100 protein-coding genes and 1 pseudogene (2 of these 101 only partly in view) are annotated in these 112,814 nt (G+C 63.7%); 59 read left to right on the forward strand and 42 right to left on the reverse strand.

Annotated elements, in window-relative coordinates; translation table 11 throughout:
- On the reverse strand, positions 1-452 hold the beginning of the coding sequence (gene ettA, locus MST27_RS09960) for an energy-dependent translational throttle protein EttA (protein WP_243605812.1). The gene continues 1,216 nt to the left of window position 1, outside the view; the window shows 452 of its 1,668 coding nt (coding positions 1-452); its start codon is at positions 450-452; the stop codon falls past the left edge of the window.
- Positions 453-1,102: 650 nt separating this feature from the next.
- Here ettA and MST27_RS09965 point away from each other — a divergent pair.
- The 6 genes and pseudogenes from MST27_RS09965 to MST27_RS09990 form a co-directional block, all read left to right on the forward strand.
- Positions 1,103-3,625: pseudogene (locus MST27_RS09965) on the forward strand (sensor domain-containing protein); the annotation flags it as partial.
- 143 nt (positions 3,626-3,768) lie between these two features.
- Entirely contained in the window at positions 3,769-5,022 is a 1,254-nt protein-coding gene (gene glyA, locus MST27_RS09970) for a serine hydroxymethyltransferase (protein WP_243605814.1), read from the forward strand.
- 156 nt (positions 5,023-5,178) lie between these two features.
- A complete protein-coding gene (locus MST27_RS09975; protein WP_243605815.1) occupies positions 5,179-6,531 on the forward strand; it encodes a cache domain-containing protein in 1,353 nt (450 codons plus the stop codon).
- Positions 6,532-6,564: 33 nt separating this feature from the next.
- Positions 6,565-7,197: a response regulator gene (locus tag MST27_RS09980; protein WP_243605816.1), complete on the forward strand. Its 633-nt coding sequence runs from the start codon at positions 6,565-6,567 to the stop codon at positions 7,195-7,197.
- A gap of 118 nt (positions 7,198-7,315) precedes the next feature.
- Positions 7,316-7,777: a methyltransferase family protein gene (locus tag MST27_RS09985; RefSeq protein WP_243605817.1), complete on the forward strand. Its 462-nt coding sequence runs from the start codon at positions 7,316-7,318 to the stop codon at positions 7,775-7,777.
- A gap of 61 nt (positions 7,778-7,838) precedes the next feature.
- A complete protein-coding gene (locus tag MST27_RS09990; RefSeq protein ID WP_243605818.1) occupies positions 7,839-8,213 on the forward strand; it encodes a PilZ domain-containing protein in 375 nt (124 codons plus the stop codon).
- Between the two features lie 3 nt (positions 8,214-8,216).
- On the opposite strand, the gene radA is transcribed toward MST27_RS09990, so the two are convergent.
- Complete coding sequence (radA, locus tag MST27_RS09995) at positions 8,217-9,578, reverse strand: DNA repair protein RadA (protein WP_011912133.1); 1,362 nt, start codon at positions 9,576-9,578, stop codon at positions 8,217-8,219.
- A 115-nt stretch (positions 9,579-9,693) separates the two neighbouring features.
- On the opposite strand from radA, the gene MST27_RS10000 reads away from it, so the two are divergent.
- Positions 9,694-10,128 carry a CopD family protein gene (locus tag MST27_RS10000; RefSeq protein ID WP_243605819.1) on the forward strand — a complete coding sequence of 145 codons (435 nt, stop codon included), beginning with the start codon at positions 9,694-9,696 and terminating at the stop codon, positions 10,126-10,128.
- A 57-nt stretch (positions 10,129-10,185) separates the two neighbouring features.
- Here the strand turns inward: MST27_RS10000 and MST27_RS10005 are convergent, their stop codons facing one another.
- A complete protein-coding gene (locus MST27_RS10005; protein WP_243605820.1) occupies positions 10,186-10,455 on the reverse strand; it encodes an HP1242/YdcH family protein in 270 nt (89 codons plus the stop codon).
- Between the two features lie 256 nt (positions 10,456-10,711).
- Here MST27_RS10005 and mscL point away from each other — a divergent pair, with 256 nt between their 5' ends.
- Complete coding sequence (gene mscL / locus MST27_RS10010) at positions 10,712-11,122, forward strand: large-conductance mechanosensitive channel protein MscL (RefSeq protein ID WP_275973162.1); 411 nt, start codon at positions 10,712-10,714, stop codon at positions 11,120-11,122.
- A 47-nt stretch (positions 11,123-11,169) separates the two neighbouring features.
- Here the strand turns inward: mscL and MST27_RS10015 are convergent, their stop codons facing one another.
- Positions 11,170-12,201 carry a cytochrome-c peroxidase gene (locus MST27_RS10015; protein WP_275973163.1) on the reverse strand — a complete coding sequence of 344 codons (1,032 nt, stop codon included), beginning with the start codon at positions 12,199-12,201 and terminating at the stop codon, positions 11,170-11,172.
- Between the two features lie 227 nt (positions 12,202-12,428).
- Here MST27_RS10015 and MST27_RS10020 point away from each other — a divergent pair, with 227 nt between their 5' ends.
- The 5 genes from MST27_RS10020 to MST27_RS10040 all read left to right on the forward strand — a co-directional run bounded on the left by MST27_RS10020 (position 12,429) and on the right by MST27_RS10040 (position 17,127).
- Positions 12,429-14,879: a Lon protease family protein gene (locus tag MST27_RS10020; protein ID WP_243605822.1), complete on the forward strand. Its 2,451-nt coding sequence runs from the start codon at positions 12,429-12,431 to the stop codon at positions 14,877-14,879.
- A 174-nt stretch (positions 14,880-15,053) separates the two neighbouring features.
- A complete protein-coding gene (locus tag MST27_RS10025; RefSeq protein WP_243605823.1) occupies positions 15,054-15,389 on the forward strand; it encodes a PA4575 family protein in 336 nt (111 codons plus the stop codon).
- 155 nt (positions 15,390-15,544) lie between these two features.
- On the forward strand, positions 15,545-16,033 hold the full coding sequence (locus tag MST27_RS10030) for a TIGR00645 family protein (RefSeq protein ID WP_243605824.1): 489 nt from the start codon (positions 15,545-15,547) through the stop codon (positions 16,031-16,033).
- Positions 16,034-16,134: 101 nt separating this feature from the next.
- Positions 16,135-16,440 carry a DUF6482 family protein gene (locus tag MST27_RS10035; protein ID WP_243605825.1) on the forward strand — a complete coding sequence of 102 codons (306 nt, stop codon included), beginning with the start codon at positions 16,135-16,137 and terminating at the stop codon, positions 16,438-16,440.
- A gap of 69 nt (positions 16,441-16,509) precedes the next feature.
- Positions 16,510-17,127 (forward strand): BamJ family beta-barrel-assembly machinery protein, encoded by a 618-nt coding sequence (locus tag MST27_RS10040; protein WP_243605826.1) that lies wholly within the window; start codon positions 16,510-16,512, stop codon positions 17,125-17,127.
- A 9-nt stretch (positions 17,128-17,136) separates the two neighbouring features.
- Here MST27_RS10040 and MST27_RS10045 read toward each other — a convergent pair whose 3' ends face one another.
- Together MST27_RS10045 and MST27_RS10050 are read right to left on the reverse strand one after the other, a co-directional pair.
- On the reverse strand, positions 17,137-17,364 hold the full coding sequence (locus MST27_RS10045; RefSeq protein ID WP_243605827.1) for a PA4570 family protein: 228 nt from the start codon (positions 17,362-17,364) through the stop codon (positions 17,137-17,139).
- Between the two features lie 114 nt (positions 17,365-17,478).
- Positions 17,479-18,447: a polyprenyl synthetase family protein gene (locus MST27_RS10050; protein WP_243605828.1), complete on the reverse strand. Its 969-nt coding sequence runs from the start codon at positions 18,445-18,447 to the stop codon at positions 17,479-17,481.
- Positions 18,448-18,693: 246 nt separating this feature from the next.
- Between MST27_RS10050 and rplU the strand changes: the two genes are divergently transcribed.
- The 5 genes from rplU to MST27_RS10075 all read left to right on the forward strand — a co-directional run bounded on the left by rplU (position 18,694) and on the right by MST27_RS10075 (position 22,351).
- On the forward strand, positions 18,694-19,005 hold the full coding sequence (gene rplU, locus MST27_RS10055; protein ID WP_243605829.1) for a 50S ribosomal protein L21: 312 nt from the start codon (positions 18,694-18,696) through the stop codon (positions 19,003-19,005).
- A 34-nt stretch (positions 19,006-19,039) separates the two neighbouring features.
- A complete protein-coding gene (rpmA, locus tag MST27_RS10060; protein ID WP_003292362.1) occupies positions 19,040-19,297 on the forward strand; it encodes a 50S ribosomal protein L27 in 258 nt (85 codons plus the stop codon).
- Positions 19,298-19,457: 160 nt separating this feature from the next.
- Entirely contained in the window at positions 19,458-20,672 is a 1,215-nt protein-coding gene (gene cgtA, locus MST27_RS10065; RefSeq protein ID WP_243605830.1) for an Obg family GTPase CgtA, read from the forward strand.
- A 91-nt stretch (positions 20,673-20,763) separates the two neighbouring features.
- Positions 20,764-21,879, forward strand: coding sequence for a glutamate 5-kinase (proB, locus tag MST27_RS10070; protein WP_243605831.1), 1,116 nt, complete (start codon positions 20,764-20,766; stop codon positions 21,877-21,879).
- Between the two features lie 10 nt (positions 21,880-21,889).
- Positions 21,890-22,351, forward strand: a complete 462-nt coding sequence (locus MST27_RS10075) for a CreA family protein (protein ID WP_243605832.1) — start codon at positions 21,890-21,892, stop codon at positions 22,349-22,351.
- A gap of 85 nt (positions 22,352-22,436) precedes the next feature.
- On the opposite strand, the gene rpsT is transcribed toward MST27_RS10075, so the two are convergent.
- Positions 22,437-22,712 carry a 30S ribosomal protein S20 gene (gene rpsT / locus MST27_RS10080; protein ID WP_243605833.1) on the reverse strand — a complete coding sequence of 92 codons (276 nt, stop codon included), beginning with the start codon at positions 22,710-22,712 and terminating at the stop codon, positions 22,437-22,439.
- Positions 22,713-22,926: 214 nt separating this feature from the next.
- Between rpsT and murJ the strand changes: the two genes are divergently transcribed.
- From murJ to ispH, 6 genes are all read left to right on the forward strand, one after another.
- On the forward strand, positions 22,927-24,474 hold the full coding sequence (gene murJ, locus MST27_RS10085; protein WP_243605834.1) for a murein biosynthesis integral membrane protein MurJ: 1,548 nt from the start codon (positions 22,927-22,929) through the stop codon (positions 24,472-24,474).
- A gap of 84 nt (positions 24,475-24,558) precedes the next feature.
- A complete protein-coding gene (gene ribF / locus MST27_RS10090) occupies positions 24,559-25,509 on the forward strand; it encodes a bifunctional riboflavin kinase/FAD synthetase (RefSeq protein ID WP_243605835.1) in 951 nt (316 codons plus the stop codon).
- Between the two features lies 1 nt (position 25,510).
- Positions 25,511-28,342, forward strand: a complete 2,832-nt coding sequence (gene ileS, locus MST27_RS10095; protein WP_243605836.1) for an isoleucine--tRNA ligase — start codon at positions 25,511-25,513, stop codon at positions 28,340-28,342.
- Positions 28,343-28,429: 87 nt separating this feature from the next.
- On the forward strand, positions 28,430-28,933 hold the full coding sequence (gene lspA / locus MST27_RS10100; RefSeq protein WP_243605837.1) for a signal peptidase II: 504 nt from the start codon (positions 28,430-28,432) through the stop codon (positions 28,931-28,933).
- Entirely contained in the window at positions 28,926-29,363 is a 438-nt protein-coding gene (fkpB, locus tag MST27_RS10105; protein ID WP_243605838.1) for an FKBP-type peptidyl-prolyl cis-trans isomerase, read from the forward strand. The genes lspA and fkpB overlap by 8 nt, the downstream gene beginning before the upstream one ends.
- Before the next feature lie 152 nt (positions 29,364-29,515).
- The gene (gene ispH, locus MST27_RS10110; RefSeq protein ID WP_243605839.1) at positions 29,516-30,460 is read left to right on the forward strand and encodes a 4-hydroxy-3-methylbut-2-enyl diphosphate reductase; all 945 of its coding nucleotides are present in this window, start codon (positions 29,516-29,518) and stop codon (positions 30,458-30,460) included.
- Positions 30,461-30,499: 39 nt separating this feature from the next.
- Here the strand turns inward: ispH and MST27_RS10115 are convergent, their stop codons facing one another.
- The 8 genes from MST27_RS10115 to MST27_RS10145 all read right to left on the reverse strand — a co-directional run bounded on the left by MST27_RS10115 (position 30,500) and on the right by MST27_RS10145 (position 37,816).
- Entirely contained in the window at positions 30,500-30,916 is a 417-nt protein-coding gene (locus tag MST27_RS10115; protein WP_243605840.1) for a type IV pilin protein, read from the reverse strand.
- A complete protein-coding gene (locus MST27_RS22585) occupies positions 30,906-31,268 on the reverse strand; it encodes a PilY2 family type 4a fimbrial biogenesis protein (RefSeq protein WP_420864236.1) in 363 nt (120 codons plus the stop codon). Before MST27_RS22585 ends, MST27_RS10115 begins: the two co-directional genes overlap by 11 nt.
- Complete coding sequence (locus MST27_RS10120; RefSeq protein ID WP_243605841.1) at positions 31,247-34,744, reverse strand: pilus assembly protein; 3,498 nt, start codon at positions 34,742-34,744, stop codon at positions 31,247-31,249. The genes MST27_RS22585 and MST27_RS10120 overlap by 22 nt, the downstream gene beginning before the upstream one ends.
- Positions 34,745-34,758: 14 nt before the next feature.
- Positions 34,759-35,313, reverse strand: a complete 555-nt coding sequence (locus MST27_RS10125) for a pilus assembly PilX family protein (RefSeq protein WP_243605842.1) — start codon at positions 35,311-35,313, stop codon at positions 34,759-34,761.
- Positions 35,310-36,056 carry a PilW family protein gene (locus MST27_RS10130; RefSeq protein WP_243605843.1) on the reverse strand — a complete coding sequence of 249 codons (747 nt, stop codon included), beginning with the start codon at positions 36,054-36,056 and terminating at the stop codon, positions 35,310-35,312. Before MST27_RS10130 ends, MST27_RS10125 begins: the two co-directional genes overlap by 4 nt.
- An 8-nt stretch (positions 36,057-36,064) precedes the next feature.
- Positions 36,065-36,646, reverse strand: coding sequence for a type IV pilus modification protein PilV (pilV, locus tag MST27_RS10135; protein WP_243605844.1), 582 nt, complete (start codon positions 36,644-36,646; stop codon positions 36,065-36,067).
- Positions 36,647-36,654: 8 nt separating this feature from the next.
- Entirely contained in the window at positions 36,655-37,227 is a 573-nt protein-coding gene (locus MST27_RS10140) for a GspH/FimT family pseudopilin (protein ID WP_243605845.1), read from the reverse strand.
- 79 nt (positions 37,228-37,306) lie between these two features.
- A complete protein-coding gene (locus MST27_RS10145) occupies positions 37,307-37,816 on the reverse strand; it encodes a GspH/FimT family pseudopilin (protein ID WP_243605846.1) in 510 nt (169 codons plus the stop codon).
- A gap of 106 nt (positions 37,817-37,922) precedes the next feature.
- On the opposite strand from MST27_RS10145, the gene thiO reads away from it, so the two are divergent.
- The 3 genes from thiO to speA all read left to right on the forward strand — a co-directional run bounded on the left by thiO (position 37,923) and on the right by speA (position 41,541).
- The gene (gene thiO / locus MST27_RS10150; protein ID WP_243605847.1) at positions 37,923-39,017 is read left to right on the forward strand and encodes a glycine oxidase ThiO; all 1,095 of its coding nucleotides are present in this window, start codon (positions 37,923-37,925) and stop codon (positions 39,015-39,017) included.
- Between the two features lie 122 nt (positions 39,018-39,139).
- Positions 39,140-39,511 carry a translation initiation factor Sui1 gene (locus tag MST27_RS10155; RefSeq protein WP_243605848.1) on the forward strand — a complete coding sequence of 124 codons (372 nt, stop codon included), beginning with the start codon at positions 39,140-39,142 and terminating at the stop codon, positions 39,509-39,511.
- Between the two features lie 116 nt (positions 39,512-39,627).
- A complete protein-coding gene (speA, locus tag MST27_RS10160) occupies positions 39,628-41,541 on the forward strand; it encodes an arginine decarboxylase (RefSeq protein ID WP_243605849.1) in 1,914 nt (637 codons plus the stop codon).
- Between the two features lie 147 nt (positions 41,542-41,688).
- Here speA and MST27_RS10165 read toward each other — a convergent pair whose 3' ends face one another.
- A complete protein-coding gene (locus tag MST27_RS10165) occupies positions 41,689-42,027 on the reverse strand; it encodes a zinc ribbon domain-containing protein YjdM (RefSeq protein WP_243605850.1) in 339 nt (112 codons plus the stop codon).
- Between the two features lie 92 nt (positions 42,028-42,119).
- Complete coding sequence (locus tag MST27_RS10170; protein WP_243605851.1) at positions 42,120-42,602, reverse strand: acyl-CoA thioesterase; 483 nt, start codon at positions 42,600-42,602, stop codon at positions 42,120-42,122.
- 250 nt (positions 42,603-42,852) lie between these two features.
- Between MST27_RS10170 and MST27_RS10175 the strand changes: the two genes are divergently transcribed.
- On the forward strand, positions 42,853-43,533 hold the full coding sequence (locus tag MST27_RS10175) for a c-type cytochrome (RefSeq protein ID WP_243605852.1): 681 nt from the start codon (positions 42,853-42,855) through the stop codon (positions 43,531-43,533).
- Here MST27_RS10175 and codB read toward each other — a convergent pair whose 3' ends face one another.
- Positions 43,534-44,808, reverse strand: a complete 1,275-nt coding sequence (codB, locus tag MST27_RS10180) for a cytosine permease (RefSeq protein ID WP_243605853.1) — start codon at positions 44,806-44,808, stop codon at positions 43,534-43,536.
- Positions 44,809-45,106: 298 nt separating this feature from the next.
- On the opposite strand from codB, the gene MST27_RS10185 reads away from it, so the two are divergent.
- The gene (locus tag MST27_RS10185) at positions 45,107-46,645 is read left to right on the forward strand and encodes a catalase (protein WP_243605854.1); all 1,539 of its coding nucleotides are present in this window, start codon (positions 45,107-45,109) and stop codon (positions 46,643-46,645) included.
- Positions 46,646-46,725: 80 nt separating this feature from the next.
- Positions 46,726-47,277, forward strand: coding sequence for an ankyrin repeat domain-containing protein (locus MST27_RS10190; RefSeq protein WP_243605855.1), 552 nt, complete (start codon positions 46,726-46,728; stop codon positions 47,275-47,277).
- Here the strand turns inward: MST27_RS10190 and cynS are convergent, their stop codons facing one another.
- Positions 47,278-47,727 carry a cyanase gene (cynS, locus tag MST27_RS10195; RefSeq protein ID WP_243605856.1) on the reverse strand — a complete coding sequence of 150 codons (450 nt, stop codon included), beginning with the start codon at positions 47,725-47,727 and terminating at the stop codon, positions 47,278-47,280.
- A 77-nt stretch (positions 47,728-47,804) separates the two neighbouring features.
- Positions 47,805-48,566, reverse strand: coding sequence for a phytanoyl-CoA dioxygenase family protein (locus MST27_RS10200; RefSeq protein ID WP_243605857.1), 762 nt, complete (start codon positions 48,564-48,566; stop codon positions 47,805-47,807).
- A gap of 417 nt (positions 48,567-48,983) precedes the next feature.
- Between MST27_RS10200 and MST27_RS10205 the strand changes: the two genes are divergently transcribed.
- Together MST27_RS10205 and MST27_RS10210 are read left to right on the forward strand one after the other, a co-directional pair.
- Entirely contained in the window at positions 48,984-49,442 is a 459-nt protein-coding gene (locus MST27_RS10205; protein WP_243605858.1) for a tetratricopeptide repeat protein, read from the forward strand.
- Between the two features lies 1 nt (position 49,443).
- On the forward strand, positions 49,444-50,055 hold the full coding sequence (locus MST27_RS10210) for a superoxide dismutase (RefSeq protein WP_243605859.1): 612 nt from the start codon (positions 49,444-49,446) through the stop codon (positions 50,053-50,055).
- 592 nt (positions 50,056-50,647) lie between these two features.
- Here the strand turns inward: MST27_RS10210 and MST27_RS10215 are convergent.
- From MST27_RS10215 to MST27_RS10225, 3 genes are all read right to left on the reverse strand, one after another.
- Positions 50,648-54,304 carry an AAA family ATPase gene (locus MST27_RS10215; protein WP_243605860.1) on the reverse strand — a complete coding sequence of 1,219 codons (3,657 nt, stop codon included), beginning with the start codon at positions 54,302-54,304 and terminating at the stop codon, positions 50,648-50,650.
- A complete protein-coding gene (locus tag MST27_RS10220; RefSeq protein ID WP_243605861.1) occupies positions 54,301-55,536 on the reverse strand; it encodes an exonuclease SbcCD subunit D C-terminal domain-containing protein in 1,236 nt (411 codons plus the stop codon). The genes MST27_RS10215 and MST27_RS10220 overlap by 4 nt, the downstream gene beginning before the upstream one ends.
- 109 nt (positions 55,537-55,645) lie before the next feature.
- Complete coding sequence (locus MST27_RS10225; RefSeq protein WP_243605862.1) at positions 55,646-56,518, reverse strand: BrxR family helix-turn-helix transcriptional regulator; 873 nt, start codon at positions 56,516-56,518, stop codon at positions 55,646-55,648.
- A 326-nt stretch (positions 56,519-56,844) separates the two neighbouring features.
- Between MST27_RS10225 and MST27_RS10230 the strand changes: the two genes are divergently transcribed.
- Positions 56,845-57,060, forward strand: a complete 216-nt coding sequence (locus tag MST27_RS10230; RefSeq protein ID WP_243605863.1) for a hypothetical protein — start codon at positions 56,845-56,847, stop codon at positions 57,058-57,060.
- A 16-nt stretch (positions 57,061-57,076) separates the two neighbouring features.
- Here the strand turns inward: MST27_RS10230 and MST27_RS10235 are convergent, their stop codons facing one another.
- The 4 genes from MST27_RS10235 to MST27_RS10250 are packed head-to-tail and all read right to left on the reverse strand — an operon-like array spanning position 57,077 to position 59,689.
- Positions 57,077-58,414: a sensor histidine kinase gene (locus MST27_RS10235; protein ID WP_243605864.1), complete on the reverse strand. Its 1,338-nt coding sequence runs from the start codon at positions 58,412-58,414 to the stop codon at positions 57,077-57,079.
- Positions 58,411-59,076: a response regulator transcription factor gene (locus MST27_RS10240; RefSeq protein ID WP_243605865.1), complete on the reverse strand. Its 666-nt coding sequence runs from the start codon at positions 59,074-59,076 to the stop codon at positions 58,411-58,413. Before MST27_RS10240 ends, MST27_RS10235 begins: the two co-directional genes overlap by 4 nt.
- The gene (locus tag MST27_RS10245; protein ID WP_243605866.1) at positions 59,076-59,381 is read right to left on the reverse strand and encodes a PepSY domain-containing protein; all 306 of its coding nucleotides are present in this window, start codon (positions 59,379-59,381) and stop codon (positions 59,076-59,078) included. The genes MST27_RS10240 and MST27_RS10245 overlap by 1 nt, the downstream gene beginning before the upstream one ends.
- Positions 59,381-59,689, reverse strand: coding sequence for a PepSY domain-containing protein (locus tag MST27_RS10250; RefSeq protein ID WP_243605867.1), 309 nt, complete (start codon positions 59,687-59,689; stop codon positions 59,381-59,383). Before MST27_RS10250 ends, MST27_RS10245 begins: the two co-directional genes overlap by 1 nt.
- Positions 59,690-59,850: 161 nt before the next feature.
- On the opposite strand from MST27_RS10250, the gene MST27_RS10255 reads away from it, so the two are divergent.
- Complete coding sequence (locus tag MST27_RS10255) at positions 59,851-60,210, forward strand: copper-binding protein (protein ID WP_243605868.1); 360 nt, start codon at positions 59,851-59,853, stop codon at positions 60,208-60,210.
- A gap of 114 nt (positions 60,211-60,324) precedes the next feature.
- On the forward strand, positions 60,325-60,588 hold the full coding sequence (locus MST27_RS10260) for a PepSY domain-containing protein (RefSeq protein ID WP_243605869.1): 264 nt from the start codon (positions 60,325-60,327) through the stop codon (positions 60,586-60,588).
- 59 nt (positions 60,589-60,647) lie between these two features.
- Here MST27_RS10260 and MST27_RS10265 read toward each other — a convergent pair whose 3' ends face one another.
- Together MST27_RS10265 and MST27_RS10270 are read right to left on the reverse strand one after the other, a co-directional pair.
- Complete coding sequence (locus MST27_RS10265; protein WP_243605870.1) at positions 60,648-62,453, reverse strand: thiamine pyrophosphate-requiring protein; 1,806 nt, start codon at positions 62,451-62,453, stop codon at positions 60,648-60,650.
- A gap of 119 nt (positions 62,454-62,572) precedes the next feature.
- Positions 62,573-63,349: a DUF899 domain-containing protein gene (locus MST27_RS10270; protein ID WP_243605871.1), complete on the reverse strand. Its 777-nt coding sequence runs from the start codon at positions 63,347-63,349 to the stop codon at positions 62,573-62,575.
- Between the two features lie 168 nt (positions 63,350-63,517).
- On the opposite strand from MST27_RS10270, the gene MST27_RS10275 reads away from it, so the two are divergent.
- The 3 genes from MST27_RS10275 (at position 63,518) to MST27_RS10285 (ending at position 65,978) form a co-directional block, all read left to right on the forward strand.
- Positions 63,518-64,399 carry a pseudouridine synthase gene (locus tag MST27_RS10275; RefSeq protein ID WP_243605872.1) on the forward strand — a complete coding sequence of 294 codons (882 nt, stop codon included), beginning with the start codon at positions 63,518-63,520 and terminating at the stop codon, positions 64,397-64,399.
- A 321-nt stretch (positions 64,400-64,720) separates the two neighbouring features.
- Positions 64,721-65,497: a DNA-formamidopyrimidine glycosylase family protein gene (locus MST27_RS10280; protein WP_243605873.1), complete on the forward strand. Its 777-nt coding sequence runs from the start codon at positions 64,721-64,723 to the stop codon at positions 65,495-65,497.
- Between the two features lie 61 nt (positions 65,498-65,558).
- Positions 65,559-65,978 carry a DUF192 domain-containing protein gene (locus tag MST27_RS10285; RefSeq protein WP_243605874.1) on the forward strand — a complete coding sequence of 140 codons (420 nt, stop codon included), beginning with the start codon at positions 65,559-65,561 and terminating at the stop codon, positions 65,976-65,978.
- A gap of 12 nt (positions 65,979-65,990) precedes the next feature.
- On the opposite strand, the gene MST27_RS10290 is transcribed toward MST27_RS10285, so the two are convergent.
- The gene (locus MST27_RS10290; RefSeq protein WP_243605875.1) at positions 65,991-66,461 is read right to left on the reverse strand and encodes an Lrp/AsnC family transcriptional regulator; all 471 of its coding nucleotides are present in this window, start codon (positions 66,459-66,461) and stop codon (positions 65,991-65,993) included.
- Positions 66,462-66,702: 241 nt separating this feature from the next.
- Between MST27_RS10290 and MST27_RS10295 the strand changes: the two genes are divergently transcribed.
- The 6 genes from MST27_RS10295 to MST27_RS10320 all read left to right on the forward strand — a co-directional run bounded on the left by MST27_RS10295 (position 66,703) and on the right by MST27_RS10320 (position 78,876).
- Positions 66,703-70,173: an indolepyruvate ferredoxin oxidoreductase family protein gene (locus MST27_RS10295; RefSeq protein WP_243605876.1), complete on the forward strand. Its 3,471-nt coding sequence runs from the start codon at positions 66,703-66,705 to the stop codon at positions 70,171-70,173.
- 103 nt (positions 70,174-70,276) lie between these two features.
- Complete coding sequence (locus MST27_RS10300) at positions 70,277-71,368, forward strand: Glu/Leu/Phe/Val dehydrogenase dimerization domain-containing protein (RefSeq protein ID WP_243605877.1); 1,092 nt, start codon at positions 70,277-70,279, stop codon at positions 71,366-71,368.
- 225 nt (positions 71,369-71,593) lie between these two features.
- On the forward strand, positions 71,594-73,000 hold the full coding sequence (locus MST27_RS10305) for a sodium-dependent transporter (protein WP_243605878.1): 1,407 nt from the start codon (positions 71,594-71,596) through the stop codon (positions 72,998-73,000).
- Between the two features lie 459 nt (positions 73,001-73,459).
- The gene (locus MST27_RS10310; RefSeq protein ID WP_243605879.1) at positions 73,460-74,926 is read left to right on the forward strand and encodes a sodium-dependent transporter; all 1,467 of its coding nucleotides are present in this window, start codon (positions 73,460-73,462) and stop codon (positions 74,924-74,926) included.
- A 253-nt stretch (positions 74,927-75,179) separates the two neighbouring features.
- Complete coding sequence (locus MST27_RS22770; protein WP_243605880.1) at positions 75,180-77,069, forward strand: methyl-accepting chemotaxis protein; 1,890 nt, start codon at positions 75,180-75,182, stop codon at positions 77,067-77,069.
- Positions 77,070-78,192: 1,123 nt separating this feature from the next.
- Positions 78,193-78,876 (forward strand): type 1 glutamine amidotransferase domain-containing protein, encoded by a 684-nt coding sequence (locus MST27_RS10320; protein WP_243605881.1) that lies wholly within the window; start codon positions 78,193-78,195, stop codon positions 78,874-78,876.
- Between the two features lie 6 nt (positions 78,877-78,882).
- Here MST27_RS10320 and rimA read toward each other — a convergent pair whose 3' ends face one another.
- From rimA to phhA, 4 genes are all read right to left on the reverse strand, one after another.
- Positions 78,883-79,707 (reverse strand): S6 modification regulatory phosphodiesterase RimA, encoded by an 825-nt coding sequence (gene rimA / locus MST27_RS10325; protein ID WP_243605882.1) that lies wholly within the window; start codon positions 79,705-79,707, stop codon positions 78,883-78,885.
- A 231-nt stretch (positions 79,708-79,938) separates the two neighbouring features.
- Positions 79,939-81,135, reverse strand: a complete 1,197-nt coding sequence (locus MST27_RS10330) for an amino acid aminotransferase (protein ID WP_243605883.1) — start codon at positions 81,133-81,135, stop codon at positions 79,939-79,941.
- On the reverse strand, positions 81,132-81,488 hold the full coding sequence (locus MST27_RS10335; protein WP_243605884.1) for a 4a-hydroxytetrahydrobiopterin dehydratase: 357 nt from the start codon (positions 81,486-81,488) through the stop codon (positions 81,132-81,134). The genes MST27_RS10330 and MST27_RS10335 overlap by 4 nt, the downstream gene beginning before the upstream one ends.
- Before the next feature lie 193 nt (positions 81,489-81,681).
- On the reverse strand, positions 81,682-82,467 hold the full coding sequence (gene phhA, locus MST27_RS10340; protein WP_243605885.1) for a phenylalanine 4-monooxygenase: 786 nt from the start codon (positions 82,465-82,467) through the stop codon (positions 81,682-81,684).
- Between the two features lie 264 nt (positions 82,468-82,731).
- Between phhA and MST27_RS10345 the strand changes: the two genes are divergently transcribed.
- The gene (locus tag MST27_RS10345; RefSeq protein WP_243605886.1) at positions 82,732-84,288 is read left to right on the forward strand and encodes a sigma-54-dependent transcriptional regulator; all 1,557 of its coding nucleotides are present in this window, start codon (positions 82,732-82,734) and stop codon (positions 84,286-84,288) included.
- A 174-nt stretch (positions 84,289-84,462) separates the two neighbouring features.
- On the opposite strand, the gene MST27_RS10350 is transcribed toward MST27_RS10345, so the two are convergent.
- The 3 genes from MST27_RS10350 to MST27_RS10360 form a co-directional block, all read right to left on the reverse strand.
- On the reverse strand, positions 84,463-88,635 hold the full coding sequence (locus tag MST27_RS10350) for a CheR family methyltransferase (protein ID WP_243605887.1): 4,173 nt from the start codon (positions 88,633-88,635) through the stop codon (positions 84,463-84,465).
- 152 nt (positions 88,636-88,787) lie between these two features.
- Entirely contained in the window at positions 88,788-90,164 is a 1,377-nt protein-coding gene (locus MST27_RS10355) for an L-serine ammonia-lyase (protein ID WP_243605888.1), read from the reverse strand.
- Between the two features lie 108 nt (positions 90,165-90,272).
- On the reverse strand, positions 90,273-91,229 hold the full coding sequence (locus MST27_RS10360) for an NAD(P)/FAD-dependent oxidoreductase (protein ID WP_243605889.1): 957 nt from the start codon (positions 91,227-91,229) through the stop codon (positions 90,273-90,275).
- Between the two features lie 354 nt (positions 91,230-91,583).
- On the opposite strand from MST27_RS10360, the gene MST27_RS10365 reads away from it, so the two are divergent.
- Positions 91,584-92,579 carry a TRAP transporter substrate-binding protein gene (locus MST27_RS10365; protein WP_243605890.1) on the forward strand — a complete coding sequence of 332 codons (996 nt, stop codon included), beginning with the start codon at positions 91,584-91,586 and terminating at the stop codon, positions 92,577-92,579.
- A gap of 359 nt (positions 92,580-92,938) precedes the next feature.
- On the forward strand, positions 92,939-93,937 hold the full coding sequence (locus MST27_RS10370; protein ID WP_243605891.1) for a TRAP transporter substrate-binding protein: 999 nt from the start codon (positions 92,939-92,941) through the stop codon (positions 93,935-93,937).
- Between the two features lie 3 nt (positions 93,938-93,940).
- Here the strand turns inward: MST27_RS10370 and MST27_RS10375 are convergent, their stop codons facing one another.
- Positions 93,941-94,342, reverse strand: a complete 402-nt coding sequence (locus MST27_RS10375; protein ID WP_243605892.1) for a DUF488 domain-containing protein — start codon at positions 94,340-94,342, stop codon at positions 93,941-93,943.
- A 149-nt stretch (positions 94,343-94,491) separates the two neighbouring features.
- Here MST27_RS10375 and MST27_RS10380 point away from each other — a divergent pair, with 149 nt between their 5' ends.
- The 12 genes from MST27_RS10380 to MST27_RS10435 all read left to right on the forward strand — a co-directional run bounded on the left by MST27_RS10380 (position 94,492) and on the right by MST27_RS10435 (position 108,993).
- A complete protein-coding gene (locus tag MST27_RS10380) occupies positions 94,492-94,932 on the forward strand; it encodes a CopD family copper resistance protein (protein WP_243605893.1) in 441 nt (146 codons plus the stop codon).
- A gap of 225 nt (positions 94,933-95,157) precedes the next feature.
- Positions 95,158-96,417, forward strand: a complete 1,260-nt coding sequence (locus tag MST27_RS10385; protein WP_243605894.1) for an acyl-CoA dehydrogenase family protein — start codon at positions 95,158-95,160, stop codon at positions 96,415-96,417.
- A gap of 395 nt (positions 96,418-96,812) precedes the next feature.
- Positions 96,813-98,987, forward strand: a complete 2,175-nt coding sequence (gene nosR, locus MST27_RS10390; RefSeq protein WP_243605895.1) for a transcriptional regulator NosR — start codon at positions 96,813-96,815, stop codon at positions 98,985-98,987.
- Between the two features lie 58 nt (positions 98,988-99,045).
- Positions 99,046-100,962, forward strand: a complete 1,917-nt coding sequence (gene nosZ, locus MST27_RS10395; protein WP_243605896.1) for a TAT-dependent nitrous-oxide reductase — start codon at positions 99,046-99,048, stop codon at positions 100,960-100,962.
- Between the two features lie 111 nt (positions 100,963-101,073).
- Positions 101,074-102,378, forward strand: coding sequence for a nitrous oxide reductase family maturation protein NosD (locus MST27_RS10400; RefSeq protein ID WP_243605897.1), 1,305 nt, complete (start codon positions 101,074-101,076; stop codon positions 102,376-102,378).
- The gene (locus MST27_RS10405) at positions 102,375-103,301 is read left to right on the forward strand and encodes an ABC transporter ATP-binding protein (RefSeq protein ID WP_243605898.1); all 927 of its coding nucleotides are present in this window, start codon (positions 102,375-102,377) and stop codon (positions 103,299-103,301) included. The genes MST27_RS10400 and MST27_RS10405 overlap by 4 nt, the downstream gene beginning before the upstream one ends.
- Entirely contained in the window at positions 103,298-104,125 is an 828-nt protein-coding gene (locus MST27_RS10410; RefSeq protein WP_243605899.1) for an ABC transporter permease, read from the forward strand. The genes MST27_RS10405 and MST27_RS10410 overlap by 4 nt, the downstream gene beginning before the upstream one ends.
- Positions 104,126-104,148: 23 nt before the next feature.
- Positions 104,149-104,724 carry a nitrous oxide reductase accessory protein NosL gene (locus MST27_RS10415; RefSeq protein WP_243605900.1) on the forward strand — a complete coding sequence of 192 codons (576 nt, stop codon included), beginning with the start codon at positions 104,149-104,151 and terminating at the stop codon, positions 104,722-104,724.
- 6 nt (positions 104,725-104,730) lie between these two features.
- Positions 104,731-104,904: a twin-arginine translocase TatA/TatE family subunit gene (tatA, locus tag MST27_RS10420; RefSeq protein ID WP_420864237.1), complete on the forward strand. Its 174-nt coding sequence runs from the start codon at positions 104,731-104,733 to the stop codon at positions 104,902-104,904.
- Positions 104,905-105,584: 680 nt separating this feature from the next.
- Complete coding sequence (locus tag MST27_RS10425; RefSeq protein WP_243605902.1) at positions 105,585-106,775, forward strand: NnrS family protein; 1,191 nt, start codon at positions 105,585-105,587, stop codon at positions 106,773-106,775.
- Positions 106,776-106,874: 99 nt separating this feature from the next.
- Positions 106,875-107,618 (forward strand): SDR family NAD(P)-dependent oxidoreductase, encoded by a 744-nt coding sequence (locus MST27_RS10430; protein ID WP_243605903.1) that lies wholly within the window; start codon positions 106,875-106,877, stop codon positions 107,616-107,618.
- A 235-nt stretch (positions 107,619-107,853) separates the two neighbouring features.
- On the forward strand, positions 107,854-108,993 hold the full coding sequence (locus MST27_RS10435; RefSeq protein ID WP_243605904.1) for an HPP family protein: 1,140 nt from the start codon (positions 107,854-107,856) through the stop codon (positions 108,991-108,993).
- Between the two features lie 15 nt (positions 108,994-109,008).
- On the opposite strand, the gene MST27_RS10440 is transcribed toward MST27_RS10435, so the two are convergent.
- From MST27_RS10440 to nirJ, 4 genes are all read right to left on the reverse strand, one after another.
- Complete coding sequence (locus MST27_RS10440) at positions 109,009-109,869, reverse strand: LysR family transcriptional regulator (RefSeq protein WP_243605905.1); 861 nt, start codon at positions 109,867-109,869, stop codon at positions 109,009-109,011.
- 148 nt (positions 109,870-110,017) lie between these two features.
- The gene (locus MST27_RS10445) at positions 110,018-111,511 is read right to left on the reverse strand and encodes a nitrite reductase (protein ID WP_243605906.1); all 1,494 of its coding nucleotides are present in this window, start codon (positions 111,509-111,511) and stop codon (positions 110,018-110,020) included.
- The gene (cobA, locus tag MST27_RS10450; RefSeq protein ID WP_243605907.1) at positions 111,502-112,347 is read right to left on the reverse strand and encodes a uroporphyrinogen-III C-methyltransferase; all 846 of its coding nucleotides are present in this window, start codon (positions 112,345-112,347) and stop codon (positions 111,502-111,504) included. Before cobA ends, MST27_RS10445 begins: the two co-directional genes overlap by 10 nt.
- 56 nt (positions 112,348-112,403) lie before the next feature.
- A protein-coding gene (nirJ, locus tag MST27_RS10455) for a heme d1 biosynthesis radical SAM protein NirJ (RefSeq protein ID WP_243605908.1) crosses the window boundary here: on the reverse strand, positions 112,404-112,814 show its 3' portion. It continues 771 nt past the right edge of the window; only the last 411 of its 1,182 coding nucleotides appear in the window; its start codon lies beyond the right edge, outside the window; it ends in the stop codon at positions 112,404-112,406.

Consider the following 112,814-nt stretch of genomic DNA (forward strand, 5'->3'; position numbering starts at 1 on the left):
AGGGCGTCGGCAGCGACTTCCAGCTGCCGCTCGAGATTGTGGCCGTCGCTGGCCTGCAGGATGGCTTCGAGCTTGGCCTGCTCGGCGGCGAGCTTGTCGAAGTCGGCGTCGGGCTCGGCGTAGGCAGCGTAGACCTCATCCAGGCGAGCCTGCGCATGCTTGATGCCGCTGACCGCCTCTTCGACGACTTCGCGCACGGTCTTGGTCGGGTCGAGTTCAGGCTCCTGCGGCAGGTAGCCGACGTTCAGCTCGGGCATGGCGCGGGCTTCGCCGTCGAACTCCTGGTCGACGCCCGCCATGATCTTCAGCAGGGTGGACTTGCCCGAACCGTTCAAGCCGAGCACACCGATCTTGGCGCCCGGGAAGAAGGACAGGGAAATGTTCTTGAGAATCTCGCGCTTCGGCGGAACGACCTTGCTCAGCCGATGCATGGTGTAGACGTATTGAGCCATGGAGACGAATGCCCGTGACAGGAGGAATAGAGGAGGCGAATCCCGCCGCCGCGGGCGGGTCGAGCCGGATTGGCAAAACTACCGGAATGCTCAGGGCAGGGCAAACCGGCCCGTCCGACGATGCTGGCGCTTTAATGGCATTCGGGGCATGCTTGACGCCGCTCCGGCGCCGGGCCTTTGGCGTCGTACCTTGCATCCAGGGAGGGCCTCGACGTTTGGCCGGTTCAGATCCGTCTTCACTCCTACCTCTCTTTCCCGGCTGGCTCGCCCGCTGGTTGTCGCGCGTCTGCGTTCGCCTGCCCGTACCCCGGCGCCTGGCCATTCATTGGCGGGCACTTCGCTACTCGGCCGAGGCGCTGGGCGCCATCGAAGAACGCATCCTCATCAGCGATTTCGCCGGCTGCCTGCAGTTTCTCAACAGCCGGGCCGAGGCGATGTTCGGCATCGACAGCCGGCACGCTCGGCGCTATCGGCTGCAAGACCTGCTGCCGGGCCTCGACCCGTTGGCCTTCGACGCATCCAACGCCAGTGTCGACCTCTGCCTCGAGGCGGTGCGCCTGCTGCAGGACGGTGAGGACCGGCTGTTCTCCATCACCCGCCGCACGCTGCGGCTGATCGGTGCGTCGCAGCCGTCGGGCTTCGTCTGGGTGATGCGCGACATCACTCGCGAGCAGCAGGCCCAGGCGGTGCTGGTCGAGCGCGAGCGGTTCTGGTCCGAGGTGCTGCGTGCCGTACCGGATACCCTTTACGTGCAGGATCTGTCGACCGAGAAGCTGCTGTTCGGCAACAGCAACCTCGCCGCCCGCCTGGGCTACAGCGAGGAGGAGCGAGGCGGCGACGGCAACCTGTTCTGGCGGCGCATCAGCCACCCTGATGACCAGGAATACATCTGGCGGCTGCTGGCGCTGCGTGGCTCCATGCGCGACGGCACCGTGCAGGAGGCACTGCTGCGCTGGCGCCACCGCAACGGCAAGTGGCACTGGTTCAGCGTGACCGAGCAGGTGCTTGCACGCGACGAGCAGGGGCGGGTGCAGCGGCTGATCGGCGTGGCGCGAGATGTCACGGCCAACATCGAACACAGCCATTCGCTGCGTGACAGCGAGCGGCGCTACCGCATGCTCGCCGGCAGCCTGCGCGATCTGATCTTCACCACCGACAGCTCGGTGCGCATCGACTATGTCAGTCCATCTGTGCAGACCATGCTCGGCTACAGTCCGGAATGGGCTGCTCGCCACGGGCTCGATGGCGTCGTGACCAAGCCGCGCCAGGCCGCGCGCTTCTACGATCTGATGCGCCGTGTGCGCAAGGCCTCGGCCAACCCCCTGGCCCTGGCCGAACTGGGGCACAGCCTGCAAGGCCAGACGCTTCATTTCGACTGCCGCGCCGCCGATGGTCGAACGGTCGCGATCGAGCTGCGCATCATGCTCATCTGGGACGAGAACAACCGTTTCGATGGGGCATTGTGCATCGGCCGCGACATCAGCGAGCAGCGCCAGGCGGAGAAGGAGCTGCGTCGGGCGGCGACAGTGTTCGACCATTCCACTGCCGCCATCGTGGTGACCGACCCCGGCGGGCGCATCGTGCAGGTCAATGCGGCCTTCGAGCGCATTACCGGCTTCAGAGGCGACGCCGTCTACGGCCAGCTGCCCATGGTGCTCAGCGCGGATCGCCAGCAGGCCAACCAGATGGATTACGTGCACAGCCAGGTGATCCAGACCGGCAGCTGGGAGGGGGAGTTCTGGCTCAAGCGCAAGGGGGGCGAAACCTACCCCTGCTGGGTGGGTATCACCGCGGTGCGCGACGCCGAAGATGAGCTGGTCAGCTATGTCTGCTTCTTCAGCGACATGAGCGAGCGCAAGGCCAGCGAGAAGCGTATCCATCGCCTGGCCTATTACGACAGCCTGACCCAACTGCCCAACCGCACGCTGTTCCAGGATCGCCTGCACGGCAGCCTGCAGCTGGCGACGCGACGGGGCGGCTGGGTGGTGTTGATGTTCCTCGACCTGGATCGCTTCAAGCCGATCAACGATTCGCTCGGGCACGCCGCTGGTGATCGCATGCTCAAGGACGTGGCCGTGCGCCTGGCGTCGTGCGTCGAGGAGGACGACACCGTTGCGCGCATGGGCGGCGATGAGTTCACGCTGCTGCTGCATCCCGGTGGGGATCGCGACGAGGCGCTGACCCGCGCGATCCACGTGGCCGAACGGATTCTGGCGAGCCTTGCCGAGCCCTTCGTGCTGTCCGGGCGCGAATTCTTCGTTACCGCCAGCATTGGCATCGCGCTGAGTCCGCAGGACGGCAACGACCTGAGTCAGTTGATGAAGAACGCCGATACCGCCATGTACCACGCCAAGGAGCGCGGCAAGAACAACTTCCAGTTCTACCAGGCCGAGATGAATGCCAGTGCGCTGGAGCGCCTGGAGCTGGAAAGCGATCTGCGCCACGCGCTGGAGCAGCGACAGTTCGTGCTGCACTACCAGCCGCAGTTCCTCGCCGACGGCCATACCCTGACGGGAGTCGAGGCCCTGCTGCGCTGGCAACATCCGCGGCGCGGCCTGGTGCCGCCCGGCGCTTTCATTCCGGCACTGGAAGAGCTCGGGTTGGTGGTCGATGTCGGGGACTGGGTGCTGGCCGAGGCGTGTCGTCAGCTCATGGCCTGGGAGGGCGAAGGGCTCCATGTACCGAAAGTCTCGGTGAACCTGTCGGCCCGGCAGTTCGCGGACGGGCGTCTCGCCCAACGCATTTCGGCAATCTTGGCATCAAGTGGCATTGCACCGAACCGCCTTGAGCTGGAGCTAACCGAGAGCATTCTGATGCAGGACGTGGCGGAGGCCATGCGCATCCTCGACTCGCTCAAGCAGCTCGGGCCCTCGATCGCCATCGATGATTTCGGCACCGGCTATTCCTCCCTGAACTACCTCAAACAGTTTCCCATCGACGTGCTGAAGATCGACCGCAGCTTCGTCGACGGGTTGCCCGAGGGCGAGCAGGACGCGCAGATTGCCCGGGCGATCATTGCCATGGCGCACAGCCTCAGGCTCTCGGTCATCGCCGAAGGTGTCGAGACCCAGGCGCAGCTGGACTTCCTCCAGGCGCATGGCTGCGATGAAGTACAGGGCTTTCTGCTCGGTCGTCCCATGGCAGCGGACCGGCTAGCCGAGCGCGAGGCCTGATCGGTCGATCGAGCTTTGCTTGCTCGCTCGCGTCTTACCCAGCTCATGCTGTACATGACCAAGGCTCATACCCGCGATTCGGTGGATAGGGTAGAATCCGCGCCTCATTTTCTATACCGCCAGCTGATTCTCAGGGGACTGCCATGTTCAGCCGTGATTTGACCCTCGCCAAATACGACGCCGAGCTTTTCGCTGCCATGCAGCAGGAAGCCAAGCGTCAGGAAGACCACATCGAGCTGATCGCCTCGGAGAACTACACCAGCCCGGCGGTCATGGAAGCCCAGGGCAGCGTGCTGACCAACAAGTACGCCGAAGGCTACCCGGGCAAGCGCTACTACGGCGGTTGCGAACATGTCGACGTGGTCGAGCAGCTGGCCATCGATCGCGCCAAGCAGCTGTTCGGTGCCGACTACGCCAACGTCCAGCCACACGCCGGCTCGCAGGCCAACGCCGCGGTCTACCTGGCCCTGCTCAACGCCGGAGACACCATTCTCGGCATGAGCCTCGCCCATGGCGGCCACCTGACCCACGGCGCCTCCGTTTCCTCCTCCGGCAAGCTGTACAACGCCGTGCAGTACGGCATCAACGATCAGGGCCTGATCGACTACGACGAAGTCGAGCGCCTGGCTGTCGAGCACAAGCCGAAGATGATCGTCTCCGGCTTCTCCGCCTACTCGCAGAAGCTGGATTTCGCCCGCTTCCGCGAAATCGCCGACAAGGTCGGTGCCTACCTCTTCGTCGACATGGCCCACGTGGCCGGTCTGGTTGCCGCGGGCGTCTACCCGAACCCGGTGCCCTTCGCCGACGTCGTCACCACCACCACCCACAAGACCCTGCGCGGCCCGCGCGGCGGCCTGATCCTGGCGCGCGCCAACGCCGAGATCGAGAAGAAGCTGAACTCTGCCGTCTTCCCAGGCGCCCAGGGCGGCCCGCTGGAGCACGTGATCGCGGCCAAGGCCGTGTGCTTCAAGGAAGCGCTGCAGCCCGAGTTCAAGGCCTATCAGGAGCAGGTGGTGAAGAATGCCCAGGCCATGGCCGAAGTGTTCATCCAGCGTGGCTTCGACGTGGTCTCCGGTGGCACCCAGAACCATCTGTTCCTGCTCAGCCTGATCAAGCAGGACATCACCGGCAAGGATGCGGACGCTGCCCTCGGCCAGGCCCACATCACCGTGAACAAGAACAGCGTGCCGAACGATCCGCGCTCGCCGTTCGTCACCTCGGGCCTGCGTATCGGCACCCCGGCCGTCACTACCCGTGGCTTCAAGGAAGCCGAGTGCCGCGAACTGGCCGGCTGGATCTGCGACATCCTCGGCAACATGGGCGACGAGTCGGTGATTGCCACCGTGCGCGCCAAGGTCGAAGCGATCTGCGCCAAGCTGCCCGTCTACGGCAACTGATAGCGCCTGCTGCACCGAAAGCCCGGCCTCGTGCCGGGCTTTTTCGTTTCGGGGCACAGGCTGAGGCAATCTGCCATCAGGCACTGTGCGCAGCGCCCCGGCTGGGTTAAGTTTCACGCCAGGTTCCGCCCGCTTGCGGGCCGTCGGAGAGGCTCGATGCAGCTCAAGTACAAGATTGCCGCGCTCAGCATTCTGCCGCTCCTGCTGGCCGTGGCGGTGGTTTGTGCGCTGGTGCTGTTCCAGAACCAGCGTCTGGGCGAACAGCAGGCCAGGCTGATCGAACGCAGCATTCTGGCGAGCAAACAGGCCGAGCTTAAGAACTACGTGGAGATGGCCCTGAGCACCATCGCGCCGCTCTACGACAGTGGGCTGGACGACGAAGAGACGCGCGGCAAGGTCCTCGCGACGCTGGGGCGTTTCAGTTTCGGCAGCGACGGCTACTTCTTCGTCTACGACCGCAGTGGGCGCAACCTCATGCATCCGCGGCAGCGCGAACTGGTCGGCAAGGACCTGTGGAACATGACCGACCCCAACGGCCTGCCGGTCATCCAGGCGCTGATGCACAGCGCCGAGTCCGGTCGAGGCTTTCAGCGCTATGCCTGGCAGAAGCCCTCGACGGGGCAGTTCGCCGAAAAGCTCGCCTATGTGGTGATGCTCGACCGCTGGGGCTGGATGCTCGGTACCGGCATCTACCTGGAGGACGTCGACGAGGCGATCCTGCAGGTGCGTGAGGAAGTGGCCAGCGGCATTCATACCACCATGCTGGCCATCGCCGGTGTCGCGCTGGTCGCCGTGCTGCTGGTGTTCGCCAGTGGGTTGACGCTCAACGTCAGCGAGCGGCGCCTGGCTGACCGCAAACTGCAGCTCCTCACCCAGCGTATCGTCAGTTTGCAGGAAGAGGAGCGCTCGCGCGTATCGCGGGAACTGCACGATGGCATCAGCCAGCTGCTGGTATCGATCAAGTTCCAGTTCGAACTGGCCAGCCATGAGCTCGCCACTGGCAATCCCAAGGCCCAGCAGACGCTGGACCAGGGGACCGAGCGCCTTGCCGGGGCCATCGGCGAGGTGCGGCGCATCTCCCATGACCTGCATCCCTCGCTGCTCGACACCCTCGGGCTGCCGGCGGCAATTGGCCAGCTTGTGGCCGAGTTCGAGCAGCGCAGCGGGTTGAAGATGCTATATACCAACGGCCTGGGCGACCAAGGGCCGGATGACGACGTGGCGGTCGCCCTGTTTCGGGTGTTGCAGGAAGCACTGACCAACATCGAGCGACACGCGCGTGCGCACTCGGTGCACATCAGCCTGGATGGCGATGACCGTTCGGTACGGCTGCGGGTCGCCGACGATGGCGTCGGGTTCAACCCGCGGCGGCTCGATGCGCTCAAGGGCGGAGGCATCGGGCTGCGTAACATTCGCGAGCGGGTCGAACATTTCGGCGGCCGCTTCAACCTGGCATCCGCACCTGACGGCACCGAGCTGGACGTGACCCTGCCGACCCGCGCGGGCTGACCGCCGGACTCGTACAACAAGAGGCTTTGCTCCATGCAACGAAGCATCAAGGTGGCACTGATCGACGACCATGTTCTGGTACGCGATGGCATTCGTGCCCTGCTCATGGCCGTACCCGAGCTCGACGTGGTGGGCGAGGCGGGTAGTGGAGACGAGGCCCTGGCGCTGCTCGAACGGGTCGAGGTCGACGTGGTGCTGATGGACATCGGGCTGAAGGACGTCAATGGCCTGGAGTTGACGCAGGCCCTGCGACAGCGATTTCCGGCCATTCGCGTCCTGATCCTGAGCATGTATGACAATCAGGAATACGTGAACACGTCGCTGAAGGTCGGCGCCTGCGGCTATGTCCTCAAGGATGCGCCGTCGCGCGAGATCATCGTCGCCATCGAGGCCATTGCCGCCGGCGGTACCTATTACAGCCAGGGCATCGCCGAGAAGCTGGCCAGCCGTGGCGCGGAGGAACGCGAGTTGACACCGCGCGAGCGCGAGGTGCTGCTGATGCTCGCTCAGGGGCACAACAACAAGGCGATGGCACGTGCCCTGAAGATCAGCGTCAGAACCGTGGAAACCCATCGCCTGAGCATACGTCGCAAGCTCGATATCGACCGTCCGGCCGACCTGATGAAGCACGCCATGGTGCATGGCTGGCTGCCGGGGCAGCATTAGGTTCTGCGTCTGCAGAACCTAATCGCCGGCGCCGGGCTCCAAGGTGACGGTCCGCAAGGATGCCGATCCGGCATCTTCGCCGTCGTGTCATCTTCCACCCGACCTGTTGCGATGCGCCATGTCCACTAGAACCGCCGGCTTGATTCCGCCGCCACCGCTGGTCTATCTCGTCTTCATGGGCGGTGCCTGGGGACTCGCCAACAGCCTGCCGCTGGACCTTCCCGAGCATACCCTGGCGAACCTCGGCGGCTGGGTGCTGTTGCTCGTCGGCATCGTCCTGATGGCCTGGGCGGCACTGACGATGCACCGCCATCGCACCACCATCAATCCGTACGGCACCCCGAGCCGTTTGTTGCAGAGCGGCCCGTTCCGCTATTCGCGCAACCCGATTTACCTGGCCGACATCCTGATCTACGGCGCCGTCGGTCTGTGGCTCGACAGCCTGTGGCCCTGGCTGCTGCTGCCGATACTGATCATCGTCATGCAGCGCACCGTGATCCAGCCCGAGGAACGCCTGCTGATGCGCCTGTTTGGTGACGACTATCGGGATTATCGAGTGCGGGTACGCCGATGGCTGTAGGTTCCGGCCGGGTTGACCGCGCGTGGCCTATAGTCTCATTACCACTTCAGGAGCCGAACCGATGAGCGAACACTCCAGCGACCGTCGGCGCTTCCAGCGCTTCGCCTTCGACGCCGCCACCGAACTCGTGCAGGGCTCGCGCCGATGGCGGGTCGAACTGCATGACCTGTCATTGAAAGGCCTGCTCGTACATCGTCCCGACGGCTGGGACGCAGATGCAGATCCCACCCAGCCGTTCGAGGCACGCATTCGCCTGGCCGACGATGCCGAGGTGCGCATGGAGGCCGAGATGGCGCATGAAGATGGCGAGCTGATCGGCTTCGTTTGCCGACACATCGACGTCGATTCCATCAGCCACCTGCGTCGCCTGGTTGAACTGAACCTGGGTGACGAAGCGCTGCTGGAGCGCGAACTGGCCGCGCTCGGCGAGGCCTGACGGCTACTCGAAGAGCGCGTCGAGCGCCTGTTCCAAGCGTGTCACCGCAATGATCTGCAGGCCCGCCGGCGCCTCCTTCGGCGCGTTGCCCTTGGGCACGATGGCGCGCTTGAAGCCATGCTTGGCGGCCTCCTTCAAGCGCTCCTGACCGCTCGGCACCGGGCGAATCTCGCCGGACAGCCCCACCTCGCCGAATACCAGCAGATCGGTATCCAGCGGCCGGTTGCGCAGGCTGGAGATCACCGCGGCCATCAGGGCCAGGTCCGCCGCGGTTTCCAGCACTTTCACGCCGCCTACCACGTTGATGAACACGTCCTGGTCATAGGTCGGAATGCTGCCATGGCGGTGTAGCACGGCCAGCAGCATGGCCAGGCGATTCTGGTCCAGGCCCAGGGTGACACGCCGCGGATTGGCCAGGTGGCTGGTATCGACCAGCGCCTGCACCTCTACCAGCATCGGCCGGGTGCCTTCCCAGGTGGCCATCACCACGCTGCCCGGCACCGCTTCCTGGGCGCGGGTGAGAAAGATCGCCGAGGGGTTGGTGACCTCCTTGAGGCCCTTGTCGGTCATGCCGAACACGCCCAACTCGTTGACCGCGCCGAAGCGGTTCTTCACCGCCCGCAGCAGGCGCAGACGGCCGTCGGACTCGCCCTCGAAATAGAGCACCGTGTCGACCATGTGCTCGAGCACGCGCGGGCCTGCCAGGGCGCCTTCCTTGGTCACGTGGCCGACCAGGAAGATCGCCGTGCCGCTCTGCTTGGCAAAGCGCACCAGCAGCGCCGCGCTCTCGCGGACCTGGGCCACGCCGCCAGGCGCCGACTGCAGCTGCTCGGTGAAGATGGTCTGGATCGAGTCGATGACCATGACCTTGGGCTTCTCGGCGCGGGCGGTGGCGATGATCGATTCGATGCAGGTTTCGGTCATCACCTTGAGCCTGTCCTGCGGCAGATCTAGGCGGCGGGCACGCATGGCGACCTGCTGCTGCGATTCCTCGCCGGTGACGTACAGCGCTGGGAAGCGCTGGGCGATGGCGCAGAGCGTCTGCAGGAGGATGGTGGACTTGCCGATGCCTGGGTCGCCGCCGATCAGCACCACCGAGCCGTCGACCAGGCCGCCACCGAGCACGCGGTCCAGTTCGCCGGAGGCGGTAGAGAAGCGCGGCACTTCCTCGACGCTGACTTCGGCCAGGGTCTTGATGTTGGCCTGGTCACCGGCCCAGCCGGCGCGGCCCGATGCGGCCGGGGTGGCCTCGACGACGGTTTCCACCAATGTGTTCCAGGCACCGCAGTCACCGCACTGGCCGGCCCACTTGGGAAAGGTCGAGCCGCACTCGGTGCAGCCGTACATGCGCTTGGCCTTGGCCATGGAGAACTCCGCGTCGGGCAAATGGAGCCGCATGATAGCGGCTGACTTGATCGCCATCAGCCACAAGCGCGCGGCGAACCTCCAGACTGTAAACAAAACGAACAGGAGCCAAGCCATGCGCTACGTGTTGTTCATCCATCTGCTCGGCGCCAGTGTCTGGGTCGGTGGGCACCTGGTGCTGTTGTTCAGCGTGCTGCCGGGTGCACTGAGGCGGCGTGATGTCCAGCCGGTGCGCCATTTCGAGGGGCTTTACGAGCGCGTCGGCCTTCCGGCCTTGCTGGTGCAGGTCGCCTCGGGTATCTGGCTCGCGGGGCAATGGTTGCCGCATGCGCAGTGGTTCGGCGACTCGCCGGTCGCGCATCTGGTGCAGGCGAAGCTGGCTCTGCTGGGGGCGACGGTGCTGCTGGGCGTGCACGCTCGGCTGGCGCTGATCCCGCGCCTGGACGAGCAGCGTTTACCGCACCTGGGCGTTCATATCTTGCTGATTACCCTGACAGCGGTGGCGTTCGTCTGGGTGGGCGCGGGGTTCAGGTTCGGCGGGTTGTACTAATCGATCTCACCAATGAAAAAGCCCGCCAAGTGGCGGGCTTTGAGCGATCGTGGGCGATCAGCCGCAGCAACCGCCGCAGCAGCTGCCGCTGGCGCGCTTGAGGTCCTTGGCGATGGCATCCTTGAGCGCGACGCGCTCGAGCTTGAGGGCGGTGAGGGCGTCATCGTCCAGCCGCTCGATCCCGTCTTCGACTCGGCAGATCTGCTTGTCCAGTGCTTCGTATTCATCGGCCTTGCGGGAAAAGGCAGGATCCTGCCGGCGCAGCATCTGCAATTGCTCGCGTTTTTCCGGGAAATCCTTGATCAGCGGGTGATGTTCGACGTGCATGGTTGGCTCCGGGGTTTGTCAGTGGTGCTGTACCTTAGCCGCGCCGGCCGGTTCCGCTGTTGACGGCGATCAAGCCGTTCCCACGTGGCTGTTGCCGCCTGTCGCGCCAGCGTCTGGCCTGGGCATTGAACCCAACCTATGCTGCCAATGGTCGAAGCGGGACGGCTGTCGTTCGGACGTCGTGGACAGTGTGCCGGGCCTGTACGCGCCATGTCTGGCCAGGCACGGGTTCTCACCTACGAGAGGAAAGATACAGATGAGCATGCTCAGCGAATTCAAGGCATTTGCGGTCAGGGGAAACGTGATCGACATGGCGGTGGGGATCATCATCGGTGCGGCCTTCACCAAGATCGTCTCGTCGTTCGTCGCCGACGTGGTGACGCCGCCGCTTGGGCTGCTGATCGGCGGGGTGGACTTTTCCGACCTGGCCATCGTGCTCAAGCAGGCTGTAGGCGATACGCCGGCCGTGACCTTGAGCTACGGGCGTTTCGTCCAGGCCGTGTTTGACTTCACGATCGTCGCCTTCGTCATCTTCATGGTCGTGCGGGCCATCAATCACCTCAAGCGCAAGGAGGCCGAGGCACCGTCTGCGCCACCGGCCCCGAGCAAGGAGGAAGTGTTGCTGACCGAGATCCGCGATGCGCTGCGTGAGCAAAATCGCACCTGACATACCGAGCGCTCCCGGCCGCCGTGGCCGGAAGCGGGTCGTGAGGATCACTCAGGTTTGGGCGTGTCTGCCGAGCTCGGCGGCAGTACCGGATAGGCGACCTGAGGCTGCGTGCCGGTCAGGCTGCGCAGGAATGCGGCGATTGCGCTGGCTTCGTCCGGCTTGAGGGTTCGGCCGAGCTGGCTGTCGCCCATGATCGCTACCGCTTGCTCCAGTTCCCAGACCTCGCCGCTGTGGAAGTAGGGCGGCGTCAGCGCGACGTTGCGCAGCGGTGCCGCGCGGAACACGTACTCGTCGGTCGCGGTGTTGGTCACCGTGAAGCGGCCCTTGTCGCCCGAGGGCAGAATCTCCGCGCCGGGCTTCTTGATCACGCCGAACGGAAAGTACCCCTGCCCACCCACGTTGACGCCGTTGTGACAGGCCGAGCAGCCGCTGTCCATGAAGAGCGCCAGGCCTTCCTTCTGTTTGGCATCGAGCGCCTTGTCGTCGCCCTTCAGGAAGCGGTCGAACGGCGAGTTGGGTGTGGTCAGACTGACCTCGAAGGCTTCCAGCGCATAGGCCATGTTGTCGAAGCTGACCGGGTCCTTGTCGTTCGGGAAGGCCTCCTTGAAGGCGTTGGCGTACTCCGGAATGCTCTTGAGCGTGGCGACGACGCGATCGGGTGTGTTGTTCATCTCCACCCCGGCCTGTACCGGGCCCTTGGCCTGGGCCTGCAGATCTGCGGCGCGGCCATCCCAGAACTGCGCGGCGTTGAACACCGCGTTCAGTACGGTTGGCGAGTTGCGTGGGCCCTTCTGCCAGCCATGGCCGATCGAGGTGGGGACGTTGTCGCCACCGCCGAGGCTCAGGTTGTGGCAGGTGTTGCAGCTGATCACATGGCTGCGCGACAGGCGCGGGTCGAACCACAGCTTGTGCCCGAGCCGGGCCTGGTCATCGCTCACCGCCTGGCCACGCACTTGTGTGACCTTGTCGGGAATCGGCTTGAAGATGGCGTTGGCGCGGTCGCGCAGTTCGTCGGCGGCGCCCACGTTGGCGATCAGCAGCAGTCCGCTGAACAGGACGGGGATACGGCAGCTCATCACGGAGTCCTTTTTCTATGTTGGCCGCTCTAGGAGGCGCTTGTCCGCCAGCTGACGAGTTGATTTGAGTCAAGCCGGCCGGCTCATGCGGTTGGCTCGAAATGTCGCACCCGCGATGAGGACGCATGGCGTCGGACGGGCGTGCCCAGCCTTGCAGCCCGGCATGGGCATCGCCAGAATGGCGGCATCACTCGTGGCCGTGCGGCCACCTCCAGCAAGGATTTCCGATGCCCGAAACTGTCGCTCCCGGCCTGCGCCTGGCGCCCGATGCGCTGACCCGTCCCTTCGAACCCAGCCAGTTCAATTTCAAGACCACCGATGAGCTGGAGCCCTTTCTTGGCGTGCTCGGGCAGGAGCGTGCCGTCGAGGCCCTGCAATTCGGCGTCGCCATGCCTCGTCCGGGTTACAACGTTTACGTGATGGGCGAGCCGGGGACCGGTCGGTTCTCCTTCGTGCGCCGTTATCTGAAGGCCGAGGGCAAGCGCCTGGATACCCCGTCCGACTGGGTCTATGTCAACAATTTCGACGAACCTCGCGAGCCGCGCGTGCTGGAGCTGCCCAAGGGCGGCGCAGCCGAGTTCATCGCCGACATCGGTCAGCTGATCGATAACCTGATGGCCACCTTTCCGGCGGTGTTCGAGCACCCGAGCTTCCAGCAGAAGAAGAGTGCCATCGACCGTGCCTTCAATCAGCGTTACGACAAGGCGCTCGATGTCATCGAAAAGGCCGCGCTGGAGAAGGACATCGCGCTGTATCGCGACAGCACCAACATCGCCTTCACACCGATGAAGGACGGCAAGTCGATGGACGAGGCGGAGTTCGCCCAGCTGCCGGAAGCCGAACGCGAGCGTTATCACGAGGATATTTCTGCCCTGGAGGTACAGCTCAACGAGGGACTGGCCAGCCTGCCGCAGTGGAAGCGCGAGTCGAGCAATCAGCTGCGGCACCTGAATGACGAAACCATTACCCAGGCGCTGCAGCCGCTGCTTGCGCCGCTCTCGGAGAAATACGCCGAGAACGCCGGGATCGAGGCCTACCTGCAGGCCGTGCAGGTGAACCTGCTCAAGACGGTGGTCGAGCAACTGGTCGACGAGAACCGGCCCGATGCCCAGACCCGGCAGTTGCTCGAGGAACAGTACAGCCCCAGCCTGATGGTCGGGCATCCGCTCGATGGCGGTGCGCCGGTGGTGTTCGAGCCGCATCCGACCTACGACAACCTGTTTGGCCGCATCGAGTACAGCACCGACCAAGGCGCGCTCTACACGAGCTATCGGCAGCTGCGCCCCGGTGCGTTGCACCGCGCCAATGGCGGCTTCCTGATGCTCGAGGCGGAGAAGATGCTCAGCGAGCCCTTCGTCTGGGAAGCGCTCAAGCGCGCACTGCAGTCGCGGCGCCTGAAGATGGAGTCGCCGCTGGCGGAGATGGGCCGTCTGGCGACCGTCACGCTGAACCCGGCGGTCATCCCACTCAACGTCAAGGTCGTGATCATCGGTTCACGGCAGCTCTACTACACCCTTCAGGACCTGGATCCCGACTTCCAGGAAATGTTTCGCGTGCTGGTGGATTTTGACGAGGAGATCCCGCTCGCCGAGGACAGCCTCGAGCAATTCGCGCAATTGATGAAGACACGTACCTCTGAAGAGGGCATGGCGCCGCTCACCGCCGCCGCGGTAGCGCGCCTGGCGACCTACAGTGCACGGCTGGCCGAGCACCAGGGGCGACTCTCGGCGCGTATCGGTGACATCTTCCAGCTGGTCAGCGAGGCCGACTTCATTCGTCAACTGGCAAAGGATGAGGTGACCGACGTCGGCCATATCGAGCGGGCGCTCAAGGCCAAGGCGACCCGTACCGGGCGCGTCTCGGCGCGCATCCTCGAGGACATCCTGGCAGGCGTGATCCTCATTGACAGTGAAGGGGCCGCGATCGGCAAGTGCAACGGCCTGACCGTACTGGAAGTCGGCGACTCGGCTTTCGGCATGCCGGCGCGCATTTCCGCGACCGTCTACCCCGGTGGCTCCGGCATCGTGGACATCGAGCGCGAGGTCAACCTCGGACAACCGATCCACTCCAAGGGCGTGATGATCCTGACCGGTTTCCTCGGCAGCCGTTATGCGCAGGAATTCCCGCTGGAGATCTCTGCGAGCATCGCGCTGGAGCAGTCCTACGGGTATGTCGATGGCGACAGTGCCTCGCTGGGCGAATGCTGTGCGCTGATCTCGGCTATTTCCCGAACGCCACTGAAACAATGTTTTGCCATCACCGGTTCGATCAACCAGTTCGGCGAGGTCCAGGCCGTTGGCGGGGTGAACGAAAAGATCGAAGGTTTCTTCCGCCTTTGCGAGGCGCGTGGGCTGACCGGTGAACAGGGCGCGATCATCCCGTTTTCCAATGTCACGACGTTGATGCTGGATGAGCGGGTGCTGGAAGCCGTGCGCCAGGAGCGCTTCCACATCTATGCCGTGCGGCACGTGGACGAGGCGCTGGCGCTGCTGGTCGGCGAGCCGGTCGGTGCGGCGGATCAGGACGGTCACTTCCCCAAGGGCAGTGTCAACGCGCGTGTCGTGGAGCGGTTGCGCGACATCGCCGAGATCGAACTCGAGGATGACTCAAGGACCGATGCCGCTTCGCCGGAAGAGGTCCTGGCGACGGCCGCGGCCATCGCGGGTGGGAAAAGCTGAGGGTAGCGCCTGGACGATTTTTGAACGGAACGATACGGTCGGCGGCGGGTCTGCAGTGAACGAGAGTTCCCACTCTCTTTCCACATGATTATCCACAGCCTCTGGGGATAAACGGGTTGGCCGCGCCGGTTCGTTCACGGCGGCGAGGCGCGACCGAGCGCGAGGACCGCCGCCATGACTCAAACGCTTTGCCTCAACCGCCAGTGCCTGGGCCTGGTCACCCGTATCGAATGCATTATTCGTCCCCTGGCCGGAGGCAACGGTTTGTGGACGCTGCTCTGCGCGGCGGGTCTTGACGGCGGGCAACCGACCGCGATCAAGGCGCAGGGCCCATTCCACGGGCCTCGTGCGGCCGAGTCGGTGCTGCAGGCAATCGCCAGCAATCTTTACGGACAGGGCTACAGTCAGTCGGACTCGCCTTCGATCTGGCAGCTGCACATGCAGGCCGAATTGCGCAAGGTCAACGCCAATCAGTCGCGCTACCTGGGCGGTTGGGAGTCGCGTACCTGACGGGTCGGACACCTCGGCTGCTACCCTTTTCTGGCATCGGACGGGCGCTCCGGCATTGGTTATCCACACGTGTTTCAACCGCCGCGGCGCGCCTTGAACGGCGCGTTGCGCTGCGTATACTCGCCCGCGAGTGTCTTCCCTCACAGTGAGATCAGATGGAACGTATCATCGAGAACAGCATGTATGCGGCGCGCTGGTTGCTGGCGCCAATCTACTTCGGCCTGGCGTTTGCGCTACTGGCGTTGGCGATCAAATTCTTTCAGGAAATCTGGCACATCCTGCCGTCGGTGCTCTCGCTGAGTGAAGGCGATCTGATCCTGAAGCTGTTGTCGCTGATCGACATGGCGCTGGTCGGCGGTTTGCTGGTCATGGTGATGTTGTCCGGCTACGAGAACTTCGTGTCGCAACTGAACGTGGACGAAGGCAAGGAAAAGCTCGACTGGTTGGGGAAGATGGACTCCGGCTCGTTGAAGATGAAGGTCGCGGCTTCGATCGTTGCCATCTCCTCGATCCATCTGCTACGCATGTTCATGGATGCCCAACAGCTCGAGAGCGAGCAGCTGATGTGGTACGTCATCATCCATCTGACTTTCGTGCTGTCGGCGTTCGCCATGGGCTACCTGGACAAGCTCACCAAGCACTGATGTTCGTCGCCCCGCGTGGGTAACCGACCACCGGGTGCGCGGGTTGTACCGCCTCGATCAAATGTTGTACAAGGCGGTTTTCCCTGTACATGGAGTTGGTCATGAACATGCAGGCATTAATGGAAGAGGCACACGCCTCGCGGATACAGGCGCTCGACCTGGTTTCGCTGGAAGGTGGGTTCTACCTGCTGAGTGTTCAGGCGCAGGGCCGCTCTCAGGTGCTGCGTGACGAGCTGGGAAGCGTGATTCACCTGCGCTCCGTCGAGCATGCTCGTGAGTTGCTCAGCGAGTTGCCCGCGGTGCCGCTGTACCTCGTTCACAGCTCGGCCTATGACGAGATGTGCGGGTTGGCAACCGGCGTCCGGGAGCCGTTGCGAGTGCCGATCAGTCTGCGTTCGGCCTGGTGAGCTGCCTGCCGCTCGAAGCCTGCTTCGCTGTGCTAGGCTGTGCGACCTTTTTTTCAGCGGAGCCCAGGCATGAGCGAACTCAACCTTTCCACCGACGAAACCCGGGTCAGCTACGGTATCGGCCGCCAGCTCGGCGAGCAGCTGCGTGACAACCCGCCCCCGGGCATCAGCCTGGACGCCGTGATCGAAGGCATTCGCGATGCATTCTCTGGCGCCGAAAGCCGTGTCGATGCCCAGGCCTTGAATGCCAGCTTCGCGGTCATCCGCGAGCGTATGCAGGCCGAGGCACAGAAGAAGGCCGAAGCAGCCGCTGGCGAAGGCAAGGCCTTCCTGGCCGAGAACGCTAAGCGCGAAGGTGTGACTACACTCGCATCCGGCCTGCAGTACGAAGTGCTGAACGCAGGCGAGGGCGCCAAGCCCGGTGTGCAGGACCACGTCCGCACGCATTACCACGGAACCCTGATCGACGGGACCGTCTTCGACAGCTCCTACCAGCGTGGCCAGCCCGCGGAATTCCCCGTTGGCGGTGTGATCGCCGGGTGGACCGAAGCCCTCCAACTCATGGGCGTCGGCAGCAAATGGCGGCTCTACGTGCCAAGCGAATTGGCCTATGGTGCGCAAGGCGTGGGCAGCATCCCGCCGCACAGCGTGCTGGTGTTCGACGTCGAACTGCTCTCCGTCCTCTGAGGGCAGCGGTCACGGGCGCAACGCCCGTGCGTATGAAAAGAGGAACAGGTTGCGTACCTGTTCCTTGAGCACGCAGGGTTCGCTGGTGCTCAGCTCCTGCAGATCCAGATCCCCTTGCTCGCGCAGTTCCTCGAGAGCGTCGCCGTCGAGCGATACGCAGACCGCACCGGTGTGGCGGTCGAGTATGCGCAGGTAGGGGTGTGGGCGGTCCAGCCAGGCATCGATCAGATAAGTCATGGGTGCCTCCAATTGATCTCGTTAATGAGAATAATTGTTATTTGCAAACATGCAAGCGCAAATAGCGGCAGCGCCGATCGATGGTGATCGTACTGGCAGGCGGGTAGATGGAGATCAGTAGGTGCGGGCGACGGCGAACCGGCTCAGCTCGACCAGGGCGTCACGGTAGCGGTTGGCCGGGATCAGTTCGAGGCAGGCGATCGCACGCTCGGCATATTCCCGGGCCAGGCGCGCTGTGTAGTCGAGCGCGCCGCAATCTTCGACAGCCTTGCGGATGTGCTCGAGGTCCTCGATGCCGCCTTTCTGAATGGCGCGCCGAACAAGAGCTGCCTGGTCCGCTGTGCCTTCGCGCATGGTGTAGATCAGGGGAAGGGTTGGTTTGCCCTCGGCCAGGTCATCGCCGACGTTCTTGCCAAGCGTTTCGGCGTCGCCCTGGTAATCGAGCAGGTCATCGACCAACTGGAAGGCCACGCCCAGATGGTCGCCAAACGTGCGTAGCGCCTCGCATTGCTCCGCGCTGGCGCCGGCCAGGGTGGCAGCGCTGTGTGTCGAGGCTTCGAACAGCATTGCCGTTTTGCCGCGAATCACATCCATATATATGGCTTCGGTGGTGCTGGCATCGCGAACCTTCGAAAGCTGCAGCACCTCGCCCTCGGCGATGACGCGAGTGGCCTGGGAGATAATACGCATGACCGGCATGGAGCCGAGGCTGACCATCATTTCGAAGGACCGGGCGTACAGGAAGTCGCCCACCAGCACGCTCGGCGCGTTACCCCAGAGGGCGTTGGCCGTCGAGCGACCACGACGCATGCCGGACATGTCGACGACATCGTCGTGCAGCAGCGTCGAGGTGTGGAGGAATTCGATGATCGCCGCGAGCAGGCGCAGCTGTTCGCCCTTCAGGCCCAGCGCATTGCCGCTGAGCAGTACCAGCAGGGGGCGCAGACGCTTGCCGCCGGCCGAGGTGATGTAGTCCCCGATCTTTTCCACCAGCGGCACGCGGGACGTCAGCTGATTGCGGATGATGCCGTCAACGGCAGCGAAATCATCAGCCACGACTTGGTAAAAGGCCTGGGGTTGCATCGGGGAAGCGTACTCCACGGAGATTGCGCGGCATGCTATGGGGCGGGTCAGACACTGTCAAGGCGAGTCCCGGCGGCTATTGCGCAGCCGCTGGCGCATGCGTACAATCGCGGACCCTGAACTTCCCCCTGGGCATTTCCCTGCCTTACGCAATTGCAAGGGCGTCTTTTCCGGCCCCGAGCAGCCATGCCAGCCCCCAACTATTTCACTAAAGCGCTGGGTGAGCAGGATCAACGGAGATACACGATGTACGCAGTTATCGTAACCGGCGGCAAGCAATACAAGGTTGCCGAAGGCGAATACCTCAAGATTGAAAAACTCGAAGTTGCAACTGGCGAAGCTGTCACTTTCGACCGCGTCCTGCTGGTTGGCAACGGCGACGATGTGAAGATCGGCGCTCCGGTGGTGGATGGTGCCAAGGTCACTGCCGAAGTGATCGCTCAAGGCCGTCACGACAAGGTCAGCATCATCAAATTCCGCCGTCGTAAGCACCACATGAAGCGTCAGGGCCACCGTCAGTGGTTCACTGAGGTCAAAATCACCGGTATTCAGGGCTGATCGGCCTGAATCCCCTTATAGGAGTATTGAACTCATGGCACACAAAAAAGCTGGCGGTTCTACCCGCAACGGTCGCGACTCAGAAGCCAAACGACTTGGCGTGAAGATGTATGGCGGCCAGGTCATCAAGGCCGGCAACATCATCGTGCGTCAGCGCGGCACCCAGTTCCACGCCGGTTATGGCGTCGGCATGGGCAAGGATCACACCCTCTTCGCCAAGGTCGAAGGCGTGGTCAAGTTCGAAGTGAAGGGCGCTTTTGGCCGTCGCTACGTGAGCGTCGTCGCAGCCTAACTGCGGCGTTGCTGGAAAAGCCCTGTCATGCGACGGGGCTTTTTTGTTTCTGTATCCTCTATAGGGCTCTTGCGTAACGCTGCTGCGCCCTGGCTCCGCCGGGTTTCGCAAGACCCTTATATTTCTGTTTCTAACCCGCCTTGCGGCGGGAGGCGTTCCCATGAAATTCGTCGATGAAGTATCGATTTTTGTAAAAGCCGGTGACGGTGGCAACGGCATGATGAGCTTTCGTCGCGAGAAGTTCATCGAAAAAGGTGGCCCCAACGGTGGCGACGGCGGTGACGGTGGCTCCGTGTTTCTCGAGGCCGACGAGAACCTCAATACCCTGGTCGACTATCGCTATACGCGACGTTTCCATGCGCCCAATGGGCAGAAGGGCGGCAGCACCGAGTGTACGGGGGCCAAGGGTGATGACCTAGTGCTGCCAGTGCCGGTTGGGACCACGGTCATCGATGCCGCTACCCAGGATGTCATCGGCGACCTGACGCGGCCGGGGCAGCGCCTGCTGGTCGCCCAGGGCGGCTGGCACGGGTTGGGCAACACCCGTTTCAAGTCCAGTACCAACCGTGCGCCACGCCAGACCACACCGGGCAAGCCGGGTGAGGCGCGTGATCTCAAGCTCGAGCTGAAAGTGTTGGCCGATGTCGGGCTGTTGGGCCTGCCGAACGCTGGCAAGAGCACCTTCATTCGTTCGGTATCGGCTGCCAAGCCGAAAGTCGCCGACTATCCCTTTACCACGCTGGTGCCGAATCTCGGCGTGGTCAGTGTGGGGCGCTACAAGAGTTTCGTGGTTGCGGACATACCGGGATTGATCGAGGGGGCTTCCGAGGGGGCCGGGCTCGGTATTCGCTTCCTCAAGCATCTGGCACGGACCCGCCTGCTGTTGCACCTCGTGGATATGGCTCCGCTGGATGAAAGCGATCCGGCCGATTCCGCTGAGGTCATCCTCGGTGAATTGGAGAAGTTCAGTCCGGCGTTGGCTCAGCGTGATCGCTGGCTGGTGCTCAACAAGGCGGACCAATTGCTCGAGGAGGAGCGCGAGGCGCGTGTACGTGCGGTCGTCGATCGGCTCGATTGGACCGGGCCGGTCTTCGTCATTTCCGCGCTGGAGCGTGAGGGTACGGAGGCGCTCAGTCAGGCGATCATGCGTTATCTGGATGAGCGTACGTTGCGCATCGCCGAAGAGCCTGAATACGCCGAGGCGCTGGCTGAACTCGATCGGCAGATCGAAGACGAGGCGCGCGCGCGGCTGCAGGAGCTGGATGATCAGCGCGCGCTGCGGCGTGCCGGCGTCAAGTCGTCTGATGCCGAGGACGATGATTTCGACGATGACGATGATGATGAAGGCGGCGCGGAGATCTTCTACGTTCGCTGATCGCAATGCTGGCGTAGGCGGGTGGTCGGTGGGCTGATCGACAGCCCTCACTGAAGTGGTTTGGCCTGTTACGGGATTAAGGGCGGGATCGATGCGGGACAAGGTGAGCGGCGCTCGGCGCTGGGTGGTGAAGATCGGCAGTGCGCTGCTGACCGCGGACGGTCGAGGGTTGGATCAGGATGCGATGGCGGTCTGGGTCGATCAGATGGTGGCTTTGCGCGACGCCGGGATCGAGCTGGTGCTGGTTTCGTCCGGTGCGGTCGCGGCCGGCATGAGTCGGCTCGGCTGGGCTGCACGACCCAAGGCGGTGCACGAGCTGCAGGCAGCGGCCGCGGTTGGCCAGATGGGCCTGATCAGGGCCTGGGAGAGCAGCTTTGCCCGGCGTGACCAGCAGACGGCGCAGGTGCTGGTCACACACGATGATCTGTCCGATCGGAAGCGATACCTGAATGCTCGCAGCACGCTGCGCACCCTCATCGACCTGCAGGTCGTTCCCGTCATCAATGAAAACGACACCGTCGTCACCGATGAGATCCGCTTCGGTGACAATGACACCCTGGCTGCGCTCGTGGCCAATCTCGTTGAAGCGGATCTACTGGTCATCCTGACGGATCGCGACGGCATGTTCGATGCCGACCCTCGCAGCAATCCGCAGGCGAATCTGATCAGCGAGGCGCGGGCCGATGATCCGGCGCTCGATGCTGTCGCGGGTGGAACGGGCGGCGCGCTCGGTCGGGGCGGGATGCAGACCAAGCTGCGCGCGGCGCGGCTGGCGGCTCGCTCGGGTGCCTACACCGTCATCGTCGGGGGGCGAATCGAGCAGGTCTTGGCGCGTCTGCAGCAGGGGGAGCGGCTGGGAACCTTGTTGGCACCTGAGCGAACCCGGCATGCCGCGCGCAAGCAATGGTTGGCCGGCCACCTGCAAACACGAGGTACCGTTACGCTGGACGAGGGCGCGGTGCTGGCCTTGCGTCAGGGTCGAAGCTTGTTACCGGTCGGTGTCAAGGCGGTCCAGGGCGGATTTCGTCGGGGTGAGATGGTGGTTTGCGTCGGCCCGGATGGCCGCGAGGTCGCGCGCGGGCTGGCCAACTACAGTGTGGCCGAGACGCAGCGGATTCTCGGGCGGTCGTCCGATGAGATCGAGAAGTTGCTGGGCTATGTGGATGAGCCTGAGTTGATCCACCGCGACAACATGATCCTAGTCTGAGGGGAATCCGATGCGCTTGGCAAAAGCACTGGTGTTGCTGGCGCTGTGCCCCATGACTGGCATGGCGCGGGAGATCGGCGAAGTCGACACTGCCTTCAAGTGGCTGGGACCCAACCACAAGATCGTAGTGGAGGCGTTCGATGATCCCAAGGTCGAAGGGGTGACCTGCTACCTCTCGCGAGCCAAGACGGGCGGTATAAAAGGTGGGCTGGGGCTGGCCGAGGATCGGGCTGAAGCTTCGATTGCTTGTCGTCAGGTGGGTCCAATTCGCATGAGCGAGGCGCTGGAAGACGGGGAAGTGGTGTTTAAGGAGCGCACCTCGCTGGTATTCAAGACCATGCAGGTGGTGCGCTTTTTCGACGAGCCGCGCAATACGCTGATCTATCTCGTCTACAGCGACCGCGTCATCGAGGGGGGCCCTCAGAATGCCGTCACGGCCATCCCCGTTCTGCCTTGGGGCGCTTCGCGCTAGCGGGTGGGCGTTGCCGTTGGCCGCGGCTTGAATCCAGACACAAAAAAACCGGCACTAGGCCGGTTTTTTTTCAAGAACGAACAGCTTAGGCTGCGGCAGTGCCGAGGGCCTTGATGTGGCTGTTCAGGCGGCTCTTGTGACGAGCGGCCTTGTTCTTGTGAATGATGCCTTTGTCGGCCATGCGGTCGATCACAGGCACGGCTGCGGTGTAAGCAGTACGAGCTTTTTCCAGATCTTTTGCATCAATGGCCTTGACTACATTCTTGATGTAGGTACGGACCATGGAGCGCAAGCTGGCGTTGTGGCTGCGACGCTTCTCAGCCTGAATTGCGCGTTTTTTGGCGGAAGGGCTGTTGGCCACCGTCGAACTCCTCGAAAACGTGGGGATACAAAGCAAACAAGGCCGCGAATCATGCCGATGCGGCGGGGGGTTGTCAAGTCCGTGAAAGCTGTGATGAACGCTGGCCGGACAGGAGGCCTGTCGCTAAACTCGCCGCCTCTTCGTCTGTCGTATTGCCCGTCGATCCGCAGGCACAGGCCTGATCGGAACCTTCGCGGCAATTCTAGGAAAACACATGTCCGATACGTCCGGGAAAGGCGGATTGTTGCGCTCCAGCGCGGTAGTCAGCGTCATGACGCTGCTCTCCCGCGTGCTGGGGATGGTACGCGATATGGTGGTCGCCAGCTATTTCGGTTCGGGGGCGGCCGCCGACGCCTTCTTCATCGCTTTCAAGATCCCTAATTTTCTGCGTCGCCTGTTCGCCGAAGGTGCCTTCGCCCAGGCCTTCGTGCCGGTGTTGTCGGAATACCGGACCCAGCGCACCCTGGCCGAAGTCAAGCTGTTGGTCGACCGGACCGCAGGCATGCTCGGGCTGATACTCACCGGGATCACGGCTATCGGGGTGCTGGCTTCGCCCTATGTGGTGATGGTGTTCGCGCCAGGCTTTCATGACGAGCCGGCAAAGATGGCGCTGGCCGGGGAGCTGCTGCGCATCACCTTTCCCTATCTGCTGCTGATTTCACTAACCGCCTTTACCTCGGGCGTGCTCAACAGCTATGGGCGCTTCGCCGTGCCGGGCTTCACGCCCGTTCTGCTGAACGTCTGCATGATCACCTCGGCGGTCTTCCTGACGCCATACTTCGACGAGCCGATCAAAGCCCTTGCCTGGGGTGTGTTCATCGCCGGGTTCGCGCAGCTGGGTTTCCAGCTGCCCTACGTGGCGAAGCTGGGGTTGCTGCCGCGCCCGCGCCTGCGCATCGGTGACGAGGGCGTGCGGCGCATCTTGCTGTTGATGGTGCCCGCGCTATTCGGCGTTTCGGTCAGCCAGATCAATCTATTGCTCGACACGGTGTTGGCGTCCTTCCTCCAGACCGGTAGCGTGTCGTGGCTGTACTACGCTGACCGCCTGTCGGAGTTGCCGCTGGGCGCTTTCGGTATCGCGATCGGGACCGTCATCCTGCCGAGTCTGTCCCGGCAGCATGCCGGCGCCGACCCGAAAGCCTTTTCGGATACGCTCAACTGGGCCCTGCGCATGGTTCTGCTGGTGGGGGTCCCGGCGGCCTTGGCGCTTGGCATCCTGGCCGAGCCGCTGATTGCAAGCCTGTTCTTCTATGGCGCCATGAGCGAGGAGGCCGTGTTGCAGTCCGCCAATGCGCTTGAGGCCTATTCGCTCGGCGTCCTCGCCTTCATGTTGATCAAGGTGCTCGCACCCGGTTTCTTTGCGAGGCAGGACATGAAGACGCCGGTGCGGGTGGCCATCACCTGCATGGTCGCCAACATGGTGATGAACCTGATCCTGATCTGGCCGCTGCAGCATGTCGGTTTGGCCCTGGCCACCTCATTGTCGTCGATGCTCAATGCGCTGCTGCTCTTCTGGGGGTTGTACAAGATCGGTGTCTTCCGTATCGCGCCGGGCTGGGGCATGTTCCTGTTCAGGCTGTGTGGCGGGTGCGCCGCCATGGTCGCCGCGGTGTGGTGGCTGAATGTGCCGACACTCGAGTGGTTCGCCTGGGGCTGGCAGCAGCGAGCCTTGCAGCTGGGTATCCTCGTGGTGGCAGGTATTGCGGCATTCGTGGCGGGGCTGGTGCTGCTGGGGCTGCGGCCCAGGCATCTGCGTCACTGACGGGGCGGGCAGGCGAGTGGCAAACCTGTCCGGCACCGGCTGCTCATGCGTATAATCGGCGACTTTCCAAGCAAGAAGTGCGGTATGCAGCTGGTTCGAGGTCTCCACAACCTGCGGCCCCGGCATCGGGGATGCGTCGCCACCATCGGCAATTTCGACGGCGTTCACCGAGGGCACCAGGCTATCCTGGCGCGTTTGCGTGAGCGGGCCGCCGAGCTGGGGGTGCCGAGCTGTGTGGTGATATTCGAGCCGCAACCGCGCGAGTTCTTCACGCCGCACAGCGCTCCAGCCCGGCTGACGCGCCTGCGGGAAAAGCTCCAGTTGCTGGAAGAACAGGGCATCGACATGGTGTTGTGCCTGGCTTTCAATCGCCGCCTGCGTGAACTGAGTGCGGCCGAATTCGTCCATGCGACGCTGGTGGAAGGGCTGGGTGTCAGGCATCTCGAGGTGGGCGATGACTTCCGCTTCGGCTGCGACCGCGCCGGGGACTTTGATTTCCTGGTGCAGGCGGGTGCGGTCGAGGGCTTTACCGTAGAGGCAGCGCGCACGATAGAGGTCGCTGGCGAGAGGGTCAGCAGTACGCGGCTGCGTCAGGTGCTGGCTGCGGGCGACCTGTCATTGGCGGAGAAGCTGCTCGGGCGCTCATTCAGCATTACCGGGCGTGTCATGCATGGCCAGGCGCTCGGTCGTGAACTCGGCGCGCCCACGGCGAACATCCAGCTCAAGCGCAAGAACGTACCGTTAAGCGGGGTGTTCATGGTCAGTACCGAGGTCGACGGTCGGCCGCAGGCGGCGGTGGCGAACATCGGTATGCGGCCCTCCGTGACCAGTGACGGCAACCCGCATCTGGAGGTGCATTTGCTGGACTATCAGGGCGACCTGTACGGTCGCCTGCTGCGCGTGACCTTTCACCGCAAGCTGCGAGACGAGCAGCGCTTCGCCTCGCTTGAGGCACTCAGGACGGCGATCGAAGCTGACATCGCCGCTGCTCGCGAATACTGGCGGGCTTCACCCTCTACCACGAGTCAGGACTGAAATGACCGATTACAAAGCGACCCTCAATCTGCCGTCCACGGCGTTTCCGATGAAGGCCGGTCTGCCACAGCGCGAGCCGGAGATTCTGCAGCGCTGGAGCAGCATCGACCTGTACGGAAAGCTGCGCCAGATTGGCGAGGGTCGCCCGAAATTCGTCCTGCACGACGGCCCGCCCTATGCGAACGGCAGCATTCATATCGGGCACGCCGTCAACAAAGTCATCAAGGACATCATCGTTCGCTCGAAGACCCTGGCCGGGTTCGATGCGCCCTACGTTCCGGGATGGGACTGCCACGGCCTGCCGATCGAGCACAAGGTCGAGATCACCTATGGCAAGAACCAGCCTGCGGACCTGACCCGCGAGCGCTGCCGTGCCTATGCGGCCGAGCAGATCGAAGGGCAGAAAGCCGATTTCATCCGCCTGGGCGTGCTCGGCGAATGGGACAACCCGTATCGCACCATGGATTTCGTCAACGAGGCGGGAGAGATTCGTGCCCTGGCGAAGATGGTCGAGGGTGGTTTCGTCTTCAAGGGCCTCAAACCGGTCAACTTCTGTTTCGACTGCGGCTCGGCGCTGGCCGAGGCCGAGGTGGAGTACCAGGATAAGAAGTCCGATGCGATCGACGTCGCCTTCCAGGTCGAGGACGCGGACAAGCTCGCTGCGGCCTTTTCGGTCGCCACGCTCGCCAAGCCGGCCAGCATCGTCATCTGGACCACCACGCCCTGGACCATCCCGGCCAACCAGGCGCTGAACGTGCATCCCGAATTCGTCTACGCGTTGGTCGATACCGGCGATCGCCTCTTGGTCCTGGCGGAGGAATTGGTCGAGTCCTGCTTGCAGCGTTATGGGCTGAGCGGCGAAATCGTCGCCCGTTGCGAAGGCCGGGCACTCGAGCTGATCCGCTTCCGCCATCCGTTCTATGAGCGCTTCGCCCCGGTCTACCTAGCCGACTACGTGGAAACCGGTGCCGGCACCGGTATCGTCCACTCTGCACCTGCCTATGGCGAAGACGACTTCCGCTCATGCAAGCACTACGGCATGGAGAACGACGATATCCTCGGGCCGGTGCAGAGCAATGGTGTTTACGTCCCGGATCTGCCGTTCTTTGGCGGCCAGTTCATCTGGAAGGCCAACCCCAACATCGTCGCCAAGCTGGATGAAGTCGGCGCGCTGCTCAAGCATGAAAGCATCCAGCACAGCTACATGCATTGCTGGCGGCACAAGACGCCGCTGATATACCGTGCCACCGCGCAGTGGTTCGTCGGCATGGACAAGGTCGCCCACGACGGCAGTTCGCTGCGCCGTCGAGCGCTGGACGCCATCGAGCAGACCGAATTCGTCCCCGCCTGGGGCCAGGCGCGCCTGCACGGCATGATCGCCGGTCGCCCGGACTGGTGCATCTCGCGCCAGCGGACCTGGGGGGTGCCGATCCCGTTCTTCCTGCACAAGGAAAGCGGCGAGTTGCACCCGCGTACCGTCGAGCTGATGGAGCAGGTCGCGCAGCGCGTGGAGCAAGGCGGAATCGAGGCCTGGTCGAAGCTGGACGCGGCTGAGCTGCTGGGTGACGAAGCGGCACAGTACGAGAAGATCAGCGACACGCTGGACGTCTGGTTCGATTCCGGTACCACACATTGGCACGTGATGCGCGGCTCGCACATGATGGGCCACGCCAGCGGTCCGCGCGCCGACCTCTATCTGGAGGGCTCCGATCAGCATCGCGGCTGGTTCCATTCGTCCCTGCTGACCGGGTCGGCGATCGACGGCCACGCGCCCTACAAGGGGTTGCTGACTCACGGCTTCGTGGTCGACGAGAACGGCCGCAAGATGTCCAAGTCCCTTGGTAACGTCGTCGCTCCACAGGAAGTCACCGATAGCCTGGGGGCCGATATTCTCCGTCTTTGGGTCGCCTCGACCGATTATTCAGGCGAGATGGCCGTCTCCAAGGTGATTCTCCAGCGCAGCGCCGATTCCTATCGTCGGATACGCAACACGGCCCGTTTCCTGCTCTCCAATCTCGACGGTTTCGACCCGGCCAAGCATCTGGTGCCGGCCGATCAGCTGATCGCCCTGGACCGCTGGGCCATCGACCGGACCCTGCTGGTCCAGCGCGAGATCGAAGAAGCCTACTCGAGCTACCGTTTCTGGAATGTCTATCAGAAAGTGCACAACTTCTGTGTTCAGGAGCTGGGCGGCTTCTACCTCGACATCATCAAGGACCGCCAGTACACCACGGGTGCGGACAGCCTGCCACGCCGCTCCTGCCAGACGGCGCTGTATCACATCGCTGAGGCGCTGGTGCGCTGGATCGCGCCGATTCTGGCGTTCACGGCCGACGAGATCTGGCAGTACCTGCCGGGCGAGCGTAACGAGTCGGTGATGCTCAATACCTGGTATGACGGGCTTGTAGAGCTGCCGGCAGATGCCGAACTGGATCGCGCGTTCTGGGAACAGGTCATGGCGGTCAAGGCCGCGGTAAACAAGGAGTTGGAAACCCAGCGCGCGGCCAAGACCATCGGCGGCAACCTGCAGGCCGAAGTCGTGCTCTATGCCGACGAGGCGCTCGTCTCGACGCTGAACAAACTGGGCGGCGAGCTGCGCTTCGTGCTGATCACCTCCTCGGTTCGTGTTGCCCCGTTGACCTCGGCGCCAGCCGAGGCCGTACCCAGCGAACTGTCCGGGCTCAGGCTGCAAGTGGTCAAGACCGCCGATCCCAAGTGTGGCCGTTGCTGGCACCATCTGCCGGACGTGGGTTCGAATGCAGCACATCCCGATATCTGCGGACGCTGCGTGGAGAACATCGAAGGCGCTGGCGAGGTTCGCCACTATGCGTGACGCCATGTCAGTTGGCGCTTTGATGAGCGTTCGTTTCATACGGCAGGTGCGCTCAGTTGGCGGGCGGTGGCCTGCGGAGGTGGGCTTGTGAACGCGCGTTTCGGCAAGCTCACATGGCTCTGGCTAAGCATCCTGGTGATTGCGCTGGACCAGGCCACCAAGCACTATTTCGAAGCCAGGTTCAGTCTGTACCAGACGGTTGACGTAATCCCCGGTTATTTCGCCTGGACGCTGGCCTACAACACCGGAGCGGCGTTCAGCTTCCTGGCTGATCACTCCGGCTGGCAGCGCTGGCTGTTCGCACTGATCGCCATCGGCGTGAGCGTCGTGCTGGTGGTCTGGATGAAGCGCCTCAAGCCCAGCGAGACCTGGCTGGCGATCGCCCTGGCGCTGGTGCTCGGGGGAGCCCTCGGCAATCTCTACGACCGCATGGTGCTTGGTCATGTCGTCGATTTTATCCTGGTGCACTGGCAGTATCAATGGCGCTTCCCCGCGTTCAACATCGCGGACAGCGCCATCACGGTCGGTGCCGTGATGCTGGCACTGGACATGTTTCGTAGCAGCAAAACGAGAGAAACAATAAATGAGTGAGCAGCGCATTGGGTCGGATACGCAAGTGACCTTGCATTTCACCCTCAGTCTGGAGAATGGTAAGCAGGTCGACAGTACGTTCGCCAAGCAGCCTGCGACCTTCAAGGTGGGTGATGGCAATCTGCTGCCAGGCTTCGAGCAGCAGCTGTTCGGGCTCAAGGCAGGGGACAAGCGGACCTTCCAGATCAATCCCGAACAAGGGTTTGGCCAGCATAACGAGCAGAACGTGCAGATCATGCCGCGCAATCAGTTCGAAGGCATGGAGCTGTCCGAGGGCCTGCTGGTGATTTTCAACGATGCGGCAAAGACCGAACTGCCAGGTATCGTCAAACGCTTTGATGATCGCCAGGTCACTGTCGATTTCAACCATCCTTTGGCGGGCAAAACGTTGACCTTCGACGTCGAGATATTCGACGTTAAAGCGGTCTGACATGAGTCGTGCACTGACGCCGCTTTGTAGAAGCGTGCTTGCTGGTGATCGTCTCGCCCTTTGTGCGTGTTGTTACCTATAACTCATTTCGCGTCGTCGCAACCTCAGTCGGTACACTCACCACCCACCCGCCCAGAGCGTCGAGAATTCATATGCAGATCAAACTCGCCAATCCGCGTGGCTTCTGTGCCGGTGTCGACCGCGCTATCGAGATTGTCAATCGGGCCCTGGAAGTCTTCGGCCCACCGATCTATGTCAGGCACGAAGTCGTACATAACAAGTTCGTGGTGGAAGACCTGCGCGAGCGCGGGGCGATCTTCGTCGACGAGCTCGACCAGGTGCCGGACGGGTTCATCGTCATTTTCAGTGCGCACGGCGTGTCTCAGGCCGTTCGCATGGAAGCGGACAAGCGCGGCCTCAAGGTGTTCGACGCGACCTGCCCGCTAGTGACCAAGGTCCATCTGGAGGTGACCAAGTACAGCCGGGAAGGGCGCGAATGCATCCTCATCGGCCATGAAGGGCACCCGGAAGTCGAAGGCACCATGGGCCAGTATGACGCCAGCAAGGGCGGCGCCATTTACCTGGTGGAAGACGAAGATGATGTCGCCAAGCTGGACGTACGCAACCCTGAAGCCCTGGCGTTCGTTACCCAGACGACGCTGTCGATGGACGACACCAGCCGGGTGATCGATGCCTTGCGCGCACGTTTCCCAAGCATTGGCGGCCCGCGCAAGGACGATATCTGCTACGCCACGCAGAACCGTCAGGACGCGGTCAAGCAACTGGCCGCCGAGTGCGATGTGCTGCTCGTCGTCGGCAGCCCCAACAGCTCCAACTCCAATCGCCTGCGTGAGCTGGCGGAGCGTATGGGCACGCCGGCCTACCTGATCGACGGCGCACAGGACCTCAAGCAGGAATGGTTCGAGTCGGTCGCTCGTGTCGGCATCACCGCTGGTGCTTCGGCTCCCGAAGTGCTGGTGCGAGGCGTAATTGACCAGCTCCGTGAGTGGGGCGCCACCGGAACCGATGAACTGGATGGCCGGCCGGAGAACGTGACGTTCTCCATGCCGAAGGAGTTGCGGTTGAAGGTGGTGTGAACAAAGCCGGCTTTCAGCCGACTTTGCTCGATAGGATTATTACTTCCAACAGTCGTTGACAGTGCCTGTACCGGTTTCGGATTTTGCGCCGGAGTTGTCAATGCCCAAAGTTCCACACAAAGTGTCGCGGCTGGCCTGTGTGCCTTGTGGGACGACCGTCATTCTGTACTGAACTGAGGTGGCGCTGTTGCCTATTGCTAGCTGATACAAGTTATTGGCAGACGCGGCACTCGCATACCCCAGCTCTGCTGTTGTCGTTGCGTAGCGGTTGTTTTGTGAAAAAAAACGTTCTTGTCGCGCGGCTGCTTCGTTGAGCAGCGCGAGGCCTTCCGTACGGTTTGAGCGGACAACGTAGTTTTGGTAGCTAGGTATGGCAATCGCCGCCAGCACGCCAATGATGATGACCACAATCATTAATTCAATGAGGGTAAAGCCAGCGCTGTTATTACTCTTCATAGACGTTTTCCCGTTGCAGCTGCTCCAGATCCTCGGCGGTAGGTTGTCTGAGTATTGCCATAGAATCAATCGTTGCTCGAGTGTTAGCCGCATCACCTGAGAAAGATACAGTAGTTCCGAGTTGTAGCTGATGAATCACTGGCCCTCCGTTGGGGTGAAGGCTTTCGGTAACACGGTTCGGAAGTTGGTACAACTGCCCGTTGACACGGATTGTCGACTTGCCTAGATCAACTGCCTGGACCATGCCCACTGATTCAAACGTTGCAGCGTGCGCTGTCAAACAAAAAAGCAGCGGTAGGGTCGCTAGCCGTGGTGTTATCTGCAACATGGTTATTCTCCCATGACTCGCCATGTTTGGCGTCCGCGTGATGTCGGGCCAAAGTCAAGAACCTCTTTTTGGATTCCGGTGTCGGTGTTCAAGAACGCATCGGTGCCCACTATCGCTGGTGAACCGAAGCCCGGGATTCGAATGCTCGAAACCACCGCGCCGTTATAACCATCGGAAGCCGTCACATAGTTATTGCCGGTCATATCCAGTACGTTGAACTGCGTTGCGCCACCGGTGTAGCCGTCGATAGCGATGAACCAACGATCAATGCCTGAGCTGCAAGGATCGGCATTCGGCGTGGTTGTAGCAGCAATCAGAACGTTGGCCCGTGTGGTCATTGCTGTCGCTACGAGTTCGCCTTTTCTGGTGGTCCCTTCTTGAAGATCCAGATACCAGCCATATTTGTTAACGGTTCCGTCGTTGGCGATCCATTGAATATTGTTTCGGCTAATCAAACGGAACTCGCGGCTTCTGGCCGCAGAGTTGTCAGTCTCGCTAAAGGTGTCCGTTTGAGCGCCGCCCATCGTTTGCTGTACGAGATTGCTGCGGCTCAGACTAGGAGTGCTACTCGCATTCTGGCCGGCTGTCTGACGGTCCCAAACGCCGTACAAGGTCTGAGCCACTGAAGTGTTTGCCTGCGCATCGGCAGTTTCAATGTACTTACCAGTGCCAAAACTGACTATGTAGCCCGTTCCGGTTGGGTGACGCAGCAGAGTTGGCGCGGAGGTGATTGCTTGACGCGTCGTTCCATCTGATGCGGTTGCGATGTAAAGCGGGTTCCCATTAAAGGCTACTTTGAAGGTGTTCGCATTCACCGTCCCGGTGTTACGGAAGCGTGGCGTTACGCTTGAATCGAAAAGATCAAAGCGCCATACGTTGCCTTGTAGATCACCAGCGTAAACGTAATCAGTTACCAAATCACCGTTGATATCCACTGCTTTTGGCGTAGAAAGACCATTGACCGTTCCGGCTTGACCAACCTCAAGCTTACGTATAACGGTGCCGTCGAGAGCGTTGATTACAAACAGAGCGGCTTTGTCATCAGTACTGTTGTATCCATTTGCAACGAGCACGCCCCATTTCCCATTGTGCAATTTGGTTATCACCGGTTCAGGGAATGTGAAGCCAAGGTCCTGATCGTTTGTTGAGCTGAACTCCCAAAGGAGTGAAGGGGTGCTTGGATTGGTGATGTCGAGCGCAAATACGGAGCGGCCACCTCCACGCAAAGTGCCAATTAAAATCGTTTTCCATCGCCTCGCGGTCTCATCGTATACATCGCTGACGACCGGTGTCCCGTCAACATAGTATTGGTGTGCGTTCTTATAGCCCTTGTCGCTCAGCAGATTTAGTTTGCTAATAATGCTTGTCGGGATGTATGCGAATACTTCCCGGCCGCTTTCATCAAACGCATGTAGCATGCCGTCGTTGGCGCCTACATAGATTCTTTTAGCTCGAGTGCTATTGGTGTTTCGGAAGTCGGCATAGGTCGAATAGTTAGTGTCGCCGCTAGGATTGGCGGCTTGATCCATCATGTATGCCAGCCGGTCTGGGGCGCCCACAACCACCGGACTCGAGTGAATGATGTCTCCGAGGACGTAGTTCCGTTCCCGGAATGTAGTGCCTTCCAGAACTCTGCTTCCGCGTATAAAGTCGACGCGCGAACTTCCAAGACTATCCGTCACGCCAGTCGCCGTCTTGTTCAAGAGTGCTCTCTGGGTGGTATTCAAGTTGGTCCACGTGAAGTCGGCGAGCACGCCATTTCGGTTATATTTGATGGCTCGCGTCGTCCCTTGAGTCGCAAGAATATCCCTGGCGTTCCAGCCAAGCGTAAGCGCACCATTGCTATCTACATCGTATTTGAGCAGTTCACCGCTCCAGTTATCGCTGGAGAATCGAGCGTAATAGGCTTCGTTGCCTGCGGAGGTAACGGCTGACTCGAGGGATACCGCAGATGCCGACGTCTCCCTGTTTGCGATTCTGCTCAGAATTGCTTTGAATGCCTCGACCATTGCGTCAGGAGAGTCGACACTGAAGAACTCGCCCCGCGAGTTCAGCGCCGCGTGCCATAGTTCGTATACGTTTTGAGCTTGGTTACTTCCAGGCTGAGGCCAGTTGATACTGCCGTCCAACAATCTGGAATATCCGCCTGTGTAAGTGCTGCCACCCCAGGAGGGATCGGTGAGGCTTCGCGTAAGGCCCAACCCAAGCGTGAAGGTTACCAGGTGCTGCCAAGTTGCGGGGTCGTTGCGAGGATCCCAGTACTGAGTATCGGCATTGGCATTTGCGTATGGAATGAAGGGCTTCTGGTCGTTTGTAAGATTGTTATTAGCGTCCTCAGCCCACAGTTTAAATGCCAGGTCCGCGAGCGTAGATCCGTAGCTGTCCTGATAGGGGGCTCGGGGATTGTATGTGGTGTTGTCCGGGAGCGTCCGCTGCGTGCCATCGCTGTTTCCGATATTCAGATTAGTGTTTTCATTCCAAACACCGTCGGTCATTAGAATGTGGTAAGACGGACGACAGGAATATTGGGGTTCTATGGTGGTCCCTGGTGTGTGTGCCCACGGGCTTTCTCGGCCAGTTGTGTTAAGAAAGTTTCCGACGCGTTGTGTCGCGGCTTTAAGAGGTGTACTACCGCTTACGCGTGTGTCAGCAAGCCAGTCAAAAAATTGTTGACGATGGGCCCCGGAAAAGTTGCGTAGTCGGTTCGAATAATTGGTCCCGGAGCCACCTGTGCAATTACCGTTTCCTGCCAAGTAGCAAGAGTTGAGCATTTGCCAAGTTACGCGCACGTTTTCGGGGAGCGAGAGAAACGCAATGTTAGCCGCGGACTGAGTGGCCAGCGCACGGGTGCGATAGAATGAATACCAGTTAGCAAAATTCTGCTGTTCATCCGTGCTGACATTTACTTTGCGGTAGCAGTCATCGTCTTCTAATTGGTTATTGGTGTTTGATGTGCAGCCCTGTTGGTCAGTGTCAAAGACATAGTAGTATGCGGCAACGCCTCTATTTTGATAATAATTGTTAAAGTCTTGCGCCGGGTTGCTTGCGAAGCTTTGAGACGTTTGCGTGGTGACATAAGTGTAAGTTGGGCGATATTCGGAGCCTAAGTTTACATTGCCGCGATCTGCCCTAAAGCCATTAATATATGCTCGAGAGTAACTTGTGCTGTATTCGCTGAGCGTTATCTGGCCAGTAGAGCTGTCATAAGTGACTTTTTTAGGTAACGAATAAGTAGCGTTTGGATTGTAATAAAGGGGGTTGTAATGCGCCGACTTGTATCGACGGCCATTGGTGTTTTGTATGCCATCCGGTGCGTAGGCTCGCTCCATTGAGCCAGAGTCGTCCAGCGTGACAAACAAGTTTGGTGCAACGCCTTCCGTAAGAAATAAGGGTGTTTGTCCAATAGTTAGACCGGTTGCGTATGCTGTTTGAGTGGCTGCACTGATGGCAGTTACCAAGGCGCAACTGAGTGCCGTGCGGCTAACGGTAGATAATTTCATAGCTTTTCCTCGACTCAGTAGCGCTGTACAGTTACGGACTGCAGGCTAGTCATCGTCCGTGTCGAGCGGCCTTGAGAGGCCGCATTAACTTGGTAGTAGTAGGGGCCAACACCTTTACTGCGAAGGTCGGGATCCGTCACTTCGACAGTGCCGTTGCTGTCCGCTGGATCGAATCCGATAAAAGCTGTTTGCCAGCGCGGGGTGGACGCAACGCCTAGTGTGGTGTTATCCGATGTGGCGCCTTGGTAGGTGATTGCATTGGATTGCCACCAACCCCAATCCAGAAAGCTGATAGTGGTGGGTGGGCTAGTGAGCACGCAGAGCGTTGCGGCGCAGGGTGTTGCAGTAGCCGGCGGCCCCGAGCTGTTAGCTAATCGAGTCTCCGCTTCACGTAACGCAGATTCAGCGCCATTGAACGCAGCTTGTTGGTCCCTTACGTTGCCAACGATGCGCTCTTCTAACGCTGCCTCACGAATACTGGATATTGCCAGTATGGTAATGACCAATAACAAAACTAGCGCAACTAGGAGGGTCGCGCCACGCTGGTATTTTGGCTGAGGATAGTTCATGGCGCGATGTTCCTTAGCGTCGTTGTGCCTTGCGCCGAGAGGTAAAGTTTTTTGTCAGCAGGCGTAGTGGCTGTGGTGTTCGATAACGGGAAATAGTAGCCATCCGAACCTAGCGCCACTTGGGTCGAAGTGCTTTCGACAAGCGTTGCAAATCGGACAGATACTATCGTCGAACTCGCTGGGACCTCGTTATGGGCTACAAATGCATCGGCAATCCGATCTGCATTATTGTCGACTCCATAGCGGAATTGAATCTGATTAACACCCGATAGAAGAGCGGTGGCGGCGCCCCCGTTGACTGCGCACTGGATATCGCCCGTGGAAGCGCGTTGCATTCTGATTGTAATAGGCGCATTGCTAGAGATAATGTTGCCTTGGCAGTCCCGCTCGTTGGTTGTGGCCCGCTGGTAGCGAAAGCAGACCCCCTGACCATCGCTGGTTGGCTTTATAACTTCGCCAGCAGAGAAGGCTGCGCAGCCAGCAACTGTTGCGGCTGGAAACGCCACAACCATAGCGTCCTGAGGTTGTCGTCGATACCCGGCTTTGTAGAGTTGTTGTTCAAATATCAGCTGGGCGAAACGAGCCGTTTCCTGGTTCGCTGATTGGTTCTGTTGATAAACGTAGTTTCGTTTGTTATCAATAAATATTTGCGTTATTCCCAATATCAGGAAGCTGCTGATTGCCATCGCTATCAGCAATTCAACCATCGATAGGCCGGCCTGTGGTGATGGTGAGACTTTCATGATTATCCTCATGGCTCAAAGCTGATCTGATAAAACTCCCGGCGATTCGCGCTATCGACCGCGCCCGCGTTAGCACAGGGCGTATTGGCGGGACAGTCCGAGTTGCGACTCAGCCATGCAGTGCGGATCTTTATCGCCGAGCCGAGGTTGTCGCATGCGACGGTGTCTGGGGTGCTATCGCGGCAGATCAGATAAGTTGCGAGGGTATTGTCATCTATTGGCAGGCTATTGCGAACTTGCTGCGTCCAGAGAAATAAATGGTCAGTGGCCATTTGCCCTGAGGTGCAACCAGATGCTGTTCGGCAGGCTGCTACGCCGGCGGTAGGGAAGGACTCGTTCAAAGACTTGTAATAATTAGAATTGTTGCTTAGTTCTCCGCTCGGCGCGAATACCGCGTTTCGGTTGCTACGAACAAGTTCCATCAGGTCGCTCGCAAGCATTGCCGCCACGTTTCGCTGTGACGCATCCTGGGTGTACTGGATCGTCTTGCCTTGCATTGCGACGAGCCCCAGCACTCCAATGCTGATTATGATAATTGCCACTAGCACTTCGATCATGCTGAAGCCGCGCTGGTCTGTTTGCTTGAACATGTTTGTCCTCACGGCGAGCACGTCGTCGGTGCAGTGGTTGATTTACTTATGCGCCCACTGGCTTGAAGTTCTATGGATCGAGCGAGTGCCGTGTCTCCATCTTCACAAATGACGATAGTTTGGGTAGTGGTGACAGCGAGCGTTCCGTTCGGTCTAAAGGACAACCAACTCGCCGCGCCGCTAGTAGCGCTGGCTGTCACGTTCGGCTGGTTAAGGCCACCATGCTCACGGACAAGCGTGTCGGTGCTGGAGCTATAAGCGCGGCTAGCTGTGAAATCTCCAGCGGTATAAATGCGCAAGCCGCGATCCCAGCGCTGGCTTTGCCCCGACGTGTTTTCAACCGTTACGAGGCGATTGCGAATCACCGCTTCGCTACGGGCAAACTGGAGTTGGCTAATAAGCTCATCGGTAGCGCTCTCAAGTCTGTTGCTGGCGATCAGGCGCTGGAAATTGGGCATTGCGATTGCCGCAAAGATAGCCAGCAGAACCAAAATGATCAGCAGCTCAATCAGGGAGAAGCCTGATTGTCGAGGCGCGAATGATCTGGCTTTAAGCCACGGCTTTTTTGTTTCGCCTGTCATTTCCCTTATCTTCCTACTGTTGGCGGATCGAATCGTGCCCACCGTCGTTCGGCTTGTCTTTGGTCTGCGGACGATCGGTCTAACTTGTGGTATCACCGGTCGGGCAACATCCAGCGCCTTCATCCCCGGCGAATCGGAGGCGTCCTTGGCGGCTAAGTACAAGCTGCCATGCGACGCCATCGCTTCGGCAAAGCGAGAAGCGGCCATTCCCCAACAAGGTGGTCCCGTTGGGGTGAAACTCGATACTATCCCTCGCGCCGCGCCAGCACAGGTCCGCCGTATCCGAAAGGTGATGCAGTTGGATTGTCTGGTCGTTATCGGTGGTAATCATCAGCCAGTAGCGCTGCCAATCACCGTCACAGGTCAGGCCATCACTAGAGCCGCAAAGCCGAACATTTCTTCGTAGGGTGATCGCATGCGACCGGGCTTCGTTAAGAAACGCGATCAGCGAATCGCGAAGAGCTCCTTCCTGGTTTCGTTCGATCAATAGCTTGAGGTTCGGGGTTGCGACTGCCAGCAGGATGCTTAGCAGGAGCAAAGAGTAAAGAAGCTCGACCAAGCTGAAAGCTTGTTCTTTCGTGATATTCACAGTGCGATTCCTTTTGCACGTTCACATGGCGGCCTTCCAGGCCGCGTTTCTTTCTAGCTCGTGCCTCGGCGATGTCAACTTCGGTTCAATCATTGAGGAGATATTTGTGGGACATTTAACAGTTGTCGTTGGCGCTGGGGTCGTCGGGCTTCTCAGTGCGTTGCGTTTGGCCGAAGTAGGTCGACAGGTGATCATATTGGAGATGGGGCAGACCGGACGCGAAGCCTCCTGGGCTGGCGGCGGTATCGTTTCGCCTTTGTATCCGTGGCGTTACAGCCCGGCGGTGACGGCGCTGGCGCACTGGTCGCAGGATTTCTATCCGCAGTTGGGCAGGGCGCTGGCCGAGCAGACCGGGATCGATCCTCAGGTCTACGAAACGGGCTTGTACTGGCTGGACCTGGATGACGAAGACGAGGCGCTGGCCTGGGCCCAGCGCGAAGGGCGGCCGTTACGGCGCGTGCCGATGGCGCAGGCCATGGCTGCCGTGCCGTCGCTGGGAGAAGGGTTCTCCCGGGCCATTTTCATGCAAGGGGTGGCCAACGTCCGCAACCCGCGTTTGCTGCAGGCCTTGCGGGGGGCGTTGATGCAGTTGCCGAACGTGACGCTCCTCGAGCAGTGCCCGGTCGAGGGCTTCCTGCAGCAGGGGAGTCGGGTCGTGGGCGTGCGCACAGCGCAGGGCGATATGCATGCCGAGCAGGTCGTGGTGGCGGCCGGCGCCTGGAGTGCCGAGTTGCTCGCGACGTTGGGTCTGGCGCTGCCGGTGAAGCCAATGAAAGGCCAGATGATTCTGTTCAAGTGTGCCGAAGGCTTCCTGCCAAGCATGGTGCTGGCCAAGCGGCGTTATGCGATTCCGCGGCGCGATGGGCACATCCTCGTCGGCAGCACGCTGGAGGACGTGAGCTTCGACAAGACCCCCACCGAGGATGCATTGGCAAGCCTCAAGGCGACCGCCGTCGAGCTGCTGCCGGGGCTGGCCGATGCCGAGGTAGTCAAGCATTGGGCTGGTCTGCGCCCGGGGTCGCCGGACGGGGTGCCTTATATAGGCCAGGTGCCGGGTCACGAGGGGCTGTGGCTCAACTGCGGGCATTTCCGAAACGGGCTCGTCCTGGCGCCGGCGTCCTGCCAGTTGCTGGCGGACCTGATGCTGCAGCGCTCGCCCTGCGTCGATCCCGCGCCTTATGCGCCAGCCGGGCGGCTCTGATTCGGCCCGCGTCTGCCGGCTCGAGCGAATGCACGCGGCGGGCCTACGTATGAGCCGAGTTTGCTGTTAAATTGCTCGGCTTTGCAGCAGCTGGCGCGACGCCGATTCTCTCGAGGTTTTCCGTGGCCAAGAAAATCAATTCCCTGTCCGGTCTTGGCGGGCTGGTCTTTTCCACCGATGCCGGGCGGCACTGCCCGGCTTGCAGTCAGCCGCAGGATGCCTGCATCTGCAGCCAGGCGACGATGCCCGAAGGTGACGGCATCGCGCGGGTCCGGCGTGAAAGCAAGGGAAGAGGCGGCAAGACGGTGACGACCATCACCGGCGTGCCTCTGGCCGCCGCCGAGCTGAAGGAACTGGCCAGCGCCCTCAAGCGTCGCTGCGGCACTGGTGGCGCGCTCAAGGAGGGTGTCATCGAAATTCAGGGCGATCATGTTCAACTGCTGATCGACGAACTGACCAAACGCGGTTTTCGGGCCAAGAAGTCAGGCGGCTGACCCGCTTCGGCCTCGAATACGACACCTTGCGCTTATTTCTACGCTCACCAGCGGTCCAACCCGAACAGCCTTACCGTTGCGTCCGCAGCGGATTCATTCCTTATCAGGAGGCCTAGATGCCCGTACGACGCACACGTAAAGACGATGGCAGCCAGTGGACCGCGGCCGACAGCCGCAGCGTTTACGGCATTCGCCACTGGGGCGCCGGCTACTTTTCGATCAGCGACGACGGGCACGTCGAGGTGCGCCCTCAGGGCCCGAATGGAAACGCCATCGAGTTCACCGGGTTGATCGAGCAGTTGCGCGATGCGGGCCTCACGCTACCGCTGCTGGTGCGCTTCCCGGACATTCTGCAGGACCGGGTTCGCCGGCTCACCGGTGCGTTCGATGCCAACATCGAGCGCCTCGAGTACCAGAGCAAGTACACCGCGCTGTACCCGATCAAGGTCAATCAGCAGGAGGCAGTGGTGGAGAACATCATTGCCACGCAGAACGTCGCCATTGGTCTGGAGGCCGGTTCCAAGCCGGAACTGATGGCCGTGCTGGCGCTGGCGCCCAAGGGCGGCACCATCGTCTGCAACGGCTACAAGGACCGCGAATTCATTCGCCTGGCGCTGATGGGGCAGAAGCTCGGTCATAACGTCTTCATCGTCATCGAGAAGATGTCGGAAGTGGGCCTGGTGATCGAAGAGGCGGCGGAGCTAAAGATCGTCCCGCAGGTCGGACTGCGGGTTCGGCTGTCGTCCCTGGCGTCGAGCAAGTGGGCCGACACCGGCGGCGAGAAGTCCAAGTTCGGCCTGTCCGCCGCGCAGCTGCTCACGGTCATCGACCGGTTCCGCGCCGCGGGCGTGGATCAGGGTGTACGCCTGCTGCATTTCCACATGGGGTCGCAGATCGCGAATCTTGCGGACTACCGCGACGGTTTCCGTGAGGCGATCCGCTACTACGCCGAGCTGCGGGCGCTTGGGCTGCCGGTCGACCATATCGATGTCGGCGGTGGCCTCGGCGTGGATTACGACGGCACCCACTCGCGCAACGCCAGTTCGATCAATTACGACATCGACGAATACGCGGGTACCGTGGTCGGCATGCTCAAGGAATTCTGTGACCGCCAGGAGCTGCCGCACCCGCACATCTTTTCCGAGAGCGGCCGGGCGATGACCGCCCATCACGCGGTGCTGGTGATGCAGGTGACCGACTTCGAGCGGCACAATGACCAGGCGCCGGAGATCGACAACTACGACGAATTGCCGGACATCGTCCAGTCGCTGGCCGACCTGCTTGGCCCGACCGACCCGGAGATGGTCACCGAAACCTACTGGCGCGCTACCCACTACATGAGCGAGGCGGCCGCCCAGTACGCCTCGGGCAAGCTGAGTCTGGCGCAAAAGGCCTTGGCCGAGCAGAGCTACTTCGCCATTTGCCGCCGCCTGTACAACCAGCTCAAGGCGCGCCAGCGTTCTCACCGCGCAGTGCTCGACGAGCTCAACGACAAACTGGCCGACAAGTACATCTGCAATTTCTCGGTATTCCAGAGCCTGCCGGACACCTGGGCAATCGACCAGATCCTGCCGATCGTGCCGCTGCAACGCTTGACCGAGGAACCGGTGCGCCGCGCCGTGCTGCAGGACCTGACCTGCGACTCGGACGGCAAGATCAAGCACTACGTCGACGAGCAAAGCATCGAGAACAGCATGCCGGTGCACGAGATCCAGGCGGGCGAGGAATACTTCCTCGGTGTGTTCCTGGTCGGTGCCTACCAGGAGATCCTGGGTGACATGCACAACCTGTTCGGTGACACCGACTCGGTGAACGTCTATCAGCGTGAGGATGGCAGCTTCTATCACGCCGGCATCGAGACGCACGACACCATCGAGGACATGCTGCGCTACGTGCACCTGTCGCCGGAGGAGCTGATGACCTATTACCGGGACAAGGTCTCGAGTGCGCGGCTGAGTGCCAAGGAGCGCACCCAATATATCGATGCGCTGCGCCTCGGCTTGACGCGCTCGTCGTATCTGACGCCCTGAGAGATAGGCTTGACGCCGGAGGCCGCCTTCTCGCTGGCGGCCTCGTCGCCAAGCATCTACCGGCGCCGCTAAAGCAAGCAGTCGGGCACGAGCCGCAGATGATGGTTCGTCTCGATCGTCACAGTGGGAGCCAGGTTGGCTCCTGCGTCATACCTTGCGGACGAACTCGGACTTGAGCTTCATCGCACCGATGCCGTCGATCTTGCAGTCGATGTCGTGGTCGCCCTCGACCAGGCGAATGTTCTTCACCTTGGTGCCGACTTTGACCACCAGCGAAGTACCCTTGACCTTGAGGTCCTTGATCACGGTGATGGTGTCGCCGTCCTGCAGGGTATTGCCGACCGAATCCTTGATGACAGCGGCATCGTCAGCCGACGCCTCGGCGGCACTGGCCGACCATTCGTGGGCGCATTCGGGGCAGACCAGCATCAGACCGTCTTCGTAGGTGTATTCGGATCGGCAGTTGGGGCAGGCGGGGAGGGTCACGGCAGGGCCTCGGCTTGGAAAAGCCGCGGATTGTATAGGGTTTTAGCGTGGCGTGCGGAGCCGGCCGTGTACGGCTCCGTGGCGAAAGCGGATCAGTAGTCGTCCTTGATCGCGCGGTAGCGTTCTTCCAGCTCGCGGCGAATCTGCCGGCGCTGCTGGGCCTGGGCGAAGCGCCGCTTCTGGTCCGGGGTCTGCGGCTGCAGGGTCGGGACAGTGGTCGGGCGCCCATCCTCGCCCATGGCGACCATGGTGAAGAAGCAGCTGTTGGTGTGGCGAACGGTCTTCTGGCGAATGTCTTCGGTGATGACCTTGATGCCGATCTCCATAGAGGTGTTGCCGGTGTAGTTGACCGAGGCGAGGAAGGTGACCAGCTCACCGACGTGGATCGGCTGGCGGAAATTCACCTGGTCGACCGAGAGGGTGACGACGTACTGGCCGGCGTATCGGCTGGCGCAGGCGTAGGCCACTTCGTCGAGGTACTTGAGCAGCGTGCCGCCGTGTACATTGCCGGAAAAATTGGCCTTGTCCGGCGTCATGAGTACGGTCATGGTCAGTTCGGCATGGGCATCTAACATGTTGCGCGCGGCTCGTGCTGGCAAAAAGGGCCGCTACTTTAGTCGAATATGACGCGGTTGTGTGCGTCTATTTCGCTTCTTGCTTCAGTTTTTTCTTGCTCGGTCAATGCGTCAATAGCGCGCAGATGTTTCAAAGGATGCGCATCGCATCGGGTTTGTCTGGCAATTCATTGACCTGAGCCAGTATCGACGAATTTTTTCTCCCTATATTCGCGCCTGTGCCCGTCATCAGGATCGTTCGGAAATGCCCATGCGCGTCGCTGTGTTCGCCTTGTTCTGCTGCCTGACCTCAGTCGTTCATGCCAACGAAGATGCGATGGAGCGATTCAACTACCTGATGGAAGATGCAGGGCGCCGGGAGCAGGCCTATGCGGCCGGTCGCGAGCGGGCGCTGTTCTGCGGCTATTGCCACGGCGAGAACGGCAACAGCAAGCGCGCGCATATTCCCAATCTCGCCTCGCAGAATCCCATTTACCTTTTCCATTCGTTCGAAAAGTTCGCCAAGGGCGAGCGTGTCGACTACGTGATGTCCAACCTCGCGAAAAGCCTCACACTTGAAGATCGCGTGAACATTGCGGTGTACTTCAGCCAACAGAAGGTGCAGCCGCACGAAGATACCGTCGAGCCGGAGCTGGTGCAGCAGGGTGCGACTGTGTTCAAGACCACCTGCGTCGGCTGCCACGGCGACCACGCGCAGGGCATGGAGACCATGCCGAGGCTCGCCGGTCAGCCGCGCGAATACATCCGCAAGGCGTTGACGCGCTTTCGCAACAACGACCCGAGCCGTGCAGGCTCGGTGATGATCAATATCGCCGGCAAGCTCTCGGAGCCTGAAGTCGAGGCGCTCGCAGCCTACCTGAGCCAGCTTCGCCTGAGCGCGGCGCAGGAGCGCAGGGCCAGCGCCGAGCTGATCGGCGCTGCGGTTCGCTGATCAGGCTTCCGGGCCGCTGGCAGCGATATCTTTTGCGGGCGCCAGCCGCAGCGCTGCATGCAGCAGGACATGCACGCCGCCAGCCACGACGATGCCGACGATCGGTGCGATCCACGGTGAGAGGTAGGCGCACGTCGCGCCCGCCGCGTAGGCCGCCAGGCCTAGCCCGTTGAACTTCGGCAGGTTCGCCTGCGCAAGCGTGGGGTACTGGCCGCGGCGCACGTAGAAGTAGTCCGCCATGATCACGCCGCCGATCGGCGGGATGATCGAACCGAGCAGGATCAGGAACGGAATCAGCATCTCGTACATGCCACCCAGCGCGAGCAGGGTCCCGATGAAGGCGCCTGCCAACGTGACCAGGCGACGATGGCGGGTGCGCAGCAGGTTGCAGCCGGCCGCGGCGAAGTTGTAGATGGTGTTGTCCTGAGTCGTCCAGAGGTTGAGAAAGAGCATCACCACCGCGGCCATGGACAGTCCCTGCAATACCAGTACTTCGACGATGTCCGGTTGCTGGTAGACGATGGCTCCGTAGGCGCCGGCGACGATCATCAGGCCGTTGCCGACGAAAAAGCCGATCAGGCTGGCCAGCATCGCGACCTTCGAACTGCTGGCAAAGCGCGTCCAGTTGGTCGCCTGAGTCGCGCCGCTGACGAAGGTGCCGAAGATGAGCGTGATTGCCATCGCCAGGCTCATGCTTTCACTTGGCTGGACCGCCAGCAGAGGCGCCAGGCCGCCGACATCGCGTGTGGCGATCCATAGCGAGGCGATCAGCAGTACCAGCATGGCCGGCACCGCGACGCGCGAGAGCAGGTCCAGCCCGCGGTAGCCAATGAAAGCCGTCAGGCAGAAGCCGAAGCCGAACACCACCATTAGCGGCATCGTCAGGCTCTGCGGCAATTCCAGCAGTTTCACCAGCACGATGGCGATGGTCGCGGTGCCCCAGGCGTACCAGCCGATCTGGGTAAAACCGAGCAGGAAGTCGGAAAGCTTGCTGCCCAGCTCGCCAAAGCAGAAGCGCCCGAGCAGCACCGCGTTCAGCCCGGTGCGGCAGGCAATGACGCCGAGCACGCCGGCATAGAGGCCGAGCAGCAGGTTACCGATCACCGCCGCCCAGATCATGGTCTTGAAGTCGAACGCCAGGCCGATCTTGCCGCCGGCAAACATGGTGGCGGTGAAGAAGGTGAAGCCAAACAGCAGGATCGCGGTCGAGGCGAGCCCCTTGCGCGAGCCTGCCGGCACTTCGCTCAGCGGGTAGTCGTGATCTCTGCGGCGCATGGCGGCTCCTCCTCTGGTTGGCCTGGCCCGATCGTGCAGGGCGCGTGCCAGCGCGTCGCGCCCCGTTTATAGCGGTCACGGTAGAAGCCGACGCCCCATCCGCTGCCCAGGATGAGGGCAGCCGGGCGCATGACGCACCGGCATGGCACTGCGCTCGAGCTGGACCATCCGGCGCGTCCAGGCAACTGAATCTGTCTATCAGGCCGCTTCGCTTATTCAATTGGGGCGCAGCAGCCGCGCCTTCTAGTCTTCCCGTCGCGCTCCGGACGCATCAAAAAAACGAGAAGAGGACGTGTAGATGACCCGTTACCTGTCAGGCTCCCTGCCTGCCCGCACGCTGTTTGGCGTGCTTTCCGCCAGCCTGCTGACCTTGTCGGCCCATGCCGCTCCGCTGACACGCGACAATGGCGCGCCGGTCGGCAACAACCAGAACTCCCAGACCGCCGGCGCCAACGGCCCGACCCTGCTGCAGGACGTGCAACTGCTGCAGAAGCTGCAACGCTTCGGTCGCGAGCGCGTGCCCGAGCGCGTCGTGCACGCGCGTGGCACCGGTGCCCACGGCGAATTCACCGCCACCGAGGACATCTCCGACCTGACCCTGGCCAAGGTCTTCGAGAAGGGCAGCACCACACCGGTCTTCGTGCGTTTCTCCACCGTGGTACACGGCCTGCACTCGCCGGAAACCCTGCGCGACCCGCGCGGTTTCGCCACCAAGTTCTATACGGCCGATGGCAACTGGGACCTCGTCGGCAACAACTTCCCGACATTCTTCATCCGCGACGCGATCAAGTTCCCGGACATGGTCCACTCCTTCAAGCCGGACCCGCGCACCAACCTGGATGACGACAGCCGCCGCTTCGACTTCCTCTCGCACCACCCGGAAGCCACCCGCACCCTGACCCTGCTGTATTCCAACCAGGGCACCCCGGCCAGCTATCGGATGATGGATGGCAACGGTGTGCATGCCTACAAGTTCGTCAACGAGCAGGGCGAAACCCACTATGTGAAGTTCCGCTGGAAGAGCCTGCAGGGCCTGAAGAACCTCGACCCGAAAGAGAACGAGGCGATGCAGGGCAAGGACTACAGCCACCTGTCCCGCGACCTGATCACCGCCATCGACAACGGCGATTACCCCAAGTGGGACCTGATGATCCAGGTGCTCAAGCCGGAGGACCTGGCCAAGTTCGACTTCGATCCACTGGACGCCACCAAGATCTGGCCTGACGTGCCCGAGCGCAAAATCGGCCAGATGGTGCTGAACAAAAACCCGGACAACATCTTCCAGGAAACCGAGCAGGTCGCCATGGCGCCGGCCAACCTGGTGCCGGGCATCGAGCCGTCCGAGGACCGCCTGCTGCAGGGCCGTCTGTTCTCCTACGCCGACACCCAGATGTATCGCGTCGGTGCCAATGGCATGAGCCTGCCGATCAACCGCCCGAAGGTGCCGGTCAACAACGGTAACCAGGACGGCCAGCTGAACGCCGGCCACACCACCACCAGCGTCAACTACCAGCCGAGCCGCCGCGAGAACCGTGAGGAAACGCCACGCGCCGTCTACTCCAAGCTGCCGCTGAGCGGGACCACCCAGCAGGCGCCGATCCAGCGTCAGCAGAACTTCAAGCAGGCCGGCGATCTGTATCGCTCGTTCAGCAAGAAGGAGCAGACAGACCTGATCAACACCCTGGGCGGCGAACTGGCCAAGGCGGATGAGGCAGCGCGCTATCACCTGCTGTCGTTCTTCTACAAGGCCGATGCCGAGTACGGTGCAGGGCTGACCAAGGTGGCCAAGTCCGATCTTGACCGGGTCAAGGCACTGGCGGCCAAGCTGCAGGATTGACGAAGCAAAGGGCCGCTGCCACGCACGGCGGCCCATCGACCCGGGCGTGGCTCGGGTCACCTTATTTTCAGGAGCAGAACATGAAGCGCCTTTTCCTACTGGTTGCCTTGCTGCTCGGCGGCGGGCCGGTCTACGCCGAAGCGGAGCTCGCGGGCGTTGCCAGCGACACCGAGCAGGTCCAGAGCCAGCTGCGTGACTATTTCTTCAACGCTGCGCGCTATGGCGATAACGAAATACTCGACGAATTCATCCAGGCCGGTTACGACCTGAACACCGCTGACGACAAGGGATACACCGCGTTGATCCTGGCGGCGTACAACGGCAACGCGGACACCGTGGAGCGTCTGCTCGCCGCCGGTGCCGACGCCTGCGCCAAGGACAAACGTGGCAACACGGCGCTGATGGGCGCCATCTTCAAGGGCGAGCTGGGCATCGCCAAGCGCCTGCTGGCTACCGAATGCGACCCCGACGCGCGCAACAACGCCGGCCAGACCCCGGCCATGTACGCGGCGCTCTTCCAGCGCGGCGCCCTGCTCGAGGCGCTACGCGAACGTGGCGCGGATCTCGAGGCCAGCGACCCGCTGGGCAATCGGGTCGAGACGTTGGCGCGTGGCGAAATCCGCACCCGCTGATCAGTAGCTCTTGTAAGGCAGGAACTTGCCCGACATCACCACCTTGACGCGGTCGCCCTTGGGGTCCGCTTCGCGCTGGATGTCCATCGAGAAATCGATGGCGCTCATGATGCCGTCGCCGAATTCCTCGTGGATCAGCTCCTTGATGGTGCTGCCGTAGACGTTGACCAGTTCGTACCAGCGGTAGATCAGCGGATCGGTGGGCACGGCGGTTGGCAGCGACCCTTTATAGGGCACGATCTGCAGCCAGGCGATGGCCTCGTCCGACAGTTCGAACAGCTTGCCGAGGGTTTCCGCCTGGGTCTTGTCGAAGGCCATCTGGCCCAGGCAGCCGGCGGTGGTCCATTCCTTGGACATGCCGATCGCCTCGGCCACCTGGCGCCATTTCAGGCCCTTGCGGACTTTACAGGACAGGATCATCTCGGTGACTTGGCTGCGGCAGGTAATCATGGCAGTTCCTCTTTGAGTGGGATGAGCACGCCGCGCGCGGCGGGGTAGCTGTTCCCGATGCAGAGGATGTGCCAGGGTCAGTCGTACTCCGACGCCTCGTGTTCGCCAAGCAGGCGGCGCTGGCGCGGCGTGGCGGCGGCGATGACGGCAGAGTTGAACTGCCAGTGCAGGTAGGGCGAGAACTTCTGCGCGACCATCCGACGGCCGTAGTGCATCTGCAGCAGGTAGCGGCGGCGATCGACGGTGCGGTTGCGGCTGCCGGCGTGCCAGAGGTCGCTGCGAAACACCAGCACGTCGCCAGCCTCGCACAGGACCGGTACCGGTTCTCGGCCCTGCCACTGGGTTTCGCCCGGCTGCGGCTTGCGCCCGGCGCGGTGGCTGCCGGGGATCACCAGCGTCGGGCAGAGGTCGGTGTCGATGTCGTCCAGGTACAGGTGCGCGGTGCAGACCTGCATCGGCAGCTGGAAGGACCCGTCCGCCAGCCACTGTTCGGGCAGCTCCAGGGCCAGGTAGTCCGCATGGAGCTCGCCGCCGACGAAGCCAGGATGGCTGCGCCAGGCCGTCTGGCCGATGACATGGCAATCGTCGCCGAGACAGGCCTCGACCAGTTCGATCACGCCGGGCAGGTCCAGCAGCGGTAGCCAGAACGGGCCCCGGTTGAACACGCACTTGTAATGGTCATCGACCAGGCCCTGGTAGTCCCAGTGAATGGGTTCGAGCCGGTCGATGGCCGCGCGCACCGCCTCGATAGGCGATGGCCTCAGGACCTGGCGCAGCAGCACGAAGCCATCGCGATGCATGGCCTCGAGTTGGCGAGCGAGCGTGCCGGATGGGTTCATGAATGGCCTCCGTTACCTGCTCGGTCGACAGCTCGCTGAAAGCTTGGGTTCGTATTCTGCCCGCGCTCGCGACGAAGCGTTCGGCGTGGGCGGGCGCGCGGCCACAAGCGGTGCGCTGGCAACTCTCCTCTCTGCGCGAACCTCGACGACGTGGCCACAAGCGACGACCGGCGGGTTCGCGATTCATCGGTGGACCCGCTGGCGTCCGCATCGCGTCACCTTATTTCCACTTCGCGGCCGCTCGGTCGCCTGTTCGAGCGACTGTACCGGACACGTTCGTCGCCGCCGCGTGGAAGATGCTTGCCCGTGTGTCGCTCAAATGATAATTAAACTCATTAACGAGGCGCCGCTGTCCGGCCGTCTCGTCTGCTGTGCACCTTCCATCCGCCGAAGCCCTGGGCTTCAAGGAGTCACCCCGTGGAACACTGGAAGCGGACCATCGAACTGGCCAATCGGTATTTCGGCCGCGGCGAATACATCGATGCCCGGGAGCACTACCTGCAAGCCCTGGCGCTCAGCCAGGTGCTGTTCGAACGCTGGCGCGACGCCGACGAAGCGGTCGCCGCCTACGTGATTTCCCACCACAACCTGGCCGACGTGCACCTGCGGCTGAAACAACCGGAGGAGAGCGCCGAATACCTCTGCGCCATCCATGAACAGCTCCTGCGCTGCCTCGTCGACCCCCGGCTCAAGCCCGAGCTGCGCCAGGCCTGCCTGCGTCACAGCCGCCACAGTTACCTCGAGCTGCTGCACTTCACCACCGCGCATGGCGAGACGGCACGTATCCGCCGCCTGCTCAAGCGCAGCGTCCACCCGCCTGCGGCGCGTGCGCGCCAGGCGCTTCTGCATGAAGTCTCTCACCAAGGAGTTCACTGACATGCCACATACCCTTCCTGATCTTCCCTACGCCTACGACGCGCTGGAACCTCACATCGACGCCCAGACGATGGAGATTCACCACACCAAGCATCACCAGACCTACATCAACAACCTCAATGCGGCGCTCGAGGGCACCGAGTGGGCTGAAATCCCGGTCGAGCGCTTGCTGACGATGGTCCAGGAGCTACCGGCTGAAAAACGGGCGGCTGTGATCAATCAGGGCGGTGGGCATGCCAACCACAGCCTGTTCTGGACAGTCATGGCGGTCGACGGTGGCGGCATGCCGGAAGGCGAACTCGCCAAGGCGATCGACGAGCAGCTCGGCGGGTTCGAACAGTTCAAGGAGGCCTTCACCAAAGCCGCGGTGTCGCGCTTCGGCAGTGGCTGGGCCTGGCTGAGCGTCACCCCGGAGAAGAAACTGGTGGTCGAGCACACCGGTAACCAGGACAGCCCGCTGATGAACGCCAACACGCCGATTCTCGGATTGGACGTCTGGGAACACGCCTACTACCTGCGCTACCAGAACCGCCGACCGGAATACATCAACGCCTTCTATCAGGTGATCAACTGGCCGGACGTGCAGCGGCGCTACCAGGCCGCCATGAGCTGACGGCAAGTATCTATCCATCGCGACGCCCCTGCATGACCAGGCGTTGAGGCATTGCCGTCTGCTCCGTAGGGGCGAATTTATTTGCCCGGCTACTGGCCCGACGTGCAGCGGCGCTACCAGGCCGCCATGAGCTGACGGCAAGTATCTATCCATCGCGACGCCCCTGCATGACCAGGCGTTGAGGCATTGCAGTCTGCTCCGTAGGGGCGAATTTATTCGCCCGGCTATCTAGGTNCGTCTGCTCCGTAGGGGCGAATTTATTTGCCCGGCTACTGGCCCGACGTGCAGCGGCGCTACCAGGCCGCCATGAGCTGACGGCAAGTATCTATCCATCGCGACGCCCCTGCATGACCAGGCGTTGAGGCATTGCCGTCTGCTCCGTAGGGGCGAATTTATTTGCCCGGCTACTGGCCCGACGTGCAGCGGCGCTACCAGGCCGCCATGAGCTGACGGCAAGTATCTATCCATCGCGACGCCCCTGCATGACCAGGCGTTGAGGCATTGCAGTCTGCTCCGTAGGGGCGAATTTATTCGCCCGGCTATCTAGGTAGCTTTCACGCCATCTCGTAATTCATGTAACGCCTGCAAGGCGTCAAAGCCCGCCCGTGCCAACGATCCTCAAGCCGCTCTGGCCGTTGCCCTGGCGTTGCACCTGGATTTGCACCGGGATGCGCTCGTGCATTTCGGCGACGTGCGAAATCACCGCGACCTTGCGCCCCTGGGCCTGCAGCGAATCCAGCGCGTCCATGGCGATCTGCAGCGACTCGGGGTCGAGGCTGCCGAAACCTTCGTCAATGAGCAGCGACTCGATCTTCAGCTTGCTCGACGCCATCGAGGCCAGACCCAGCGCCAGGGCCAGCGAGACGAGGAAGGTCTCGCCGCCGGAGAGCGAGTGCACCGAGCGCAGCTCGTCGCCCATCTCCGTGTCCATCACCAAAAGCCCCAGCGGGCTGCCGCCGCGTTTGAGCCGGTAACGCCGGGCCAACTGGCGCAGTTGCACGTTGGCATGCTGCACCAGGAGGTCGAGGTTGTAGGCCTGGGCAATCTTGCGGAAGGCACCGCCATCGCTCGAGCCGATCAGCGCGGCAATGCGACCCCAGCGCTGGCTTTCAGCCGTGGCCTGGTCGATCTGCTGGCGCAGCGCCTGGCTCCCACTGCGGCGACGGTCATCGTCCAGTAGCGCGGCGCGGATTTCGGTGCTGCGCTGCTCGGCGCTGTCGCAGTCGGCCTGTGCGGCGGTCAACTGCAGGTTCAGCGTCTCGGCGTCCGGGACGTCGGGTTGGCTCGCCTGGTGCGTGGCGAGTCGCTGCTCGCAGCCATCCAGCCGTTCACGGCAGCGGGTGAGCTGTTCGGTGTTGGCGCGCAGGCGCTCGCGTGCTTCGGTGAGCAGGGCATCGTCCAGCTGCAGCAGCTGTTCCAGCGTGGCATCGTCGATGTCCGGATGCGCGGCGCGCCAGGCGGTGAGTTCGTCCGCCAGCGTGCCGCGCTCGGCCAGGAGCTCGTCGCGCCGCCCGCTGCAGTTCTGCTGCTCGCCGGCAAGGCGGGTCAGTTCGACCTTTGCCTCGTTGAGTTGCCGGTCGACCTCGGCCTGCTGTTGCCGCGCGGCCTGGACGGCGCTGTCGAGCTGCTGCTGCCAGGCGCTGGCGCTGGATTGCTCGCCCAGGCTGTCACGCAGACTCTGGCGGCAGGTCTGTTCGCGCGCCTGGAGTTCGGCAAGGCGGCTGGCGCACGCCTGATGCTGGTCGTGGCGGTGCCGCTGTTGGAGTTGTTCGCGCTCGAGCGCCGCTTCCCGCTGCTGTTGCTCGTCGAGGCGAAGGCTGTGTTGTTCGAGCTGCTGGCGGCGCGCCTCGACCTGCGCATCCAGCGTCATGAAGCTGTCTGCGGGCCGGTCACGCCAGCCGGCGAGCAGAGTGGCGGGGACCAGGTCGGCGAACGCCGCGAGTTCTTCGTCGATCCGCGCCCCGTCACGGGCCATGGCGTCGCGCTGGGCGGCCAGTGCCTGGGTGGCCTGGGTGCAGGTGTCGCGCGCCTGTTGCCAGGCATTGAGCAGCGCTTCGGCGCGTTGCTGCAGGCCGAGCAGCTCGCGTTGCCGCGTGCCGTCCTGCGCTATTTCGGCCTTGAGTGCCGACACCTGCGCGTCGAGCCAGGCGTCACGGGTGGCTTCGGCCTGCTCGAGGAGTTTGGCGTAGGCGGGCAGGGCGGCGAGGCGTGGGGCGAGCGATGCCCGTTCTTCGTCGAGCTCCGCACGCTGGCGCTCATTCTGCTTCAGGCCGGTCGAAAGCGCGGTGTGCTGGTCGCGCAGGGTCTGGAGCCGTTCATCCTGTGCCTTGAGCTGCTGCTGCGCCTGTGCCAGTTCGTGTTCGTCGTGGTCGTCCAGCGCGGCGAGCAGCGCCTCGCCATCGTGCCAGGGATGTTCGGTGCTGCCGCAGACGCTGCAGGGTTCGCCCGGTATGAGCGCGGCGCGCAGGGCTTCGACATTGGCGCTGCGGGCCAGGCGCTGGCGGTCGAGCACGCCTTGTACGACCTTGAGCGCCTTCTCGGCGTCGTCACGCTCGGCGCGAGCCAGTTTGCCGGCTTCGGTCAGCGCCGCGAGCGCGCTTTGATCGCGGTCGTGCTCGGCCTGCAGGCTTTGCCGGCGGGCGTCGAGTTGCTGTTGGCGCGACCAGAGCGTTTGCAGGTCGTCGAGGTCGCGCTCGGTTTGGCGAGCGGTGTCGAGGCGGGCCGTCAGCTGCGCCAGTTGCTCGCTGATTCCGGTCTCGCCGCCAATCTGCGACTGCAGCGTGTCGAGCGCCTGGCGCGCCTCGGTCTGGGCTGTTTCGGCACTGCGCGCGGTCGCCTCCAGCGCGGGCAGCTCCTGCTGGCCCTGGTGCAGGCGGGCGGCAATCTGCACGGCCTGCTGCAACCGCGGACGGTAGCCGTTCCAGGCAGCGCAAAGCGGCTGCAGCGCGGCGCTCGCGGCGAGCGGTTCGGCGAGCGCGGCCAGTTGCGCCGCGGTGTGTTCCTGGCGTTCGTGCAATTGGACCAACTGCTGCTCGCCGGCCTTTCGTGCGGCGTCCGCCTGTTCGGCCTGGTCGTGGGCCTCGCGCAGGTCGGTGCTCAGGTGCGCGAGGCGTTCTTCCTCGCGGCGGGCATTGGCCAGCGCGGGCGCGGCGGCCTTCAGCGCCTGTTCGGCGGCCCGCAATGCTTCGGTGGCGGCCTGGCATTGCTGCGTGAGCACCGCGAGCCGTTGTTCGACGGCGCTGTGCTCGCGTTGGTGGCGGGCGAGGGTCTGCTCGATCTTCTCCTGCAGCGGCGGCAGTTCGCGGGCGCGGACGAAACGATGGCGCTGCGGCGCCAACTGCTCGAACAGCTCGAGAATGCGTCGGGCGTCGGCAAGGTCGTCCCGTTCCTGTTCGGTGGCGGCGAGGTGTTCCCGGGCGCTGTCGCGTTCGGCCTGCAGGCGGGCAAGGTCTTGCAGCCACTGGCGCTGCGCCTTGAGTTGCTCGAGCTGCTGTTGCAGGGCCTTGAGCTCGGCCTGTTGCCGCTGGTGCTCTGCCTCCAGCGCCTGGCGCGCTTCGGCATCCAGCGGCTCCAGGCCGCCGGCCTGTTGTTGCAGGTTGGCGAGGGTTTCGCGGGCGCCCTTGGCCGCTTCGAAGGCGGCCTGCCCCAGGCGGCTGTAGAGCCCGGTGTCGGTGAGCTTTTCCAGCAGGGTGCCGCGGTCATTGTCGTCAGCCTTGAGGAATGCCGAGAATTCGCTCTGTGCCAGCAGGACCGCACGGGTGAACTGGGGCAGGGTCAGGCCGAGCTTGGCTTCGAGCAGCTCCTTGAATTCACGCTTCTTGCCACTGGCGAGCAACTGCTCGCGATCCAGGTCCAGCAGGCTCTGGCTGCTCGCCTGCAGGCGACCGTCGACCTTTTCGCGTGCGCGCTTGACCTCCCAGCGCGCACGGTAGCGGTGGCCGTCGACACCGACGAAGTCCACCTCGGCATAGCCGCTGGCGCAGCCGCGTCGCAGCAGATTGCGCTCGTCGCCACTGCCGATCTCGTCTTTGCCGTCCGGCACCTTGCTCAGCAGCGAGGCGCCGTCAAGCCGCGGCGTGCTGCCGAACAGGGCCAGGCACAGGGCGTCGAGGAGGGTGCTTTTGCCGGCACCTGTAGGCCCGGTGATGGCGAACAGGCCTGCGCTGGCCAAGGGTTCGGCAGTGAAGTCGATGACCTGTTCACCGGCGAGCGAGGCGAGGTTTTTCAGGCGGATGGCGAGGATCTTCATTTGGTGTCTCCTTCGCCGCCTAGCTCGACGTTCTGCAGCAGGCTGGCGAAGTCATCCAGCGCCTGTTCGTCGGGCGGGTTGCCGAACTGCTCTTCCCAGGCGCGGGCAAAGAGTTCCTGCGGGGTGATCTGATCGAGGCCGACCAGCACGTCGGATTCGGCCTCGCCTCGTGCGCCCCGGTATTCGCTGGCGATGCGCACCAGCCGGCAGGCCTTGCCGATGATGGCGGCCTCGATGCGCTGGCGCAGGTCCGGCAAGGGTTCGTCGAGCTGCACGCGCACTTCCAGCCAGGGCAGGTGTTCGGCGAACAGGCCCACCGGCGGAAGGGCTTCGAGCTCGCCGATCACCTCCGGCAGCGGCGCGCGGCCGATGCGGATCATCTCCACGGCGCGGGGCACGGGCAGCGCTTGGACGGTGTCGAGCCGGTCGCCCTCGAAGCTCACCAGCAACACCTGATGCGGGTAGTTGATCTCGCCAAACGAGAGCGGCATAGGCGAGCCGCTGTAGCGGATGCGTTCCTGCCCGGCGACTTTCTGCGGCTTGTGCAGGTGGCCGAGGGCAACGTAGGCGATGGGTTCGGGGAACAGGCTGGCCGGCAGCGCCTCGGCATTGCCGATGACGATGTTGCGCTCGGAATCTTCCGACACCGCACCGCCGGCCATGTGTGCGTGGCTCATGGCGATCAGTGCCTGCCCTGGCTGCCGGCAGGCTTCGGCGGCGGCGATCAGGTGCCGATGGACATGGCGGATGCCGGCCATGTAATCCTCGCCCGCCTCGCCGCCGGTCACTTCCGCTGGCCGCAGGAAGGGTAGGGCCAGGCACCAACCCGCTACCTGGCCCCTCGCGTCGTGCAGCGGCACCAGCAGGCGCTCGTGGTCGAGCTGGTTTTCGGCGATCCAGCTGATGCGGCCGATGGCATGGGCGTTGAGTCGCCTCATCAGCGGCCCCGGCAGCTCGATGCGTCCGCCGGAATCGTGGTTGCCGGCGATCATGACGATGTCCAGCTGCGGCAGCGCTTCGTGGGTGCGAACGATGAAGTCGTACAGGCGTTCCTGCGCTTTGAGCGGGGGGTTGACGGTGTCGAAGATATCGCCGGCGATGAGCAGGGCGTCCGGTCGATGCTGGACGAGCTGGTCCAGCAGCCAGGCAAGGAACTGCGCATGTTCGTAATCGCGGTCCTGGCCGTGGAGGGTCTGGCCGAGGTGCCAGTCGGAGGTGTGGATCAGGCGCATACGAGGAGTCTTTTGGGCGTTCGGTTGGAATTCACCGCAGCGTGGCGCAAACGGCAGAAGGCGGGCGAATAAATTCGCCCCTACAGGGGAGGGGGGCGCCGGGGGGGCGTCACGCGTAAAGCCAAGCTTTTAACCCCTGCAGATTTCTCACCTGGATCTGCTGCGCCGCCGCATTGGCCAGCACGGTGTTCGGATCGATCTGATACCGCTGGAGCACGTATTGCACCAAAGCACCGCGGGTGGCGACCCGGAGTTCGCCGTTCTGCATGCCGTAGTCGGTTTCGATGATTGCCTTCTGTTCAGGATTCAAACGCACGTCCGGTTCGATGATCACATCCACCGGTGTGTTCCAGGCCTCGTCGTCCGCCTGGGTGTTGTCGCTCTCGTCCATCAGGTCCGGCTCGCCCCGGAAGCGACTGAGGACGAAATCGCGATAGCCGCGGTTCTTCTCGCAATAGGCGCGTACGTGCCAGCGCATGCCGGTGAAGACGAGGGTGTGCGGTGTCATCACGCGGATTTCCACTTCCGGGTGGGCGAGGGAGACATACTCCGTTTCCAGCCGCAGCCCTTCGCGGCAAGCCTTGAGGATCGGCCGCAGAACCTCGGGGCGGATGCTGCGGTCCGGTACGCGCAGCACTTCGGTATGCGCGTAGGCCACGGCCAGGCCCTCAATGTGCGGGGCGCGGTCGCGGTTCTGGTTCAACAGGTGGAGGTAGGCGCTGGCGCTGCCGTCGATGAACAGCGGTTCGAACTGTTTGCTTGGCCTGTAGCCCTTCAAATGACGGTCATATGTAAGGTTTTTCGGCGCATGCTCGTTGAGGTAGGTGTTGATGTCCTTCGAGGCCTGCTGCCGGCTGATGCCAAAGCTCTGCATCAGGTGGCCCGTGGTCAGGCGGCCTTCCCACCAGGCGATGGTTTCGATCAGGCGGTAGCGCAGCGCCAGGTCCCAGCGGATCTGGCTGATCGATTGCTTGCGTTTCATGGGGGCCTCGTCTGCTGGAAAACTTTACATGCGACTATCGGGTCGCTCGACGTGTCGCGCGAAGCTACATATATTCGGGGCGTACTTCAAGCGAGCGGAACGAGGAGGCACCATGGGCCTGATGCTGAATGCACTGCTGATTTCCACTACCGCTGTGGCGGCCATGGCCGTTCTGGCCTGGCTGGCCTATGGCATGAACGGAGGCAACTGATACAGGCGTCCGTCAGATGACGATTTGGTGTCGGGGGTATAGTCATCCGACGAGTGGCGGGAATCTCCCAGCGGGTTGCAGGGTCTTTGTACCAAGCCAAGCGCCAGAGATACCCATGAAAACCCTTTCCCGTCATCTCGCCGACAATTTCCCGCCTGATTACAAAACCCGTGTCGAGCCACAGGCCGACGGCTATCTGGTCGTACGAGTCGGCTACCCGATCAATGGCACCGAGGCCATTCGCATGGTATCGGGGCGCCAGGTGCAAAACGGCCTGCTGGTAGAGACCATCCTGGAAGACATGCGCAACGAGTTGGCCCGCCCGCAGTAATCCTCGCTCCCTTCGTTCAAGTCCCGCTCGCCTTGCCGCGCGTTTGCGTCGGCAGGTAGACCTCCGCTTGCAGACCTCCCAGCGTGCTTTGGCTCAGCGCCAACCGGCCGTTCCAGGCGGCCAGGATGTCCCGCACGATGCCCAGTCCGAGTCCATGGCCTTCGGCACGTTCGTCCAGACGAATGCCGCGCTCCAGCACTGCTTCGCGCCGGTGTTCGGGGATGCCGGGACCGTCATCCTCGACGCGGATCAGGTAGCCGTCGGGGGTGCGCTCGATCCGTAGCGAAACGGCCGAACGGGCGAACTTGCAGGCGTTGTCCAGCAGGTTGCCGAGCAGCTCTAGCATGTCCTCGCGATCCCAGGGCAGGCGGCACCCCTCGGGGACCTGCCAGCGCAGGTCCAGCTCGCGCCGGTGGATCATCTTCAGCGTCTCGAACAGCGCTGCCAGCTCGTCTTCGCAGTGGAAATAGCCGCCTGGCAATACCTCACCAGCAAGGCGGGCGCGGCCCAGCTCGCGTGAAACGCGCTGCTGGATCTGATCCAGTTGTTCGCGCAGGCCCGCCTGCAGTTCGGGCAGGGCGGCCAGTTCCTCGCGCCGGGTGAGGCTGCCGAGCACGGCCAATGGCGTCTTCAGGGCATGGCCAAGATTGCCCAGCGCATGGCGTGAGCGTTTGAGCGTGTCGTCGGTGTGCGCCAGCAAGTGATTGATCTGGTCGACCAATGGCTGCAGTTCCACCGGGGCACGAATATCAAGCTGCTGGCGCTGGCCCTGTTGCAGTTGGGCGATCTGTTGGCGGGCCCGCTCGAGCGGGCGCATGGCGAGCCTGACCGCGTAGCGCTGCAGCAGCAGGAAGACCAGCAGGGCGACGCCGACCAGGCCCAGCCCGCCGAGGCGCACCTGGGCGAAGCTCTTGAGAATGGGGGTGTAGTCTCGCGCCACGCTGATCGCGATCGCCTGGCCGTCGCGCCGGTACTCGGCGCGATAGCTCAGCAGGCGTTGCTCCTGCGGGCCGTCGACCAGTGCATCGGCCAGGCCATTGGCGGTCGGCCACTGGGGTTCGGCGTCCCACACCGAGCGCGACCGCCAGCTGCGATCCGGCAGGTCGATACGGAAATAGTGTCCCGAGAAGGCGCGCTGATAGCGCGGGTTGAGGCGGCTGGAATCGAGTTTGAAGCCTTCCCGCCCCTGCACCAGGGCCAGCAGCAGGCCCTCGGTCTCGGCCCGAAGGTCGCTTGCCAGGTTGCGCCTCAGCCCGGCTTCGAAGAGCCAGAGGCTGGTCTGGACGAGCAACAGGCCGACCAGCAGCAGGACCGAAATCAGCCCCAGGCTGAGGCTGCGCTGAATCGACTTCAAGGTGCGCCGCCGAAGCGATAGCCCTGGCCGCGGCGGGTTTCGATCAGCTCGCGGCCGAGCTTGCCGCGCAGGCGGTTGACGTGCACTTCGATGACGTTGGAGTCGCGCTCGGTTTCGCCGTCATAGAGGTGCTCGGCCAGTTGTGTCTTCGAGAGTAGCTGGCCGGGATGCAGCATGAAGTAGCGCAACAGGCGAAACTCACCGGCGGTCAGGTCGATGTCCTGGCCATCCTTGCTGCAGCGCTGCCGGGTTTCATCCAGCGACAGGCCGCCGGCTTCGAGCAGTGGCTGGTTGGCGACCCCGTGCGCGCGACGCAGCAGGGCCTGGATGCGCAGCAGCAGTTCCTCGGGGTGGAAGGGTTTGGTCAAGTAGTCATCGGCACCGGCCTTGAGGCCGTCGATGCGTTCGGCCCAGGAGTCGCGTGCCGTGAGGATCAGTACGGGTGTCGCCAGGCCCCGCGCGCGCCAGTCGCGCAACACCTCCAGCCCCGGTTTGCCGGGCAAGCCGAGGTCCAGGACGATCAGGTCATAGGGCTCGCTGCTGCCTTGGTAGTCGGCATCGCGGCCGTCGGCGAGCCAGTCGATGGCATAACCCTGGCGCGTGAGGCTGGCGACCAGCTCATCGGCAAGCGGCACATTGTCTTCGACCAGTAACAGGCGCATCAGTCTTCTTCGTCCTTGAGCAGGCGGCCGTCGCGCGCGTCGAGTTCGAGCTCGCGGGCGACGCCGTCGGCGGTCAGCAATTCGATTTCGTAGACGTAGACGCCATCCTCTTCTTCCAGTTCGGCCTCCAGCAGGCGCGCCGAGGGATAACGTTCCATCGCGCGTTGCAGAAGGGCTTCCAGGGGCATGATCAGCCCCTCGCGGCGAAGGCGAAGGGCTTCATCCTGGTCCAGGTCGCGGCTTGCCGCCGGGGTGGCGGCAAGCAGCAGGGCCACGGGAAACGAGAGGAGAATGGCGCGGTGCATTAGTCGTCCTGATGGTCCTTGAGCACTTCGCCGGTCTTGGCATCGAGCTCCATGTCCCATTGCACACCTTTGGCGTCGCGCAGTTCAAGTTGATAGATGTGGCGACCGTATTCTTCTTCCAGCTCGGTCTCCTCGATGGTTGCACCGGGGTGCTTGGCCAGCGCCGCTTCGTTGAGCTTCTCGAAGGACTCAATGGTGCCGGCGTCGCGCAACCGCATCGCTTCATCCGGACCCAGGTCACGGGCGAGGGCCAGGTTCGCGCCCAGGGCGAGGGTGGCGGCGGTGAACAGCGTAGTCAGTGTTTTCATGGTGTGTATTCCTGTGTGGGTTTCGACGATTCACAGGTTACGGGGCATGCCTTACGCCAAGCTGAACGGGGCGACAGGGCCGGGCCGACCGCCGTTGGCAGCATCCGTGGCGCGCCGGTTGTCCAATGCGCGTACGTCCACCGATACACCGGAGGCCTGCCATGAAACCGCTGCCCTGCCTGACGCTCAGCCTGTTGTTTTTCGCCCATACGGCCTTGGCGCAGGACCTGCTGAAGCCCACCGCGCCGGGAGGTTCTCCCTCGATCAACGGCGGGCCGGCGACCGAGATCGTGTCCGAACCCGTCATGCGGGCGACCGGCACCGTCGAGGCGTTGGATCGAGAGGCGGGCACCGTGACCATCGCCCACGGCCCGGTGCCTACCCTGAAGTGGCCTGCCGCGACCATGGCCTTCCAGGCCCGGCGCGAGCAGCTCGAAGGCCTCGAAGTGGGTGATTCGGTCAGCTTCACCTTCCAGAGCGAAGGTGACGAGGCTGCGATCGTTTCCATCGAAACGCGTTGATACCGGCCGCGCGGACAGGTGCCGGGCGGCGATGAACCTCTTTTCAAGCACGGCGCTCGAATTCATAGACGCCGTGTCAGCGGCGCGCTCGATAATCAGAAAGAGGATCACCGGATGTACAACAAGACGCTTACCGCCGCGCTCGCGATTGCCGTTCTCGGCGTGAGCAACATCGCCCTGGCCGACAAGCCCGGCACCGACTGGATCACCCTCGAGCAGGCCGTGGAAAAAGCCAAGGCGGCGGGCTACACCACGCTGCACGCCATCGAAGCCGATGATGACGCCTGGGAAGGCGAAGGCATGAAGGCTGACGGCAAGGTCTGGGAGTTCAAGCTCGATGGCCGAACCGGGGAAGTTCTTCGCGACGAGGAGGACTGAGCTCCTGGTGATGAGGCCGCCGTGCTCGGCGGCGGCTTGCATCACTCACCGGACCGGCCCTAGCGCCGGTCGTCATCCTTCTTGTGGCCCGGCAGCACCTTGCTCAGCGCCTGCTTGGCCGACTGCACGATGATGCCGCCTTCGTCCGGGTCGCCCTGCAGCAGCGCCGAGGCGTACTTCTTCACCTGCTCGAGCTTCAGGTGAGCGGGCAGCGGCGGGACATTCGGGTCGGTCTTGAATTCGATCAGCACGGGCCGATCCGCCGCGAAGGCTTCGTCCCAGGCGGCTTCGATCCGGTCCTCGCGATCGACATAGAGGCCCTTCAGGCCGATCGATTCGGCAAAGCGGTGATAGGGCACGTTCGGAATGTCCTGTGACGCCTCGAATTTCGGATCGCCCTCCATGACCCGCTGTTCCCAGGTGACCTGGTTCAGGTCCTCGTTGTTGAACACGCAGCAGATCCACTGCGTGTTCTGCCATTCCTTCCAGTATTTGGCCACCGTGATCAGCTCGGCCATGTTGTTCATCTGCATGGCACCGTCGCCGACCATGGCGACCACCGCGCGGTCCGGGTGGCAGAACTTGGCGGCGATGGCGTAGGGCACCGCCGCGCCCATCGAGGCCAGCCCGCCGGAGAGCGAACCCATCATGCCGCGGCGCAGCTTGACGTCACGCGCGTACCAGTTGGCGCAGGAGCCGGAGTCGCTGGTCACGATCGCCCGGTCCGGCAGCCGCGGCGACAGCTCGAACGCGACCCGCTGCGGATTGATCGGATCGGCCGAGGCCATGGCGCGTTTCTCCAGGGTCTTGTCCCACTCGGCGCGGGCCTTTTCGATCGTCTCGCGCCAGGAGCGATCGGTCTTGTGCTCGAGCAGCGGCAGCAGCGCGCGAAGGGTCTCGGCCGCATCGCCGTGCAGGTTCACCTCCATCGGGTAGCGGATGCTCAGCATCTCCGGCTTGAGGTCGATCTGCACACCGCGGGCCTGGCCTTCCTCGGGCATGAATTCGGCATAGGGGAAGCCGGACCCGACCATCAGCAGGGTGTCGCATTCGGTCATCAGCTGATGGCTCACCTCGGTGCCGAGCAAACCGATGGCGCCGGTGACCCAGGGCAGGTCATCCGGCAGCGCGGCCTTGCCCAGCAGAGCCTTGGCGACCCCGGCACCGAGCTTGTCGGCCACGGCGGTTACCTCGTCGGCGGCGTGCAGCGCGCCGGCGCCGATCAGCATGGCGATCTTCTTGCCGGCATTGAGCACCTCGGCGGCGCGCTGGAGGTCGGCGTCGTAGGGGACCACCTTCGGCTTCACGTAGCCGATGCCGGACCGGAGCGTGCCGTGGGCGCGCGGTGGCTCGCTGTATTCCATCTCCTGCAAGTCGTTGGGCAGGACGATGGCCGTCACCCGGCGCTCACCGACGGCGATGCGCACCGCCCGGTCGATCAGGTGGCGCACCTGTGCCGGCGCGCTGGCCTGCTGGACGAAGGCGCCGGCGACGTCCTTGAACATCGAGACGAGGTCCAGCTCCTGCTGGTAGTGCCCGCCGATCGCGGTACGCGCTTGCTGGCCGGTAATCGCCAGCACCGGCATGTGGTCGAGGCGGGCATCGTAGAGCCCGGTCAGCAGATGCGAAGCGCCCGGCCCCGAGGTGGAAATGCAGACGCCCAGCCCACCGTTGAACTTGGCATCGGCCGCGGCCATGAACGCGGCCATCTCCTCGTGTCGCGCCTGGATGAAACGGATCTTCTCGTTGGCGCGGTTGAGCGCGCCGAACACACCGTTGATGCCGTCGCCCGGATAGCCGTAGATCCTCCGTACGCCCCACTGGTAGAGGCGTTCGATCACGTAGTCACCCACTGTCATGGTCATTGAGCATCTCGCCTGGTCAGGTTTGGAATCGGTCGTGCCCCGACGGCACAGCTGTTCTTGTCTGGACCGGGCGGTTTCTTCAGGGTTCGTCGCCTTCGGCTGGGTGGTGTCGCCGTCGGTCAATGGCAGCAGCCGGCCGGCTCGCCGGGTTCGGCCGGCCAGGCGCGGCCGGTGCCGTCGACCCGGTCGTTGTGGCCGTACCGGTCGTGGTGGCGCACCCAGTCGGTGAGGTTGTGACGCGGGCCGGTCTCGTTGCGGCCGTGGGGCGTCATGTCCAGCAGGACGTAGCTGCCGAGCAGCTCTTCGGCCCCGCGGCCATAGGCGGAAAAGGTGTGAAAGATGCGCCCGTCGGGGTCGCGATAGAACACGCTGAACCCGGAAAGCTCCTCGCAGATGAACGGCTGCCAGGCGTAGTTGTAGAAGACCTTGCCGTCGACGATGTCCTGCGGCTCGAACGAGACGTGGAAGTCGCGGTTGAAGTGGCTGCCGGCCGATGACACCCAGCGGAACTGCCAACCCATGCGCCGGCGGAAGGCGTCGAGCTTGGCGAAAGGCGCCCGGGACACGGCGACCACGCTGACATCATGGTGCGGCAGGTGCAGCAGCGCGCCCTGTACATGGTCCATTTCGAACGAGCAGCCGACGCAGCCTTCATCCCAGTCCGGGGCGAACATGAAATGCTTGACGATCAGCTGGCTGCGACCGTCGAACAGCTCGGCCAGGCTCACCGGGCCCTGTGCGTCATGGAAGCGGTACGCCTGGTCGACGGCTGTCCAGGGCAGCTCGCGCCGGGCTGCGGCAAGGGCGTCACGCTGGCGCGTCAGCGCCTTCTCCTGCTTCAGGTGTTCAGCGTGAGCGGCGAGCCAGTCTTGGCGGGATAGGATCGGGTTCGTCATCGTCGTTCTCCGAAGGGTGCCGGGTGGATGGCACCGCTGAGGGCGCCTGGAAGATGGTCGAATGGCGGTGCGCGGGTTCGACAGCTTCGGTGCAGACGAGGCGACGGCCGGTCGCCGGCGACGACTGCGGTATCATCGCCGGCTTCGAACGATCCGGATGCCAGGCTCATGTCCGCTTCCAACGCGCGCAGTACGCTGCACCTGCCCCAGGGTGACTGGCCCACGGTGCTCGATTGTCTGTGCGCGCATTTCCCCAGCATCGACCGCACAACCTGGACCGACCGCTTTGCTCGCGGTCGGGTGCTGGACGCCAATGGCCAACCGCTGGCGGTCACGCACCCTTATCGGGTCGGCCTGAAGGTGCATTATTTCCGCGAAGTGCCGGACGAGCCGCCGATCCCCTTCGAGGAGCAGGTGCTGCATCTCGATGACCACCTGCTGGTGGCCGACAAACCGCATTTCCTGCCGGTGATGCCAGCCGGTGGTTACGTCAACGAAACCCTGCTGGCGCGCCTGTGCAAGCGCGTCGGCAATGCCGATCTGGTGCCGATCCATCGGATCGATCGCCTGACCGCCGGCTTGGTGCTGTTTTCTACCAATCCCGAGAGTCGCGGCCGCTACCAGGCGCTGTTTCGCGAGCGCAATATCGCCAAGCGCTACGAGGCGATCGCCCCGGCGCTTCCCGGCCTGGCGTTTCCACGTGTGGAGCGGTTGCACATGGTTGATGGCGAACCGTTCTTTCTGATGAAGCGCGGCGACGGCGCACCCAACAGCGAGACGCGCATCGAGGTGCTCGAACGGCGCGGTGCGCTCTGGCGTTACGCGCTCTATCCGGTCACCGGTCGCAAGCATCAACTGCGCCTGCAGATGGCGACACTGGGGGCCGGCCTCTGCAACGACCCCTTCTACCCCGACCTGCTGGAGCGCAGTCGTCGTGACCAAGATGACTACACCAAACCGCTCAAGCTGCTGGCGCGTGGGCTTGAGTTCCGCGATCCGCTGAGCGGCGAACCGCGCCGGTTCGAGAGCCGGCTGCAACTGGACTGGTAGCGGCGCCGCCTCTTCCGAAACATCCGCTGCGCCCGATGTCCTGGATCGCGCGCAAGCCGGCTCCTGCCTGGTTGCTCTGCATCTGCCAGCAGCGCCTGCTCATCACCCTGTAGGAGTCAGCCTGCGGGCGATCAGCTACAGCCCGAAAAGCCGGGGAATGCAAGCAAGGCTGCGGTAGATCTGGCTGTTTTCGAGGCTTGGGGCAGTGTTGTGCTTACTGCTCCGTTTTTATAGGCGTTAGCTTGCTGGCATTCAGTCGCACGGCACCTTTCCTTGCGGGTCCCAGTCGATATGCCTGTCCCAGGAACCGAAGAAAACGCCATGCCTGAAGGTCCATCCATCGTCATCCTTCGCGAAGAAGTCGCCGGCTTCACGGGCCAGCGAATCGAGCGCGCCGAGGGCACTGCGGGGCTCGACAAGGCGCGACTGGTCGGCCAGACGGTGCGGTCGTTTCGTAGCTGGGGCAAGCAATTCCTCATTGAGCTGGACGAGGTTTCCCTGCGCATCCATCTGCTGCTGTTCGGCAGTTATCGGATCAACGAACGCAAGGACACCGTTCCGCGGCTGAGTCTCGGTTTCGCCAACGGCGGGCTGAATTTCTACGGTTGCTCGGTGCAGTTCATCGAAGGCTCGCTGGACGAGGCCTATGACTGGAGCGCGGACGTCATGAGCGACGCCTGGGACAGCCGGGCCACCCTGAAAAAACTGCGCGCGCGGCCTCGGCTGCTGGCCTGCGATGCGCTGCTGGATCAAACCCTGTTCTCCGGGTCGGGCAACATCATCAAGAACGAGGTGCTGTTTCGAACGCGCATCCATCCGCTGTCGCTGATCGGCGAGTTGCCGGCGGCCAAGCTTCGCGAGCTGACGCGTGAAGTGCGGACCTACAGCTTCGAATTCCTGCAGTGGAAGCGCGAAGGCACGCTCAAGGCGCATTGGCTGGCGCATACCAGGACCACCTGTCCGCGCTGCGGGATTCCCTTCGTTCGAGCCAAATCCCTGGGCCGCAGCAAGCGCCGCAGTTTCTACTGCGAGCGTTGTCAGAAGCGCTATGGCGACAGCGACGAGATCGCAGTCGAGGCGCCTGTTGCCGAAGCCTAGCGGTACCGGCGTTGTATGCTGCGCCGGGCCTGCGTTTTTCTTTTCCGAGGACGATTCTTCGATGCGTACCGCGCTGCTGTCATCCCTTGTCGCCCTGGTCGGGCTTGCCAATGCCAGCGAGCCGCGGCTTACATTGCAGGTCGGAGAGGCGACGCTTCAGGCCGAGTACGCGCGCACGCCTGCCGAGCGCGAACGTGGCCTGATGGAGCGCACCGAGCTGGCCGAGGACCACGGCATGCTGTTTCGCTTCGATGCGTTTCGCCAGCACTGCCTGTGGATGAAGAACACCCCATTGCCGCTGTCGGCGGCCTTCATGGACGAGCAGGGGCGGATCGTCGATCTGATCGACCTCGAGCCGCACAGCACCGCGATCCGCTGCTCCAAGGCGCCGGCCCGTTACGCGCTGGAGATGAATCGTGGCTGGTTCGCACTCAATGGCGTCGAGCTTGGCGAACAGGTGCAGGGCATTCCCGGTCTCTGAACGGCCCCGCGCTCAATCCAGCGGCAACTCCGTGGTGCGCTTCACCTCGCTCATGGCGATATGCGAGTGCGCCTCCTGAACGTGGGGGCGCTGCAGGAGGTGGTCACGCAGGAAGCGCTCGTAACTGTCGATATCGCGTGCCACCACCTTGAGCAGGTAATCCGACTCACCGGCCATGGTGTGGCACTCCAGCACCTCGGGATAACCCACCACCGCCCGCTCGAACTCGTCGAGGTTGCTGCGGCCGTGGGCCGAGAGCTTGATATTGACGAACACCGTCATGTTCAGCCCGAGTTTCTTCGGATTGAGCAGGGCGACCTTACGCTCGATCAGCCCTTCCTCCTGCATGCGATGGATGCGTCGCCAGCAGGGCGATTGCGACAGCTCGACCTTTTCGGCGATTTCCGCAGCGGACAGATCGGCGTTGTGCTGCAGCAGCATGAGGATCTTGCGATCGATGCTGCTCAGTGGCGTGGACTGCATGGTCGTTCCTGTTTTGTTGTTGTTTGCGAATGGGACATGCACAGAACTGCTGTTCTACCGCAAAAGTAGAAAGAAAATCTCTCCGCGTCACGGCCAGACTGTTAATCGACACGCGACGGTGGGGTGATCCCCTGCCGATCGCCGGCGTGGAGAAACAACCGTGCGGTTTCTCCATGACTGCGTCAGGCGGGTAGCGAACAACGCCACCCTGACTCCGATAACAACAAATTAGGAGCGCCCCATGTCTCTGGCCGAGATCCGTCTGGACGACAAGTACCGGCTTGCTACCGGTCATCTGTACCTCACCGGCACCCAGGCGCTGACCCGCTTGCCGATGCTGCAGCATCAGCGTGATCAGGCCCGTGGTTTGAACACCGGTGGCTTCATCTCCGGCTATCGCGGCTCGCCACTGGGCGGGCTGGACAAGAGCCTCTGGGAAGCTCGCGACTACCTCAAGCAGAACGCCATTCACTTCCAGCCGGGCGTCAACGAAGAGCTGGCTGCCACCGCGGTGTGGGGCAGCCAACAGACCAACCTGTTCCCCGGTGCCAGGTACGACGGCGTGTTCGCCATGTGGTACGGCAAGGGGCCGGGCGTCGACCGCGCCGGCGACGTCTTCAAGCACGGCAACGCCGCTGGTGTGTCGCCCAAGGGCGGCGTGCTGCTGCTGGCGGGCGACGACCACGGCTGCAAATCCTCGACGCTGCCGCACCAGAGCGAGCATGCCTTCATCGCCGCCTCGATTCCGGTGCTGAATCCGGCCAACGTCCAGGAAATCCTCGACTACGGCATCATCGGCTGGGAGCTGTCGCGCTACTCCGGCTGCTGGGTGGCCCTGAAGACCATCGCCGAGAACGTCGATTCCTCCGCCGTGGTGGAAGTCGATCCGTTGCGTATGCAGACGCGTATCCCGGAAGACTTCGAGCTGCCCGAGGACGGCGTGCACATCCGCTGGCCCGACCCGCCGCTGGCTCAGGAAAAGCGCCTGAACCTGTACAAGATCTACGCCGCGCGCGCCTTCGCCCGGGCCAACAACCTGAACCAGGTGACGCTCGATTCGCCGAATCCGCGGCTTGGCATCATCACTACCGGCAAATCCTATCTCGACGTGCGTCAGGCGCTGGATGACCTGGGCCTGGACGAAGCGCTGTGCGCCTCGGTCGGCCTGCGCGTGCTCAAGGTCGGCATGAGCTGGCCGCTGGAGCCGGTCTCGGTGCACGAGTTCGCCCAGGGGCTGGACGAGATTCTGGTGGTCGAGGAGAAACGCAGCATCATCGAGGACCAGCTCACCGGGCAGCTCTACAACTGGCCCGTCAGCAAGCGCCCGCGGGTGGTCGGCGAGTTCGACGAGCAGGGCAACTCACTGCTGCCGAACCTCTCCGAGCTGACCCCGGCGATGATCGCCCGGGTGATCGCCAAGCGCCTCGCGCCGATCTACACCAGCGACAGCATCCAGACCCGCCTGGCCTTCCTCGATGCCAAGGAAAAGGCCCTGGCCGCGCGCAGCTACAGCACCGTTCGCACGCCGCACTACTGCTCTGGCTGTCCGCACAACACCTCGACCAAGGTGCCCGAAGGCAGCCGCGCCTCGGCCGGTATCGGCTGTCACTACATGGTGCAGTGGATGGATCGGCGCACCGAGACCTTTACCCAGATGGGCGGCGAGGGCGTCAACTGGATCGGCCAGGCGCCGTTCACCGACACCCCGCACATGTTCCAGAACCTCGGTGACGGCACCTACTTCCATTCCGGCAGCCTGGCCGTGCGTGCGGCAGTGGCGGCTGGCGTCAACATCACCTTCAAGATTCTCTACAACGATGCCGTGGCCATGACCGGCGGCCAGCCCATCGACGGCGAGCTGCGCGTCGACCAGCTCAGCCGGCAGATCGCCGACGAGGGCGTCAAGCGTATCGCGCTGGTCAGCGACGAGCCGGACAAGTACCCGACCCGCGACAGCTTCGCGCCGATCACCAGCTTCCACCATCGCCGCGAACTGGATGCGGTGCAGCGTGAGCTGCGCGAATTCAAGGGCGTTTCGGTGATCATCTACGACCAGACCTGTGCCACCGAGAAGCGTCGTCGGCGCAAGCGCGGCAAGCTGGAAGACCCGGCCAAGCGCGTGTTCATCAATCCCGCCGTGTGCGAGGGTTGCGGCGACTGCGGCGAGAAGTCCAACTGCCTGTCGGTGCTGCCGAATGAAACCGAGCTGGGCCGCAAGCGCGAGATCGACCAGAACGCCTGCAACAAGGACTACTCCTGCGTCGAGGGCTTCTGCCCGAGTTTCGTCACCGTGCATGGCGGCGGGTTGCGCAAGCCCGAAGCCGTGGCTGGCGGTATCGAGGCGGCGACCTTGCCCGAGCCGCAGCATCCGTCGCTGGAGCGGCCATGGAACGTGCTGATCCCCGGCGTTGGCGGCAGCGGCGTGACCACCCTCGGCGCGCTGCTCGGCATGGCCGCGCACCTGGAAGGCAAGGGCTGCACCGTGCTCGACCAGGCCGGTCTGGCGCAGAAATTCGGCCCGGTGACCACTCACGTGCGCATCGCCGCAAAGCAGAGCGACATCTACGCGGTGCGTATCGCCGCCGGTGAAGCCGACCTGCTGCTGGGCTGCGACCTGATCGTCGCGGCGGGCGATGAATCGCTGACCCGCCTCAACGAGCAGATCAGCAATGCCGTGGTGAACAGCCACGAGTCCGCCACCGCCGAGTTCACTCGCAACCCGGATGCCCAGGTGCCCGGCGCGGCCATGCGCCAGGCAATCAACGATGCAGTCGGCGCCGACAAGACCCACTTCGTCGATGCCACCCGCCTGGCCACGCGGCTCTTGGGCGATAGCATCGCCACCAACCTGTTTCTGCTCGGCTTTGCCTATCAGCAGGGGCTGCTGCCGATCAGCGCCGAGGCCATCGAGAAGGCCATCGAACTCAATGGCGTTGCCGCCAAGCTGAATCTGCAGGCCTTCCGCTGGGGCCGCCGTGCGGTGCTAGAACGCGAAGCGGTGGAAGGGCTGGCGCGCCCGGTCGAGGTCGCCGAACCACTCTGTAAAACCCTGGAAGAGATCGTCGAGTGGCGCGTGGATTTCCTTACCCGCTACCAGAACGCCGGGCTGGCGCGCCGCTATCGCCAGCTGGTCGAGCGCGTGCGCGATGCCGATACGGCGGACGACCTGGCGCTGTCCAAGGCCGTCGCCCGCTACTACTTCAAGCTCCTGGCCTACAAGGACGAGTACGAGGTGGCGCGGCTCTACAGCGAGCCGGAATTCCGCCAGCAACTCGAGGCGCAGTTTGAGGGCGACTACAAGCTGCAGTTCCACCTCGCCCCGGCCTGGCTGGCCAAGCGTGACCCCGTCACCGGCGAGCCGCGCAAGCGCGAGCTGGGGCCGTGGATGCTCAATGTGTTCGGCGTGCTGGCCAAGTTCCGCTTCCTGCGTGGCACACCGCTGGATCCGTTCGGCTATGGCCATGACCGCAAGCTCGAGCGCGAGCTGATCGGCGAGTACGAAGGCATCGTCGAGTCGCTGCTGCGTGAGCTCAAGCCGACCAACTACCGCACCGCGGTCGCCATCGCCTCGCTGCCCGAGCAGATCCGCGGCTACGGCCCGATCAAGGAGCGCAGCGTTGCGGCCGCCCGCCAGCGGCAAAAGCTGCTGATCGAGCAGCTCGCCGCCGGCGATGCAGAACAACCCGTGCGCCTGTTCCACTCCGCGGCCTGACCCGCCGCTGTAGGAGCAGGCGCACCTGCGACCGCCGTTCAAGCCACGAGGCCGCGGCCGGTTCTGCCGGTCGCTGCAACGCACAATTACAAGAGAGGCCCCCATGTCCGTCTTCACCCATCCCGATTTCGACGCCCACGAACAGGTCGTCTTCTGCCATGACCAGGCCAGCGGCCTGAAGGCGATCATCGCCATCCACGACACCACGCTCGGCCCTGCGCTGGGTGGTTGTCGCATGTTTCCCTACGTCAACGACGACGAGGCCCTGCGCGATGTGCTGCGGCTGTCGCGTGGGATGACGCTGAAATCTTCGCTGGCCGGGCTCAAGCTCGGCGGCGGCAAGGCGGTGATCATCGGCGACCCGCACACCGGCAAGAGCCCGGCACTGCTGCACGCCATGGGCGATTTCGTCGACAGCCTCGGCGGGCGCTACATCACCGCGGCCGATTCCGGGACCGGTGAGCCGGAGATGCAGGCGTTCGCCCAGCGCACCCGGCACGTGATCGGTGCCACGCCACGGGCCACGCTCGACGGCAGCATTGCCAGCGGCGATCCGTCGCCCTCCACCGCGCTCGGTGTGTTCGTCGGGCTCAAAGCGGCGGTGCGCCACCGCCTCGGGCGCGATGACCTGATCGGCCTGAAGGTGGCGATCCAGGGGGTCGGGCACGTCGGTCTCGGTCTGGCTCGGCACCTCAAGGAGGCCGGCGCGCAGCTCTGGGTCAGCGACATCTTCGACGCCAACGTGCGCACCGCCGTGGAAGAGCTTGGCGCCTGTGCGGTACGCCCGCACGACATCTACGGCCTGGACGTGGACGTGTTCGCGCCCTGTGCCATGGGCGGCATCCTCAACGCCGAAACCCTGACTACGCTGCGCGCGCCGGTGATCGCGGGCGCGGCGAACAATCAGCTGGCGAGTCCGGAAATCGGCGCGGAGCTGCAGCGGCGCAACTGCCTCTACGCGCCGGACTATGCGATCAACGCCGGCGGCATCATCGACGTGTACTACCAGCGCGTCGGCGGCAGCGCCTCGCAGTCGGACGCGCATATCCGCGGCATCGCCGACACCCTGCGGCAGATCTTCGAGCGCGCCGCCGCCAGTGGCGAATGCACCTCGGTCATCGCCGACCGCCTGGCACTCGAGCGGTTGCAGGGCGGCGAACAGCTGCAGGCCACGCCACATCGGCTGCATGCCTAGTGGCCTGGGCGGCTCGTTCGGCGGGCCGGCGTTGCGCGCGTCAAGGTGACGGGCTGCTGGCCCAGTCATGACACGTCGGGACGGCCGGGCTCCGTACCCGGCATCCGATCCTGACCCAACGATCTGACCCCGCCGGCCGCTGCGCCCCGGCCGGTTTGATTCACCCGGACGGCTCGCTCGCCGTCCCGGACATTCCCTGAAAACAACAACAAGCAGGAATCCGCAATGACTGAAAAAAGCCTTGCCGCCGGCTCGCTCGGCGGCACTTCCGCTCATGCCCAGCAACGCGCCACGCGCGGTCTCTGGTCCTCGCGCTGGGTGTTCTTTCTCGCTGCCACGGGTTCGGCGGTGGGCCTGGGCAATATCTGGAAGTTTCCCTACATCACCGGGCAGAACGGTGGCGGCGCGTTCGTGCTGGTCTATCTCGCCTGCATCCTCCTGATCGGCATTCCGCTGCTGATGGCCGAGGTGATGATCGGCCGGCGCGGGCGGCAGAACCCCGACGGCGCGGTGGCGCGGCTGGCGCGCGAGGCCGGCGCCAGCACCCGCTGGCGTGTCGCCGGCTGGCTCGGCGGGCTGACCGGTTTCCTGATCCTGAGCTTCTACCTGGTGGTGGCCGGCTGGGCGCTGGCCTACGTGCCGGCGACCTTCAGCGGCGGTTTCGCCGGGGTCAGCGGCGAGGCCAGTGGCGAGCTGTTCGGCGCGTTGCTCGCCAGCCCCCTGCGCCTGGTGGTGTGCGCCACGCTGGTATTGGCCGCGACCATGCTGATCGTCGGGCTCGGCGTGCGCGGCGGATTGGAGCGCTCGCTGCGTTTCCTCATGCCCGGGCTGTTCGTGCTGATGCTGGTGCTGGTCGTTTATGCCGCCATCGAAGGTGAATTCGCCCAGGCGTTGCAGTTCCTCTTCGTGCCCGATTTCTCCGAGCTGACCGCCAAGAGCGTACTGATTGCGCTCGGCCACGCGTTCTTCACGCTCAGCCTGGGCTGCGGCGCGATGATGGTCTACGGCTCCTATCTGCCAGAAGGCACCTCCATCGCCAAGACGTCCGTTCTCGTCGCCTTGGCCGACACCGCCGTGGCGCTGCTGGCGGGAATGGCGATCTTTCCGCTGGTGTTCGGCAACGCGCTGGAGCCGGGCGCGGGTCCGGGGCTGATCTTCGTCACGCTGCCCATCGCCTTTGGCCAGATGCCGCTGGGGCAGGTGGTCGGCGGGCTGTTCTTCGTCATGCTGGTGATCGCCGCGCTGACCTCGGCCATCTCGCTGTCCGAGCCGAGCATCGCGTGGCTGACCGAACGTTTCGGCATGAGCCGGCTCAAGGCGGTGCTGGTCAGCGGCGGGCTGCTCTGGCTGCTGAGCTTGGGCAGCGTCTTCTCGTTCAACCTCTGGGCGGACTATCAGCTCTTCGGCAAGACCTTCTTCGACACCCTGGACTACCTCACCACCAACTGGCTGATGCCGCTCGGTGGCCTGGGCACGGTGCTGTTCACCGGTTGGGTGCTCAAGGAAGCCACTGTCCGCGAGGCCATCGGCCTGCAGCGGGACGGCCTGTTCCGGGCCTGGTGGCTCTTGCTGCGTTTCGGCACACCGCTGGGAATCGTGCTGGTATTTCTGAACCTGGCAGGGATGATCTGATGCCCATGCGACAGGCTGCCGCATCGGCCTGTCAGCAAATCGTTACGCCGCTGGAGCTGCCCGCTCTGCAGTGCTGCCGCTCCAGGCGCTGTAAAGAAATGCTGACGCAACGGGTGCCGGTAACGAGGTCGGCTGCTCCGGGACGCGCTTGTCGCCGCACGCGGGGTGGTTTGAGATGGCTCGGCCTGGCTGCTCGCCAGGCATGGACGTGCCACGGGGTGGGGTGCCGGGCAGACGACTGCCGGCCCGAGCCGCGCCTGGCAGGTATACAATGCGCGCCGTTTTGTCTGTGACCCCGCTGCGTACCGCGCAGCCGCGAGTCGGTCGCGCATTGCCGGGCGTCTGCAAGGCGCCCGGCGTGCAGTCTGCCGCTCGTCCCGGTGTTTCCGCTTTCACTCCGCCGTGTCACGAGCGCGGCGGGTTCGATTTCCGTCACAGATAACAACAAACAGGTGGCGCATGACCCGTGAAAAACCGAAGAACCTCTGGCTGTCCCGCTGGGGCTTCATCCTCGCTGCGACCGGCTCGGCCGTCGGCCTCGGCAATATCTGGAAATTCCCCTACATCACCGGCCAATACGGGGGCGGCGCCTTCGTCCTGATGTACCTGGCGTGCATCCTGGCCATCGGCATTCCGGTGATGATGACCGAGATCGCCATCGGCCGCCGTGGCCGTGGCAGCCCCATCGACGCCATCGGCCGTGCGGTGCGGGAGAACGGTAGCAGCCCGCTATGGAAGGGTGTCGGCGGCATGGCGATGACGGCCGGCTTCCTGATCCTGTGCTTCTATGTCGTCGTGGCCGGCTGGGCCTTCGCCTATACGCTGAAGATGCTCGACGGCTCGCTCGCGGGCGGCTCGGTCGATGCGCTCGCCCAGGTGTTCGAGGCGCACAACGCCAATGCCCTGCAACTTGGCGGCTGGAGCCTGCTGGTGGCGCTGCTGACCTTGTGGATCGTCGCCAGGGGCGTGCAGGCCGGCATCGAGCGCGCCGTGCGCTGGATGATGCCGGGGCTGGCGATCATGCTGCTGATTCTGGTCGGCTATGCCTTCACCAGCGGCGGTTTCGACCAGGGCTTTGCCTTCCTCTTCAGCTTCGACACCTCCAAGCTCACCGGTGAGGCGCTCCTGGCCGCGCTCGGGCATGCGTTCTTCACCCTGAGCCTGGCGTCCGGCGCCATCCTCACCTACGGCTCGTACATCCCCGATGGGCAGTCCATCGCGCGCACCACCTTCATGGTCGCGATCGCCGACACCGCCGTTGCGTTGCTGGCGGGGCTGGCGATATTCCCGATCATCTTCGCCAATGGCATGGACCCGACCGCCGGCCCGGGCCTGATCTTCATGAGCCTGCCGCTGGCCTTCCAGCAGATGCCGTTCGGCACGCTGTTCGGCGTGCTGTTCTTCGCCATGGTGTCCATCGCCGCGCTGACCTCGGCCATCTCGATGATCGAGGCCACCGTGGCCTACCTAAACGAGAAGCACGGCATCAGCCGCCTCAAGGCCGCCATGGGTGCGGGCGCGGTGCTGCTGGTGATCAGCCTGCTGGCGATGCTTTCGTTCAACCTGATGGCCGGCTGGGCGCCGCTGGGCAAGAACTTCTTCGATTGGCTGGATTACCTGACCTCGCGCTGGATGATGCCGCTGGGTGGCATCTTCATCGTGGTGTTCGCAGGTTACGCGCTGCGCAGCGACATCATGCGCGACGAGCTCGGCCTGCCACCGTTGGGCTATGCGCTGTGGTTGTTCATGGTGCGTTACGTCTGCCCGGTGCTGATCACCATGGTCTTCCTGCACGCCCTCGGCTGGCTGGGTTTCGACCCGCTCGCGCGCTGGTACTGGATCGCCGGTGCCATTGGCCTGCTGACCGTGCTGGGCGAAGGCCTGCGTCCACGGGTGTGGCCGGTGCTGGTCGGGCGTAGCGCCTGAGCGATTTCCCGAACGAGGCGCCACGGCAGGGCGGTCCTGGCGCCTTTGGGTTGATAGCCAAGGGCCATGCCGTTTGTCGGCTGGCATGGAAGGGCTTGCTGGAGCGTCCGTCATCCGGCGCTTGCGGGGCGTTCGATCAAGAGCCTCTGGCTCAAGATCGCCGGCCCGGGGCCGATACAAGGTCTCGTGCAGTGGACGCTCAAAGAGGCCAGGGATTGCCGCACTCGATCCAGACCTATCCGGACACGCGCCCATGCCTAGCCGTCTCAAATTCAGCCACAAGATCCTTCTGGCCGCGTCATTGGTCGTGATCGCGACCTTCGCACTGTTTACGCTCTTCAACGATTACCTGCAGCGCAACGCCATCCAGGCCAAGCTGGAAAGCTACCTGGACGAAATGGGCGATGTGACTGCCCACAATATCCAGAACTGGCTGTCCGGCCGTTTGGTGCTGCTGGAGAGCACCGCGCAGACCATCGCCCGCGACAGCTCCGGCCAGGCTGTCGAGGCGCTGGTGCAACAGCCGGCGCTGAGCTCCACCTTCGCCTTCACCTACCTCGGCCGCAACGACGGCGAGTTCATCGTCCATCCGCGTTTCGAACTGCCCGAAGGCTACGATCCGCGCCAGCGCCCCTGGTACAAGGATGCCGTCAATGCCGGCAAGACGACCCTGACCGAGCCCTATCAGGACGCTGCCACCAACGAACTGATCATCACCGCGGCGACGCCGGCAAAGGCGGGCAGCCAGAACCTAGGCGTGGTCGGCGGCGACCTCAGCCTGAAGGTGCTGGTGGACATCATCAACGCCCTGAACTTCGACGGCATGGGCTACGCCTTTCTCGTCAGCGGCGACGGCAAGGTGCTGGTCCACCCCGATCAGAACAAGGTGATGAAGACCCTCGCCGAGATCTACCCGCAGAACACCCCGTCGCTGACCAGCGGCTTCAGCGAAGCCGAGCTCGACGGTCAGGCGCGCATCCTCAGCTTCAGCCCGGTGACCGGCCTGCCGTCGGTGACCTGGTACGTCGGCATCTCGGTCGACAAGCAGAAGGCCTATGCGACGCTCTCCAGCTTCCGCACCTCAGCCCTGGTGGCGGCCGTCATCGCGGTGGTGTTCATCCTCGTGTTGCTGGGCATGCTGATTCGAGTGCTGATGCGCCCGCTGACCGACATGGGTCGAGCCATGGGCAACATCGCCGAAGGCGAGGGCGACCTGACCCGTCGGCTCAAGGTGGAGTCGAAGGACGAGTTCGGTGAACTGGCGTCCGCCTTCAACCGCTTCGTCGAGCGTATCCATGGCTCGATCCGCGAAGTGTCGTCGGCGACTCAGCAGGTCAACGAAGTGGCGCAGCGCGTGCTGGCGGCCTCCAACTCCTCGATGGTCAATTCCGACGAGCAGGCCAGCCGCACCAACAGCGTCGCCGCGGCGATCAACCAGCTCGGCGCGGCAGCCCAGGAAATCGCCCGCAACGCCGCCGACGCCTCGCAGCAGGCCAGCGGCGCCAGCCACCAGGCCGAGGGAGGGCGCAAGGTGGTCGAGCAGAACATCGAGGCGATGAAGCGACTGTCAGGTAACATCAGCGCGTCCTGCGCCCAGATCGAGGCACTGAACAACCAGACCGTGGGCATCGGCCAGATCCTCGACGTGATCAAGGGCATCTCCGAGCAGACCAACCTGCTGGCGCTCAACGCGGCCATCGAAGCGGCCCGCGCCGGCGAAGCCGGGCGTGGATTCGCCGTGGTCGCGGACGAGGTACGCAGCCTGGCTCATCGCACCCAGACCTCGGCGCAGGAAATCCACGGGATGATCGAGAAGCTGCAAACCGGCGCGCGGGATTCGGTGAGCACCATGACCGAGAGCCAGCGTCAGAGCGAGGCCAGCGTGGGCATCGCCAACCAGGCCGGCGAGCGGCTCGAGAGCGTGACCCGAAGCATCGGCGAGATCGATGCGATGAACCAGTCCGTCGCCACTGCGACGGAAGAGCAGACCTCGGTGATCGAGTCGTTGAACATGGATATCACAGAGATCAATACGCTCAACCAGGAGGGCGTGGAGAACCTGCAGTCCACACTGCGGGCCTGTGGGGATCTGGAACAGCAGGCGGCGCGGTTGAAGCAGTTGGTGGGGAGCTTCAGGATCTGATCTGGTGTTTGATGAAAATAAGGGCGCTTCGGCGCCTTTTTTCATTCCGCCGAATTGGCATCGTATATCGGCGCTTTTCGTTGGGGGGCGGCGAGTTCTTGGTCGAGGAGCTTTTTGCGCTTTGCGTTCGCTGAGTGAACCCTTTTGGCGAGTTAGCTGAAGCATTGGTTTCGCCCTGCTGGGCGACTCACTTTTTTCAAACGCCAAAAAAGTAAGCAAAAACGCTTGCCCCTACATCTGGCCCCGGCTGCGCCGGGGTTCCCTCGCTCCAGGCGACGTTCCAGGGGCCCGCCGCGAAGGGCCATCCCTGGCCCATCGCAGCTCTCGCGGCATCCATGCCGCTCAACCCCTTCCAAGCCACCTGCGCNTACATCTGGCCCCGGCTGCGCCGGGGTTCCCTCGCTCCAGGCGACGTTCCAGGGGCCCGCCGCGAAGGGCCATCCCTGGCCCATCGCAGCTCTCGCGGCATCCATGCCGCTCAACCCCTTCCAAGCCACCTGCGCTCGGCCTCCTAAAGGGGCAATTCGGTGGTGGCTGTTGAGCCGTGCAATAACGCCTTTGCGGAGGCCTTCTGTAGGGTGGGTAACGCGAAGCTTACCCACCGATTTTGAGTGCAACGTTCGAGGCCAGTCGCTACGTCGATCGCGGTGGAAAATGCTTTGCAGTTTTCCGCTCTACGAAGCTTTACCAACAGGCGAACTATCAGACGCCGCCGAACGCCCCTTCAGAAGGCCGAATGGAATCCGCGCGGAGGGGTGCGAGCGGCATGGATGCCGCGAGAGGCGTAAAGGGCCATGGATGGCCCTTGTACGCCGGTCCCCGGAGCGCGGATGGAATGAGGGAAGTCTCGCGAAGCGAGACCCGGATGCAGGGGCAAAGCGTTTTTGGTTACTTTTTCGGCGTTTGGAAAAAGTGACTCGCCCAGCAGGGCGAAACCACTGCTTCGATCCACTCGGCAAGCCAACCAAATGGAGAAGACAAAACTTTTGCGAGCAAAAAACAGTGAGCCACCGGCGTCACGGCTTTGGCCGCCGTCAATGCCAATTGACCCATTCCCCACCCCCATGGTCGAGATGAAACCAAGGCCCACCAATCTCGGGCCACCCGATCACAGGAGACCCTCATGAAAGTCCTCATCGTGCTCACCTCCCATGACAAGCTCGGCGATACCGGCAAGCCCACCGGCTTCTGGCTCGAAGAATTCGCCGCGCCTTACTACGTATTCAAAGATGCCGGTGCCGAAATCGTCCTGGCCTCGCCCAAGGGCGGACAGCCACCGCTGGATCCGAAAAGCGATGCGCCGGATGCCCAGACCGAGATGACCAAACGCTTCAAGAACGATGCCGAGGGGCAAGCGCTGCTGGCCAACACCCGAAAGCTGGACGAGGTCTCTGCAGCGGACTTCGATGCGGTGTTCTACCCCGGCGGCCATGGCCCGCTGTGGGACCTGTCGGGCAATCCGACCTCGATCGCGCTGATCGAGTCGTTCATCCAGGCGGGCAAGCCGGTCGCGGCGGTCTGTCACGCACCGGCGGCATTGGTCGCGGTGCGCGGTGCGGACGGCGAATACCTGGTTAAGGGCAAGCGCGTCACCGGCTTCACCAACACCGAGGAAGCTGGCGTGCAGCTCACCGAAGTGGTGCCGTTTCTGCTGGAGGACAAGCTCAAGGAAATCGGCGGTGACTACAGCAAGGGGCCGGACTGGTCGTCCTACGTGCAGGTCGACGGGCTGCTGATCACCGGCCAGAACCCGGCGTCCTCGGAAGAGACGGCCCGGGAGCTGCTCAAGTCGCTCAAGGCGGGCTGAGCGCGTTCAGCCCGCCAGTCCGGTCGGCCAGGTCAGGCTGTTGGCCTGGCTGTAGCTTTCGAATAGCGGCTTGCTGAACAGGTAGCCCTGCATCAGACGGATGCCCTGGTCGTGCAGGGCGCTGCATTCATCCGGGGTTTCGACGCCTTCGGCGATGACCTCGATCCCCAGCTCGCGGCAGATGCCCACGGTGCCGCGGACGATTGCCTGGCGCGAGCGGCTCTGGTCGATACCGCGGATCAGCTCCATGTCCAGCTTGATCAGGTCAGGCTGGAAATCGGCCAGCAGGTTGAGCCCGGCGAAACCCGCACCGAAATCGTCGATGGCGGTGAGAAAGCCGATGCGCTGGTATTCGCGAAAGACCTCGGTCAACCATTTGGCATCGCTGATGCGCTCGCCTTCGACGGTCTCGAAGATGATCCGCTCGATTGGAAAACCGTGCGCGCGGGCGGCTTCGAGGGTCGAGCGGATGCACAATTCGGGGCGGTAGATGGCGTTGGGCAGGAAGTTGATCGACAGCCGGCTTTGCATGCCGAGTTTGGCCGCCGTCTTGATCGCCTTGATCCGGCAGGCCTGGTCGAAGCGGAAGCGGTTATCGTCGGTCACGTTAGCCAGCACACTCGGCGCCGGCTCTCCCGCCACACCGCGCACCAGCGCTTCGTGGGCGTAGACGTCGCGGGTGTGGATGTCGACGATCGGCTGGTAGGCGTAGCTGAAGCGAAAACCCAGGCGCTCACCACTGGCGCAGCTGGCGCAGGCGCCGTGTTCGCTGGCGGGGTGGCAGGCGTACTGGTCTGGGGCTGGGTTACCGCAGGTGTCGCGTTGTGTCATGGCAAGCTCGTCTGAAGCGGTGGCTGGAGCATAGCGGCCGCGTTGGCGGGGGCTGGAGCCCACTCGTCACCCGACTGTTCAGTCACGTCGAAACGGATCTATCGAGCATAGTAGGCCAGAAGTCCCGTCGAAGTGATGGCAAGTTGCTATGACTTGATGTGGCTGGAAGAGTTCCGGCCCCGGATATCAGGCGGGCAGGGCGCATCGGGTACCGATGCGACCTGCCGGCTTTCAGGCCGTGACCCGCGCGATCGCGGCGGCCAGCTGACCCAGCCGCTCGGCATCGAGCCCGGCGATGTTGGCGCGACCGCTTTCGACCAGGTACACCGAATCTTCGCGGCGCAGGCGCAGCACTTGCTCGGCGGTCAGGCCGGTGTAGGAGAACATCCCGCGCTGCTGCGCGATGTGCGCGAAGCGTTCGGCCAGGCCATGCGGCGCGAGCGCATCGACCAGCCCCTGACGCAGCCCGGCAATGCGCTCGCGCTTGGCGGCGACTTCCTGCTGCCAGAGCTGGCGCAGTTCGGGATTGGCGAGAATCATCGCCACGACGGCCGCGCCATGCGAAGGCGGCGTGGACCAGAGGTTGCGCGCCACCGAGGCGAACTGGCTGCGCACGTCGATCAGCGATTCACCGTCGGCGGCTACCACGATCAGCGCGCCGGTGCGCTCGCGATACAGGCCGAAGTTCTTCGAACAGGAACTGGTGATCAGCACTTCCGGCAAGGCATCGACGAACAGGCGGACCGCCCAGGCGTCCTCGTCCAGCCCGTCGCCGAAGCCCTGGTAGGCGAAGTCGAACAAGGGCAATAGCTCGCGCTCGCGAACGATGTCCAATACCTGCCGCCAATCGTCCCGGCTCAGGTCGTATCCGGTGGGGTTGTGGCAGCAGGCATGCAGCAGCACCATGTCGCCGCGAGGGATGCGTGACAGCGTCTCGAGCATCGCCGGCACGTCCAGCCGATTCGCGGCATCCACGTAGGGGTAGTGCTCGACCTTCAGCCTCGCCGCGGCGAACAGGGTTTCGTGGATCGGCCAGGTCGGGTCGCTGAGCCAGAGGCTGCGGCCGGGCAGGCACTTGGCGAGGAAGTCGCCGACCAGCCGCAGCGCGCCGGTGCCGCCGGGCGTCTGGGTGCAGCCGGCACGTTTGTCTACCAGGGCGGGCGAGCCTTCACCGAGCACCAGCTGCAACAGCTGTTCACCGAACAGCGGATCGCCGTGGCCACCGATGTAGCTTTTGGTCTGCTCGCTGTCGATCAACCGCTGCTCGGCCTGTTTTACCGCACGGGGGATGGGCGTGAGGCCCAGGGCGTCCTTGTAGACGCCCACGCCGAGGTCGAGCTTGGCCGGGTTCGGGTCGGCACGATAGGCATCGAGCAAGCCGAGAATCGGGTCGCCGGGCACCCGTGTGACCGTTGCGAAATGCTTCACTTGCGGCCCTCGGCAGTCTTGGCCACCTCGTCGGTGCGTGCGGCCATGATGAAGTCGTTGCGGTGCAGGCCCTTGATCGAGTGGCTCCACCAGGTGACGGTCACCTTGCCCCACTCGGTGAGCAGGCCCGGGTGATGCCCCTCGGCTTCGGCGATCTCGCCGACGGCGTTGGTAAACGCCAGGGCGTGCTTGAAGTTCTTGAACAAGAAGACCTTCTCCAGCTCCATGTGGCCGTCGCGAGTCTCGATGTTCCAGTCGGGAATCTGCTTGATCAGCTCGGCCAGTTCCTCGTCGGAGACCTTCGGTGCGTCGGCGCGGCAGGCTTCGCAGTGGGCTTGGGTCAAAGCGGTCATGGTCGGTCCTTGTAGTGAGGTTGATAAGAGTTAAGCAGCATAGGGTGGACAACGCCGCAGGCTTGTCCACGCGTGGGCTCGGTCCGCGGTTTGCCTGCAGGCCTATGCGCCGATCGGTCGAAACGACCGGCGCCGCCGCGAGACGTCGTCGTGGCCGAACCGACGCGTGGAAACTGCTTCGCAGTTTTCCAGCCTACGCCGCTTTCGGTGGGAACTTCGGCTGGTGCAGGCCCAGGCGCATCGCCTCGTGCACCATGCCCATGATGTCCTGGTGGGCCACGTCGAACAGCCGCTTGAGCTCGGGCAGGACGAAGTACACCGGTTGCAGGATGTCGATGCGGTACGGCGTGCGCATGGCTTCGATGACGTCGAACGGCTGATGTTCGGGCGCATCGGAGAGGCAGTAGAGCGTCTCCTTCGGCGAGGAGAGGATGCCGCCACCATAGATGCGGCGGCCGGCCGGCGTGTCGACCAGGCCGAACTCGATGGTCATCCAGTACAGGCGCGCCAGGTAGACGCGCTCTTCCTTCGTCGCCTTCAGGCCGAGCTGGCCGTAGGTGTGGGTGAATTCGGCGAACCAGGGGTTGGTCAGCAGCGGGCAGTGGCCGAAGATCTCGTGGAAGATGTCCGGCTCCTGCAGGTAGTCCAGCTCTTCCGGGGTGCGGATGAAGGTGGCGACGGGAAAGCGCTTGCTCGCCAGCAGCTCGAAGAAGGTCTGGAAGGGGATCAGCGCCGGTACGCGCGCGACCTGCCAGCCGGTGGTCGCGCCGAGCACGCGGTTGATCTCGTCCAGCTGCGGGATACTGTCATGGGGCAGGGCGAGCTGCTCGATGCCGTCCAGGTATTGCTGGCAGGCGCGTCCGTCGAGCAGTTTCAGCTGCCGTTCGATCAGGGTCTGCCAGACGGCATGCTCGGTCTCGGGGTAGTGGATGTAGCCGTTCGCGTCCGGTTCGCGGGCGACGTAGCGGGTGGTTTTCATCTGGACCTCCTGAGCGGGTGGCCGCCTGAGTCTTTGTTGTTATCGATGGCTCATCTGACCGCGCCGCGGCGGCCCTGGCGAGCCACGTGGCGCCGCGCCGCGCGCTGGGGTTGTGGTCGGCCTGTAATGAAAACCTTACGGCTCGCGCCGCGGCCGCGGATATCACCTTGCTTGGCGGGCTGGCTGTCAAATAATCTTGACGAAAATCGACGGCGGGCTGCAGAAAGTCGCCGCTTCGCATAACAACAAGACAAGGCACCTTGCATGCGTATCAAGATTCTCTGCCAGAACCGCGTCGGCATCCTGCGTGACATGCTCGAACTGCTCGTCGACTACGGCATCAACGTCGCCCGTGGCGAGGTTGGCGGCGAACACGGCAATGCCGTCTACCTGCATTGCCCGAACCTGATGAACCTGCAGCTGCAGGCCCTGCGCCCGAAAATCGAGGCGCTGCAGGGGGTGTTCGAGGTGCGCAAGGTGGGCCTCATGCCCAGTGAGCGGCACTCGCTGGAACTCAACGCGCTGCTTGGCGCGCTGGAGTTTCCGGTGCTGTCGATCGACATGAGCGGTGCCATCGTGGCGGCGAACCGCGCCGCGGCCCAACTGCTCGGCGTGCGGGTAGACGAAGTGCCGGGGATGAGCCTGTCCCGCTACGCCGAGGACTTCGACCTGCCCGCCCTGGTGCGCGCCAACAAGGCGCGGATCAACGGTTTGCGCGTCACCATTCGCGGCGACGTCTTCCTGGCCGACATCGCCCCGCTGCAATCGGAACATGACGACAGCGAGGCGCTCGCCGGGGCCGTGCTCACCCTGCATCGGGCGGACCGCGTGGGCGAGCGCATCTATAACGTGCGCAAGCAGGAGCTGCGCGGCTTCGACAGCATCTTTCAAAGCTCCAAGGTGATGGCGGCGGTGGTGCGGGAGGCGCGGCGCATGGCGCCGTTGGACGCGCCGCTGCTGATCGAGGGCGAGACCGGGACCGGCAAGGAACTGCTCGCCCGTGCCTGTCACCTCTCCAGCCCACGCGGGCAATCACCGTTCATGGTCCTCAACTGCGCCGGGTTGCCCGAATCCATGGCCGAGACCGAGCTGTTCGGCTACGGCCCCGGCGCCTTCGAAGGGGCGCGCCCCGAGGGCAAGCTCGGCCTGCTGGAGCTGACCGCCGGCGGCACGCTGTTTCTCGACGGCGTGGGGGAGATGAGCACGCGGTTGCAGGCCAAACTCGTGCGCTTCCTGCAGGACGGTTGCTTCCGCCGTGTCGGCAGCGAACAGGAGGTCTACCTCGATGTGCGGGTGATCTGCGCGACCCAGCTGGACCTCTCCGAGCTTTGCGCGCGGGGCGAGTTCCGCCAGGATCTCTACCACCGGCTCAATGTGCTGTCCCTGCACATCCCGCCGTTACGCGAATGCCTCGACGGGCTGGAGCCGCTGGCGCTGCACTTCATCGACCAGGCCAGCCGGCAAATCGGTTGCGCGCTGCCCAGCCTGTCCGCCGAGGCCCTGGAGCGGTTGGCCGGGTATCACTGGCCGGGCAACGTCAGGCAACTGGAAAACACGCTGTTTCAGGCGGTGTCGTTGTGCGACGGCAAGCTGATCAGGCCGGAACATATCCGTCTGCCGGACTACGGTACGCCGCCGCCGCTGGGCAACTTCTCGCTCGAAGGCAGCCTGGACGAGATTCTCGGCCGCTTCGAGAAGGCCGTGCTGCAGGACCTCTACGCGCGCCACCCCAGCAGCCGGCAATTGGGCAAGCGGCTGGGCGTTTCGCATACCACGGTGGCGAACAAGCTGCGCGATCATGGCATCGGCAAAGAGGGTTGATCGCTATGGGCGGATAGCTGCCCAAATGCAACATCGACCTGTAGGAGCCAGCTTGCTGGCGATCAGACGTGACGCTGAGCTGTGTCTGATGCGCCGAGGATCGCGAGCAAGCTCGCTCCTACGAAGGGCAAGAGCAAGTTCGCTACGAAGGGTAGCGAGCCGTCCCGCGTCCGCTTAATGAACCGCCTGGGTCACCGCGTCGATCAGCGCCTGCAGGTCGATCGGCTTGCGCAGGTGCAGGGTGAAGCCGGCGGCCTTGGCCTTTTCCACGTCGCGCAGGGTGCCGTAACCGGTCAGGGCGATGCTTGGGGTATGCCGATTGGCGCCCTGCTGGCGGATGCTGGCCATCATCTTGTGCCCATCGATCTCGGGCATGCCGATGTCGGAGACGATCACGTCGAACTCGTTTTGCGTGGCGACCTCGATACCGCGTGCGCCGCTGTCGGCGGGGGTGACGACCGCCCCTTCGCTTTCCAGGAGTTCGCACATGGTTTCGAGGATGTCCGGCGAGTCGTCGACCAGCAGGATGCGGATGCCCGTCAGGCCGCCGTTCTCGCCGCCATTGGCCGACTCGCTCAGTTCCAGTTCGGCCTGCAAATGAATAGGCAGCCAGATGCTGAACCGCGCGCCGCGACTGATGCCTTCCGAGTGGGCCTCGATGCGGCCGTTGTGCGCTTCGACCAATTGCTTGACCAGCGCCAGGCCGATGCCCAGCCCGTGCTTGGAGCGTTGGGCGTGCTGCATCTCGGCCTGGCCGAACATGTCGAAGACCTTGGGCAGGAAGTCGGCGCTGATGCCCTCGCCGGTGTCGATGACGTCGAGGCGGGCCAGGTCACCCTCGCGTTCGAGCTGCATGCAGATGCGCTCGCCGCCCTTGGTGAATTTCCAGGCGTTGTTCAGCAGGTTCCAGATGATCTGGTCCAGGCGTGTCGGATCGGCTTGCACGTAAACCGGCTGTTCCGGTTTGTACACGTCGAAGGTCACGTTCTCGGCCTGTGCCAGCGGGGCGAATACCGCCTCGATCCCGCGCAATACGTCCTGGTAGTTCAGGGTCGAGAACTGCAGCTTGAGCTTGCCGGTACGGATCCGCGAGACGTCCATCAGATCGTCGATGATGCGCGATTGGCTGCGCACGGCGTTTTGGATCGACTGCGTCGCCTTGCGCAGGTTGGGGTTGTTCTTCGCGACCTGAGAGCGGGCAACCAGGTCGGTATTGAGCTGGATGAGGTTGAGCGGGTGCTTGAGCTCGTGCGATAGCACGGCGAAGAACTGATCCTTCTGCAGGTTGGCGGCCTGGATGCTCTCCAGCTCGCTTTGCTGCGCGGAGCTGCGCTGGCGCTCTTCGGTGAGGTCGCGGGCGATCTTGGCGAAGCCGATGACCTTGCCCGTGCCGTCCACCAGCGGGTTGAGCAGGCCGCTGAGGAAGCAGCGGCTACCATCGCGGCGGGCGTGCCAGCGCTCGTCCGTGGCTTGGCCGTGTTCGAGCGCCCGCTTGCGCTCGGCCTCGGGAACGCCGGCCTGTCGATCCTGTTCGGTGTAGATGATGTCCACCGTCTGGCCGAGCACTTCGGTTTCGCGGTAACCCAGAATCAGCTCGGCGCCGCGGTTCCAGGTGGTGACCAGGCCGTCGCAGTCCAGCGTGACGATGGCGTAGCCCTTGGTGCTCTGCGCCAGCAGCTTGAGGTGGGCTTCACCGGCGCGTAGCTCTTCCTCGGCCCGGCGCCGGTCGCTGATGTCGATGAAGGTCAGCACGGCGCCTTCGATGCGGTCGTCCAGCGTGCGATAGGGCAGGAAGCGCGCCAGATACCAGTGATTGGTCTCGCGGTTGCGCACTTCGCGCTCGACCAGGTGCAGCTCTTCGAAGGCTTCGGCGGCGTCCTTGGCCAATAGCGGGTAGTCCAGTCGGTGGGTGATGTCGAACAGCGAACGGCCGGCATCGTTGCCGATCACATTGAAAATGTCCTTGGCGCGCGGGGTGAACCACTTGATGCGCATCTTGCGGTCGACGAAGACCGTGGCGATGTCGGTGGAGGAGATCAGGTTCTGCAGGTCGTCGTTGATCTTGCTGGTCTCGTCGACCTTGGTCTTGAGCTCGTAGTTGACCGTGGTGAGCTCTTCGTTGATCGACTGCAGCTCTTCCTTGCTGGTTTCCAGCTCCTCGGTGGCCGAGTGCAGTTCCTCGTTGATCGCCTGGAGCTCCTCGTTGGAGGCGCGCAGTTCCTCGGTGGAGGTTTCCGAGTGCTCCATGGTGATCTGCAGGCGCTCCTTGGTGTGCTGCAGTTCCGCCTCGAGCTGGGTCAGCACGCTGTTCTTGGTGTCCGGCTCCTCCAGCGTGCTGCTGTCCATGCAGGCTTCGACTTCATCGAAGAGCACCAGGGTGTAGTCGCTGCCGACTTCGTTGTCGCGGAACGGGCGCACCACCATGTTCACGTAGTAGCTGCGGCCGTCACGTTCCAGGCGCACGCGGCGCGCCTCCACGCTCTTGCCGGTATGGCTGGCCTGGTACAGCGCGGTGCGCAGTTCGAGGCGCAGCTGCGGATGCACCAGGGTCGTCAGGTTCAGCGAGGGTTCGCCGCCGACATAGCGCAGGAAGTTTCCGGCGCGGTCGGACATGTGCACGATCTCCGCGTCCTGATTGACGATGACGCTCGGCGGTGCGTACTGCTCCAGCGCGCGCTGGTGGACGTCGGCAAAGGAGAACTTGCGGTGGCGTCGGTGTGGCTCGCTGAACGGCGGGCGCGGCGGTGTGGTGAGGGCGAAGCCGTGCACCGGGCCGATGGGGGCGTGGCGCTGGGATGTGCCCACTTCCTTGGCGCGGTAGATGCGGTTCTTCTTGTCCACCGCGGTGAACAACTGGCTGCAGACGTCGGCGGTTTCGGAACTGCCGAGAAACAGATACCCGCCGGGGTTGAGGGCGAAGTGGAACATGCGCAGCACTTCGATCTGGATGTCGCGGTCCAGGTAAATCATCAGGTTGCGGCAGGAGATCAGGTCGAGCCGCGAGAACGGCGGGTCGCGCAGAATGTTGTGGCGGGCGAAGAGGATCCGCTCGCGCAGCTCCTTCTGCAGGCGCAGCTGGTTCTGTTCCTTGACGAAGTACTGGCGCAGCCGGGCCGGGGTGACGTCGGTGACGATGGCCTCGGGGTAGACGCCGGCGCGTGCGGTTTCCAGGGCGCGGTCGTCGATGTCGGTGGCGAACAGCTGGGTCTGGATGTTGACCTTGGCACCGCTCGCGACCGCCTGGTCGGCCAACAGCATGGCCAGCGAATAGGCTTCCTCGCCGGTGGAACAGGCCGCCGACCAGACGCGCAGGGTTTTGTCGTCCGTGGCGAGCTTCTGCTCGAACAGCGCCGGGAGGATGTCGTGCTCCAGCGCCTCGAAGGCCTCGCGGTCGCGGAAGAAGTTGGTCACGCCGATCAACATGTCGGCCAGCAGCGCCGGGGTTTCCTCCGGGCTGCCCTGTAGGTAGCGGGCGTAGCTGGGCATGTCGGGCACGGTGTTGACCTGCATGCGCCGCTCGATGCGGCGCAGCACCGTGGCCAGCTTGTAATGGCGGAAATCATGACCGGTGCGGGTGCGCAGCGCAGCGAGGATTTCACGCAGCGCTAGCTCATTGGGCTTGGACTGGGTCTGCGCCTGGATGTACTCCATATCGCCCGGCACGGCCGCGGTGTGCTCGCTGTCCTCGGGCGAGGCAACCGGGCGGAACTGCTCGAGCAGCGTTTGCATGTTGCGGCGCAGTTCGACCAGCTTCTGCGCGATGTCGGCCACCGGCAGAACGATGTCGACCATCCCGGTTTCGATGGCGCTGCGCGGCATCGAGTCGAACTCCGCGTCGCCGGGTTCCTGCGCCAGAGTGATGCCGCCCTGTTCCTTGATCCGCGACAGGCCCACCGAGCCGTCGGCGCCGCTGCCGGACAGCACGATGCCGATGGAGTGGGTGTGATGGGTGTCGGCCAGGGTACGGAAGAACAGGTCGATGGCCACCTGCGAGCCGCGCTCGCGCTGCGGCTTGGTCAGGCGCAGGTAGCCATCGTTCATCGACAGGTCCAGCGCCGGGGGAATCACGTAGATGTGGTTGCGCTCGATGGGCGTCGGCTGGGTGACCTGCCGCACCGGCATGCGGGTCACCTTCTGCAGGATCTCGTCGGCCTTGCTCTCGTGCTTGGGCGAGAGGTGCATGATCACCACGAAGGCCATGCCGCAGTCGTTCGGCATGCTTTCGAAGAGGGTCAACAACGCCTTGAGACCGCCCGCCGAAGCACCGATGCCGACCACTGGAAAATTCAGGTTGCTTCGGGTCAGGTTGCTGTTCTTCGGCCTGGACGTCTCGGGGCTGGTGCTCATTGAATCCTCGGCGTTTATTGGGGCTATTTTCCAGCGGCACAATGGACTGACAGCGAAACAGGTCAGGGAATCCACCAACCCGTTGCCGTGCTGCCAAACGGATGATAAGGCTTTGTGAAGGTGAATACCCAACCGCACCGGAACCGGACGGGTCAGCACTCGATGATGTTCACCGCGAGGCCGCCGCGAGCGGTTTCCTTGTATTTGCTCTTCATGTCGGCGCCGGTCTGGCGCATGGTGCGGATCACCTTGTCCAGCGAGATGAAGTGCCGGCCATCACCGCGCAGAGCCATGCGCGCGGCGTTGATCGCCTTCACCGCGCCCATGGCGTTGCGCTCGATGCAGGGGACCTGCACCAGCCCGCCGACCGGGTCGCAGGTCAGCCCGAGGTTGTGTTCCATGCCGATCTCGGCGGCGTTTTCCACCTGCTGCGGCGTGCCGCCGAGCACTTCGCACAGCGCGCCGGCGCCCATCGAACAGGCCACGCCCACCTCGCCCTGGCAGCCCACCTCGGCGCCGGAGATCGAAGCGTTCTCCTTGTAGAGGATGCCGATGGCGGCGGCGGTGAGCAGGAAGCGCACCACGCCGTCCTCGTCCGCGCCCGGGACGAAGCGCATGTAGTAATGCAGCAGCGCCGGAATGATGCCCGCCGCGCCATTGGTGGGCGCCGTGACCACGCGCCCGCCGCTGGCGTTTTCCTCGTTGACCGCCAGCGCATAGAGATCGACCCAGTCGAGCACGTTGAGTGCATCGCGCAGGTTGGCCTCGGGGTGTTCGCTGAGCTGGCGATACAGGCCCGCCGCGCGGCGGCGCACCTTGAGGCCGCCGGGCATGACGCCTTCGGTACGGCAGCCGGCCTCGACGCAGTCCTGCATGACCTGCCAGATGCGCAGCAGGCCGCTGCGGGTCTCGGCTTCCGGCCGCCAGACGGCCTCGTTGGCGAGCATCAGCTGGCTGATCGACAGCCCATGGGCGGCGCAGTGCTCGAGCAGCTCGGCGGCACTGCGGAAGCGGTAGGGCAGGGGCGTGCGGTCCTCGACGATGCGGTCATGGCCGGCGGCTTCCTCGTCAACGACGAAACCGCCGCCCACCGAGTAGTACTCGCGGCTGCGCAGCTGCAGACCAGCGGCGTCGAAGGCGCGGAAGATCAGACCGTTGGGGTGGTAGGGCAGCGGCCGGCGGATGAATTTGAGGTCATCGTGGATCACGAAGCGCAGCGTCCTTTCCCCAAGCAGGCGAAGAACGTCCTCTTCACGCATCCTGGCCAGCCGCTGCGGGATGCTGGCGGTGTCTACCGTCTCGGGGTGTTCGCCTTCGAGGCCGAGCAGCACGGCCTTGTCGCTGCCGTGGCCCTTGCCGGTGGCACCGAGCGAGCCGTACAGCTCGACCTTGATCCCCGCGGTCGCCTCCAGTAGCTCATCACGCCTGAGCCCCTCGGCAAAGCGCAGTGCGGCGCGCATCGGCCCGACCGTGTGAGAGCTCGAGGGGCCGATACCGATCTTGAACAGGTCGAATACGCTGAGGGACATGCAGGGCTCCGAGGCGGGCAGACGCTAGACAAGCCTAGACCCGAAAGCGTACGTGCAGTTGCCACCGGCAGGCAAAAGAGCGTCGCCGCCGCAAAATCCTTCGTTTCGCTAGGTCTTGAGGCTGAAGCCCGAACCGCCCCAGGGGTTGGCTTCCAGGCTGTTATGCACGGCGGTGGCCGCCTGCGCCGCCTGGCCGATGGCGACGCTGATCTGCTTCAGTCCGAGGGTCACATCGCCGATCGCGTAGAGGCCCCGCAGGGAGGTCTGCATACGGCTGTCGACATCGATGCCGCCGCATTCGTCGCATTCGAGCCCGAGCTGCACGGCCAGGTCCGAGCGATATCGAGCGCCCAGGCTCGGGTAGATGATGTCGAAGTGGTGCCACTCACCGCCGCAGGTCAGCAGCTCGATACCGGTGTCGCAGGGGCGCAGCGATTCCACGCGGTCGCTGATCAGGCGGATGTCGTAGTGCTGCGCCAGGGCAATGGCCTGCTCGCAGGCGTTGGGCTCGCCATGGACCACCACCGTCACGCTGTCGGTAAAGGTGCGCAGGAACACCGCGTGAGTGATGGCATTTTCCGCTTCGCCGTAAACCGCCACCTTGTGCCCGTCCACCTCGTAGCCGTCGCAGATGGCGCACAGGCGCAGTTTGCCGGCACCGATGGCCTGCTCCACGTCAGGCATGTCCGGCAGGGTGTCCTCGATGCCCGTGGCGAGGATGATGCGTCGGGCCACGCAGTGGCGGTCACCGTACTGCACGCTGAACCCTTCGGCGTGCGGCTCGATACGCTCGACCCGGCCCTGCTCCAGCCGCGCGCCATAGCCGCTGGCCTGCTCGCGCAGCCGGGCCAGCAGGTCATTGCCGTTGATGCCCGGTGGAAAGCCCGGGTAGTTGTGCGAGCGCGGAATCCACGATGCACGGCTCGAACCCGCGTCCACCACCAGGCAACTGCGGCGAAAGCGTGCCAGATAGAGCGCGGCGGTCAGGCCGCCCGGGCCGCCGCCGACGATTAGGCAGTCGATCGCGGGCAGGTCTTTCGGGGGCGTGGCATGAATGTCAGACATGGCGATCGGGTCGTGGCAGTGTGTTGCCTGTAGAAGTGACGGCCCGTTCGAAAGTTTCCACTGTCCGATGAGCGCGAGGTCTCGTTTTGAACGACCCGTCGCGCTCAAACCCTTGTGCCAGAGCCTCTGATGACGAACACTGCGGCCCGCTGACCGATGGGTCCTATCCGTACCCGGCGGTCATCGCCATTCCAATAAAGACCAGCGCGCGACCGCGTCGCCGTACCTGGTCACCTCGCAACACCTTCACCGCGTGCCACACCCGGCGCCGGTTGAACCATATCCGATTGCAATACACCACTCGAACGGGGCTCACGAGGCGCCGTCTCGGGTCTATTTCCCGTGGGGGTAGAAATGTTCAAGTCGTTGATTGTGGCGCCCTGTACGGCGCTGTTGCTGATGCTGGCGCCACTGGCTGTCGAAGCCGCAGAGCCCATCGTGATCAAGTTCGCCCATGTGGTTGGCGATGACACGCCCAAAGGCAAGGGCGCCCTGTTGTTCCAGAAGCTGGTGCATGAGCGGCTCGCCGGCGAGGTGAAGGTCGAGGTCTACCCAAATTCCTCGCTGGTCGGCGACGCCGAAGAAATGCAGGCGCTGCTCGACAACAAGGTGCAGATGCTGGCGCCGTCCCTGTCCAAGTTCACCGAGTTCTCGCCGAAGCTCGAAGTCTTCGACCTGCCGTTCCTGTTCGATGACGAGGCCGCCGTGGCGCGCTTCCAGAAGCGCGAGACGAGCCGCGAGCTGCTGCGCTCGATGGCGACGCGCGGGATCTACGGCCTGGCGTACTGGAACAACGGCCTCAAACAGCTTTCGGCGAGCCAGCCGTTGCGCAACCCCGACGATGCCGCGGGCCTGGCCTTCCGCATCCAGCCCTCGCCGGTGCTCGAGGCGCAGTTCACCGCGGTCGATGCCAAGCCCGTCCGGCTGCCTTTCGCCGACGTCGCCAAGGCCATGCAGAGCGGGGCGGTGCAGGGCACAGAAGGCCCCTGGTCGAACATTCGCGGGCAGAACGCGGGCGTCAAGCAGAGCTACGTCACCGAGACCAACCATGGCGTGCTCAACTACATGCTGGTGACCAATTCGAAGTTCTGGACGGGCATCCCGTTCGCGGTGCGTTCGGAGCTGGACAACATCATTCTCGAGGTGACGCAGACGGTGAACGCGGAGGCGGCCGCCATCAACCAGCGCGAGCGCGAGCGCCTGCTGGCCAGCGGCAGCACCACACTGGTCACGCTGACACCCGAGGAGCGCCAGGCCTGGCGCGAAAGGATGCAGCCAGTGTGGAAGACGTTCGAGGCGCAGATCGGTGCCGACGTGATGCGCGCTGCGCTGACCGTCAACCGTCGCTGACGGCGCGGGCGCCGGAGCAATCCGGCGCGACTCCGGCTCGGCCTCAGCGCCGGAGCCAACCCCATCGCGGCCGATCACTGCAAGCCCTTCCGGTGCCTCGTTTTGAGAGCTGGTTGGGGTTTCCGGACTTGTGCCGGGCTCGGTGATGGCGAAGACTTTCCCCCGGTTGGCTTGGGTTTCGACCGCCAACCTCATATCGATAAAGGCCAGCCGCCGACCGCCGCAATCGGGTTGATCTGGCCACCCAGAACGCAGAAGAAACGGACCGGCTGTGCCAATGCAGCCCGGCCCTGTCGCCATTGATAAACCACTCGAACGCACTCACAAGGTGCCTTCGGGATTTTCCCGTTGGGGGTCAGATGTACAAGTCTTGTGTTGCTGCGGTGCTCGCAGCCCTGTATTGGTTGAGTGCCCCGGCGAGCGCCGCCGAGGGTGAACCGATCGTCATCAAGTTTGCTCACGTGGTGGCCGACGACACGCCCAAGGGCAAGGGCGCGCTGATGTTCCAGAAGCTGGTAGAGGAGCGCCTCGCCGGCAAGGTGAAGGTCGAGGTCTACCCGAACTCGACGCTGGTCGGCGATGCGGACGAGATGCAGGCCCTGCTCGATGGCAAGGTGCAGATGCTGGCACCGTCGCTGTCGAAGTTCGACAAGTACACCAAGAAGCTGCAGGTGTTCGACCTGCCGTTCCTGTTCGATGACGAGGCTGCGGTGCAGCGCTTCCAGAACCGTGAGACGAGCCGCGATCTGTTGCGCTCGATGGCCGACTCGGGGATCTACGGCCTGGCCTACTGGAACAACGGCCTGAAGCAGCTTTCGGCCACGCGCGCGTTGGTCAATCCCGAAGACGCGGCGGGTCTGGCGTTCCGTATCCAGCCCTCGGCCGTGCTCGAGGCCCAGTTCAACGCCGTGGGCGCAAAGCCGGTCCGGCTGGCCTTCTCCGAAGTGTACAAGTCGCTGCAGAGCGGTGTGGTGCAGGGCGCCGAGAACCCCTGGTCGAACATCGTCAGCCAGAAGATGAACACCGTTCAGCCGTTCATCACCGAGAGTAATCACGGCGTGCTCAACTACATGCTGGTGACCACGTCCAAATTCTGGATGAGCATGCCGTTCGCGGTGCGTTCGGAACTGGAGAACATCGTGCTGGAGGTTACCCAGACGGTGAACAAGGAGGCGGCGGCGCTGAACCAGCGCGACCGCGAGCGCATCCTGGCCAGTGGCACCAGCAAGCTGATCACCCTGACCCCGGAGCAGCGCCAGGCCTGGCGCGAGAAGATGATGCCGGTGTGGAAGGCGTATGAAGCGGACATCGGTGCCGATGTCATCCGCGCGGCCATGACCGTCAACCGTCGTCGCTGATCGTTACCCCAGGCGCTCGCCGGCATAGCAGGTCGGCGAGCTCTGGTCCCCCCGCCGCTCCAACGCCTCCTCCAGCCATTCGGCGAGCACCTTCGCATTGTTGCGTTGCTCATCCCGGGCGGCGTAGATCAATGTCAGCACGCCTCGCTCTGCCTTCTCCAGCAATGGCCACCAGTATTCGGGGTGCGCAGCCAGCTCGTTTCGATAGGCCTGCCTGAACGCCGCGAAATCCATTTCCTTCGATTTGAATGCCTGCCGCAACGCCGTCGACGGTGCGACTTCGGCCAGCCAGGCATGCAGTGGCAGCAGCTCCTTGCGACGATTGCGTGGCCATAGCCGATCGACCAGCACGCGGTAGCCGTCGCCGGGCTGCGCGGCTTCATAGGCGCGTTTGCACTGGATCATGTCATCCCTCCGGGTTGCAACAGTGAGCATAGAGCCGCGAACCCGACCCTGGTTCGCCCCGGCGCCTGCGACACTGCCGAGCTTGAATGAGCGCGCCGCTGTGGCATGGTCACAGCCCACCGACTCGATCTGCTGGAAGAGGCGCCGAGATGAGCTATTCCCTGTTGCATGTCGTCCACCTGCTGGCGGCGATCTTCTTCATCGGCACCCTGTTCGTCGAAGTGATGCTGCTCGGCCGGGTGCGCCAGCAGCTTGGGGCAGAGGTGATGCAACCGCTGGACAAGGCCATCGGGGCACGCTCGCGGGTGGTGCTGCACTGGGTGGTGCTGTTCGTCTACGGCGCCGGGATCGGCCTGGCCTGGTACCACCGGCAGGCCCTGGCGAACCCGTTCGCCAGCAGCTTCGCGACGCTCTTGTCCCTGAAGATCCTGCTGGCCCTCGGCGTGTTCATCACCTTCGGGCTGGTCGCCATGCTGTTGCGGTCCGGGCGCATGACCCCGGCGCGCTATCGGCGCATCCACTGGGCGATATTTGTGCAGATGATCGGCATCGTGCTCCTGGCCAAGGGCATGTTCTACCTGCATTGGTAGTCTTGCGTCGCGCTGCCACGCTGCTAGCAGTTTAGGTCTAGCGATCTGTTGTGCCCTCGCGCTGCCCCTAGCAGATCGGCCGATTCAAGCCATGATTCCGGTCAATAGTGGCGGCGCGTTTCGTAAGCCTGATGGCGGCCAATTCAGCCGCGTTAGGCTCGTTTGTTTCCCTCGGCGCTCGGCTTATGGTGCGCCCATCCAGGCCTGCCGCAACCCGAGGTTCACATGCATTTCGCCTACAGCCCACGCGTCGAGGCGCTGCGCCAGCAGTTGCTCGCTTTCATGGAGCAGTACATCGTGCCGCGCATCGGCGCCTGGCATGCGGAAGTCGCCGCCGGGCATTACCCGGTGTCCTTCATGGAGGATCTGAAGGCGCTGGCGCGGGAGGACGGACTGTGGAACCTGTTCCTGCCTTCACTCGGCGAAGACGAGCCGGGCACCGGGCTGACCAACCTGGAATACGCGCCGCTGGCCGAGATCATGGGGCGCGTGCACTGGGCTTCCGAGGTGTTCAACTGCAACGCGCCGGACACCGGCAACATGGAGCTGCTGCACCTGTTCGCCACGCCCGAGCAGCGCCAGCGCTGGCTCCGGCCATTGCTAGAAGGGCAGATTCGCTCGGCCTTCGCCATGACCGAGCCGGATGTGCCGTCCTCGGATGCCACCAATATCCAGACGCTGATCCGCCGCGACGGTGACAGCTACGTGATCAACGGGCGCAAATGGTTCATCACCAACGCCTCGCACCCCAACTGCAAGCTCCTGATCGTCATGGGCAAGACCGATCCGGACGCCGATACCCACCAGCAGCAAAGCATGATCCTGGTGCCGTTCGACACGCCCGGCGTCGAGCTGCTGCGCAACATTCCGGTGATGAACCACATCGCCCCGGAAGGCCATGGCGAACTGCTGCTGCGCAACGTGCGGGTGCCGGCGAGCAATCTGCTCGGCAAGGAAGGCGACGGCTTCATGATGGCCCAGGCACGCCTCGGGCCGGGGCGCATCCACCACTGCATGCGCTCGATCGGCATGGCCGAATTGGCGCTGGAGCTGATGGTCGAGCGCTGCCAGGAACGCAAGGCGTTCGGCCGCTACCTGCACCAGTACGCCAACATCGGTGACTGGATCGCCGAGTCGCGCATCGAGATCGAGCAGGCGCGCCTGTTGGTGCTCAAGACCGCCTGGATGATCGACGAGGTCGGTGCCAAGGCCGCGCGCAAGGAGATCGCCATGATCAAGGCATTGGTGCCGCGCATGCAGACCAACGTCGTCGACCGCGCCATCCAGGTCTACGGTGCCATGGGCCTGACGCCGGATACGCCGCTGGCCGACATGTGGACCGGTGGCCGCGCCCTGCGCTTTGCCGACGGCCCGGATCAGGTGCACCTGCGCAGCATCGCCAGGATGGAAATCAAGGCCAGCGAGGCCACGCGCGGCGCGACGGCCTGCTACCTGACGCCGCCCGGTGGCAGTAGGACGCCGTGATCCGAGGTGTGACGTTCGGCGAAGGCTGAGCTTCGGAAGCCCGTTTCCCTCTCGCGGGACCGCATCTGTAGGCGCTAGCTTGCTGCGATTCCGCATGGAGCGGATCGCCAGCGAACTGGCTCTTACGGTCGAGGTGGGGCGGTGCTGTGGCTAAGGGTTTTCCCATCACGGTCGCTTCTTGTAGGAGCGAGCTTGCTCGCGATCCTGGGATTCCGCGTGGCGTGGATCGCCAGCAAGCTGGCTCCTACGGTCGGGGGGCGCGGTGGAACGGGCTGGGTCGCTTGATATGGCTCAATGGAACCATCCACTCGGGGCCGAGCTTGATATCGGTCAAGGAGAGGCGAGGGTGGCGCTTCCTACCATGGCGCCACATCCAGCCTTGAAGTGGGCCGTACATGAAGCCGCATACCTCTTTCCTCATTGGCGCCGCTTGCGCGTTGGGGCGTGGTTTAGCGCTATGGCTGGGGCTGCTGGTGCTGATCGCCCCGGCTCAGGCGCAGGAGTATGAGGTTGGACGTCAGCGCATCGAGCACTTCTTCCCGCAGGCGGAGATATCCGAGCCCGAGGGTGAGTTCCGGGTTCGCACACTGAGCCGCGACGGCGAACCGCTCGGCTACGCCTACCAGAGCATCGATGTCGTCAACATCCCAGCTTATTCCGGCAAGCCGATCAACCTCCAGGTACTGCTCGACCCTAAGGGCGTAATCGTCGATGCCTACGTGCTCGAGCATCATGAGCCGATCCTGCTGATCGGCATTCCCGAGGAAAAGCTTCACGCGTTCAATACCCACTACCAGGGCATTCACGTCGATCAGCGAGTGGTCATCGGGCGCTCCGGTGACGAGCAGGCGGTGACCATCGATGCGGTGACCGGTGCGACCGTCACGGTGATGGTGGTCAACGAGATCGTGATGCGCTCGGCCCATGCGGTCGCTGCGTCGCTGGGGCTGGTCGAGGACAAGGCCGGCGCCGGGCAGAAGCCGGCCAGGATACGTGACGACCTGTACCAGCCCGCCAGCTGGGGCGAACTCGCCGGCAACGGTGCGATTCGCCGCCTGCACCTGACCCGCGCCCAGATCGACGCCGCCTTCAAGGGCACCGAGGCCGAGGGCATCGACGAGGCATCAGCCGACGAAGCCGAGCAGACCTTCATCGACCTCTACGCCACCGAACTCAACCCGCCGACCATCGGCCGCAACCTGCTCGGCGACAATCAGTACCGCTTCCTGATGGATGCGCTCAAACCGGGCGAGCATGCCATCGGCGTATTCGGCAGCGGCAAGTACTCCTTCAAGGGCTCGGGCTACGTGCGCGGCGGTATTTTCGATCGGGTCCAGCTGCGCCAGTTCGGCGACACCATCAGCTTTCGCGACCTGGATTTCCAGCGCCTCGATGACGTTTACGCCGAGGGCATGCCGGCCTTCGACGAGATGGCCATCTTCATCGTCCGCGAGCACGTGGCGTTCGACCCCGGCTCGCCCTGGACGCTGGAGTTGCTGGTGCGTCGCCAGACCGGCCCCATCGCCAGCGTGTTCACCAGCTTCGAACTGGATTACCAGATGCCCGAAGACTACCTCGAGCGGCCACAGCCGACCGCCGAGGAACTGGCTGCGGCCGAGGAGGCCGGCCGGCCCATGTGGCTGAACATCTGGTATCAGAAGAGCTTTCAGATTGGCGTGATCATCACGGCGCTCCTGCTGCTGACTGTCATTCTCTTCCTGCAGGATTCGCTGACCCGGCGTCCCCGGTTCCTGCACTGGCTGCGGCGCGGCTACCTGATCTTCACCGTGATTTTCATCGGCTGGTACGCGCTGGGCCAACTGTCGGTGGTCAACGTGCTGACCTTCGTTCATGCGCTGTTCCAGGACTTCCGCTGGGAGCTGTTCCTCACCGACCCGGTGATCTTCATCCTCTGGACCTTCACCGCGGCGAGCATCCTGCTCTGGGGCCGCGGCGTGTTCTGCGGCTGGCTGTGCCCCTTCGGTGCGCTGCAGGAGCTGGTCAACGAGGCCGCGCGCAAGCTCCGCATTCCGCAGTACGAGCTGCCGTTCGCCGTTCATGAGCGGCTCTGGGCAATCAAGTACATCGTCCTGCTGGTGCTCTTCGGCCTCTCGCTCGAATCCATGATGGCCGCCGAACAGGCCGCCGAGGTGGAGCCGTTCAAGACGGCCATTACCCTCAAGTTCGACCGCCAGTGGTGGTTCGTCGCCTACGCCGTGTTCCTGCTGGCGATCAATCTTTTCACCCGCAAGCTGTATTGCCGCTACGTCTGCCCGCTGGGGGCGGCGCTGGCAATCCCCGCCAAGTTCCGCCTGTTCGACTGGCTCAAGCGTCGCAAGGAGTGCGGCGACCCCTGCCAGCTTTGCGCCAAGGAATGCGAGATCCAGGCGATCCATCCAGACGGGCACATCAATGCCAACGAGTGCCACTACTGCCTGGATTGCCAGATGACCTACCACAACGAAAACAAATGCCCGCCGCTGATCCTGAAGAACAAGCGCAGCAAACGCGCGAAGAAGGCACCAGCCGCACCGCAGTTGATTCCCGTGCATGTGGTGGAAGCCGAGTGAGCGCGTTGCGAATCGCTCGAAACCGCTTGTTTAGAAATGTCCCAAAGGAGCAGAACCCATGAGCGACAAAGAGGTTAAGAGCAATCCGAATGCGCCGCAAAAGCCCGGGCTGAGCCGCCGTAACTTCCTCGGCGCTAGCGCCCTCACCGGTGCGGCGGTGGCAGCGACGGCGTTCGGCGGCGCGGTGATGAGCCGCGAAACCTGGGCCGCCGCGGTCAAGGACGCGCAACAGAAGACGCACGTGGCGCCGGGCGAACTGGACGAGTATTACGGCTTCTGGAGCGGCGGCCACCAGGGCGAAGTGCGGGTGATGGGCATCCCGTCGATGCGTGAGCTGATGCGTATCCCGGTGTTCAATGTCGACTCCGCCACCGGCTGGGGCCTGACCAACGAAAGCCGCGCGATCATGGGTGACAGTGCCAGGTTCCTCAACGGCGACTGCCACCACCCGCACATCTCCATGACCGACGGCAAGTACGACGGCAAGTACCTGTTCATCAACGACAAGGCCAACACCCGCGTCGCGCGTATCCGCCTGGACATCATGAAGTGCGACAAGATGCTAACAGTGCCGAACTGCCAGGCCATCCACGGCCTGCGCCTGCAGAAGGTGCCGCACACCAGGTACGTATTCGCCAACGCCGAATTCGTCATTCCGCACCCGAACGACGGCAAGGTTTTCGATCTGCAGGATGAAAACAGCTACACCCTGTACAACGTCATCGACGCCGAAAAGATGGAGATGGCCTTTCAGATCATCGTCGACGGCAATCTCGACAACACCGACGCCGACTACACAGGCCGCTTCACCGCTGCCACCTGTTACAACTCGGAAAAGGCCTACGACCTCGGCGGTATGATGCGCAACGAGCGCGACTGGGTCGTGGTGTTCGACATCGAGGCGGCGGAGAAGGCGGTCAAGGCCGGCAAGTTCATCACTCTGGGCGACTCCAAGGTGCCAGTGCTCGACGGGCGCAAGAAAGGCGACAAGGACAGCGCATTCACCCGCTACATCCCGGTACCGAAGAATCCGCACGGCTGCAACACCTCCTCCGACGGCAAGTACTTCATCGCCAACGGCAAGCTGTCGCCAACCGTCTCGATGATCGAAATCGCCAAGCTGCCCGACCTGTTCGCTGGCAAGCTCAAGGACCCGCGCGACACCATCGCCGCGGAAGTCGAGCTGGGCCTCGGCCCGCTGCACACCACCTTCGACGGGCGCGGTAACGCCTACACCACGCTGTTCATCGACAGCCAGGTGGTGAAGTGGAACATGGCCGACGCGGTGCGCGCCTACAACGGCGAGAAGGTCAACTACATCAAGCAGAAGCTTGATGTGCATTACCAGCCGGGGCATATCCACGCGTCGCTTACCGAAACCAGCGAAGCCGACGGCAAATGGCTGGTGGCGCTGTGCAAGTTCGGCAAGGACCGCTTCCTGCCCACCGGTCCGCTGCACCCCGAGAACGACCAGTTGATCGACATCTCCGGCGAGGAGATGAAGCTGGTGCACGACGGCCCGACCTACGCCGAGCCGCATGACTGCATCATGGCCCGTCGCGACCAGATCAAGACCAAGAAGATCTGGGACCGCAACGACCCCTTCTTCGCCCCCACCGTGGACATGGCGAAGCAGGACGGCATCAACCTGGAAACCGACAACAAGGTCATCCGAGACGGCAAGAAGGTGCGCGTGTACATGACCTCCATGGCGCCGAGCTACGGCGTGCAGGAGTTCACCGTCAAGCAGGGCGATGAGGTCACGGTGATCATCACCAACATCGACCAGATCGAGGACGTGTCCCACGGCTTCGTAATGACCAACCACGGGGTGAGTATGGAAATCAGCCCGCAGCAGACCTCGTCGATCACCTTCACCGCCGACAAGCCCGGCCTGCATTGGTACTACTGCAGCTGGTTCTGCCACGCGCTGCACATGGAGATGGTTGGCCGGATGCTGGTCGAGCCGGCCTAAGCGGAGGGCCATTCGCGAGCAAACGCGGGCCTGCCTGAAGGGTGCTGCATCGCCGCGCCTTTTGCAAGCGCGCGCTTGCTCGCGAACCACGCCACTGAAGAGGTAAACGCAGTGCTTCGATTTCAGGCCATCCATCGACTGCTTGCATGGGTATCTCTGATACCTCTGTCGCTGTTCGGTTTCGCCGCCGCGGCTGAACCGCAACCCATCACCTCACTTCCGATCGAGGCGCAAAGCGAAAATCGGTGGTTGCTGCCAGCTGGCGAGTACACCGGTCAGTTCAGGATCGACCAACCCATGGCGCTGCATTGCGAGCCCGGCGCTGTGTTGCAGGCGAAGGGTGAAGGCAATGCGCTGCTGATCGAAGCGTCGGATGTCACCGTCGAGGGCTGCACGCTGCGTGACTGGGGCCGCGATCTGACCGCGATGAACGCCGCGATCTTCATCCAGCGCCAGGCGCATCGCACGCACGTGGAAAACAACGACCTGCGGGGCGCTGGCTTCGGTATCTGGGTCGACGGTGCCAGCGATGTGAGCCTGGTTGGCAATCGGATCAGGGGTGATGCCAACCTGCGCTCACAAGACCGCGGCAATGGCATTCATCTCTACGCCGTGAGCGGCGCACGCATCATCGACAACCAGGTGCGCCACACCCGCGACGGCATTTACATCGACACCTCCAACGGCAACCATCTGGAAAACAACCTGCTGGAGGACCTGCGCTACGGCGTGCACTACATGTTCGCCAACGACAACAGCGTGATCGGCAACGTCACCCGCCGCACCCGCACCGGCTATGCGCTGATGCAGAGCCGCAAGCTCACCGTCATCGGCAATCGCTCCGAGCACGACCAGAACTACGGCATGCTGATGAACTACATCACCTATTCGACGATCCGCGACAACGTCGTCAGCGGCGTCCAGTCCGGCGACACCGGCGGCGACAGCATGATCTCCGGCGGCGAGGGCAAGGCGCTGTTCATCTACAACTCGCTGTTCAACAACATCGAGAACAATCGCTTCGAAAGGAGCGCGCTGGGCATCCACCTGACTGCGGGCTCGGAAGACAACCGCATCACCGGCAATGCCTTCATCGACAACCAGCAGCAGGTCAAGTACGTCGCCAGTCGCACACAGGAATGGTCCGTGTATGGCCGTGGCAATTACTGGAGCGATTACCTGGGCTGGGACCGCAACGACGACGGCCTGGGCGATGTCGCCTACAAACCCAACGACAACGTCGACCGCCTGCTCTGGCTCTATCCGCAGGTGCGCCTGCTGATGAACAGCCCGGGCATCGAGGTGCTGCGCTGGGTGCAGTGCGCTTTTCCGGTGGTCAAGTCGCCGGGGGTGCAGGACAGCCATCCGCTGATGCAGCCACCCATCACGCGAACAACCCAGGAGCAGAGGCCATGAGTGCTGTAGAAATACACGGCGTGAGCCAGCGTTACGGCAGCATGGCCGTGCTGCATGACCTGAACCTCAGCCTGGCCGAGGGCGAAGTGCTCGGCCTGTTCGGCCACAACGGCGCCGGCAAGACCACCAGCATGAAACTGATTCTCGGCCTGCTCGCGCCCAGCGAAGGGCAGCTGCGGGTGCTCGGCCGCCAGCCTGCCGACCCGGACGTGCGCCGCCAGCTCGGCTACCTGCCGGAGAACGTCACCTTCTACCCGCAGCTTAGCGGCCGCGAGACGCTGCGCCATTTCGCCCGACTCAAGGGCGCGTCGATCGGCCAGGTGGACGAACTGCTCGGACAGGTCGGCCTGACCCATGCCGCCGATCGCCGGGTGAAGACCTATTCCAAGGGCATGCGCCAACGTCTCGGGCTGGCCCAGGCGCTGCTCGGCGAGCCGCGGCTGCTATTGCTCGACGAGCCCACCGTCGGCCTCGACCCGATCGCCACAGGCGATCTGTACCAGCTCATCGACCGCCTGCGCCAGCGCGGCACCAGCGTGATTCTCTGCTCGCACGTATTGCCGGGTGTCGAGGCGCATATCGATCGGGCCGCGATCCTGGCCAAGGGACGGCTGCAGGCCGTGGGCAGCCTGGCGCAGCTGCGCCGGGAAGCGGGCTTACCCACGCGCATTCGTGCCAGTGGCATGGATAACGGTGCGGCCTGGTTGCAGCGCTGGGGCGCGGCCGGGCATGCGGCGCGTGAGACGGGCGAGCGCAGCGTCGAGGTAGCGGCAATCAACGGACACAAAGTGCCGCTGCTGCGCCAGCTGCTCGGTGAGAGCGAGCCGGAGGACATCGAGATCCACCAGCCGTCGCTGGAAGACCTGTATCGCTACTACATGGAGCGTGTCGGCGACGCACGCGCACAGGAGGGCCGGTCATGAACGCCATCTGGAACATCGCCCGCAAGGAGTTCAGCGATGGCCTGCGCAACCGCTGGTTGCTTGCCATCAGCCTGCTGTTCGCCGTGCTTGCGGTGGGCATCGCCTGGCTCGGCGCCGCGGCGTCCGGCCAACTGGGTTTCACCTCGATCCCGGCAACCGTCGCCAGCCTGGCGAGCCTGGCCACCTTCCTGATGCCCTTGATCGCGCTGCTGCTGGCCTATGACGCCATCGTCGGCGAGGATGAGGGCGGCACCCTGATGCTGCTGCTGACCTACCCGTTGGGCCGCGGGCAGATCCTGCTCGGCAAGTTCGTCGGCCACGGGCTGATCCTGGCGCTGGCGGTGCTGATGGGCTTCGGCTGCGCCATGCTGGCCATCGCGCTGTTGGTCGAGGACATCGAGATCGGCCTGCTGCTTTGGGCGTTCGGTCGCTTCATGGTGTCCTCGACGCTGCTCGGTTGGGTCTTTCTCGCGCTGGCCTACGTGTTCAGTAGCAAGGTCAGCGAAAAATCCAGCGCGGCGGGGCTGGCGCTGGGCGTCTGGTTTCTCTTCGTGCTGGTGTTCGATCTGGCCCTCCTGGCGCTGCTGGTCTTCAGCGAAGGCCAGTTCAGCCCCGAGCTGTTGCCCTGGCTGTTGCTGCTCAACCCGGCTGACGTCTATCGGCTGGTGAACCTCTCCGGGTTCGACGGCGCGGGCGCCATGGGGGTGCTCTCGCTGGGCAGCGAGTTGCCGCTCCCGGTGCATGCGCTCTGGTTGTGTCTGCTGATGTGGGTCGGGCTATCGCTGCTGTTGGCCTATGCCGTCTTCCGCCGCCGGCTCGCCTGAGTCTCGTTAAAGGAACTGTCATGATGAATGCGTTATATCTTCGGGCTTCGCGATCCCTTATCGCGCTGCTGCTGGTGGGGCTGGCTGGCTGTAACGACGGCGAACCACCTGAAAGACGGCTGGAACCCGTGGCCTTCCATGCCAGCGACGAATGTCATGTCTGTGGCATGGCGATCACCGACTTCCCCGGCCCGAAAGGCCAGGCGGTAGGAAAGGGCGGGGTCAAGAAGTTCTGTTCCACTGCCGAACTTCTCGGTTGGTGGCTGCAACCGGAGAATCGCGTGGGCGACGGCAAACTCTACGTTCACGATATGGGGCGCAGCATCTGGGAACAACCGGACGACCACTACCTGATCGACGCGACCACCGCCTACTATGTCGCCGGCACCGACCTCAAGGGGGCAATGGGTGCGGTGCTCGCCAGTTTCGCCGACGAGTCGGCAGCCAAGGCGCTGGCGGCCCTGCACGGCGGCCGGGTGCTGCGTTTCGATGAAATCGACCAATCGGTGCTGCAACAGACACAAGGCATGCATGACATGCACGGCCAGCACCAGGCGCACGCCGGCCAGTCGACCGCCGGCCTACACACGACGAGGTAACGAACGATGATGGGCATCAGTATCTGGCAACTCCTGATCATCCTGCTGATCGTGGTCATGCTCTTCGGCACCAAGCGCCTGCGCGGGCTGGGGTCGGATCTGGGCGGGGCGATCAGTGGCTTTCGCAAGTCGATGAACGACGGCGAGAAGACCGAGCCGGTCAAGCAGGAGCTTAAATAAGGCGCTCGGCTGAACCGACCCAACCACGGCAGCCTGAAGCGCCCGTCGCCGGCAAGCGGCTCCTACGGCTTTTGAGGTGTTGCTGCCGTCCATTCGCGGGCATCGGGCGCTGCTGTAGGAGCGAGCTTGCTCGCGATCTGGTGCTTGGTGGACCAGGCGCACGGTTACGGGATCGCCAGCAGGCTGGCTCCTACGGGGGCGAGTGTTGCTGCCGTTCATTCGCGGGCATCGGGCGCTGCTGTAGGAGCGAGCTTGCTCGCGATCTGGTGCTTGGTGGACCAGGCGCACGGTTACGGGATCGCCAGCAGGCTGGCTCCTACGGGGGCGAGTGTTGCTGCCGTTCATTCGCGGGCATCGGGCGCTGCTGTAGGAGCGAGCTTGCTCGCGATCTGGTGGATGGCGGATCAGGCGCACGGTCACGGGATCGCCAGCAAGCTGGCTCCTACAGGGGCGACCTTGACTCCGTGGCGCTCCCCCAGTGCGGCTCATGCAGTGCCGCGATGGGCGGCTCCTAACCAGTCGTCGCCTGCGCCTGCTCGGCGTGTAAACCTGATCGCAATCAAGTCTGGAACGACCGCCTAGCCTGTAGAAAGGAGTCCTGGCTCACGAAATCCCTCGGAGCCGCGGTTTCGGGTCCCGGCATGTGGCGGGCCGTCGCAGTAGAAGTGTCAGGAGGCCTCGTGCAAGTCATCGATCGGCGAAAAGCCCTCAGTATCCCGCCCATCTGGCGCCTCGCGTTTCGCCCGTTCTTCCTGGCCGGCAGCCTTTTCGCGCTCCTGGCAGTCCCGCTCTGGGTCGCCGCGTGGACCGGCCTTTGGCCGGGCTTTCAGCCAACCGGGGGCTGGCTGGCCTGGCACCGTCACGAAATGCTGTTCGGTTTCGCCATGGCCATCGTGGCCGGCTTTCTGTTGACTGCAGGGCAGACCTGGACCGGCCAGCCGGGCGTCTCCGGCAACCGCTTGGCGGCGCTGGCGGGTGTCTGGTTGCTGGCGCGTCTGGGGTGGCTGCTGGGTGCACCGATCGCCATGTTGATCGTCGCGGAGCTGCTGTTCATGTTCGGCGTCGCCTGGTTGATGGGGCGCATGCTCTGGGTGGTCCGGCAGAAGCGCAATTATCCGGTCATCGTCGTGCTGGCATTGATGACGACGGCCAATCTGCAGGTGCTCTGGGGCGTCGCGGCGGGTGACGATGGCCTGCAGCGCCAGGGCGTGCTGGCCGGGCTGTGGCTGGTGGCGGCACTGATGGCCCTGATCGGCGGCCGGGTGATCCCGTTCTTCACCCAGCGTGGGCTGGGTCGCACCGAGGCGGTCAAGCCCTGGGTCTGGCTGGATGTCGCCTTGCTCGTCGGCACCGGGCTGACCGCCGTCCTTTACGCGGCCGGCGTTGCGCTGATGGCGAATCAACTGCTCGGGGTGCTTTTCCTCGCCATTGCGGCTGGCCACCTGCTGCGCCTGGTGCGCTGGTACGACTCCGGCATATGGCGAGTCCCGCTGCTCTGGTCGCTGCATCTGGCCATGCTCTGGCTGGTGGTGGCGGCGCTGGGCCTCGCGCTTTGGCACTTCGGTGTGTTGGCCGCCTCCAGTCCCTCGCTGCACGCGCTGTCGGTCGGCTCGATGAGCGGCCTGATCCTGGCGATGATCGCGCGCGTGACCCTGGGCCATACCGGGCGGCCGTTGCAGTTGCCGCCGGGCATCGCCGGGGCCTTCGTGCTGTTCAACCTGGGCGCCGTCGCACGCGTGTTCCTGTCCACCGTCTGGCCGATAGCGGGGCTGTGGCTGGCCGCGGTCTGCTGGGCGCTGGCCTTCGCCCTGTATGCCTGGCGCTACGCACCCATGCTGCTCGCGCCGCGCGTTGACGGCCATCCTGGCTGATCGACACCCCTGTATCGCCGTTCCACCTGTTCATTAACCTGCCTGCCCGTTCGGGACGGGCAGCTTGCGGCCGCGCAAACGCCGGCAACGGAGATGATGATGAAGAACGAATTCGCGGACCGTCTCGCGGTAATCACGGGCGCCAGCTCCGGGATCGGCCTGGCGCTGTGTTCGGCACTCCTGCAGCGTGGCGCACGGGTACTGGCAATGTCCCGCACCCTCGGCGACCTGGGCGCCCTGCTGGAAACCTATTCGGACAAGCTTCAATGGCTGGCCGGCGACGTGACCTCGGCAGACGATCTGCAGACCTTGAGCCGCCGCGCCACGCTGCTTGGCCCGGTGGACTACCTGGTGCCGAACGCCGGCATCGCCGAGCTGGGCGACAGCCTGGACATGGCCTGTTTCGGCCGCCAGTGGGCGATCAACGGTGCTGGCGCACTGAATACGGTGGCGGCCCTGCGTGGCGAGCTGGCCAAGCCGGCTTCGGTGGTGTTCATCGGCACCTTCCTGACGCGCACCAGCTTTCCCGGACTTGCCGCCTACATTGCCAGCAAGGCGGCACTGGTCGCCCAGGCCCGGACGCTGGCGGTGGAGTTCGCGCCCCTGGAAGTGCGCATCAACATGGTCTCGCCCGGCCCGACGGCGACCTCCATCTGGGGCACGCTGGGGCTCGAGGACGAGCAGCTTGAGCAGGTCGCCGAATCGGTCAGTCAACGCCTGTTGCCGGGCCGCTTCCTCGAGGCGTCGGCAGTGGCCAATGTGATTCTCTTTCAGTTGTCGCAGGGCGCTCGTGGCGTGTTCGGCCAGGACTGGGTGGTCGACAACGGCTACACCATTACCTGATCGACCTCGCCGCAAGCGGCCCCGGCGGTGGCCGAAGCGAAACCTGCGCATTGCTCTCTTCGAATCAGAATTGTTGCTGTAAAGCAGCAACAAGATTCATTAGCCGGACTTCGAATGCGCACCGACAATGTGCGAATTTTTCGAGCGACGCGACATTTTGGCGCGTTTTTCGGTCTATCACCTTGTCGCGTGGCCCGGCGCCCGCACAACACTCGAAGCCCGCAAAGCAGGACTCATGCAAGAACGCCTATTCGATTGGTGCCGATCCTTCGTGCCTGCGCCGCTGTCGGCGCGGCCGGTTGAATGGTTGCGCGTGGCGCTGGGCGTCGCGCTCGCCATGTTGCTGGTGCTGCCAAGCTGTGCCTGGATCTTCGGCACTTCGCTCACCTTGCCCCTCGCCGCGCCCGCCGCGGCCTCGGCCGTGCTGGTGTTCGCCGCGCCCTCGAGCCCCTTCGCCCAGCCCTGGTCGGTGTTGGCGGGCAATCTGCTCGCGACCCTGATCGGTGTATCGCTCGGCGCCAGCGGTCTGCCAGTGATGCTGGCCGCCGGTACGGCCGGCGCGCTGGTGATCGTCTGCCTGCTGGGCGCGCGCTGTCTGCACCCACCGGGGGCGGCGCTGGCGCTGGTGGCAGTGGTTGGCAGCGCGCAGATCCATGCGTTGGGCTTCGGGCTGCTCTATCCGGTGGCGTTCAATTCCGCACTGCTGGTCGTGGTCGCGCTGGTCTACAACAACCTGACCGGGCACAGCTATCCGAAGCCGCGCGGGACTCGTGCGAATAGCCACCACACCCGCGACAGGCTACCCAGCGAGCGCCTGAGCTTCAGCGAGGACGATGTGGCCCGTGCGCTCGCCGACTTCGGCGAATACGTGGACGTAACCCGTGACGATCTTGCTCAGTTGATCAAGCAGACCGAGAAGCACGCCCTGCGCCGCAGCATGGGCGAAGTCACCGCGGCCGACATCATGTCCCGTGACCTGTATTGGGCGACGCCGGCATGCAGTGCCCAGACGGCTTGGAAAAGCCTGCGCGAACACCGCCTGCATTCGCTGCCGGTGGTGGAGGCCGGTAGCCGCAAACTGATCGGGATCGTCACGCTGGTCGACCTGCTCAAGCACCTGCGCTCCACGCCCGCGCGCATCCGTCTGGGGCAGCTGAAACAAGGTGGCGGCACCCGCTTGCGCGCGATCATGTCGTCACCGGTGGTCACGGTGAGTACCGATACTCACATGGTGGACCTGGTGTTCCTGCTGTCTGATCGCGGATTGCACTGCTTGCCCGTGGTCGATGCCCAGCAGCGGCTGGTAGGCATGATCACCCAGACCGATCTCATTGCCGCCCTGTATCGGAACTGGCTCAAGCATCTACCCGACTGAGGGCGCCCGGCCGGGCTAAATCTCGTAGTTCCAGCGTGACCAGTCGCATTCCTCTTCCGCCACTTCGCGCAGCAGCGCGATGGCCTGCGTGAGCGCCGGCGATTCGGCGGCTCGCGGGTAGACGAGATAAACCGGGTAACTGAACTCCGGCGCCTGCTCGACCCGCTTGAGCACGCCTTCGTCGAGGTAACGTTGCACCACGCGCGTGCGGAAGTAGCCTCGCCCGCCATGCTGCACCAGATATTGCAGCGCCAGCGGGCCGAGGCTGAAGGACAGTGCGGCGCGGATATGCTCGGGCAGGGCCAGGTCGTGCTGGCTGCGAAACGCCGCGCCCCAATCGACATAGAGGTACGGCTCGGGGGTCCGGGCGTGGGCCACCTGGATAAGCTTTTCCTCGAGCAGCTGCACCACCTGCAGCCCCGGCAGGTATTCGGGCTGATGCACCAGCGCGGCGTCGAGCACGCCCAGATCCAGCTTGTGCTGCAGCTCGCCACCGCTGGCCACTTCGCTGCGCAAGGCATGATCAGGCAGGGCCTGCCGCAAGCGTCTGACCCAGGCCAGCATCAGCGGGTTGCACAGGCTGACCTCGGCGCCCAGCGAGAGCAGCTTGTCGTAACCGCGAGGCAGCGGCAGGTCGCGCCGGGCGGCTTCCCAGGTTTGCACGAGCTGGTTGGCGTAGGCGACGAAACGCTCGCCATCGCTGGTCAGCCGTGCACCGGCACGGTTGCGCACGAACAGCCGGCAACCCAGCTGGGTCTCCAGGCTACGGACGCGCGCGGTGACGGCGGTCTGGGTGATGTGCAGGCGCTCGGCGGTGGCGATGAAGCTGCCGCTGCGAATGATCTCGAGAAAGGTGCGGGCGAGATCGATGTCCATGGGCGACTCTCATATCAAGAAGCGTGATATGAAAGCAGGTTGGAATCAAAGACGAAAGTCGGTAGGCGCTGAGTGCAGGCGGGACCAAGTGTCGAGCTGCATGCCGGCGCGATTCGTCCGGCCTCCAGCCGCGTCTGTCGTGTTGGCCTTAATGCGATGTCCCTTCGGCGAACTCGATCTTGTTGCCGACGTTGTACTTGCCCGAGGGCTTGTTCATCGGGATGCGCTTGATCTCCTCCAGCGTGTTGGCGTCGTAGATGATCAGCGCACCTTCGGTGTCCCAGACGCTCAGCAGCGCGTAACGGCCGTCATGGGTGAACTCGACGTGAGCGGCGTTCTTGCCGGGCATGGGCCTGAGCGTGTGGGCGACGTCCAGGGTCTGCTTGTCGATCAGGTGCACGACGTCGTTGTTCGGCCCGAAGAACACGTCGGTCCAGGCGTAGGGCGAGTTTTCCTGGCTGCGCATGAAGAAGCCCGGCCCCTCGGTGGGGATCTCCTTGATCAGCTTCCAGGTTTCCAGATCCAGCACCGAGATCAGACCCTTGCTCACGTTCGGCGTGGCGAATACCCACTTGCCGTCGCGCTTCCAGTAGATGCCCGAGCCCAGGTGCGGCATGCCCGGCAGCGGAATGTCGGTGACCGTGGCGCCCGTGTCCAGGTCGATCACCTGACCGCCCAGCGCCTTGCGCGAAGTGGCGAGCAGGTAGCGATAGTCCGGGGTGAAGGAGAAGTCGTCGAGAAAGTCGACGGCCTCGATGCGTCGTGGCTGGAAGTCCGGCTCGCCGGCATAGGAGAGTTCCCAGGCTTCCTTCACGTCCTTCAGCGCGACCACGAAACTGTCGCGCGGCGGCGCCGTATAGACCGCGCTCACACGGGACGGCGTGCCGTCCTGGCCGACCGCCGGGATGTGCTTGACCAGCGACAGGTCGCGGGCGTCGAGCAGTACCAGGTTGCCCGGCAGGTAGTTGCCCACCAGCACCCAGCGACCGTCGTTGCTGACGGCCAGGTTGCGCGTGTTCAGCCCGGCGCGCACCTCGGCGATCATGCTCAGGTTGTGCAGGTCGTAGACGCTGATCCAGCCATCGCGGGAGGCGAAGTAGACGAAGCGGCCATCCGGCGAGAACTTCGGCCCGCCGTGCAGGGCGAAGTGCGACTGGAAGTTGGCCAGCTCCTCGAAACGATCGCCGTCCAGCACGCGCAGGTGATGATTGCCGGCTTCGACCACGACGAAGAGGTTCAGCGGGTCGGCGCCGTGCTGCGGCGTGCTCGGCAGCCTGGCGACGTCATTGAGAATGCGGTGGCTGGCGCGAATGTCGGCGTCGCTCCAGGTCGGCGGGGCTGCGGCGGGTTGGTACAGATAGCTGACCAGCCCGTCGATCTGCACGGCGGAGAGGCGATCACCGAAGGCCGCCATCTGGCTGGCGGGGCGGCCCTCGCGGATCACCTTGCGCGCTTCGTCCGGCTTGAGGCGACTGAGGCTTTCCGGCAGGAGTGCCGGCCCTGCACCGCCCAGGCGGTTGACGCCGTGGCAGCTCTGGCAGTGCTGCTCGTAGAGGCGGCCGGCGGCGTCCAGATCGATCACGCTATCCGCGGCCTGGACGGCGCCGCACAGGGTCAGCAGAAGAAGGGGCGCTAGTCGCATGGAGCCTCCACCGTCGAGGGTTGCCGAGCCGCCGTGGCGGTTATCCGCGCCGGGTATTGCACCGGTTGTCCGGCGAACAGACCGACGACCTGGCCGATGACCGTCAGTGTCGGCGGCGTCAGTTGATGGGCCTGAGCCATGCTCGGCAGTTGCTTGAGCGTGCAGCGCACGACCTGCTGGTCTGGCCGGGTGCCGCTGCCGATCAGCGCGGCAGGGGTATCGACCGGCAGGCCGGCGGCAATCAGATTGCGCGAGATCTCGCCGAGGCTGGCCAGGCCCATGTAGAAGACCAGCGTCTGTTTGCCTTCGACCAGGCTCGGCCAGGGCAATTGCAGCGCGCCGTCCGCCTGCAGATGACCGGTGATGAACTGGCACGAATGCGCCAGGTCGCGGTGCGTCAGGGGGATCCCGGCGTAGGCGCTGCAACCGGCGGCCGCCGTGATACCCGGCACCACCTGGCCGTTGATGCCATGGGCAAGCAGGTATTCGAGCTCTTCGGCGCCGCGCCCGAAGATGAAGGGATCGCCGCCCTTGAGCCGCACCACACGCAGGCCTTGCTTGGCGAGGTCGACCAGCAGCTGGTTGATCTGCGGCTGCGGCAGGCTGTGGCAGCCACTGGTCTTGCCGACGTAATGACGTGCGCAAGCGGCCGGCAGCAGCTGCATCAGGCTGTCGCTGACGAGGCGGTCATGGACCACGGCATCAGCCTGTTGCAGCAGGCTCCACGCGCGCAGCGTGAGCAGGCCGGGGTCGCCGGGGCCGGCGCCGACGAGCGCGACTTCGCCCGGGGCCAGGGTCGCACCGAGCGAAGCGGGGAGGGTGAGTGGCTGGTCCATGCGAACTCCTGAAGGTTTCATCGGGCTGGGGGGCGGCCTCGGAACCGCTCTCGATATCAAAGGGCGATGCTGGGGATGCGCTGGGGCGCCGGCAGGCCTATCTCCTCGTCGCTGAGGTAGCAGCCTGGGTCCTCGGCCCAGAGGTTGCCTTCGGCCCAGGCGCGGGTTCGGGTGTTGCCGTTGCAGATCGACAGCCAGCGGCACTCGCCACAGCGTCCGCCGACGGCGCGCGGGTGCTGGCGAAGGCCGACCAGAAGTGGCTCGGGCTTGTCCAGCCACAACTCGCGGAAGGTTTGCCGGCGCACGTTGCCGACGGTGTGCTGCCACCAGTAGGTATCCGGGTGCACGTCGCCGATGTTGTCGATGTTGGCGATGCCGCTGCCCGACGCATTGCCGCCCCAGGCGCGCAGCATCCGCTCCAGGCGATCGCGATGCTCGGGCAGGCACTGCTCGACCCATTGCAGTAG

Source organism: Stutzerimonas marianensis, from assembly GCF_022810315.1.
Lineage (GTDB): Bacteria > Pseudomonadota > Gammaproteobacteria > Pseudomonadales > Pseudomonadaceae > Stutzerimonas > Stutzerimonas marianensis.

Excerpts from the sequence above, each read along its gene's own strand:
- glyA (WP_243605814.1), top strand. The coding sequence starts at position 3,769 with ATGTTCAGCCGTGATTTGACCCTCGCCAAATACGACGCCGAGCTTTTC.
- MST27_RS09975 (WP_243605815.1), top strand. The coding sequence starts at position 5,179 with ATGCAGCTCAAGTACAAGATTGCCGCGCTCAGCATTCTGCCGCTCCTG.
- MST27_RS09980 (WP_243605816.1), top strand. The coding sequence starts at position 6,565 with ATGCAACGAAGCATCAAGGTGGCACTGATCGACGACCATGTTCTGGTA.
- MST27_RS09985 (WP_243605817.1), top strand. The coding sequence starts at position 7,316 with ATGTCCACTAGAACCGCCGGCTTGATTCCGCCGCCACCGCTGGTCTAT.
- MST27_RS09990 (WP_243605818.1), top strand. The coding sequence starts at position 7,839 with ATGAGCGAACACTCCAGCGACCGTCGGCGCTTCCAGCGCTTCGCCTTC.
- radA (WP_011912133.1), bottom strand. The coding sequence starts at position 9,578 with ATGGCCAAGGCCAAGCGCATGTACGGCTGCACCGAGTGCGGCTCGACC.
- MST27_RS10000 (WP_243605819.1), top strand. The coding sequence starts at position 9,694 with ATGCGCTACGTGTTGTTCATCCATCTGCTCGGCGCCAGTGTCTGGGTC.
- MST27_RS10005 (WP_243605820.1), bottom strand. The coding sequence starts at position 10,455 with ATGCACGTCGAACATCACCCGCTGATCAAGGATTTCCCGGAAAAACGC.
- mscL (WP_275973162.1), top strand. The coding sequence starts at position 10,712 with ATGAGCATGCTCAGCGAATTCAAGGCATTTGCGGTCAGGGGAAACGTG.
- MST27_RS10015 (WP_275973163.1), bottom strand. The coding sequence starts at position 12,201 with ATGAGCTGCCGTATCCCCGTCCTGTTCAGCGGACTGCTGCTGATCGCC.
- MST27_RS10020 (WP_243605822.1), top strand. The coding sequence starts at position 12,429 with ATGCCCGAAACTGTCGCTCCCGGCCTGCGCCTGGCGCCCGATGCGCTG.
- MST27_RS10025 (WP_243605823.1), top strand. The coding sequence starts at position 15,054 with ATGACTCAAACGCTTTGCCTCAACCGCCAGTGCCTGGGCCTGGTCACC.
- MST27_RS10030 (WP_243605824.1), top strand. The coding sequence starts at position 15,545 with ATGGAACGTATCATCGAGAACAGCATGTATGCGGCGCGCTGGTTGCTG.
- MST27_RS10035 (WP_243605825.1), top strand. The coding sequence starts at position 16,135 with ATGAACATGCAGGCATTAATGGAAGAGGCACACGCCTCGCGGATACAG.
- MST27_RS10040 (WP_243605826.1), top strand. The coding sequence starts at position 16,510 with ATGAGCGAACTCAACCTTTCCACCGACGAAACCCGGGTCAGCTACGGT.
- MST27_RS10045 (WP_243605827.1), bottom strand. The coding sequence starts at position 17,364 with ATGACTTATCTGATCGATGCCTGGCTGGACCGCCCACACCCCTACCTG.
- MST27_RS10050 (WP_243605828.1), bottom strand. The coding sequence starts at position 18,447 with ATGCAACCCCAGGCCTTTTACCAAGTCGTGGCTGATGATTTCGCTGCC.
- rplU (WP_243605829.1), top strand. The coding sequence starts at position 18,694 with ATGTACGCAGTTATCGTAACCGGCGGCAAGCAATACAAGGTTGCCGAA.
- rpmA (WP_003292362.1), top strand. The coding sequence starts at position 19,040 with ATGGCACACAAAAAAGCTGGCGGTTCTACCCGCAACGGTCGCGACTCA.
- cgtA (WP_243605830.1), top strand. The coding sequence starts at position 19,458 with ATGAAATTCGTCGATGAAGTATCGATTTTTGTAAAAGCCGGTGACGGT.
- proB (WP_243605831.1), top strand. The coding sequence starts at position 20,764 with ATGCGGGACAAGGTGAGCGGCGCTCGGCGCTGGGTGGTGAAGATCGGC.
- MST27_RS10075 (WP_243605832.1), top strand. The coding sequence starts at position 21,890 with ATGCGCTTGGCAAAAGCACTGGTGTTGCTGGCGCTGTGCCCCATGACT.
- murJ (WP_243605834.1), top strand. The coding sequence starts at position 22,927 with ATGTCCGATACGTCCGGGAAAGGCGGATTGTTGCGCTCCAGCGCGGTA.
- ribF (WP_243605835.1), top strand. The coding sequence starts at position 24,559 with ATGCAGCTGGTTCGAGGTCTCCACAACCTGCGGCCCCGGCATCGGGGA.
- ileS (WP_243605836.1), top strand. The coding sequence starts at position 25,511 with ATGACCGATTACAAAGCGACCCTCAATCTGCCGTCCACGGCGTTTCCG.
- fkpB (WP_243605838.1), top strand. The coding sequence starts at position 28,926 with ATGAGTGAGCAGCGCATTGGGTCGGATACGCAAGTGACCTTGCATTTC.
- ispH (WP_243605839.1), top strand. The coding sequence starts at position 29,516 with ATGCAGATCAAACTCGCCAATCCGCGTGGCTTCTGTGCCGGTGTCGAC.
- MST27_RS10115 (WP_243605840.1), bottom strand. The coding sequence starts at position 30,916 with ATGAAGAGTAATAACAGCGCTGGCTTTACCCTCATTGAATTAATGATT.
- MST27_RS22585 (WP_420864236.1), bottom strand. The coding sequence starts at position 31,268 with ATGGCGAGTCATGGGAGAATAACCATGTTGCAGATAACACCACGGCTA.
- MST27_RS10120 (WP_243605841.1), bottom strand. The coding sequence starts at position 34,744 with ATGAAATTATCTACCGTTAGCCGCACGGCACTCAGTTGCGCCTTGGTA.
- MST27_RS10125 (WP_243605842.1), bottom strand. The coding sequence starts at position 35,313 with ATGAACTATCCTCAGCCAAAATACCAGCGTGGCGCGACCCTCCTAGTT.
- MST27_RS10130 (WP_243605843.1), bottom strand. The coding sequence starts at position 36,056 with ATGAAAGTCTCACCATCACCACAGGCCGGCCTATCGATGGTTGAATTG.
- pilV (WP_243605844.1), bottom strand. The coding sequence starts at position 36,646 with ATGTTCAAGCAAACAGACCAGCGCGGCTTCAGCATGATCGAAGTGCTA.
- MST27_RS10140 (WP_243605845.1), bottom strand. The coding sequence starts at position 37,227 with ATGACAGGCGAAACAAAAAAGCCGTGGCTTAAAGCCAGATCATTCGCG.
- speA (WP_243605849.1), top strand. The coding sequence starts at position 39,628 with ATGCCCGTACGACGCACACGTAAAGACGATGGCAGCCAGTGGACCGCG.
- MST27_RS10170 (WP_243605851.1), bottom strand. The coding sequence starts at position 42,602 with ATGTTAGATGCCCATGCCGAACTGACCATGACCGTACTCATGACGCCG.
- MST27_RS10175 (WP_243605852.1), top strand. The coding sequence starts at position 42,853 with ATGCGCGTCGCTGTGTTCGCCTTGTTCTGCTGCCTGACCTCAGTCGTT.
- codB (WP_243605853.1), bottom strand. The coding sequence starts at position 44,808 with ATGCGCCGCAGAGATCACGACTACCCGCTGAGCGAAGTGCCGGCAGGC.
- MST27_RS10185 (WP_243605854.1), top strand. The coding sequence starts at position 45,107 with ATGACCCGTTACCTGTCAGGCTCCCTGCCTGCCCGCACGCTGTTTGGC.
- MST27_RS10190 (WP_243605855.1), top strand. The coding sequence starts at position 46,726 with ATGAAGCGCCTTTTCCTACTGGTTGCCTTGCTGCTCGGCGGCGGGCCG.
- cynS (WP_243605856.1), bottom strand. The coding sequence starts at position 47,727 with ATGATTACCTGCCGCAGCCAAGTCACCGAGATGATCCTGTCCTGTAAA.
- MST27_RS10200 (WP_243605857.1), bottom strand. The coding sequence starts at position 48,566 with ATGAACCCATCCGGCACGCTCGCTCGCCAACTCGAGGCCATGCATCGC.
- MST27_RS10210 (WP_243605859.1), top strand. The coding sequence starts at position 49,444 with ATGCCACATACCCTTCCTGATCTTCCCTACGCCTACGACGCGCTGGAA.
- MST27_RS10215 (WP_243605860.1), bottom strand. The coding sequence starts at position 54,304 with ATGAAGATCCTCGCCATCCGCCTGAAAAACCTCGCCTCGCTCGCCGGT.
- MST27_RS10220 (WP_243605861.1), bottom strand. The coding sequence starts at position 55,536 with ATGCGCCTGATCCACACCTCCGACTGGCACCTCGGCCAGACCCTCCAC.
- MST27_RS10225 (WP_243605862.1), bottom strand. The coding sequence starts at position 56,518 with ATGAAACGCAAGCAATCGATCAGCCAGATCCGCTGGGACCTGGCGCTG.
- MST27_RS10230 (WP_243605863.1), top strand. The coding sequence starts at position 56,845 with ATGAAAACCCTTTCCCGTCATCTCGCCGACAATTTCCCGCCTGATTAC.
- MST27_RS10240 (WP_243605865.1), bottom strand. The coding sequence starts at position 59,076 with ATGCGCCTGTTACTGGTCGAAGACAATGTGCCGCTTGCCGATGAGCTG.
- MST27_RS10245 (WP_243605866.1), bottom strand. The coding sequence starts at position 59,381 with ATGCACCGCGCCATTCTCCTCTCGTTTCCCGTGGCCCTGCTGCTTGCC.
- MST27_RS10250 (WP_243605867.1), bottom strand. The coding sequence starts at position 59,689 with ATGAAAACACTGACTACGCTGTTCACCGCCGCCACCCTCGCCCTGGGC.
- MST27_RS10255 (WP_243605868.1), top strand. The coding sequence starts at position 59,851 with ATGAAACCGCTGCCCTGCCTGACGCTCAGCCTGTTGTTTTTCGCCCAT.
- MST27_RS10260 (WP_243605869.1), top strand. The coding sequence starts at position 60,325 with ATGTACAACAAGACGCTTACCGCCGCGCTCGCGATTGCCGTTCTCGGC.
- MST27_RS10265 (WP_243605870.1), bottom strand. The coding sequence starts at position 62,453 with ATGACCATGACAGTGGGTGACTACGTGATCGAACGCCTCTACCAGTGG.
- MST27_RS10270 (WP_243605871.1), bottom strand. The coding sequence starts at position 63,349 with ATGACGAACCCGATCCTATCCCGCCAAGACTGGCTCGCCGCTCACGCT.
- MST27_RS10275 (WP_243605872.1), top strand. The coding sequence starts at position 63,518 with ATGTCCGCTTCCAACGCGCGCAGTACGCTGCACCTGCCCCAGGGTGAC.
- MST27_RS10280 (WP_243605873.1), top strand. The coding sequence starts at position 64,721 with ATGCCTGAAGGTCCATCCATCGTCATCCTTCGCGAAGAAGTCGCCGGC.
- MST27_RS10285 (WP_243605874.1), top strand. The coding sequence starts at position 65,559 with ATGCGTACCGCGCTGCTGTCATCCCTTGTCGCCCTGGTCGGGCTTGCC.
- MST27_RS10290 (WP_243605875.1), bottom strand. The coding sequence starts at position 66,461 with ATGCAGTCCACGCCACTGAGCAGCATCGATCGCAAGATCCTCATGCTG.
- MST27_RS10295 (WP_243605876.1), top strand. The coding sequence starts at position 66,703 with ATGTCTCTGGCCGAGATCCGTCTGGACGACAAGTACCGGCTTGCTACC.
- MST27_RS10300 (WP_243605877.1), top strand. The coding sequence starts at position 70,277 with ATGTCCGTCTTCACCCATCCCGATTTCGACGCCCACGAACAGGTCGTC.
- MST27_RS10305 (WP_243605878.1), top strand. The coding sequence starts at position 71,594 with ATGACTGAAAAAAGCCTTGCCGCCGGCTCGCTCGGCGGCACTTCCGCT.
- MST27_RS10310 (WP_243605879.1), top strand. The coding sequence starts at position 73,460 with ATGACCCGTGAAAAACCGAAGAACCTCTGGCTGTCCCGCTGGGGCTTC.
- MST27_RS22770 (WP_243605880.1), top strand. The coding sequence starts at position 75,180 with ATGCCTAGCCGTCTCAAATTCAGCCACAAGATCCTTCTGGCCGCGTCA.
- MST27_RS10320 (WP_243605881.1), top strand. The coding sequence starts at position 78,193 with ATGAAAGTCCTCATCGTGCTCACCTCCCATGACAAGCTCGGCGATACC.
- rimA (WP_243605882.1), bottom strand. The coding sequence starts at position 79,707 with ATGACACAACGCGACACCTGCGGTAACCCAGCCCCAGACCAGTACGCC.
- MST27_RS10335 (WP_243605884.1), bottom strand. The coding sequence starts at position 81,488 with ATGACCGCTTTGACCCAAGCCCACTGCGAAGCCTGCCGCGCCGACGCA.
- phhA (WP_243605885.1), bottom strand. The coding sequence starts at position 82,467 with ATGAAAACCACCCGCTACGTCGCCCGCGAACCGGACGCGAACGGCTAC.
- MST27_RS10345 (WP_243605886.1), top strand. The coding sequence starts at position 82,732 with ATGCGTATCAAGATTCTCTGCCAGAACCGCGTCGGCATCCTGCGTGAC.
- MST27_RS10350 (WP_243605887.1), bottom strand. The coding sequence starts at position 88,635 with ATGAGCACCAGCCCCGAGACGTCCAGGCCGAAGAACAGCAACCTGACC.
- MST27_RS10355 (WP_243605888.1), bottom strand. The coding sequence starts at position 90,164 with ATGTCCCTCAGCGTATTCGACCTGTTCAAGATCGGTATCGGCCCCTCG.
- MST27_RS10360 (WP_243605889.1), bottom strand. The coding sequence starts at position 91,229 with ATGTCTGACATTCATGCCACGCCCCCGAAAGACCTGCCCGCGATCGAC.
- MST27_RS10365 (WP_243605890.1), top strand. The coding sequence starts at position 91,584 with ATGTTCAAGTCGTTGATTGTGGCGCCCTGTACGGCGCTGTTGCTGATG.
- MST27_RS10370 (WP_243605891.1), top strand. The coding sequence starts at position 92,939 with ATGTACAAGTCTTGTGTTGCTGCGGTGCTCGCAGCCCTGTATTGGTTG.
- MST27_RS10375 (WP_243605892.1), bottom strand. The coding sequence starts at position 94,342 with ATGATCCAGTGCAAACGCGCCTATGAAGCCGCGCAGCCCGGCGACGGC.
- MST27_RS10380 (WP_243605893.1), top strand. The coding sequence starts at position 94,492 with ATGAGCTATTCCCTGTTGCATGTCGTCCACCTGCTGGCGGCGATCTTC.
- MST27_RS10385 (WP_243605894.1), top strand. The coding sequence starts at position 95,158 with ATGCATTTCGCCTACAGCCCACGCGTCGAGGCGCTGCGCCAGCAGTTG.
- nosR (WP_243605895.1), top strand. The coding sequence starts at position 96,813 with ATGAAGCCGCATACCTCTTTCCTCATTGGCGCCGCTTGCGCGTTGGGG.
- nosZ (WP_243605896.1), top strand. The coding sequence starts at position 99,046 with ATGAGCGACAAAGAGGTTAAGAGCAATCCGAATGCGCCGCAAAAGCCC.
- MST27_RS10405 (WP_243605898.1), top strand. The coding sequence starts at position 102,375 with ATGAGTGCTGTAGAAATACACGGCGTGAGCCAGCGTTACGGCAGCATG.
- MST27_RS10410 (WP_243605899.1), top strand. The coding sequence starts at position 103,298 with ATGAACGCCATCTGGAACATCGCCCGCAAGGAGTTCAGCGATGGCCTG.
- MST27_RS10415 (WP_243605900.1), top strand. The coding sequence starts at position 104,149 with ATGAATGCGTTATATCTTCGGGCTTCGCGATCCCTTATCGCGCTGCTG.
- tatA (WP_420864237.1), top strand. The coding sequence starts at position 104,731 with ATGATGGGCATCAGTATCTGGCAACTCCTGATCATCCTGCTGATCGTG.
- MST27_RS10430 (WP_243605903.1), top strand. The coding sequence starts at position 106,875 with ATGAAGAACGAATTCGCGGACCGTCTCGCGGTAATCACGGGCGCCAGC.
- MST27_RS10435 (WP_243605904.1), top strand. The coding sequence starts at position 107,854 with ATGCAAGAACGCCTATTCGATTGGTGCCGATCCTTCGTGCCTGCGCCG.
- MST27_RS10440 (WP_243605905.1), bottom strand. The coding sequence starts at position 109,869 with ATGGACATCGATCTCGCCCGCACCTTTCTCGAGATCATTCGCAGCGGC.
- MST27_RS10445 (WP_243605906.1), bottom strand. The coding sequence starts at position 111,511 with ATGCGACTAGCGCCCCTTCTTCTGCTGACCCTGTGCGGCGCCGTCCAG.
- cobA (WP_243605907.1), bottom strand. The coding sequence starts at position 112,347 with ATGGACCAGCCACTCACCCTCCCCGCTTCGCTCGGTGCGACCCTGGCC.